This is a genomic window from Pantoea sp. X-Soil-OKNW-556 (genome assembly GCF_059730695.1).
Genome location: NZ_AP035990.1, coordinates 2,699,597 through 2,814,124 on the forward strand (window position 1 = coordinate 2,699,597; position 114,528 = coordinate 2,814,124).

Here is a 114,528-nt window from a genome sequence, read left to right on the forward strand (position 1 = left end):
CGTGCGTTTTATCAAAGCAATTTTGCTTTCCAGTGCCAGGTCCATTAACGGTTCGTTATAAAGATTTAACGAGATGCGATTCTCATAACGAACTGCCGCCAGTTCATGACAGATCTTTTCTAATAAAGTCTGGTCCATGAAGCGTTGCACTGACTGACGATTCGAAAAACTTACCGGGCAATAATCGCACTTCCGGTTACAACTGTATGAGAGCTCAAGGTTGACGATTTCAACGTGTCGTTTAAACATGATTTGTTTCTGAATATCCGTCAGTAGCGCACTGCGACGATTATCTAACAAATTCATAATGCTTTCGTCTGAACCGAAACTGATCTGATCGAAATAGTTCATTGAAACTCTCCTGCTTATCCCCTCCGGTTTGACAAGTTATCTGCTCTTACCGAAGCCAGAATGGGATGACTCTGCTAAAGTGCCAGGAGGGATCCGGGCGGTTAAATGAGATTAAAATTAACACCGGATAAACCTTTTCAATCGTGAGATAAAGGCCTAATTCACGACTATTTGCCGCCTACATATTCACCCTGGGGAGCGTGTTCTGGCTTGCAGAAAGCAAAAAACGAAGGGTGTATAAACACCCTTCGTTTACGTTAATCAGATTCAGTAACTCGTTATGCCAGACAAGTCTGTTTGGATAACGCCTGTTACGCTGATTAGCCTTGCAGCAGAGACAGAACCTGCTGAGGTACGGCGTTAGCTTTCGCCAACACGGAGTTACCTGCCTGCTGGATGATCTGTGCTTTAGACATGTTCGACACTTCTGTTGCGTAGTCCGCATCCTGGATACGGGACTGCGCTTCCGACAGGTTCGTCGTGGTGTTGTTCAGGTTGGTGATAGCAGAGTCCAGACGGTTCTGTACCGCACCCAGGCTTGAACGGTAGGTATCAACTTTAGCGATAGCTTTGTCCAGCAGCGCCAGCGGGTCAGCAGTTGCTGCGCCAGAGAATTCTGTGGTTGCAGTCACGCCACCGGTAGAGCTCAGTTCGATACCTGAAGTTGCGCCAGAAGTCGCAGCAGTTGCATCGGAGCTGTTTGCCAGCAGGCCAGAAGACACGCTGTAGTTTTTGTCCTGGATGGTGACGTAGGCAGTTGCGTTGCCGCTGCTGTCGGTGCCAACTTTAATCAGCTGACCGCTCTGTACCGCGCCGTTAGTGGCGATACCGTTAGATTCGTCACCGTAAGAAACGTCGGTGGTGTTCAGTTCAACTTTACCGGCATCTGCACCGCTGTTATCAACAGATACAGAGTAGTAATCGCTGCCAGACTGAACAACATATTCGTTGGTGCCAGAGATCTGGTGCAGAGACAGAGTACCGCTGCTCACGCCCAGTTTGGTTGCTACGTCTGACATGTCAACATCAGTCATCACGCCGCCAGTATCGGCAACCTGAGTAACCGCGTCGGTCACATCCAGAGAGTTTTTAGAAACAGAGAAGCCGCTCAGACCCAGAGTTGAAGAGTCGATCTGCTCCAGGTTGATGTCGATGGTTTCGCCATCGTTAGAACCAACCTGAATGCTCATTGAGCCGTTTTTAGACAGCACGTTCACGCCGTTGAAAGTGGTCTGGTCAGACACACGGTCGATTTCATCCAGACGTGATTTGATTTCGTCCTGGATTGAAGACAGGTCGGAATCAGAGTTGGTACCGTTCTGTGCCTGTACGGTCAGTTCACGGATACGCTGTAAGTTGTTGTTGATTTCAGACAGTGCGCCTTCAGTAGTCTGCGCAGCAGAGATACCGTCGTTGGCGTTACGAGCTGCCTGAGTCAGGCCGTTGATGTTAGAAGTGAAGCGGTTAGCAATTGCCTGGCCCGCTGCGTCATCTTTAGCGCTGTTAATACGAAGACCAGAAGACAGACGCTCAATAGAAGTAGACAGAGCAGACTGGTTCTTGTTGATGTTGTTCTGAGTGATCAGCGAGAGGCTGTTGGTATTAATGACTTGGGCCATGATAAATATTCCTGTTAATCAAGTCTTTCGGTTAAGGTGTGGGCTTCAACCCGCCGGCTTCAGCGCCGTCAAAGTTGTTATCGTCTGCCCTTAAACAACCTTTAGATTTTTTTTAGTACCAGGCAAAAATTTTTGTCTTCAGCCTGTCACGCTTATGTTTATCGCCCGACCCGCTGACTTCTTTAGATATAAATGATCACTTTTCTAGCGTCAGAAATACCCTTCTCTATATGCGCTATTCGCTTTATTACTCGCAGGTAAATAATTTTAAACTTTCCCCATCGAAAGCCGATAACCCCGGTATTCACTCTCCGTGTCGACATAAAAAGGAAACAACATGGCAAGTATCTCTACCCTGGGTGTCGGTTCAGGCCTCGATTTAAGTAGCATTCTGGATAGTCTGGAAACCGCCGAAAAAGCGTCATTAGATCCTATCTCTACTCAGCAGACAGCTTATACCGCCAAGCTGAGCGCTTACGGTACGTTGAAAAGCGCATTGACCACGTTCCAGACCGCGAATACCGCATTGAATGACGCAGACCTTTTTACTGCGACATCTGCCACCAGCAGTTCCAGTGCCTTTAGCGCCACGACATCTGGCAGCACAGTAGCCGGAAACTACACCATTAGCGTGTCACAGCTGGCGCAGGCACAAACCCTGACTTCAGCAACACAGACCAGCAACAGCACCGCGCTGGGCGACAGCTCTGCCAGCAGCCGTACGATGACCATTACCCTGGTGGATGGCACCAGTAAAGACATCACCCTGACCAGCGATCAGACGTCATTGACGGGTATGCGTGATGCCATCAACAGTGCCGATGCCGGTGTTACCGCCACCATTATTAAAACCGGTGATAGCAGCTATCGCCTGTCACTGACGTCGTCAGAAACCGGCAGCGATTATGCCGTTAGCAGCATCAGCGTGACCGGCGATGACACCCTGCAAGGCATCGTAGGATATGACTCAACCTCCAGCAGCAACGCCATGACGGAAAGCGTCACGGCTCAGAATGCCAAGCTGACGGTAAACAACGTTGAAATTGAGAACAGCAGCAACACCATCAGTGATGCGCTGGAGGGCATTACGCTCAAACTCAATGACACCACCACCGGTAACGCGACATTAAGCATCACCAAAGACTCGTCGAAAGCGCAAAGCGCGATTGAGAGCTGGGTTGATGCCTACAACACCCTGCTGACACAGTTCGACACCCTGACCAAATATACCGCAGTGGACGTGGGTTCAGATTCACAGGACTCCAGCAACGGCGCGCTGCTCGGTGACAGCACCCTGCGTACCATTCAGACGCAGCTGAAAAGCATGCTGACCAATGCGCAGAGCAGCTCAACCTATAAAACGCTGGCGCAGATCGGTATTACCACTGACCCGACATCCGGTCAGCTGGAGCTGGATTCTGATGAACTGGAAACCGCCCTGACCAGCGACCCGGATGGCGTGAAAGAGATGATCGTTGGCGATGGCACCACCACTGGCATCACCACCACCATCGCCACCAACCTGACCAGCTGGCTTTCTACCACCGGTATCGTTCAGGCGGCCACCGATGGCGTGAGTAAAACCCTGAATGATCTGACTGATCAGTACAACGATATGAGTACGCGTATCGATAACCTGATCGCGCGTTATAAAACACAGTTTACTGCCCTCGATGTTTTGATGAGTCAGTTAAACAGTACCAGTAGCTACCTGACGCAGCAGTTTGATTCTTCAAGCAGCTCCAGCACGACGACCAGTAGCTCATCCTCATAAGGAGTGATTCATGTATAGCGCAAATGGCACCCAAGCCTATGCCAAAATCGGCGTTGAAAGCGCCGTCATGAGCGCCAGCCAGCAGCAACTGGTGGTGATGCTGTTTGACGGTGCGCTCAGTGCACTGGTACGCGCCCGTCTGTTTTTGCAGGACGGAAATGTGGAGGGCAAAGGTCTGTCGCTCTCTAAAGCGATCAATATTATCGAAAACGGACTCAAACAGGGTCTGGCAGAAGGCAGCGGTGATGAACTCACCGATAACCTGTTAGGGCTGTACGCCTACATGGTTCGCCGTCTGTTACAGGCCAATCTGCGTAATGACGTAGAAGCCATCGAAGAAGTTGAAGGGCTGCTACGTAACATCGCTGATGCCTGGAAAGAAGTCGCTCAACCTCAACACCTTCAGGACGCCGTTTAATGACTATCGCACCGCATCTGATTGCCATTTACCAGCAGTTACTCGATCTCAGCCAGGGAATGCTGCGCCTTGCCGCAGACGGCGAATGGGATGAATTAATCACCAAGGAGATGGAATACGTTAGTGCGGTGCAACAGTTGGCACGATCGACGCAAGATAACGCACCTTCGCTGCAAACTCAGGAGCAACTTCGCCCGGTACTACGCCATATCCTTGACAATGAGAGTGAAGTCAAACGCCTGTTACAGGCACGTCTGGATGAACTGGCACAGCTGGTTGGACAATCATCACGGCAGAAAACCATGATGAGCGCCTACGGCAAGCAAGGCAGCGTATTGGTACCACGTCAGTCAGTCTGAGTGTTACCTGAAGTAGCGGCAGCGAAACCTCTTTCCCTGCCGCTATTTTTTCAACGATTAATTCTGTGCGGCACTCTGCGTCGGACGCAAAATCTCAGGTTCAATATTCTGAATCACATCGTCATTTGGTCGTGCGGCGACTTCTTTTAATGCCTGCTGACATTCAACGGTTGGACGGTCCACTTTACGCATCCGCAAGCCATCGTAACGCAGCTCACCATTATTTAATCTCAGCGGCATCACACGTACCTGGCGTGTCACGTTAACCCATTGGTCATCCAGACGAGTCAGCTTGCCGGGTTTGGCAATAACGCGCTGCCACTGGCGGCAATCAAGCGTATCGCCCTGTGCGCCAATAATCAGACTGCCCATTGCCTGATCGCTCACCAGCTTGCGTTGGGGACCGACCGTTTGCCAGTAGCCCTGCAATTCCGCTGGCGCGGGCGTCTTCACCGCCGCTTCATAATTGTTGATTTGCGCACACCCCGTCAGCGCCAGCGCGGTCAATACCATCCACTTTTTCATCATTCGATCCCTACACTCGCTTCAATGGCGGCTACGTTATAATTTTTCCAGGGCGTTGCGCAAGGTATCTGCACAGGATCTGGCTGGTTCCTGACAAGCTGACGCATGCGCGCTACACTACGCGCCGAGTTTATTAGCAGGAACCTCCGCATGAAAACGCCAGAACAATATTACGCCCAGGCCCGAGAAATGTTTTTTGCCGCCCATCCTGATTTCCAGGCGGCGCTGGATGAATTGACAGAGAATGATGCGCAGCAAGCGGGCATGACCCTGACTGCGCTGCACCAGTGGCACGCAGAACGTATCTATGCCGCGTTCTTACGCCAGAAGAACCTCGACGGCATGCTGTTTTCTATTCAGCTCGCCGAACCGGATAAAGCGGTGGCCGCAGAGGCCATCGAAACCTACCTGAAATCTCACGCGGCGGCGTTAGGTATGACGTGGGAAGAGTTCTGTATTAAGAACGAACTTTAAACACTTCAGTTTTGCGTGGTCGCGATTTCACACCTCCTACCACTCAAAATGATCAGGATAAAGTTGTACAAGGACGAAAAACTTGTATAAGTTAGTTCTACGACTTCGGTCGTAGATTGTCCTTGAACGAATGGTGCTTTTGCACCGCCTCTGGAGGTGTTGCTGGATTTCCACCTCCAGAGGTTCTATTTTTTCACTTACTCTTCACGTTCTATCGCCTTCACTTCGACATAACGCGCCACTGCCAACAGGCGATTGATATGGGTCAGCAGCAGATCCACATCAGACTGCAAAAACTCTTCAGAGGAGCGAGACGCGGTGACAATCGCATCCTGTACCGTTTCACTGATGGTCAGCGAATTATCCTGCTTTGCCTGAATCAATAACGCGGCCAGCAACAGCGACTGCGCTTCGACCTGTGCCATCAGCTCTTTCGCTTCCACATCCATCTTTGCCATCTTAAGTAAAATATCGACGACCAACTGGCGCATGCTTCCCCTCCTGGCGTGAAAAAGTGACGTGGTGAGAGACAGGTCGAGAAAATTATCAGCTTTCCCCTTCCTGCCGCTTGATACTGTTTTTATTTACAGTAATATGACGCTCTGATTGATTAAATGGAATGCCCTGAATGTTTGTGGAGCTGATTTACGACAAGCGCAACGTCGCAGGATTACCCGGTGCGCGCGAAATGATCTTGCAGGAACTGGAAAAACGCGTGCAGCGGGTATTTCCGGAGCTTGAGGTACGGGTCAAACCGATGGAACGGAACGCCATTGAGACCGATATGAGTAAAAATGATAAAGCCACCCTGTCACGCATCATCGAGGAGATGTTCGATGAAGCCGATATGTGGCTGGTGGCCGACTAAATCACCGCGTTGGTGGCTTAGCGCTCCTGCTCGTTATGATTGACGGCGATTTCCATATCCTGAATCGCCTGATCAATATCGTCCAGCAGTTTTCCCTGCTTATTAATCAACGTATCGAATCGTGCGGCATATTCTTTGTCTTTATACTCACCGGCATCAAAGGCCAGCCAGTGACTGGAAAGAGTTTCGGTGTTGGTCTGCGCATAATGACGCATCTCTTTTAGCTGTGAGGTGACATCACGCAGGTAGTCAGTTTTGGTTTTGATTGCCTCTGAATCACTCATGCTATATTCCTTTTCTGTGAAAATTACCCATTTAAATAACGCTTCAGTGATTAAAGGTAGTTAAATATATCGATAACGCATTAGGAATAATCGGATCTGACTTTTCTACTGAGGCTGATGCCCTCGCTGCCGTGTGCCGGCCATGCAAATGACTCGCCGAAAAGTATCAATGCAAAAAACCCGCTCACAGGCGGGTCAAGTAACACAAAAACTACGGCAAAAATTACAACACGTCGGTCAAGTGATCGACGACAACCCTTCCGTTTACATCGGTTTGCGTAATACGGTAGCTGACATTCCAGGACCGCTGGATGCACAGTTTATCAAACAGGGAGACATGGCCCTTATGTTCACCATTCTTCCCGACAATACGCCATTCGGTAATATCTTCCTGACCGCGATTGTTGAGCCTTTGTATGCTCTGTTCTACTAAGCGATCGCTATCATCAATCTTCAAATAATCACGCAACATTGTGCTCACCTCCCGTTAACGAAGGTCACACTACGCTTTTTATTTGTCGTTTCAATCTAATATTTTTATCGTTAACCATAACACGGTCGGATGCAGAAAGAATCCGATTTGACGTAAACAGAACAGCGCTTTTTACCCTGTCGAGCGCTTTCAGACGCTTCTCAAGATAAATAATCGCTGTCTGAGACATTTTCCCTGGATGCTCTGTTAATGTAGACCTCACAAAAATAATGTTCCGGAACCTGCCATGCTCTCAACCATCCTTTATCGCAGCCATCTCTGCGACCATGTTCCAGTGAAAAGACTGGAAGACATGGTTGAAAAAGCCAATAGAAATAATGAATTATTGGATGTGACGGGCATTTTATTATTTGACGGGCTGCATTTTTTTCAGTTGCTGGAAGGGCCAACCGATGCTGTACAGTCTATCTATGACCGGATCTGTAAAGACGCCCGCCATCAAAACCTGGTAGAGCTATTGCACGACTATGCCCCGGCGCGCCGTTTTGGCAATACCGGGATGGAGCTGTTTGATTTACGCGAACACGATAAAGCCACGGTTTTACAGGCGGTGCTCAATAAAGGAACATCAAAATACCAGCTTACCTTTGAAGACCGGGCATTACGATTTCTGCGAACGTTTGTCGAGGCCGGAGAAAAAGAGAACTATTTCGAAATCCCGCCCGGCAACACCTGGGAATTTATCGCCGACGAGCAGGAAAATTTAATCATCGATGTTCCGCAAGACGCTTCTGTCCAGTGTCATTTTGCTTTCCAGCCGATTATCGACCCCTTTTCACGCGAAGTACTGGCGCTGGAAGCGCTGATTCGCAGTGCTGATGGCGGCTCACCACAAAAGTTTTTTGCCCCATACAGTCGCAAGCAAGCTTATGAGGTTGATCTCAAATGCAAAAGCCAGGCATTTAAGCTGGCAAAGCAGTTCAACATCCCGAAATTAACGCTGTCGATTAATCTGCTGCCGATGTCGCTGGTGATGGTGCCAAATGCGGTGGACTACCTGCTGGAAGAAATTCATGCCAATGGCCTGATCCCGGAGCAGATTGTGGTTGAGGTGACGGAAGATGAGGCCATCTCACGCGCCGACGAATTTACCGCCGCCATTAAACAACTCAAAGCAGCGGGCATCAGTGTGGCCCTCGATGATTTTGGTGCCGGTTTTGCCGGCCTGTCTCTGTTGGCAAAGTTCCAGCCGGACAAAATCAAAATTGACCGCAGCATTATCAAAGATGTCCACAAAAGCGGGCCTAAACAGGCAATTGTGCATGCCATGATCAAGTGTTGCGCTTCGCTGGAAATTTCCGTGATAGCGGAGGGCGTAGAGCAACCCGAAGAGTGGATGTGGCTGGAGGCGGCAGGAATCAGTAAATTTCAGGGCTTTTTGTTTGCCCGACCACAATTGAACGGCATCCCGGCTGTGGCATGGCCGGAGATACGCTAATCCCGAAAAACTTGCGCAATCCGGGGTCATGAACTAGCACGGTTAAAAATGCTTGTGATTGGCATCACGATACCTGGCAAATGTGCCTGCGTGACGCTGTATTTTTCGGATAAGTCTGAGATAATGACCTTGCCCCTTCAAGAGCTAAGCCATTGTGAGTGCCGGAGATAAGCGCCGGGTGGGGCATAAATTTTTCATCAAAACGGCGCGAGGAATCGCGCCGTTTTGTTTGCAGTGTCAATGCGTGATGCTGACTACACCTGCATATTCATAATATCGGTATAAGCCGACACCAGCTTGTTCCTGACCTGAATCCCCATCTGCATAGAAATCGACGATTTTTGCAGATCGACCATCACATCATTTAACGCCACGCCCGGTTTACCCAGTTCAAAATCCTGTGCCTGACTGCGCGCATTGTTTTGCGTTTCACTGATCTTATCCAGCGCCGCTTTCATGGTTGCGCCAAAGTCCACCTGCTGAGTGGCGTCACTCTGCTGGCCGCTGGCTTGCAACGACGTCAGCTGAAGCTGTTGCAGAACACCATCAATTGCCTGAATCGACATGCCATTACCTCGTTGAAGATGATTCATTTTTTCACGCTGGAAAAGTTATCACACTGTCAATAAGACAAAGGCGTTAAATGACCGCAAAAACCCCGGCTTTTTCGCCCATCAAATTTCGCGATTCAGAAAATAATGCAAAGCATTGGAGTGGAATTTCATTTTTCGACGTTTCAGGGAGTCCGTTTTGTCACCACAACTCACCCGGTCAATTATGTCAGGCAGGAATCGGTCATGAATGCGAGCGCAGCCGCTACACAGGATACAACCAAGAAAGGCTTCAGTGACCTTCTCGCCCGCCTGCGCGCCAATCCGCGAATTCCCTTAATTATCGCTGCCGCTGCGGCTATCGCAGTGGTTTTTGCGTTGGTGCTCTGGGCAAAAGCCCCCGACTATCGCGTCCTTTATAGCAACCTCTCTGATGAGGATGGCGGCGCGATTGTCACTCAACTGACCCAGATGAACATTCCTTACCAGTTTGCCGAGAACGGCGGTGCACTGATGGTGCCGGCCGATAAGGTGCATGAACTGCGCCTGCGTCTCGCCCAACAAGGGTTGCCGAAAGGTGGCTCGGTAGGGTTTGAACTGATGGATAAAGAAAAGTTCGGCATCAGCCAGTTCAGCGAGCAGGTTAACTATCAACGCGCGCTGGAAGGTGAACTGGCACGAACTATCGAAACACTCGGTCCGGTCAAGAGCGCGCGTATTCATCTGGCGATGCCGAAACCGACCCTGTTCGTGCGTGAGCAGAAAGCGCCGTCGGCTTCCGTTACGCTGAATCTGCAACCAGGCCGCGCTCTGGACGAAGGTCAGATTCAGGCAGTGGTGCATATGGTCTCGAGCAGTGTGCCTGGCCTGCCGCCGGGTAACGTGACAGTGGTAGACCAGGCCGGTCGCCTGCTGACCCGTTCTGACAGCGAAGGCCGTGATCTGAACGATGCCCAGCTGAAATATACCGCCGAAGTGGAAGGCCGCTATCAGCAGCGCATCGAAGCGATTCTTAATCCTATTGTTGGCCAGGGCAATGTGCATGCGCAGGTGACAGCGCAGCTCAACTTTGACCGTAGCGAACAGACAGATGAGAAGTATCAGCCTAACGGTAGCCCTGATAATTCAGCGATTCGTTCGCGTCAGACCAGCACCAGCGAGCAGAACGGTAGCCCGTACCCGGGTGGCGTACCTGGTGCATTGTCAAATCAGCCCGCCCCAGCGAATACCGCGCCGGTGACCAATCCGCCCGCTAACAATGCCAATGGACAAAACAATGCGGCCAATGGCACCAGCACCAGTACCAGCGAAAAGAGCGGCCCAAGCAGTTCACGCCGTGACGACACCGTTAACTACGAACTGGATCGCACCATTCGTCATACCAAGCTGAACGTCGGGGATGTGCAGCGTCTGTCGGTCGCGGTGGTGGTGAACTACCGCACTGACGACAAAGGCAAAGAAGTTGCCCTGAATGATCAGCAGATTAAGCAGATTGAAGACCTGACCCGTGAAGCGATGGGCTATTCGCAGAACCGTGGCGACAGCATCAACGTGGTGAACTCACCGTTCAATATGACCGAGCCTGCCGGTGGCGACCTGCCCTTCTGGCAACAGCAGTCGTTCTTTGATCAGTTGATGAATGCCGGTCGCTGGCTGCTGGTGGCGTTGGTTGCCTTCATCCTCTATCGCAAACTGGTACGTCCGCAGATTATGCGTAAGCGTGAGCAGGAACAGGCCGCCGCCGAAGCCGCTGCCGCCCGTGCCGCTGCGCAGGAAGAGGAAGAAGCCTATAGCGTGCAGCTCAGTAAAGATGAGCTGGATCAGGAACGCAAATCAACTAACCGCATGAGCGCGGAAGTCATGAGCCAGCGTATCCGCGATATGTCTGAAAACGATCCACGCGTAGTTGCGCTGGTGATCCGTGAATGGATGAGTAACGAACTATGAGTCTGACCGGTACTGAAAAAAGCGCCATTCTGATGATGACCATTGGCGAGGATCGTGCGTCTGAGGTGTTTAAACACCTCAACCAGCGTGAAGTGCAACATCTGAGTGCGGCCATGGCCAGCATGAAACAGATTTCGCACAAGCAGCTGACCGAGGTGTTGCGTGAGTTTGAGATGAATGCCGAGCAGTTTGCCGCGCTCAGTCTCAACTCCAACGACTACCTGCGCACCGTGTTGATTAAGGCGCTGGGCGAAGAGCGTGCTTCCAGCCTGCTGGAAGATATTCTCGAAACCCGCGAAACCACCAGCGGTATGGAAACGCTCAACTTTATGGAACCGCAGGCGGCGGCAGACCTTATCCGCGACGAGCATCCGCAGATTATCGCCACCATCCTGGTCCACCTCAAACGTGGTCAGGCGGCAGATATTCTGGCGCTGTTCGACGAACGTCTGCGTCACGATGTGATGCTGCGTATCGCCACCTTCGGCGGCGTGCAGCCAGCAGCGCTGGCCGAGCTGACCGAAGTGCTCAACAGCCTGCTGGATGGTACCAACCTCAAGCGCGCGAAGATGGGCGGCGTGAGAACCGCAGCGGAAATTATCAACCTGATGAAAACCCAGCAGGAAGAGGCGGTTATCGAAGCGGTTCGCGACTTCGACGGCGAACTGGCTCAGAAGATCATCGACGAGATGTTCCTGTTCGAAAACCTGGTGGAAGTGGACGACCGCAGCATCCAGCGTCTGTTGCAGGAAGTGGAATCCGAGCAGTTGCTGATCGCCCTGAAGGGTGCCGAACAGCCGCTGCGCGAGAAGTTCCTCAAAAACATGTCAGCCCGTGCGGCGGATATCCTGCGCGACGACCTTGCCAACCGTGGCCCGGTCCGTATGTCTGCGGTGGAAAACGAACAGAAAGCCATCCTGCTGGTGGTACGCCGTTTGGCAGAGGCAGGCGAAATGGTAATTGGTGGTGGCGAGGAAACCTATGTCTGATGCCTTTTCTGCCCGTCCGTGGCAACGCTGGCAGCCTGATGATTTAGGGCGTTCATTCGATTCTGAACCCGAAGAGCTGCCGCTGGAGTCCATCAGCGACGAAGTGCTGAGCGCCGAAGATGAACAGCAACAACAACTGGAGCGTCTGCAACAGCAGATGCGCAAAGAGGCGCAAACGCAGGGCTACAGCGAAGGCTACCAGAAAGGTCATGCTGAATCGCAGCAACATGGCTACGACGCTGGTTTCCAGCAGGGCCTGGCTGACGCCCAACAGCAGCAGGCGCCGTTGCAAGCGCGTATGCAGCAACTGGTGACAGAGTTTCAGCACACGCTGGAGTCGCTCGATAGCGTGATCGCCGCACGTTTGATGCAGTTGGCGCTGGAAGCCGCACGCACCGTTATCGGTCAGGCAACGACGGTCGATGGCAGCGCACTGCTGCGTCAGATTCAACAGCTGATTCAACAGGAACCGATGTTCAGCGGGAAACCCCAGCTACGCGTGCACCCGGATGACCTGCAACGAATTGAACAAACCCTCGGCCCGACGCTGGATCTGCACGGTTGGCGTCTGCTGGCCGACAGTACCCTGCACCCTGGCGGCTGTAAACTCAGCGCCGAGGATGGCGATCTCGACGCCAGCGTAGCAACACGCTGGCAGGAATTGTGCCGCCTGGCGGCACCGGGAGAGTTCTGATGAGCACGCGCCTCAATCGCTGGCTCGGGGCGCTGGACGCCTTCGAAGATCGTATTTCCCAGGTGCAGACCGTACGTCGCTATGGCCGCCTGGTTCGTGCCACTGGCCTGGTTCTGGAGGCCACCGGCCTGCAACTGCCGCTGGGTGCCACCTGTATTATTGAACGTCATGACGGCGCGAATATCACTGAAGTAGAAAGTGAAGTGGTCGGCTTTAACGGCCAGAAACTGTTTCTGATGCCGCTGGAAGAAGTGGACGGGATTTTGCCCGGTGCTCGCGTTTATGCGCGCGTCACCGGTGATAACGCGCATAGCGGCAAACAACTGCTGCTCGGTCCACAACTGCTGGGTCGGGTGCTTGATGGCAGCGGTAAGCCACTTGATGGCCTGCCCTCCCCAGAAACCGGCTATCGCGCGCCGTTGATCACCGCCCCTTTCAACCCGTTACAACGTACCCCGATTGAGGATGTACTGGATACCGGCGTACGCGCTATCAACGCCCTGCTTACCGTCGGACGCGGGCAGCGTATGGGCCTGTTCGCTGGTTCCGGCGTCGGCAAAAGCGTGCTGCTCGGCATGATGGCACGTTACACCAAAGCCGATGTGATTGTGGTTGGCCTGATTGGTGAACGTGGCCGTGAGGTTAAAGAGTTTATTGAAAACATTCTCGGCGCCGAAGGCCGGGCACGTTCGGTGGTCATTGCAGCTCCGGCTGATGTCTCACCGCTGCTGCGTATGCAGGGCGCGGCCTACGCCACCCGCATCGCTGAAGATTTTCGCGATCGCGGTCAGCATGTGCTGCTGATTATGGACTCACTCACCCGCTACGCTATGGCCCAGCGTGAGATCGCGCTGGCTATCGGTGAACCTCCTGCCACCAAAGGTTATCCACCTTCGGTGTTTGCCAAATTGCCCGCGCTGGTGGAACGCGCCGGTAACGGTACGCATGGCGGCGGCTCCATTACCGCCTTTTATACCGTTCTGACCGAAGGTGACGACCAGCAGGACCCGATTGCCGACTCCGCGCGCGCCATTCTTGACGGACATATCGTGTTATCGCGCCGTCTGGCGGAAGCGGGACATTATCCGGCAATAGATATTGAAGCCTCGATCAGCCGTGCCATGACCGCGTTGATCGATGAAAACCACTACGCCCGCGTGCGTCAGTTTAAGCAACTGCTCTCCAGCTTCCAGCGCAACCGTGATCTGGTCAGCGTGGGAGCCTACGCCGCAGGTAGCGATCCGATGCTGGATCGGGCCATTAAGCTCTATCCACAGATGGAAGCCTTCCTGCAACAGGGGATTTTCGAACGCAGCGACTACGACGATGCCTGCCTGCATTTACAGGCGATGTTCGGTTAAACCTGCGTGAAGGGGGATTGCAATGAAAACGGCCAATGCTATCGATACATTGCGCGACCTGGCGGAACAGGACCTGGAGAAAGCGGTCATTCACCTTGGTGATATGCGCCGCGGCCACCAGCAAGCTGACGAGCAGCTGCATATGCTGCTCGATTACCAGGATGAGTATCGCAACAAGCTGAATCAGGATATGTCTGGCGGTATCGCCAGCACCCGCTGGACCAACTATCACCAATTTATTCAGACGCTGGAAAAAGCCATTGAGCAGCATCGTCAACAGTTGCAGCAATGGAGTCAGCGCCTCGATCAGGCTCTTAATAACTGGCGCGAAAAGCAGAAACGGCTTAATGCCTATCAAACGCTGATTACCCGCGCCGCCGAAACCGCATTACGACAAGAAAACCGTCTCGATCAGAAACGGATGGATGAATACGCCCAACGGGCCGCACTGAGGAAAGGCGAATGATTACGCTGCCAACACTCGTTACACAAACTGCCAGTTCGGGTGAGGCTGATACTTCAGCTTCAACGGACATTCTGCAAGGGGTGGAAAACCTGCCGCAGGACTTCGTTACCGCCCTGGGAAATCAGTTATTGACGCTGGCAAAACAGCAAGGCACCAACGCGCAATCGGCTGATTCATCAGCAGAAAGCGATGAAAAATCCAGCAAAGGTGTCTCTCTGAGCGCGCTGCTGGAGGCACTGGACAAACCAGAGACGCTGAACGCACTTTTACAGCCGGAAAATATTAAAGCCACGCTGAAATCAGCCGATGATAAGGATAAGACTGAGGCAAGTTCGTTAAGCGCCAGCGACTTACAGAATGTTCAGGCCCTGTTCGCCATGTTACCGGCAGCGGTGGAAGATCGTACTACGCAAACAGCGGCCACCACGGCGCTGAGTGAGAATACCAGTGACAGTCGTGCCAGTCTGAACAGTACGTTACTCAGTGCGCTAACCAGTAAAGTTAAGGATGAGCAGTCGGATACAACGACAGCCACCACAACGGCAGTGACAACGGCAGCGACGAAGAAAAGCAGCGATGTGGCTGATGCGTTAACCGCGCAAACCACCACAACGCAGGCCACCAGCACCACGGCCGGCAGCAGTTCGACTAACAGCACCGCCCTTACGCTGGATGAGAGTTTTCAGCAGGTGTTGAGTACGCTAAGTAAACCGGATGATAAGCGTGATCTGAGCAGTAGCGACACGACAACGCCGGTAACCAGCGCACCGCTGAGCAGTACCAGCACGCTGACCAGCAGCACCGCGTCGACCAGCACCACACCGTCGACACCGATGCTGAATGCGCAACTTGGTTCGTCGGAATGGCAGCAGGCGCTGAGTCAGCAGATTGTGATGTTTAGTCGCAACGGCCAGCAGAATGCTGAGTTGCGTCTGCACCCGGAGGACCTGGGTGCAATTCAGATCAGCCTGACCCTGGATAAGGATCAGGCACAGTTGAATATGGTTTCCAGCCACAGCCATGTGAGGGCCGCGCTGGAAGCGGCTCTCCCACAGCTGAAAACGGCGCTGGCGGAGAGCGGTATAAACCTGGGACAGAGTAATGTCAGCAGCGACGCTTCCGCACAAGGCCAGAATTATCAGGGTCAGCAGGAAGGTCGCCGTGATGGCCAGCACGGCAGCTTTACCCTCTCCCAGGACAGTGACAACGAGATAACGCCTATTGCCGTCCCGGCAGCCCTTCAGGCGCGCGCGACCGGCAACGGCGCTGTCGATATCTTTGCCTGACAGCGGCTAACGCTGAAGGTAAGCGTAAAACCCGCGTCTTTTCTTCCCATTGTTTGACTTAAGACGCGGGATAATCTGTCCAGGCGAGCCGAAAGGCTTGCCCATAATTCACAGGAAGTAACTGCAAACATGTCTGATAACGCGAAAGCTAAAGGCCGCAAACGTTCAATATTAATTCCGGTGTTACTGATTGTGACGCTGGCCGCTTGCAGCGTGGCAGGCTATGCAGTCTGGCGAATGATGAATAAACACGAGGGCGATAAGCCGGAAGTGGCGAAAGTAGAGCCACCCCCTGCCCCCGTATTTTTTGCAATGGATACTTTTACGGTTAACCTGGTCAATCCTGACAACGATCCTGACCGTGTGCTGTACGTAGGCTTTACGCTGCGTCTGCCCGATGAGGACACCCGACGTCGGCTGAATGACTACCTGCCGGAAGTGCGCAGCCGCCTGCTGTTGCTGCTCTCACGTCAAAGCGCTGCGGCGCTGGCGTCTGAGCAAGGCAAACAGGCCCTGGTTGATCAAATCAAACAGGTGCTGGCGCCGCCGCTGGTAAAAGGTCAACCTCCGCAGGTGGTCAGTGACGTGCTGTTTACCGCCTTCATTTTGAGGTGATTTAATGGGCGATAGCATTCTCTCCCAGGCTGAGATTGACGCGCTGCTCAATGGCGACAGTGACAGCGCGGAAGTAGAGAAGAGTTCCAACGGGGGCGACAGTGATATTCGTCCCTATGATCCCAATACCCAACGTCGCGTGGTGCGTGAACGTTTGCAGGCGTTGGAGATCATCAATGAGCGTTTTGCCCGTCACTTTCGTATGGCGCTGTTTAACCTGTTGCGCCGCAGCCCGGATATCAGCGTCGGGGCGATCAAGATTCAGCCGTACCATGAGTTTGCCCGCAACCTGCCGGTGCCGACCAACCTGAACCTGATCCACCTGAAACCGCTGCGCGGCACCGCGCTGGTGGTGTTTTCGCCGAGTCTGGTGTTTATCGCCGTGGATAACCTGTTCGGTGGCGATGGCCGCTTCCCGACCAAAGTGGAAGGCCGCGAATTTACCCATACCGAGCAGCGCGTCATTCGCCGCATGCTGAAGCTGGCGCTGGAAGGCTACAGCGACGCATGGAAAGCGATTTACCCGCTGGATGTGGAGTATGTCCGTTCTGAGATGCAGGTGAAGTTCACCAACATCACCACCTCGCCGAACGATATCGTGGTGAACACCCCGTTCCAGGTGGAGATTGGCAACCTGGTGGGTGAATTCAACATCTGTATTCCATTTTCGATGATTGAGCCGCTGCGTGAGCTGCTGGTCAATCCCCCACTGGAGAACTCTCGTCAGGAAGATAACCACTGGCGCGACAACCTGGTGAAACAGGTGCAGCACTCGGAGCTGGAGCTGATTGCCCACTTCGCCGATGTGTCGCTGCGTCTGTCACGTATTTTGCAACTGAAACCTGGTGACGTCCTGCCCATTGAGAAGCCGGATCGCATCATCGCACACGTAGATGGCGTACCGGTGCTTACCAGCCAGTACGGCACGTTAAACGGCCAGTATGCGCTGCGTGTCGAGCATCTGATTAACCCGATTTTGAATTCGCTGAATGAGGAACAGCCCAATGAGTGACAGCAAGAAACCGTCCGATGACGACATCTCCGCGGACGATCTGTGGGCTGCTGCAATGAACGAGCAGGCGGCAACCAGCGCGCCGGAGCAAAGCGAAGCGGTATTTAAGTCGCTCGACGGCGGCGGTGCCAGCGGATCATTGCAGGACATCGATCTGATCATGGATATCCCGGTCAAACTGACCGTGGAGCTGGGTCGGACCAAAATGACCATCAAAGAGCTGCTGCGCCTGACGCAGGGTTCGGTAGTGGCGCTGGACGGTCTGGCCGGTGAACCACTGGATATTCTGATCAACGGCTACCTGATTGCCCAGGGTGAAGTGGTGGTGGTGAACGACAAATATGGCGTGCGCATTACCGATATCATCACCCCGTCTGAACGTATGCGTCGTCTGAGCCGCTAAGTATGTTGAAGAACGCGCAAACGGTACAACCTGCCAGCCACAGCCAACCGGTGGTTTCAGCCGGTTCGGTGATTGGCCAGGTCAGCAGCGTGCTGGCGGTGATTGTGTTACTGATCCTCGCCTGTGGCTGGCTGGCACGCCGCCTCGGTTTTGCACCGAAGGCGGTGAGCGGTCAGGCGCTGAAAGTCAGTGCCAGCGTACAGGTCGGCCAACGCGAGCGGGTGGTGATTGTTGATACCCAGGATGCCCGTCTGGTTCTTGGCGTCACCGCACAACAGGTCACTCACCTGCATACCCTGCCACCGCTTGCGCCTGAAGATGCTGCTGCGCCACCCGCGCCGCAGGATTTTCGTCAGCTGTTAAACACTCTGGTTAAACGCCCCGGAAAAACCCAATGATGCGTCGTTTGCTTCCTCTTCTGCCGCTGCTGTTGCTGGCACCGGTTGCGCATGCGCAACTGCCCGGTTTGGTAAGCCATCCGTTGGCAAATGGTGGCCAGAGCTGGTCGTTGCCGGTGCAGACGCTGGTTTTTATCACCTCACTGACTTTTATTCCGGCAGTGCTGCTGATGATGACCAGTTTCACCCGCATCATTATTGTATTTGGCTTGTTGCGCAACGCGCTCGGTACGCCATCAGCACCGCCGAACCAGGTATTGGTCGGTCTGGCGCTGTTCCTCACTTTCTTCATCATGGCACCCACTTTCGACAAGATTTATTCCGACGCTTATCTGCCGTTTAGCCAGGACAAGATCAGCATGGATGTCGCCATTGATAAGGGTGCACAGCCGCTGCGTGAATTTATGCTGCGTCAGACGCGTGAAGCGGATTTAGCGCTGTTTGCCCGTCTGGCAAATACGCCGCCGATTGAAGGGCCGGAAGCGGTGCCGATGCGCATCCTGCTGCCTGCCTATGTCACCAGTGAGCTGAAGACCGCATTCCAGATTGGTTTTACCGTCTTTATCCCTTTCCTGATCATCGACCTGGTGGTTGCCAGCGTGTTGATGGCGTTGGGGATGATGATGGTCCCCCCCGCCACCATTTCACTGCCGTTTAAGCTGATGCTGTTCGTGCTGGTGGATGGCTGGCAGCTGCTGGTGGGTTCACTGGCGCAAAGTTTCTATTCCTGAGGAGTGCAGCATGACACCCGAATCGGTAATGGTAATGGGACAGGACGCGATGCGTGTTGCCCTGATGATGGCGGCACCCATGTTGCTGGTGGCGCTGGTGAGTGGCCTGATTATCAGCCTGTTGCAGGCGGCTACGCAGGTCAACGAACAAACCCTGTCATTTATTCCCAAGATTCTTGCCGTGGCCGCCACCGCGGTGGTTGCCGGTCCGTGGATGCTTAACCTGATCCTGGATTACATGCGCACCCTGTTTAGCAACCTGCCTTATATCATCGGTTAATGATTAACCTCGACAGCGGCCAATTAGTTCATTGGGTCAGCCAGTTCTTCTGGCCGATGGTGCGTTTGCTGGCGCTGTTTGCCAGCGCGCCGGTACTCAGCGAGAAAAGTATCCCGAACCGCGTCAAAATTGGTCTGGCGGTGCTAACGACGTGGATTTTGATGCCGTTGCTGCCACCGGTTGAAGTCACCCTGTTTACCGCTGCCGGTTTCTGGCTGCTGCTTCAGCAAATTCTGATTGGTGTCGGTCTGGGGCTGACCATGCAGTTTGCATTCGGTGCAGTGCGTATGGCGGGCGAAGTGATTGGCTTGCAGATGGGGTTGTCATTCGCTACCTTCTTTGACCCTGGCAGCCGTCTGAATATGCCGGTGCTGGCGCGTTTTCTTGATATGCTGGCGATGCTGCTGTTCCTGACCTTCAACGGTCATCTGTGGCTCATCTCGATGCTGGTCGACAGTTTTCACACCATGCCGATCAGCGATCATCCGCTCAACGCTAACGCGTTTATGGCGTTGGTGAAGGCAGCGGGATTAATTTTCCTTAATGGCATGATGTTAGCGCTGCCATTAATCGTTCTGCTCCTCACGCTCAATATGGCCCTGGGTTTGTTAAACCGTGTTACACCACAGTTATCAGTTTTCGTTGTTGGCTTCCCAATCACCTTAACTGTGGGGATCCTGAGCATCGGTCTGATGATGCCGCTCCTTGCCCCTTTTTGCGAACATCTCTTCAGTGAAGTCTTTGATTTGCTCGCTCAGTTCCTGTCAGAACTCTCCCGTACGAGTTGATTAACGAATCTGTAGCCGTTCTTAAGTGATAGTTAAGCGTTCAAAATCTATTTGTGCATTTTTCGAACCATAATTCTCAGAAATCAACTGAGGAAAATCTGATAAATGCGCATTTCTGGTGAAAATTATTCTTATTAAACGGCGCTTCAAGTATTTTAGTCAGACGAATCCTACAGTACCTAAGCGTGTGGATTCGTTGAGAAAATGCCCAATAGATTGTTTTTAAACAAAAAAAATTTAGCAGCGATTTTTCTTGTAAGAAAACCTTTTTTCCGGCATTGTCAACACTCGCTGAAACGTCACACTTTCGTATTTCAAATGTTTTTAAGATTTGTCCTATCAGATTTGTCTGTGACATGCGCGATAGTGACATGGCTCGCAAAAATGAGCGATTTACCGACTTAAAACAAATTCCCGGCGATTCCCACTGTCGCGGGGTCAAGAGTGACGTTGAAGTAACACAACAAACTTCGCAGAACGGGTCAGGGAAGAGTCATGATGGCGCACGGGTTTACTCCGCCAGGCTGCTGAGCAGAATAAAAAAGTGTCTTTGGAAATCTCTCTCGTACCGCAAACGCGTAATTCATCGTTGATTTAAACGGATAACAAATTGGTGAGGGTCGCTAACATGCCAACGATTATTATGGATTCATGCAACTACACACGCCTGGGATTATCGGACTATATGTCCGCAAAAGGAGTTAAAAAGAAAAATATTACTTCCGTGTCTGACATCGAGCAATTGCAACAAAGATGTGAACAGCTAAAACCCGGGGTCGTATTTATTAACGAAGAATCGTTCATTCATGAATCCGACTCCAGCGATCGTATCCGCGGCATTATTATGCAGCATCCTGACACCCTATTTTTCATCTTCATGGCGATCTCAAACATCCATTTTGAGGAATATCTCTACGTTCGTAAGAACCTGATTATTACGTCAAAATCGATTAAAACATCGACCCTGGATTCCCTTCTCGGCACCTATCTGCAAAAGAAACTCAATGCAGCGCCACGAATTTCAGCCGGGCTTGATATTCACCCTCTGACATTAAGCCAGACTGAGTCAAATATGCTGAAAATGTGGATGTCAGGACATGACACCATTCAGATTTCAGACAAGATGCAAATTAAGGCGAAAACAGTTTCGTCACATAAAGGTAATATTAAACGTAAAATCAAGACCCACAATAAACAAGTTATTTATCATGTTGTGCGTCTCACTGATAATGTTACCTCCGGGATCTATGTCAACGTGCGATAATTTCCCTCGGTAAAAATAAGGGCTAATCCGCTGATTGGCCCTTTTTTGTTTTTGTCCATTTTGCGATGCAGATCCCACTCTGCTGACTAATCCTTTCCCCTCCCTTGCCGATGTTAGCTTCAGAACACCAACCTATATGAGAGCAAGGATATGAAAACAGCATCGATTGATGAGCAACATAAGCTCAGCATCTGGCAGAACCTGCGCCTGATGCCTCTTTTCAGCATGATCTTTGGTGGCATTCTGCTGCTTTTTGCCCTGTGCATTGGACTCGCCAGCTACTTTCTGATTCAAAGCAATAACTCGCTGAATGACGCCACAGATGAAATCCAGATTCGTATGGGGATTTCCAACAGCTCAAACCACCTGCGTACTGCACGTCTGAATGTTATTCAGTCTGGTGCCGCCGCACGTATTGGCGAGATGGATAGCTACCGCGCTGACCTGGCGCGCACCGAGCAGCGTATTGAACAGGCACGCGCCGGTTTCAAACTTTATATGGACCGCAAAACCAAAACCGCAGAAGACCTGGCGCTGGATGCACCGCTGACGGAACGCTTCAACGCTTATATCGATAAAGGTCTGAAGCCGATGATCGATTCGGCAAAACAAGGCAGCTTTGAAGGCATTATTGCGCAGGAAACCGATGTAACACGCAAACTGGATGACGCCTATAACGAGGTGTTACTCAAAGCAATCAAGATCCGTACTAATCGCGCTGATGCGATAAATGCGGAAGCGGCACATCAGTCACGTATTGGTTTTATTGCTATGGCCGCCGCCTTTGCCGCAGCACTGGTGTTGGTATTGCTGACCTTCCTGTTCCTGCGCCGCGTGGTGATTAACCCACTGCGTCAATCCGTCGCGCGTATTGAACGAATCGCTCAGGGTGATTTAACCGCGCCCGATCAGGCATGGGGCCGCAGTGAAATCGGCAGCCTGTTGCATAATCTGCAACTGATGCAGGCCTCACTGGTTCGTACGGTTGGTGTGGTACGTGAAGGTGCGGTGGCGATCTACCAGGGTTCCAGTGAGATTTCTGCCGGTAACACCGATCTCTCCTCACGCACCGAACAGCAGGCTTCCGCACTGGAGCAGACCGCAGCCAGCATGGAACAACTAACGGCCACCGTGAAGCAGAATGCCGAAAACGCCCATCATGCCAGCCAACTGGCAGCCGATGCCTCGGGTAAAGCGCGCAGCGGTGGAGAGCTGGTCGATGGCGTGGTGAAAACCATGAACAACATTTCTGGCAGCTCGAAAAAGATTGCCGAAATCACTAATGTTATCAACAGCATTGCATTCCAGACCAATATTCTGGCATTGAACGCCGCCGTTGAGGCCGCCCGTGCCGGTGAGCAGGGTCGCGGTTTCGCCGTGGTCGCCAGTGAAGTGCGCAGCCTGGCCCAGCGCAGTGCGCAGGCGGCGAAGGAGATTGAGTCTCTGATTGCAGAATCGGTTGATCTGATTAGCAATGGCTCGCATCAGGTAGGGGAAGCCGGCAATACCATGAGTGAAATTGTTGAGGCGGTGCGCCGTGTTACCGACATTATGTCTGAAATCGCCGCCGCTTCAGATGAGCAGAGCCGCGGAATTCAGCAAGTGAGCCTGGCGGTCACCGAGATGGATAATGTGACTCAGCAGAACGCCTCGCTGGTGGAAGAGGCCTCTTCGGCGGCAGCATCGCTGGAAGACCAGGCGGGTAAATTGACCCAGGCGGTTGCCGCGTTTCGTTTGAATGACAAGCCCGGTTTATTGGTTCCGACGCCGACCGTGCAGCCGACGTTAAAAGCGCTGACGCCTCGCGTGGCAACCGTCAGCAATGATAATTGGGAAACGTTCTAATCTGAGATTACTTATGCCCTCACCCCGGCCCTCTCCCGCAAGCGGGAGAGGGAGGCAGTGCAAAATGTTAGCCTGTGCTCGCATCAGTCCCCTCTCCCGCCAGCGGGAGAGGGTTAGGGTGAGGGGACATAGGGTTCGACAAACACCCCATCCGCATGATCGTTTTCATTAAAGAACCAGATACCCAGCGGATAATCCTCCAGCGCAACCAGATACATGACGCCTTCATTGAATGGCTCTACCGCCAGAATCGTGCCTGAACGGCGCGGACCACCGTCTGTCTTTACCGTCACGCGGTCATTGACCTTCATTGAATACTCTCCAGAAATAGTGCCTCGGACACAGTGTAACGGAAGAATTGGGTAACCGTGTGATCGCGATCAGCCTGGGTGATTGCTTAACTCGCCTAAGAATGCGCCTGGTAAGGGATTTTCACTTTCTTAACGTTTAATGGCGAGACTTTTGACGCGGCCAGCGCGTAGAATTTTTGTTACTGCACCAACCCCAAAGGCGCAGTCAACCTAAAAGTAACAAGGATTTTTGCCCGCGCAGCGCGGGCTTTTTTTTGCCTGTTACGCAGATTCCGCACGATTCCCCTCAGACGTCTATACTGTCTACGTCCCCCTTCTCCGCTCAGGAGGCACGATGATGGTAACGGTAAACGACGATAGCGATAACCTGAACAGCAATATCGATACATTGCTTAACGCCATTCAGGAAAAGACATCAGGCAAGATCAAAGAGCATATGCAACCACACGCGAGCGGATCGCAGGATGCGCAAATCGATCTGTCACAAGCCTTTGAACTGGATATCCACGATTGCTCCTGCATTGAAGTGCATCATTGATATCAGGCAAAAAAATACCCGGCGGGATAGCCGGGTAAAGTAAAAGCGCTAAATTCGTTACACCAGGAAAATCTCTAACACAGCAGCCAGATTACGCCTCAGTCTGAATAAGACAAGTGCCAACGCTTTCCAGAGGTGCAACCCCTCACCTGTTTTACGTCGCGGTTGTTACCGAAAACACCGCATGTATGCTGTCTTTTTTCTGCGCATCTTTTACACATGCACAATTCTGCTGTTAGCCTGTTTTAGGAATTTTCCTGGGTTAACTTCCCATTGCTGTGCGAAAAAGTGTGATCGCGATTACGCTATTATACTGATTATTCCTCGCTTTACGGATGCCCAAGGGTGTAAGGAGTGTGAAGATGGTCAGTCTTGACCAACCGTTATTGATCGTCACCGACCTCGATGGCTCACTGCTGGACCATCACGATTATCGTTGGGATGCCGCCAGCGAATGGCTGGCACGTCTGAAACAAAATCAGATTCCGCTGGTGATCTGTTCCAGCAAAACGGCGGCCGAGATCATTCCGCTGCAAAAAAAACTCGGCATCGCCGGATCGCCTTTTATTGCTGAAAACGGTGCCCGTATTGTTCTTGAGGCGGAGGACCGGCGCAGTGAAGGACAGGGACACGCTTACCTTGCACTTTGTCAGCAGTTGAAAGGCTTACAGGCTGACTTTCACTTCACCGGTTTTCACGATTTCAGTGACGTTGAGGTGTCCAGATTCACTGGCCTGACGCTGGCGGAAGCCAGTCAGAGTCGACAACGCGATGCTTCTGAGGTGGTGCTGTGGCGTGATGATGCCGCACGGCTGGATGAATTCCGCGCGGCCCTGCATCAGCACGGTCTGGCGTTAACCCAGGGAGGACGCTTCTGGCATGTGATGCCTGAAGGATGCGGAAAAGGTCACGCGCTGCAAACGTTGCAACAGCATCTCGCCCGGCGCGAGGGGATCACCCGTACCACCATCGGCCTGGGAGATGGCCCCAATGATGTGCCAATGCTGGAATGCGTCGATTATGCCGTCGTCATAAAAGGCTTCAGTAAAACGCCGGTCATCCTGACGCGCGATGATGAGGAAAACGTCTACCACACCGCACACGTTGGTCCCGAGGGCTGGCGTGAAGGTTTGGATTATTTTCTTGCCCAACCCGATTAACGGGCACACAGCCAATCAGAAGGATGAGGCGATGAGTGATTTTTACCAGAATGGCGTGATTACCAACTTTCATAATCTCACCCACCGTAGCGTTGAGTCGCTGGAAAAAGAGATGGTGCGTTTTGCCCGCAAACGCAAAATGGGGCTGATTTTACCGTCGCTGTTTTCCGAACTGGAAGGACCGGCGCTGGATAACATTGTCAATGAACTGGCGAAAGTGCCTTACCTCGATGAGATTGTGATTGGCCTCGACCGTGCAGACCGCGAGCAGTTTCTGTTTGCACGCGAGTTCTTTGCTCGCCTGCCCCAGCGCCATCGTATTTTGTGGAATGACGGGCCGCGTCTGAAAGCGCTGGATGCCGAGCTGGATAAAGAGGGCCTTTCGCCCAGCCAGCCGGGTAAAGGGCGTAACGTCTGGTTCTGCACCGGTTATACGCTGGCCTCCGACCGTACCAGTTGCGTCGCGTTGCACGATTGCGACATCGTCACTTATGAACGTAGTATGCTGGCGCGCTTGCTCTATCCGCTGGCTAACCCGGCTTTTCAGTATGAATTCTGCAAAGGTTTTTATGCGCGTGTCGCAGGCGGCAAACTGAATGGTCGTGTCGGGCGACTGCTGGTGGGGCCGCTGCTGCGCTCACTGCAAAAAGTGTATGGTCATTCGGAATATCTCGACTATCTCGCCAGCTTCCGCTACCCGCTGTCCGGGGAATTTGCCATGCGCACCCATGTGCTGAACAATATTAAGATTCCCGGCGACTGGGGGCTGGAAATTGGCGTGCTGTCGGAGATTTATCGCAACTACACCACACGGCAAAGCTGCCAGGTAGAGATTGCCGATAACTATGACCATAAGCATCAGCCGCTGGCCGAAGAAGATGGCACCGGTGGCCTTAAGCGTATGAGCAATGACATCGTGCAATCGTTGCTACGTAAACTGGCGACAATGGGTGTGCCTCTGACCAGTGACTCATTTCGGGTATTGAAAGCCACCTACTATCGCAACGCGCTGGATATGATGGAGGTCTACAATCACGAAGCCACTATGAATGGTCTGAAGTTCGACCAGCATATTGAAGAGGCGGCGGTAGAGATGTTCACCCAGGCGATTCTCGATGCCGGTCAGGCATTTATTGAACGTCCGAATGACAAACCCTTTATTCCCAGCTGGAGCCGGGTGCAATCTGCCTTTCCGGATATCCTGCAACGGATTTACCAGGCGGTTGAAGAGGATAACGACGGTAAGGTCTAATCCGCGCTGCACACGCGATTACGGCCACTGGTTTTCGCCAGGTAGAGTCGGCTATCGGCTTTGGCCTGCAAGCTCTCTGCGTCATAATCGCTCTGCTCCTCGCTGCTGGTCACCCCGGCGGAGAGCGTGATGTTAAAGGTGGTACTGGCGTTCACCAGGATAGTTTTGGCCGCCAGACGCGCACGGATGCGCTCCGCAACCACACTGGCTTCCGCCAGGGTGGTTTCTGGCAACACAATACAGAATTCTTCCCCGCCAATACGTCCCGCCACATCGTATTTACGCAGCGTATGACTGATTACGCTGGCTACACGGATCAATGCCTGATCGCCCGCATGATGCCCCCAGGTGTCATTGACCTTCTTAAAATGATCAACATCCAACTGGATAACCGCAAGCGGTCGCTGCAACTGCTGGCAGTGGGCAGCCTGCGCCACAAACTGTTCGAAGAAGGCACTGCGATTGAGTAAACGCGTCAAACCATCGTAATTGGCCCGCCAGGTGAGGCGCGCAGAGAGTTCATCCTGGCGGCGCACCAGACGGAAGATCACCTGATGTGCTACCACCAGCATCAGGACAAACAGCAACCACATGCCGAGCAGGAACAGCGTAACGCGTCCCAGCTCCTGCTTCATACCCTGCTTCAGGGTCTGCACATTGATAATGTAGCCGTCGACATTTTCCAGTTTGCTCCAACTGGCAAACTGCGTCCCCAGCCGCAATATGCCGCTGCGTTCATGTTGCATACGCTTCAGCAATTCTTGCCGTTGTTCAGCATTCAGTGGGACTTCATCTGGGGCATGCAGGCGAGCCACCTCCTCCAGCTTACGATCGAGGAACACCAGGTTACCTTGCAACAGCGTATGACGCGTTTCCGCCAGCAGATTACGAATGCGCGCCTGGGGGAAATCCATCGACAACACGCCATACCAGTAGCCATTGCTGATAATCGGCGCGCTGAGGGTCAACATCAGTCCTTCATCGAACTGCCCCTGGTAACCGCTGGTCCAGCGCAGATAGGGGCTGGGATTCTGCTGCGGGTTAAGGGCACGAAAATAGGCGCGCTGCACCATTGTGGCATAGCTTTGCTCCAATTCTTGCGGGCTTTGCGGTGGTCGCGAGCTGATATAAAAACCCGCGCGGGAGATGTACCAGAAGCGCGAATGAAAATCATGGTCCGGATCGCTGAATTGCATGATAAAACTGAACTCCAGCGCAGCGCGGATCTCCTGGTCAATCAGAGCCGGATCGCGCCTTAGCAGCGGATCACGCGCCAGCCAGGCATCTCCGACACCGTTCAGCGGCATACTACGCGGGCTATTCAGCTGCAATTGCCACAACGGATGCTGACGTAACGCCTGGAAACGCGTCACCGCTTCGCGCGCGTTATCGGAATCAAGCGGGTGTGTCAGCGCATAACTCAGCATCTTCTGGTAGTAAACCAGCTCATCTACGCTCTCCTGAAACTGACTGTCGAGATTCTTTTGAATCTCCGCCAGTTGCGCACGCTGACGATCTTCATAGCTGGTTTTTAGTTCCAGCGCTTCATGCACCGTCAGGAAAGCCGAGAAAAGGAAAACCGCAAAAAAACACAGGTGAACAGATAAAATGGGATTGCCCGACTGCCGGGGAAGTGGCGTTTGTGCCATCAGCAACCATGCTCCGGAAAAAGGCGAATGAAAACAGTGTAGCCAGCCGGGGAAAGATCGTACAGACGGGGATCGGTAGCGGCGCGATTTATCGCGCAATTTCGTGCAGGGTGCAGAAAAAGTCGCGCGATAAAACGTGCCGCTACGTATTCATCTCAGCTATTAGCTGGCCAGCTGGCGCGCGGCAGATAAGTGACAGAGTTCGTCACTATGGAATGCCTCACGGCGCACGCTGTAGCCATCATACCAACGACACTCTACCATTCCGCTGGCATAGCCGGTCACCACCATAGTGGGTCCGCCCTGTTTGTGCTGAACTTCGTCACTGATCGCAAAGGTCATACGCGCCCTCCCTTCTACCCGTTGAATGAACTTCATCAGGTATAGCAGGTGCGGGGGGTTTTTGCCTATAAGAGATTGTGATTACTACTGCAATTTAGGAATAAGCAGTTAAATATGCGGAAAATAAAAAAAGCGGATAAAAATTATTATCCGCTTTGAAATGCTTTCCCGGGTGGGAAAATCAGATTTTACAACCTTCGCAATCAGCTTCGTCGCTCAGATCGGTCGGGACTTCGCGTGCTTTCTCCGCCGCTTTCGCTTCAGCCTGTTCCAGCTGTGCATCGATATCAAATTCAAACATATCGTCGTTCATCATCGTTCTCCTGACCCGTGATTAGAAATTTCCTGCGCTTTATAGTCTTTATCCACGCACTTTGGCAATCAGATTCACCACCAACAGCACGATCGACCCAATCAAAAAGCCCAGTACCAGGTTGGCGCCGTTGCTGAGCAGCGCCGAGACCAACGGGTTAAAACCCGCACTGTACGCCTCAATCGCATGGTGCAACGGCGTAATCCCGTGAATGACAATACCGCCCCCCACCAGGAACATCGCCAGGGTACCCACCACCGACAGAATTTTCATCAATATCGGGGCAGCGGCTAACAACAATCCCCCCACCGCCTGCGCCAGCGTGGATGATTTTTCCCGCAGCCAGTATCCGAGATCGTCGATTTTCACAATCCCGGCAACGATGCCATACACCCCCACCGTCACCAGAATGGCGATACCCGCCAGCACCATCACCTGATTGAGCAACGGCGCTTCCGCCACGATGCCCAGTGTGATGGCAACAATTTCGGCCGAAAGGATAAAGTCGGTACGTACCGCACCTTTCACTTTATCCTTCTCAAATGTCTTTGGATCCTGTTGCGCCAGTTGCTCAAGACGCTGCTGACGTGCTTCCGGGCTTTGCTCGGCTTTATCGTGGTTGAGGCTGTGCAACACCTTCTCCACGCCCTCAAAGCAGAGATACGCCCCGCCAATCATCAGCAACGGCGTAATCAGCCAGGGCGCAAAAGCTGAGATCAGCAGCGCCAGCGGCACGAGGATCAATTTGTTAATAAAGGAGCCTTTCGCCACCGCCCACACCACCGGCAATTCGCGATTGGCTTTTACGCCGGTAACCTGTTGCGCATTCAGGGACAGATCGTCACCCAATACCCCGGCGGTTTTTTTTGCGGCCACTTTGCCCATCATGGAGATGTCATCAAGCAAGGTGGCAATATCATCCAGAAGCGTCAGTAAGCTGGTTCCTGCCAAAATGTTTTCCTTATTCCTGTTCGTGATCCTGACAACAGGGGCAACGCTCGACCGCCGTCACTGACATATCGGCGATGCCCGCACAATCCCACTCAACGCGTAACGGCTGCCCCGCCACATCCCCGGCATGCAAATATTTGCTCACCGGACTTTCCGTCATACCCGTAATCTCTTCGGTGGCGACCAGCGTATCACCCAGATAGATCCGGGCGGTGGCTCGGGTGTTGACCATCCGTTCGTCACGAAGTTGGTACAGGCGTTTGACCGTCAGTTTTATGCTGCTCATGGCTATGTTCCGCGTCCCAGAGAAAGGAGTGATCTAAACCGTTATAGCGAGTAAAAGCAACAATCTGCCTTATACGCCGCGATAATGATGCAAACCTGCATGATCGATTTCACCGCTGTGACTGGCGGCCAACAGCCACTCCTCCAGTCGTTCAATTAACGCCTCGTCCTTGAGGCGCAGCTTGCCACGTAACGCACATTCCCAGACGATCAGCACCTTCCAGCCGCTCTCCTGCAACTGCTGAATGTAGCGCCGGTCCCGTTCGACATTACTGTTAATTTTACCGGCCCAGAATTCGGTACGCGTAGCGGGCATTTTGAACAGATAGCAATGATGACGATGCCAGAAGCAGCCGTGGACAAAAATAATCGCCTGCTGGGCCGGGACGACAAAATCAGGTCGACCGGCTAATGCTTTATCCTGCACCCGATAGGTAAATCCACGGTCTTTTAATATCAACGCAATACGCTGTTCAATCGCCGTATCCTGAGTACGAATTGCACGCATATTCTTGCTACGAACATCACGAGAATGGACGTCGGCCATAACCTTTCCTTTTTCTTGTGGCTCCTTCAACTTTAGCGGTTTGGGGCAAAAGCGAAAGCCGCATTCACCACCGGCACGTCGGGCCAATTTCTTCATAGCGTCAGGAGTGGTAGCATAGCCGCTTCACTGTTAAGGAAAAACGCATGCACGCCGAAGAGACCGCCGCGACTGCCTCACCCTCCCCACTCACTGTTTCCGCCACTGACGATGCCACCACGCTGTTGTTGCAAGTGCTGGCAATTTACGCCGCACGCGACCTTGTGAGCACGCTGAGCGACGCCGGTGGTCGCGACTGGAGCGTGCCTCGTCTCAACCGTATTCGTCAGGGAAAGAGTGCAGCACCGGCGTTAAGCAGCGCGGAAGTTGCCAGTTTGCAGGCGTTATTACCCGCTCGTCCCGCGCATTATGACGCGCCTCGTTTTCAGTTTGTCGATCTGTTTGCCGGTATTGGCGGCATTCGCCGTGGCTTTGAACAGATTGGCGGCCAGTGCGTCTTTACCAGTGAATGGAATAAAGAAGCGGTGCGTACCTACAAGGCCAACCACTATTGCGATCCGCAGCAACATCGCTTCAACAGCGATATTCGCCAGGTAACGCAACCGGCCGGTCTGAGTGATGAGCAAGCCATCTATCAACATATTGATCGCACAATCCCTGACCATCAGGTGCTACTGGCAGGTTTCCCCTGCCAGCCGTTCTCGCTGGCCGGTGTGAGTAAAAAGAATGCCCTGGGCCGGGCGCACGGTTTCGAGTGTGAGGCACAGGGAACCTTATTCTTCGATGTGGCACGCATTCTGGCTGCGAAAAAGCCGCCGTTCTTCGTGCTGGAAAACGTGAAGAACCTGAAAAGTCACGACAAAGGACGCACCTTCGCCATTATTATGGCGACGCTGGATGAGCTGGGCTATGACGTGGCCGATGCGGATAACGCGGGACTGGCCGATGCCAAAATCATCGATGCACGCCATTTTCTGCCGCAACATCGTGAGCGTATTGTGTTGGTGGGTATCCGTCGCGACACCCATCTGAGCGAGGGATTTTCTCTGCGCGCCTTACCCGCACTCTATCCCAAAAAAGTCACGACGCTCAGTAGCTTGCTGGAACCCCAGCCTGATGCCAAATATACGTTGTCACCGATACTGTGGAACTACCTTTACCAATACGCCAAAAAACACAAAGCCAAGGGGAACGGCTTTGGTTTCGGTCTGAACGATGCGCGTAATCCGTCGGTTTGCGTGCGCACCCTGTCGGCTCGCTATTACAAAGACGGTTCGGAAATTCTTATTGATCGTGGTTGGGACCGTGAGCTGGGCGAGCAGGACTTTCATCAGCCGGACAATATGTCACGCCGCCCACGTCGTTTAACACCACGCGAATGCGCGCGGCTGATGGGATTTGAAGCACCGGGTGAAACGCGCTTCCGCATTCCGGTGTCCGATACCCAGGCCTATAAACAGTTTGGCAATTCGGTAGTGGTGCCGGTGTTTGCTGCTGTAGCGCAACTGCTATTGCCATTGATCGAACAATACACCCGCAACATGAAGTGATTTCGGGCTGCGGGCACAGCGGTTCAGACTGGAAAACGCGTAAGAAAAAACCCGTCAATTGACGGGTTTTGTTTTATTTCTTTTTCTTGCCCTGCTTCTTCAACAGCGCGCGAATCTGTTTCAGTTCAGCAGCACTCAGTTGATCGGTTACCGCTTCTGCTGTGTCCTGATTGTCGATCGCATCCTGCGCCGGAGCCTGTAGGCTCGCCTGCAAGCGATTCACAATTTCCTGACTCATAGAAATTTGGTTGTCCAGAGCCAGTTGTTTGATGTGTTCTTTCAGCGCAGGATCAATCTTAATCGTTAAATTAACGGTCTCGGTCATCGTGTTACTCCTTATTGATTTTCATCAACGTAGCGGAAGATGCCGAAAGTTAACAGGCTGTCATAAAAATTTAATATTAGACGTGTAGGGGACTGAAATCCCTCAACACCGATTCGTCCATCGAGGTCAGGTTGCCCTGAAGCTCCGCGCACAGTTTTGCCATATAGCGCACCAGGAAGTCGGCATTGTGTTCCGCCAGTTGGCGTCCCGCTTCGGTTTGCATAGTTTCAGGCAGGCGTAATAACTTCTTCTGGAAGTGATCCAGCGTCCAGTGCACATCATTCAATTCACGATCTTTGCCCAGAGGATCGTCGCTGTCGAACAGCGGGCGTCCCAGCGCACCGGCAGTATAAAATACCCGCGCCAGACCAATGGCACCCAGTGACTCCAGGCGGTCGGCATCTTGCACAATCTTCGCCTCAAGGGTTTGTGGCGCGATCGCGGCGCTGAAACTGTGCGCCTGCACGGCATGCGCGACAGCATCTATGTGGTCAGCCGGAAAGTCCGGGAAGTCTTGTTGCAGAATGCGGCGCGTCTCTTCAGCGGCGTAAGTTGAGGCCAGATGACGTTCCGGGTGGTTTTTCGGTAAGTTGACAACATCATGAAAGTAGCAAGCGGTCAGCACCACCAGCGCATCGGCATCGCTATTTTGCATAATGCGTGCCGCGCTCATCCAGACACGGCGCAGGTGGGCGATATCATGGGCTTTATCATCGTGCAGCCAGTTCTGCTGCAACCAGTTTTCGAAACGGTTTTGCCAGCCTGTTAGCGACATCGTGCTTCTCCTGTTATTGCTGTTATAAAGCACCGCCGTCAATGACGAGCGTGCTACTCCTGCAAACATCATAGCGGCCCGGTGATGACACTTTCTTTACACTCCTCCTGCATAATCAACTGCGAAAAAATGCGATCCTGATCCTGTTATAGCGCTGTTAACAGCACTTTCCCAGCACCACGCGCGTTTTCGGTATTTCCTCATCCTCGTTTCAGTTAAACGACTCTGTTTAGCAGTGATAATGTTTTAAAGCCATGCGGAAATAGTGTGTAACGGATTAATTCTGGTTTAACTCACTAGCTTAAAACCCGTCGGTCAACCGATCACCCACGACATATTCTGAAAGAGTTCCCATTGTGTCCGTTATAACGTACTGTATCTGAGAAAAATGCGATTTTGTTTTTCCATTGCATCCAATCAAGCACGTTTTTTGCTTGTGAGCCATTTTTAAAACTGAATACGCACTGAATGCCTGACTATAAGGCGACAAATTATTAAGCAAATTGATTTAAACCCATTATGCTAATTCTGCACATCCGTGGACGCGGATGGTTCAGCAAATTCTCCGGGTTGGTAACACAACAAGAGGTAAATCATGAAAGAACGGCCGATTCTTTTTTCCGAACAGCGGGTCCGCGCCCTGCTGGTTGGCCAGCAAACACAGACCCGGCGCATTATGAAGACTCAGGCTTTCGGCCCTGGTCAGGATCATCACGAAGGCGTACACGCATTTGACGTCAGTGCAAACCATCTGCACGGCTATAAACTGATGTCGATGTCAGACATCAGTTATCACTGCCCCTATGGTAAACCCGGCGATCGTCTCTGGGTGCGCGAAACCTGGCGTGGTCCGATCGTGCCTGAGGAACAGTTGGCAGAGTATGAACGCGAGCCACTCCCCTTCCGCGACCCGGTGTATTGTCAGTATCGCGCCGACAGCAATGAGCTGGGGCAGCAGGATGACAATGTGCAAGATGCGGAGCAATTTGGCTGGCAGACGGCCATCCATATGCCACGCTGGGCCAGCCGTATTGATCTTGAGATCACCTCCGTTCGTGCCGAGAAGATTCAGGACATCAGTGAAGACGACATCATGGCAGAAGGCGTGCAGACCGACTCGCACTTCCTGAATAACTTCTTCACCATGAATATGAACTCCGAGTCGCCTAAAGAGGCCTATCGCAAGGCGTGGCAGAAACAATACGGTGCCACCAGTTGGGAAGTGAACCCGTGGGTATGGGTGATCGAGTTCCAGCGTGTGGAGCGTGAAGGGTAAGTCCTCTCTCCGGCAGAGGTGAGGGGTAAACCTCTCACCTTTGCAATCTCAGTCACAGACAAAATTCTTACTAACAGGTTGAATAGACAGCTTTGATTCTGCGCTGGTAATTTTCGCTGTACCGCGCGAGGATACCGTCTTACGCCCTGAAGAGTGAGTGATGCGATGTTCAAATGGCCGTGGCACGCGCAGGTAGAAACTTCAGTCGCAGCGCTGCCGTGGCAACAAGCGCTGGCACAACCTATTTTCTCTCTGCTTGACGAAAACGAGCAAACCAGCCTCATCGCACTGGCACAGCGCTTCCTGCAACAAAAAAAAATCACGCCATTGCAGGCATTGCAACTCGACGAACTGCGTACCGCCCGACTGGCGTTGCTATTTTGCCTGCCAGTGTTGAAGCTCGGCCTGGAATGGCTTGATGGCTTCCATGAAATTTTGATCTACCCCGAGCCCTTCAACGTCGATGACCACTGGCAAGATGACAGCGGCCTGGTGCATCAGGCGGCGGCGGTGCACGCCGGACAAAGCTGGACCCAGGGGCCAGTGGTGTTGAATGCGCTGGATATCCAGGATTCGTTTGATCTCTCCGGCTATAACCTGGTGATCCATGAAGTCGCACATAAACTGGATGCACGCGGCAGCGGCTACACCAGCGGTGTCCCGGCCATTGCCCTGCGTGATGTCGCCAGTTGGGAAAAAGATTTACTTCAGGCGATGGAGGAGATCGAAGCTGAAGTGGAGTTGGTGGGTGAACAAGCCGCCACCATCGATCCCTACGCTGCCAGCGATCCCGCCGAGTGCTTTGCCGTCCTCTCCGAATATTTCTTTAGCGCACCGGATTTACTGGCAGAGCGTTTTCCCGCTATGTACCGCCATCTGCAACAATTCTATCGTCAGGACCCCCTGGCGCGTTTAGCCGCCACGCGACCGGAAATTGCTTAAAGCGTGATCGCTTTGTATTAATGCTAGCCAGTTGAATACAAATGTATTTTTAGCTGTTGACAGCTCCGGCACTGCCCATTAATATGCGCCTCGTTCCAACGATTCCTCTGTAGTTCAGTCGGTAGAACGGCGGACTGTTAATCCGTATGTCACTGGTTCGAGTCCAGTCAGAGGAGCCAAATTCGAAGAAGAGCAGCCTGAAAAGGCTGCTTTTTTTTTGTCTGTAGCGGCGCGATTTATCGCGCTTTTTTGAAAACCTGTGCGATAAATCGCGCCGCCACCCGCTCGTAAAATCCAGAAACACTTGGTTTGTCAGGAAGCGTCAATAAGCACACGATCAAAAACGTACCAGAAGGTACAATAAGCGTGCTTATTAACTTTCTATCACTTACACCATGAAAACCATTTGTTTTAAAATCAGGCTATTGCCTGCCGCCCTCCTTTGCGCTTTGGCAGTACCTGCCGCACAAGCTACCGACTTCTTCCACCAGGACACCCTGACCGGTGACTGGGATGGCGCACGGAGCGATCTCGCCCAGCACGGCGTTAACTTAACCGGCGACTATGTCTCAGAAACCGCAGGCGTGTTGAGCGGCGGCCAGTCTTATGGCACACGCTACGCTCAGCAGATCCGTCTGGGTGCCACCTTTGATTTGAACCGTCTGTTCAATGCGCAGCACGCCGGTACGGTCCAGCTGTCAATCAACGATCGTCGTGGACGCAGCACCTCGGCGGATCTGGTCGGCAACCGTCTGCCAATTCAGGAAGCGTATGGCGGCGAATATACTCGCCTGAGCGAACTGAGCTACGCCAATTATCTCTTCACCCCGCAGTTGCAGTACAAGCTGGGCTGGCTGGCTATGGGGAATGATTTCGGCGGCCTGTCAATTCTGACCAACTTTATGAACGCAGGCTTCTGTGCTCACCCGCTGTCGATGTCAGGTGGCAGCGGCTGGGGTAACTACCCCAACGCCCACCTCGGCGGTGAGTTAAAGTACAGCTTCAATGATAGCTGGGCGCTGCAAACGGCGGTATTTAACGTTAACCCGGAACAGAACAGCGAATCGTCCCGTGCGTTTAAACCCTTTGCACCGGGCACCACCGGCTATATCGTCCCGGTTGAGTTGATCTACAACTTACAGGGTGAGTTACCCGGTCAGTACAAACTCGGTTACTACTACGACAGTTCCAACGTCGCACGTATCGACCAGCCCGATCGCCGTGCTGATAAACGCTGGGGTGCCTACCTGCTGGCCGACCAGACCATTTGGCAGTCCACTTCGCTGCGCAGCCAGAACCTGCATATGTTTGGTCAGGCCACCACCACCGATGCCGCCACCTCGCCGTTCCGTCACTGGTACTCGGCCGGTTTGGTATTGAATGGACCGTTTGCAGCGCGTCCGCATGATGCGATTGCCATTGGTTATGGTCGTGCGGTGTACAACCAGCACAGTCGTGATAATGCCGTTGACAGTTTGCGCGCCAAAGGCGAATTAGCCGACGCAGAAATGGTAAATGGTCTGGATATTGGCGAACAGCTGGTTGAGATGACCTATACCCTGCAAGCAACGCCGTGGCTGTCGGTACGCCCGAGCGTGCAGTACATCAAAGAACCGGGTGCGTTCTCGAATAAAGAGATTAAAGATACCTGGGTTGCGGGTGTGCAGGTTAAAGTGAAGTTCTAAAACAGAATGCCTTCCGCAGAGCTTGCGGAAGGCATAATTGCAGGGGATTAATGGCCGTTCAGCGCCACATCAACCGTTTTCAATACCTGATGCAACTGTGCCGCATCCACCTGTCCCGGTGCAGACGCCGTACCAATCATGCCAAAGGTCAGGTCATCACCAAACACTTCCCCGGAAAGCCGGGAAATCGCCCCCAGGCCGCCCATCGACATCGTCAGCAACGGTTTACGCGAGTAGTCATTGCGGATCTGCGCCGTAGCATCCATCAGTTTCACCACATCACCTGAATCATGCGGCATCACCGCAATTTTCAGAATATCTGCGCCCATGCTGTCCTGCTTACGCAGACGAGCAACGATCTCGCTGGTGGCCGGGGTTTTCTGGAAATCATGGCTGGACATCACCACTTTAATTCCGGCGGCATGGGCAGCGGTGACCACCTGGTGGATCACTGCCGGATCGCGGAACATCTCCACATCGAGAATATCGATAAAGTGATCTTTAATCAGCGCCAGATAGAGCTTGCCATACGCCTTATCGCTGATGGCTTTCGCGCCACCTTCAGACTGCGTACGGAAGGTCAGGATAAGGGGTTTACCCTGCACTTCACCCGCAACCTGTTTGCCCAATGCGCCAACTTGCGCAGCATCGGTGGCGAAATTCAGATAATCAATACGGTATTCAATCAAATCGGCATCCGGGTTCGCGCCGATAACTTTGGCCTGCGCCAGAACCTGGTCGGCTGTCGCGCCGGTGGTAGGGATGATGACTTTCGGCATCCCTTCGCCAATGGTGGTCTGGCGAATGGTGATGGGTTGTGCGTGTCGTACGTTGACGGCCGCAGCCGGTGCGCTGGTGGCGGCAATGGCGCTGGTCACACCTGGCAAGGCCAGCAGCAAAGAAATCGCTAATACACTTTTATGCAAATTCATGGGGAGTTCCTGTTTCGCTAATGACACACCTGACTGGACGAGATCAGCTGCGAGGCTGTCTCTTTCCGGTCGGTTTATTGTTTTAGTTGCAGATGAATGCCGTCAGGTAATGCTGTGTCGCAGCTCGCTCAGGAATGGGTTATTGCATGGGGGCAGGCTTACTTAAAGGTGAAGTAGCACCGTCATCGGTGGTGGCAGTGGATGTCACATTCGCCACCGCTAAATCCGCGCTCAGCGGGGTCTGATAATGGATAGTGCCGTTACCCTGTGCATTAATGGCAACCATCTGATAGCCGAGGAAATGCTCCGCTTCGTCCATCGTTGCTTTGCTGTTGGAGAAAAACTCAATGCGGTAGGCAGTATTGGCCTCCCCTTTCACGCTGCCGTCGATGGTTAGCATCTGCTGGTCACGCACGACACGGGTAATGACCGGCGCAGGCTGATCTTTATTCGGTGTTGCTTCACATCCAGCCACGTTACCATCAATGGCGCAGATTTTTTCCAGCTTGCTGGTGTCATTGCCGATACCACCGCCACGATTACCGATAAAGGCCGCATGTTCGAGGCCTGGCACATTAAATACAATGGCACCGGCATAACCTGGCAGGCAGCTCCCACCGGCAAAGCAACGTTTAATGTCTTTGCCGTTGTCGACCATAATATTTTCAGTGATCCGGTTCACGGCCGGCCCGGTAATCCGGTTAATGCCAAAGCTGCCGTTTTTACCGGGTTCACCCTGCGGGCGCACGGAAACCGCCACCCGATTGCCGATCATGGTATTCCCGGCCACCACGTTGCCCGTCCCACTTAATGTCACCGCAGAAGAGAGATTGGTGAAGGTATTATCGGCAATGTAGTTGCGATTTCCCCAATTGAGCTGTACGCCGTCGGAATAATTTTCAAAATGATTATGAATCACTTCGTTGTCATTCCCCCACAGCATCTCCAGCCCCTGTGAAGGTTCCTGGTTATGTACGTTGTCGGTGGTGACAAAGTTATCCGCAATCAGGTTAAACGAGGCACCACGGGTGGCTTCCATCGCATCACCATTATTAATAAACGTATTGCGGATAATTTTATTACGCTCGGTGGTGGTGGCGGTCGAGTTACCCTTGCCATCATCCCCGGTCAACATAATACCGGCACCGCCATGATTACCGACGATGCGGTTATCTTCAATCACGTTGTTTTTGGCGCGATTCACCAGAATCCCGATACAGAAATTACGCACTTCAACCCCTTGCAGGGTGACATCATGGGTATCGCGCAGCACCAGACCCGGCATGGTCGTGGTACGCACATTAGCACCGTACTGGCCAGGGACGGCACCGGGGCAGGATTGCGGGTCCACACCTTTAATATATCCAGAACCGTCGATGGCGACATATTTCCCTTGTTTAAGGAAATCGGTGTTAATAATCTCTACCGGACCTTTAATTTCCGGTAATGGTTTATTAGGTTTGATAATCAGTGGCTGGTTATTGGCGGAGTGTAATTCAATACGATAATGTCCGGGATTTTGGTTGTTTTTTTCCAGCGCCCAGCGCAGCGTGCCCTGGCTGCCATCATCGGCAGGAGACGTCACCCGTAATACTTCAATACCTTGTGTTGCGTTATCTGCGGCGTGCGAAGCCAATGGCAATAGCAACGCTATTGCACAGGCAATGTTATTTTTAATCATGATGAATTCCGATCTGACTAAAGTAGCCGGAAATAAACACCGTTACTTTCCGGCCCCTGGTTTAATGACTTTTCCATCCCCGATATAATTGTTTTTTACCCTCCTGATTTAAAAGAAGCTGGTCCATAAAGAAGAGATTGGCATCGCCAGCACCAGAGCAGGCAACATATTGGCGACCGGGAAGATTTTAATGCCGCAAATGCGAAAGCCTGTGGCGAACATTAATACGCCGCCAACCGCCGAGAAATCAGCCTGCATCGCGGGCGTGGTTAACGGCAGGATAAACACCGCACCATAGGCGAGCAGTAGCTGAATAATCAGCTGAGGCACCGCAACCACCGCCACCGCGAAACCGAGCGACGTGGCAAAAATCGCGGCGGTAAACAAGTCGAGAAAGGATTTTGCAATCAGGACGCTGGTGTCACCGGTCATCCCTTCATGCATCGAACCGAAAATCCCGGTGCCGCTGGCGCAAAACAGCACGATGATCGCCACATAACTTTGCAGGAACTGCTCCTGCGACTCCTTATCCTGTTCGCCGGAACTGACGAACATCTCGACCAGTCCACGCGCTTTGCTGCCGAGCTTACCGATACCTTTTTCCAGATAACACAGCTCACCCAGCAACGCCCCCAGGATCACCGATAACACCATCACCGGCATATGGCTGACTTTCACCACCAGCACAATCCCCATACACATGGAAGCTGCACCGAAGATCAGCGGCATCGAGGTTCTGATGCGTTCTGGCAGACGCGAACTGAGCAACGCACCGACAATGCCGCCGATCAGCACGGCAGAGCCATTAATATAGGGTCCTATAATCACGATTTATTACTCCTGGTCATTAAAGTCACGTCTTCCCCCCAGCGCGGCAGATCGGCACAATCCAGATCCATCAGCCCCAGAGCACGCGCCACGCTGTGCGCAATTATCTCTTCAACAGTTTGTGGCCGCGCATAAAGCGCGGGCACCGGCGGAAACACAATCGCGCCGGATTCCGTCGCCTGCTGCATATTACGGATATGCCCCAAGTGAAGCGGCGTTTCCCGCACCATTAACACCAGGCGACGGCGTTCTTTCAACACCACATCGGCTGCACGCGTCAGCAGATTGTCAGTCAGGCCATTGGCGATAGCCGCCAGGGTGTGCATCGAACACGGAGCCACCAGCATGCCAAGGGTGCGGAATGAGCCACTGGCAATGGCGGCCCCGACGGCACGGATGGGATAAACCACATCGGCCATTTCCGCGACATCTTCAGCAGTAAGATCGGTTTCATGTTCGCGATTGAGGTGCCCGGCTGGCGAGATCACCAGATGGCTCTCCACCTCCAGCTGACGTAAATAACGCAATGCCTGTACGCCATAGGAAAAACCAGACGCTCCGCTAATGCCAACAATAACCCGTGGTTTACCGCTGCTTCGAATGACAGACCCTGACATGCTGCCTCCTTATTTTTTGTTGAAACCTGGGATGAAGCGATTCACATCCACTTCGAGGAATTCGCTACGGTGGAAGTTAGCTTTCAGGTGGTAAGGCACGGTGCAGTCAAAGATAGTTTTGCAGGCAATACCGTGGTCGCGTACTGACGGGCTGTAGGCCGGATCAGAGGACGGATCAAGCGGATGGCAACGTACACCCGGAATAAACACGGTATCGACATCGCCCTGATAACGGGTGGTCATCGCCCAGATCACATCGTTAATATCAAACACATCGACGTCTTCATCCACCAGCATCACATGTTTCAGCTCAGAGAAAGCGGAGAACGCCAGCAGTGCCGCCTGACGCTGACGACCTTCATCCGCCGGGGTGCGTTTTTTCACCTGCAACACCGCCAGATATTTGCCGGTGCCCGGTGTCGGACAGTGTACGGTCTGCACGAAACCTGGCAGCGCGCGTTCCACCATCTGCAAAATACTGGCTTCAGTCGGGATACCGGCCATATTGGTGTGTTCATCGCTGGGGCCAATACAGGTTTGCAGGATCGGTGAACGACGATGGGTAATGGCTTTGACTTTGATCACCGGCACCTGAGCCTGTGCCGCACCGGTATAACCGGGGAATTCAGGCATCGCTTTGCCGGAATTGGTGTTCTGGTCTTCACGTACACGTACACCGGGCAGCAACTCACCTTCAATCACCACTTCCGCATTGGCGATGGCGCGTGCTTTCACGGTCAGACATTCTGCTAACTCAACGGCCTGGTTACGCAGGCTGCCGGCAATCGACAATTCATCAAAGCCCAGCGGCGTTGTTGGCGGTTCAAAACAGGCACCAATCTCAATCGCCGGATCGACACCGATGCTGATAGAGATCGGCAGCGGTTTACCGGCCGCTTCAGCTTTCTGACGGAAAGTATCGAGGTGACGGCCTGGCACGAAATACATCGAGATTTCGTCTTTGCTTTGCACGCACAGGCGATGGATGGTGACGTCGTGTTCACCGGTTTCCGGATCGGCGGCGTAACACATACCGAGGGTGAAATAAGGGCCGGCATCTTCCGGGGTGTTGGTTGGCGCAGGCAGGATTTTCAGGATATCGAAGTCCGGATCGCTGGCCAGATGCACCACTTCCTGAGATACCGCTTGTTCACGCGGGATAACAATCGGCGCGATCGGGTTAGCGACCGAATCTTTCAGCATAAACGCCAGATTTTCCGGTGTGGTGCCAAACAGGCGTGCCACACGTTTACGTGAAGACAGCAGGCCGATAAGCACGCGCATATCGTTGTAGCCTTTGATTTTGTTGAAAATCATCGCCGGGCCGATTTGCGTCGGACGTTTTACCGTGCCGTGTGCACCGACATAACGGTAAACGCCGGATAATTCCGCGATCGGATCTACAGGTTCATCGGTGTAAATCAATTCATCATCGTACTGGCTTAACACCTCCAGCGCGGAACGTAAATCGGTGACTTTTACTTGCTTCTCAGACATCTCAATGTCCCTCTTGGTCGTGGTAACCGGTGATGCATCGGCGCAGACAGGCGCTGGCACACCTTGAGAACAACAGGAGCGAATTCAGTGGCATAGAACCGGCACCTCCCGTCGTTACCCCCACAGTGTTAGAGGATCACTGATAAGAGTCCAATAATAATACCTGGCGTTTTGATAAAGAGTTATTATCAGTAAAAATCAGGAGGACATCGATGGATTACCGACATTTACACGCCTTTGTCGTACTGGCGGAGGAGCTGCATTTTGGCAAGGCGGCACTGCGTCTGAATATCGCTCAACCGGCGCTGAGCCAGTACATCAAGGCGCTGGAAAAGGAGCTGGATCTTGCGCTATTCACCCGTGACCGGCGGCATGTGGCGCTGACGTTTGAAGGTGAGCAACTGGTGGAAGAGGCACGTATCGCATCCAGTCATTACACCAAGTTCCGCGAAAATGCGCGCAGTTTACGCCTGGGATATCGCGGGCAGATCAAGCTTGGTTACGTCGGTTCTTCGATACTCGACCCGGCACTCACGCTGTTAATTAATGGTTATCGCCAGCGTAAACCAGGCATTGATATCGTGATTGAAGAACGCAATGTTCACGAACAGCTTACACTTCTGTTAACTAATCAAATAGATATCGCCCTGGTACGCTCACCGGTGCCACGATATGATCATCTGGACTATCTCGATCTCGCCACCCGCCCGTTGATTGCGGTGCTCTCACGTCGCCACCCGCTGGCTTCCCAGCCGCGCATTGCGTTGTCACAACTTGCTGCTGAACCCTTTTTGATGCAGGAAGATCCGCCTGGGGTTGGCCTGGGCTGGTCAGCGCTGAACGCCTGCCAGCAGGCGGGATTTGTGCCACAGAAAATCCAACCCACCCGTGATGTCTCGGTGGCTATCGGTCTGGTGTCGATGGGGATGGGGGTCACGCTGGTACCCGAAACCCAGCGTTCGGTAATGATACCCGACGTGGCCTACTGTTTTTTGCAGGATCAGCATGCCACTTCAACGCTGACCATGAGCTGGCAGCGGGAGATAAAGAATAAAGCGTTACATGACTTTATCCAGTTTGCCCGTGAGCTGACACAATAGGCACTCACAGCGCGATAAATCGCGCCGCTACACCTCGGTCCAGCCACGCAGCAGGTTGTGATACATATTCAGCAGCGACAGCAATTCTTCGCTGTCGCCGTGACGCGCTTTCAGGCTCTGAATATTGCGGTCCAGCTCAAACAACATTGCGCGTTGTTTGTCATCGCGCACCATCGACTGAATCCACAGGAATGATGCGACACGCGCGCCACGCGTCACCGGTGTCACGCAGTGCAGGCTGCTGGAGGGATACAACACCAGATGCCCGGCGGGCAGTTTAACCTTGTGCTGGCCGTAGGTGTCTTCAATTACCAGTTCGCCACCGTCATAGCTCTCTGGTTCGCACAGGAACAGCGTGGCGGAAAGATCGGTGCGCATCCAGCCTGCCGCGCCGTTGTGACGCACCGCCCCATCGACATGAAAACCGTAGGTTTCCCCCTGCTCATAACGATTGAATAGCGGTGTGGAAATGCTGCGTGGTAACGCGGCGGAAAAGAACAGCGGGTTGTTGTTCAATGCCTGCAACACCGCCGCCTGCAACCGATCATAGAGCGGCGTACGGGTGTCGATCTGCTGGTTATTTTTCACGGTGGCACCCTGGCTGCCGACCGTTACCCGGCCATCTACCCACTCGGCCTGTTGCAGCAGCGTGGTGAAACTGGCGACCTCTTCCGGCGTGAGCACGGCAGGAATGTGATACATCATCGCGTTGTTCTCTCTTAAAACGTGGGATTAGCACATAGGTAGCGGCGCGATTTATCGCGCCGCTACAGCCGTTAGAAATGCACGTTAGCCGTCAACAGGAAGGTACGCGGCTCACCCGGATGGTAGCGGTAACCACTCTTGTTGATGGAGGCAACATAGTTGGTGTCGAAAACGTTGTAGACGTTAAGCTGCAAATCAAGGTTGTTATTCACCTTATAGCCCAGCTTCGCGTCTGCTACCCAGTATCCTTCGGTGTGGTCTGGCGTGCCCACCGCACCATCGCTACCGCGACGCAGGCTGCCAACATAACGTGCACCGGCTCCCACTGACAGTGCATCGGTGGCCTGATAGTTGGTCCACAGGGTGAAGGCGTGCTTCGGCGTATACGCCAGCGCCGATGAACCATCCTGCGCCACGCTGGCGCCCTCGGTTACAGAAGCATGTTGCAGGGTATAACCAGCGATCACCTGCCAGTCCGGGGTGATATTGCCGGTGGCCGACAGCTCATAACCTTCAACACGTTTCTTACCGTATTGCGAGTAGGTGCCATCGTCATTGGCGGACACTTCGTTCTCAATATCGGTACGGAACAGCGCCGCATTCAACAGCAAACGTTTATCCAACACTTCCCACTTGGTGCCCACTTCGCTGGATTTGGCTTTCTGCGGTTTGAAATCGGTACGGTTGGCGCTATTGCCGGTGCCACCCGCAGCCAGCGCAAAGTTGCTGCCACCCGGCGGTTGCTGGGAAATCGCGTAGTTAACGTAGACGTTACCATGCTCGGTCAGACGATACAGGGCACCGGCTTTCCAGTTGACCAGATTGCCTGATTTCGCGGTATCGACTGTGGTAACCGGCGTACCGGTCGCCACGCCCGCCGGACAGGCCAGCGCACCACGTCCGGTGCCACCACAGGCGGTGGCACTGTCATAATCGGTGTGATAATTGTCGAGACGAATGCCGCCGTTCAGCTCAAAGTTTTTGGTGATCGCCAGCGTATCGAAGGCGTAGATACCAAAGGTGTCGGTCTGGCCGTTGGCATTAGCACCGTTGCGATTCAACCCACCCAGCGAAATGCTGCTGATCGGATGGTAGATATTCACGACAGGTGCGGTAATCGGGGTGACACCGTAGTTGGTCTGGTTCTCACGAGTAAACTCTACCCCGGCGCTGACATCATGCCCGACCGAACCGGTAAAGAACTTCGAGGTGATATTGGTCTGGTTGGTCAGGATGCGGTTACTGACGTCTTTCAGGTTGACGTTACGCGTCCAGGTCCAGGTGCTGACATCGTTCGGGTTCGGCATGCCAATGGTGCTGCCCATCACCGCCGTCAGCAGATACTCCTGCTTCACCCGTGACCAGCGCGTGGTGTTACGGATGGTGGTGCTATCCGACAGGTCATGCTCGAAACGCATGGTCACCGTATCGGTGGTGGATTTATCGAAATCTGAATCGGTGCCGTAATAGTTACTGGTCGCGACTTTGCCAGACGTATTCAGCGCTGAGGACGCTGCGGTAGGCGAAGAGTAGCCCGGCAGCCCGATGGTCGGAATGCCGCCGTCCGGCGTGTTGTTCTGGTGAACGTGCAGATAATTGAGGTACAGGCGAGTAGAGGTATCAAGGCCAAACGCCAATGAGGGTGCCACGCCATAACGTTCATTCTGGATATTATCGCGACCGGCATCATGGGTTTTTTCACCCATTAAATTGAGGCGGAACGCAGCGTTATCGCTGATCGCCTGGTTGTAATCCAGTGTCCCACGACGCATCCAGGCGCTACCCACGCTGACCGACGCATCCAGGCCGGTATCAAGGCGCGGCTGTTTGCTGATCATGTTGATGGAGCCGGACGGCGCGCTACGGCCATAGTCGGTGCCTGACGGGCCTTTGATCACTTCCACCTGCTCGGTGTTAAAGGTATCGCGCGTCACGCTGCCAATATCACGGATACCGTCAACGTAGATGCTGTTGGAGGTATCCATGCCACGCATATACACCGCATCGCCGGTCGATGAACTGCCGTTCTCCCCGGCATAAAACGCCCCGACACCCGGAACGTTTTTCAGTGCATCAGTCAGGTTATTCACACCCTGATCTTTAATCACCTGGTCAGGGATCACCGTGATGGTACGGGTGGTATCCACCAGCGGTTGGGTAAATTTAGGATCGGCGGATACGCCAGGAGAATAGAGTGAAGGCGTTTGTGCCTCCACCACCAGGGTATCGTCGTTCTTTTTGGTGGTGTTGTCAGCGGCCAGCGCGGCGGCTGGCGAGATCCCGATGCACAGCCCGGTAAACAAGGTCAGCGAGTTAAAGCTGCCAAATGGCAGGTTGCGATTTTTATCCATTTTGAAAAGTGTGGGTTCGTTGTAGTTATTGACGCGCACAACGGGCCGTACAAAATGGCCCGCACCTCAAATGATAAGAAGAATGGTTATCATTTACTTTCGTATTTTTGCATGAGCGCAACGGTAAGGAAACACATTTCTTTACGCTAACATTACGAATTCAATACAATTGAAGGAAGTGAGGAGGGTTTGTAAGAATTATTTAAACAATGTGCAGAAATTCGTCAGAAATGGGCAAAAAAAAAAGCGCGATAAATCGCGCAGCTACGGTTTCGAGCGATACGTAGCGGCGCGATTTATCGCGCGTCATCACAGATGGAAGCATTCATCTTTCATAGTAACGGTAAACCGTCGGATGAAATTCAATACCATACAGTTGGCTTACCGGGATCAGCAGCTCAATATGTTTATTGAAATCCACCTCGTCTTGTTCGACCCCGGCAGACTGTGGCTCCACCAGGCGATTAAACCACTGTAGCAGTAACTTTTTCATCGGCAGTTCTCCAGAAATGTTTGACCCTGTCAGTTAAGCGCAATCCGCCATATAACCAAAACAAGAAGTTCTGCGCTTCAATGCTACAAATTGCATATAACGTCAGGCATGCGGGGGCAGCGCAGCACCTTCGATACGACAACGCAGCCAGTCCCGCGCGCGGTAATAACGCAACGTCAATTGCGGGCCAAAACCCATCCAGAACGGCGCTTTATGCAACGGTTCAATCTTCAGTGCCAACTCGCTCACGGGCATGTCCAGCGCCCACTCCGACAGAATGCCGCCGAGCATACTGCCGGTCGGTACGCCACGCCCGGAGAGGCCCGTCAGCGCCACGACGCCGGGTGCCAGTTGATATAAACGCGGAATGGTTCGTTGCTGCATATCCAGCTCGCCGTACCAGAAATAGTCCCAGCGCAGCGGCTGCCCGATGGCCGGATGCAGCCAGCACAGGCGATCGCTCATCACCTGATGGGTATAATTCATCTCGCGCCCACGCCGCCCCATCGGGAACATTGAGGCGACGATGCGCCCTTGCTGGTTATATTTGTAGACATAGATATCACCACGACCGTCATGAATAGTGGTGTTTAGTGGCAATACCTTGCTGCGCAGTGCCGCATCCAGTGGCTGAGTGGCGGCGACAAACACCCGCATGATGCGAAAACTCTGTTCCAGTTGTGGCCAGCCGGCCACGGTGTACGCCCCGGTGGCGAAAATCACTTTATCTGCCAGCACATGACCTTGTGGTGTGATCACCTGCCAGGCTGTTCCCTGCTTTTTCACCTCGCTAACCGGAGAGGCACAGTAAACTTCGCCGCCCTCCTGCCCCACGGCCCGCGCCAGACCACGCGCATAGCCGAGCGGATTAAGATGTCCCCCTTCATGATGAAACCAGCCACCATAAAAACGCGGACTGCCGCTGATGCGCTCCGCCTGCGCCGCATCCACCGCTTCGGTATGCGCCCCAACCGCGTTGTACTGACGCGCTTTTTCCTCAATCAACTTCATCGCACCCGGTCGCGCCGCCGCCTGGAGATAGCCGTTCTGTTGCCATTCACAATCAATGTGATAATCGCGGATCATCGCGCTGACCTGGTGATTGGCCTGGGTCTGGCGTCTGATTAACCGCTCGGCCCAGGGCTCCCCCAGCAAGCGACGCAGTTCCGGCAGCGAGAAATGGGTAAACGTTGGGGTGCAGTGCCCGGCATTGCGCCCGGAGCCACCAAATCCCGCCTGCTGAGCTTCCAGCAGCATGACCTTCACGCCTTGTTTTGCCAGCGTCAGCGCGGTGGTCAGCCCGGTATAACCACCACCCACGATGCAGACATCCGCGCGATGTTCTCCCTGCAAGGAGGGCAAGTCAGGCGCGGGTGCCGCCGTGGCAAACCACAACGAATCTTCGAACGGGGAGAATCGGGCCATTGCGCATCACCTCACTCTTTGTCGCTGCGGGCGTCCAGCGCATCGCGCAGCCCATCACCAATGAAGTTAAAGCAGGTCACCGCCAGCGTAATGGCGATGCCCGGCACCAGCGCCAGCCAGGGCGCACGGATCAGATACTGCTGCGCGCCGTTCAGCATATTGCCCCAACTGGGCAACGGCGGCTGGATACCGTAACCGAGAAAGCTGATATAGGCTTCCAGCAGGATGGCGCGCGCCACCGTCAGCGTGGCTGCCACGATAATCGGCCCGACCACATTCGGCAGCAGCTCACGGAACATAATCCAGCGGCCGGAAAGCCCCAGCATCCGTGCCGCCAGGATGTATTCACGTTCACGCAACGAGCGCACCTCGGCCTCAACGATACGCGCTACTTCCATCCAACTGGTGACGGCGATAATCACCGTGATCATTGCCGGATCGGGCTTGATAAACGCCGCCAGCGCCAGCAACAGAAACACGCTGGGAAAGGCCAGAAAGGCATCGACGATACGCATCAGCACGGCACCGACACGACCACCGTAGTAGCCGGCCACAATGCCGACCAGGGTTCCGAGCATGATGCTCAGCACCATGGCAAAGAAACCCACCAGCAGCGAAATACGCCCGGCCATCAACAGGCGCGCCAGCAAATCACGCCCGAGCGGATCGGTACCGAGCCAGTGCCAGCCAGTCAACGGCGGTGCGAAGCGTGCACGCAGGTCAATATGCAAGTCATCAAACGGCAGCAGCGACGGGCCAAACGCGCAGGCCAGCGCCATCAGGATAATCAGCAACAAGCTGGCGCAGGCCAGTTTATGGCGCACAAAGCGTTGTAAGGTGCGGTTGCGTAGCCAGCGCACAGGCGTTACCGGCGGCGTAATCACAGAAGATGCCATCTTGCCTCCTTAAGCGGGACGAATACGCGGATCGACCAGCGCAGTGATCACATCCGCCAGCAGGTTGCCAATCAGCACCAGAATCGCCGAGCACATCAGCAGCCCCATGACCACCGGATAATCGCTGTAGCCCAGGCTATCGAGAAACAGACGCCCCATGCCCGGCCAGGTAAACACCGTCTCCGCCACCAGCGCGCCGCCCAGAATGGTCGGCAGCTGCATCCCGGCGAGGGTGATCATCGGTAACAGCGCATTGCCTACCACATGCTTCAGCAGCACGCGACGTGGCGGCACCCCTTTGGCCCGCGCGGTTTTGATGAAATCCTGATTGATCACTTCCAGCGTGGCGGTGCGCATATAACGACTCCAGATCGCCACATCAACAAAGGTCAGCACCAGCACCGGCAACACCAGATGGCGCAGCACATCCAGCAGCGAACCATCGCCCACCGTGTACATATTCCCGGCGGGCAGCCATTGCAGCTTCAGGGCAAAGAAGTAGATCGCCACCAGCCCGAACCAGAAGGTCGGAATCGACAACGCCACCATCGCGCCCATAGTGGCAAAGCGATCAAACAGGCTATCGCGCTTGATGGCGCTCTGAATACCGATCCAGACACCGATGGCGATCGAGAACACCATCGAGGTGCACATCAGCAACAACGTCGCCGGTAGATGCGAAAAAATGATGCTCAGGACCGGCTGACCATCGCGATATGAACGCCCCCAGTCACCGCGCAGCAGATGACTGAGCCAGTCGAAATATTGCACCGGCAACGGTCGGTTCAGCCCCATCTGTGTGGCGATACGCTGCATCGCCTCCTGGGTCATCCCCGGTGTTAAGGCGTATTGCGACAACGGCCCGCCCGGAGCCAGATTGAGGGCAGCGAAACCGATAATGGATACCAGGAACAACAAAATGATGCTTTGACCGCAACGTCGTAACAGAAATGCGCCCACGGCTCTCCTCCCCGGCGTGACGGCTTCCTGCCCGTCACGCACGTTGTGAATGGAATCAGGCTTTCTTATCCCAGTACCAGGTGTTGGCGTTCCAGCTATCGATACGCACGTTGATGTTGGGCGTGATATTCTCCGCGCCCTCTTTGTGCCCGCGCACGTTGGCAAAGCTGAACAGCGTCAGGAATGGCATGTCCTTCCGCACCAGCGACTGGATTTGCAGGTAAGCCGCTTTGCGTTGCTCCGGCGCGAACTCGGCACTGCCCTGCGCCAGCAGTTTGTCCACTTCGGGATTTTTGTACTGGAACACATTCTGCCCCGCGCCCCCCTGCGCCGGGATGGCATCAGAACGCATATACGTGGCAGTATCGGGATCAGAGCCGGTGAGGTAATTCAGGCCGACAATGGCGCTGTCAAACTTCGACAGCATCCAGTAATCCCCCCACATCACCGCCGGTGGCAGGTTGGAAATCTTCATCTCCACACCAATCTCCTGGAAGCTCTGCTGCATAAACTGCTGCATCTGTTCGCGCAGATGGTTGCCAGCGGTGGTGGAGTTGGTAAACGACAGTTTGACGCCATTCTTTTCGCGAATACCGCCCGCTCCCGGTTTCCAGCCCGCTTTATCCAGCAGGGCTTTGGCCTTGTCGAGATTGAATTCGTGTGCCGGGAGGGAGGCGTTGAAATAGGCCGACTGACGCGGCATATAGGTTTCGGTCGGTTTCGGCAGTCCGTAGTAAAGCGCATCAATAATGGTTTGTTTATCAATGGCGTAATACAACGCCTCTCGCACGGCCGGGTCCTGGAACTGAGGACGGGCGAGGTTAAACGCAAAGTTCTCAATGGTGGCGCTCTGGAATACGTCCACCACTTTCCCCGGTAATTTTTTCGCCTCGTCGTAGTGGTCGGCTGAAATCCACTGCAACCCGGCGATATCGATATCGCCAGAGACAAACTGGGTATACATCACGTTGAGATCCGGGATGTACTTATAAATCAGACGGTCGAGCTTCGGTCCATCACCGTAGTACTCTTTGTTAGCGGTCAGTTCGATATGATCGCCCGGCACGCGCTGCTGCCACTTGAACGGTCCGGTGCCAATCGGCGCGCTGTTAAACGGCGCGGTGTTTTTGTCCTGCACGTTGGCAAAGCCGTGTTTGGGAATGATAAAGGTGGCGGCGAGGATCGAGGTGTAAGGCGAATAGGGTTTCTCCATCCGCCATTTGATTTCAGTCGGTGAGACAATGGTGATATCACGCACCAGTTCATGTCCGGAACGGCTCCAGCTGCGGAAATTCGGGTCCACCAGCAACTCAAGGGTGAACTTCACGTCTTCCGCAGTGAACGGCTGGCCATCGTGCCACTTCACGCCATCGCGCAGTTTGAGATGAAAATTCAGCCCATCGGCAGAGATGCCGCCATTAGCCTGGGTTGGCACTTCGGTCGCCAGTGCCGGGGTGAAGTTACCTTTCTCATCAACGCCGAACAGCGGATCAAACAGGCTGAAATGCAGACCGTCATCCACCTCGATATGCGGCATCAACGGGTTGAACACCGTCGGTTCCTGCGAGAATCCGACCACCATCTGTCCACCGCTACCGGCTGCTCCGGTCATCGCCGCGCGTGCGACATTGCTGCCAAACAGCCCTGGCAGCGCCATCGCGGCGGTGCCGGAGGCCAGATACACCAGCGCCTGCCGACGGGAAATTTTTGGCAGGGAATCTGCAAACTTATCACTCATCGTTTTTCCTCAGGTGAACAGAAACACAACGCCGCGCAGCGGCAATCAGAGTTAGTAGCCGGTCATAATTTCAATCTTCGAACCATCAGTGAAACGTGAAAAACGGAACGCTTTCGGGTCCACCACCGGCGTGCGGTTCAGCACCAGATCGGCGGTGAGACGCCCGGCTCCCGGACCAATGCCAAAGCCGTGACCCGAGAAGCCGGTCGCCATCACCAGGCCGGGATAGCGGTCAACATGGGAAATCACCGGAATGGCGTCGGGCAGCACATCGATGCATCCGCCCCAGCGTTGCGCCACCTTCAGTCCGGCCAGCGCCGGCAGTTGCTGCTTCAGTTGCTCCAGCACGTTATTGGTGAGTTTTTTCGACGGCGGCAGGTCCAGTACGCGGCAGTACTCAAACGGGCTGGGTTCATCCAGATGCCAGTGGCGTGCCATCCGCCACTCGTCATAGAAACGTCCGGTCAGCCGCAGCCGCAACGAACCCCATTCATGGCGCAGCGCAGGCAGGAAGTTACGCGCAAAGCGGAAGCTGTCCGGCACAATATCCACTTCACTTTCATGACCGGAGGCGATGGAGTAGCCGCCGTCCTGACGTTTGCGAATGGCAAAATCGCGTGTCCAGAATGCCGCTTCCGGGCCACCGGGCAGTGGCTCAGTGCGCACCACGCTGTTTAATACCTTGAGCTGCGGCAGAAAAAGGCCAAAACGTTGTGCCATCAAACTGGACCAGGCGCCTCCTGCCAGCACCACCGTCTGGCAGGCGATGGCACCGCGTTCGGTTACCACCCCGGAAATCCGCCCACCGCTGGTTTCAATGCCGCGCACCGCGCACTCCGTCAGAATATGAGCGCCGTGGCGACGCGCCGCTTCGGCAATGACCGGGGCCGCTTTCTGCGGCTCGGCGCGGCCATCATCCGGGGTGTAGAGTGCACCAACGCCCTGCACTTTATGGCCGGGAAACAGTTTCGCGACCCCGTCACGATCCAGCATCTCAGCACGAAAGCCGGTGCCATCCATATGGCGCGACCAGTTTTGCAGTTCACTGAATTCCTGGTCGTTAGCACAGTTAAAGGTGATGCCTGCACGCCGATAACCGGTATCCGCCTGTAAACGCTGATCCAGTTGCTGCCAGAGTCGCAGCGATTCAGCCATCAGCGGCACTTCACGCGGATCACGCCGTGCCAGTCGCACCCATCCCCAGTTGCGGCTTGACTGCTCATGACCAATGCCGCCCTTTTCGCACAGTGCGACACTGACGCCCTGCTCAGCAATTTCCAGCGCGGTAGCGCAGCCAATAATGCCGCCGCCAATCACCACCACATCGACTTTTTCCGGTAATGTCACATCGCCGTGCACGGGTACTACAAACGGACCTGGCATAATTATTCCCACAGGTTATTGACGGTTATTAATTTCCGACATCAGACGCACGCAGCGATATTTCGGCAACAGTTCACCGTGCGGGGAAAATTAATTTCTCCCCACCGTAATCATCCGATTTTATTACTGCGTTACGGCTGTAAGACTTTTTTTAATAAACGGATGACGGTCTGTTTTTCTCTCGCCGTCAGCCGTTGAAAAAAACGATCTTCCTGTAGCTGTGTCAGCTCACGTACACGCTGTGCCAGCGCCTGACCATGTTCGGTAAGAAACAATGCCTGAGAGCGGTTATCGCTATGATCAGCTTCGCGCCTCAGCAACTGTTGTTGTTCCATCTGGTCGAGCAGGCGCGCCATAGCGGAACGGTCGCGCTGGATCACATCGGCAATCACCGAAGGCCGAATACCGGGGTGGCGGTCGACCACCAGCAGGGTGCTGATTTTGCCGGTGCCGCGCGCCACTTCGAGTCCGGCCAGCTGCTGGTCAAGGTCGCGCGACACGGCGATATTGATGCTGCGAATGTAAAAACTCAGCATATTACCCAAGGGTCCCAAATCCACGTCGGTGGCCTGTTGCGGAACGGCAGGTACGGCTGGTTTTGTCATTCTGCGCTCCACATAACTGAAAAAAACGTCTCAGAAGAAGGGATTAGGGCAGTACAAACTTTCCTCCAGTATTGGTGAGATAGTGGACAATGACAACGACTTTTGTCATAGCTTTTTCCAATTTCACTTAAGATGCCACCCGCTCTTCGGCATGACCGGGAATGGCGCTAACCAACTGTTGGGTATAGCGATGCTGCGGCTCACGGAACACCGCCTGTGGTGTGCCCTGCTCGACAATTTCACCTTTGAACAGCACCGCGATGCGGTCACAAATCTGACTGGCAACGCGCAAATCATGGGTAATAAAAATCATCGCCACCTGGGTTTGCTGTTGAATGCTGCGCAACAATTCCAGCACCTGTGCCTGAATTGACACATCCAGCGCCGACACCGACTCATCAGCCACCAGCAGCACCGGATCGAACATCAGCGCACGCGCAATGCCGATACGCTGGCGCTGGCCACCGGAGAACTCATGCGGGAAGCGGTTCCAGGCACTGGCATCCAGCCCAACCCGTTGCAACAGTTGTTTCGCCTTGCGTTCGACTTCGTGCGGTGTCATGCCACCCAGCGCCAGCGGCCCAGCCGACAGAATGGTGCCAATGGTGTGACGTGGGTTGAGCGAGGCAAACGGATCCTGAAAAATCATCTGGATATAGCGGCGCAGCGGGCGGAATTCGTTCTCTTTCATTGGCTGGATATCACGGCCATCAAACAGGATTTCGCCACTATCGGCCGCCAACAGCTTCAGCAGCACCCGCCCGAGCGACGATTTGCCCGAACCGGACTCCCCGACAATACCGAGAGTTTCACCCTTATTGAGGCTGAAGCTGACGTTGTTCAGCGCCTTCACTTCGCGGCTGCGGCTCAGCCAGCCGCCGTCGCTGCGGTAGGTTTTTACCAGGTTTTTCACCTGCAATACCGTTGGCGTATTACGTATGTCTTTTTCCCCGGCATGCATGCGGGGCACGGCGGCAATCAGCTTTTGCGAATAGGGATGTTGCGGCGCGTTAAGCACCTGCTGCGCCGGGCCGGACTCCACCATATGGCCCTTCTCCATCACAATCACCCGATCGGCAATCTCTTCCACCACGCCAAAATCGTGGGTAATAAACATCACGCTCATCGCCTTGCGCTGTTGCAGGCCACGAATCAGACGCAGAATTTGTGCCTGTGTGGTGACATCGAGCGCCGTGGTGGGTTCATCCGCAATCAGCACATCGGGGTCGAGCGCCAGCGCCATGGCGATCATCACCCGCTGACGCTGCCCGCCGGAGAGGCGAAACGGATGTTGATGCTGGATTTTATCGGGCTCCGGCAGCCCCACCTCTTCCAACAGCGCCAGCACTTTTTGCTGGCGTGACGCGGCAGTGCCAACGTTGTGCGCCAGCATCACCTCCGCGATCTGCTCGCCGATGGTCATCAATGGGTTGAGGGCCGACAGCGGGTCCTGGAAAATGATGGCGAGGGTTTTGCCCTGGAGCTGGCGCAACTGTTCCGGCGTTTGTTGCAGCAGATTGGTGCCGCGCAACAGGATCTCGCCACCCTGCACGCGCAGGGCTTTGGGTAACAGGCCCATAGCAGCATGGGCGGTCACGGATTTGCCCGAGCCGGATTCACCGATAATGCAGAGAATTTCTCCCGGCCACAGATCAAAGCTGAGATTTTCCACCGCAAAGCGACGGTCCATCCCGGCGGGCAGCGCCACCGAAAGTTGGCGCACGGAAAATAATGGGGCGATGTTGTCAGGCTTTTCCATATTGACGCTCCTGGTTGCACAGAAAAATAATTTTTTCAGTATCTAAGCCAGCGGTTAAATAACGGAATTGACCAGCAGGATGAATTTAATTTTTAAATTAAGAAGGGAAAATGACACAGAAAGGTTGAGAATAAATAATAGGTTTTACTTATTTGCCTGGGCGGTGGTGTACGCTGATACCCTCACCCCGGCCCTCTCCCGCAAGCGGGAGAGGGAGGTAGTGCAAAATGGTAGCCGGTGCACGCATCAGTCCCCTCTCCCGCTTGCGGGAGAGGGTTAGGGTGAGGGCATTACCCTCCGCTTCTGGCGATCATCCGGCGATAATTATTCAGCCATTTGCCGCTGGTCAGACGCCACCAGAAGCAGATACCGCGCACGGTCCAGTCGAGGAACATGCCAAGCCATACGCCAATCACCCCCATACCCAGCACAATGCCAAGCAGATAACCGGCCACCACGCGCGCGCCCCACATGCTGAACATCGAGACATACATGGTGTAACGCGCATCGCGTGCACCTTTCAGCCCGGCAGGTAGCACCCAGGAGGCGGTCCAGATTGGCATAAACGCGGCGTTCAGCCAGATCAGGTGTTTGGTCACCGAAATCACCTCCGGGTCGCGGGTATAGAACTTCGCCAGCAACCCGGCTATCGGCACGGTAATCGCCGCCAGGCTACATAAGCCAATCATCGCCAGCCAGAATACATGTTTGATTTGCCGTTCCGCCTGCATCACCTGGTTACGCCCAAGACGTTTGCCGGTGATAATGGTCGACGCCGACCCCAGGGCATTGCCCGGCAGGTTAATCAACGTGGCGATGGAGAAGGCGATAAAGTTGCCGGCGATTTCGTTGGTCCCCATTCCGGCGACAAAAATCTGCGTCAGCAGCTTACCGCCGTTAAACAACACCGACTCGATACTGGCCGGAACACCGATACTTAGCACCTCCATCAAAATGCCGTAGTTCCAGCGTCGGAAGTAGCTTTGGATGGAGATTTTCAGCGCCGGGTTGATACCGAGATACAGCACATAAATCGCCGCAATCGCCCCGATATAGCGTGAGATAGTCAGCCCCAGCCCGGCACCGATAAAGCCCAACCCTTCCCAACCGAGACAGCCATAGATCAGCACGGTACTGATGACGATATTGAGGATGTTCATCCCGCCGTTAATCAGCATCGGGATTTTGGTATTTCCTGCCCCACGCAGCGCCCCGCTGCCTATCAAGGCAATCGCTGCCGCCGGGTAACTCCACGCCGAGGTTTGCAGGTAGCTGAGCGCCAGCGCCTTGACCTTGGGTTCGGCGCTACCGGCGATGACATCAATGATCAGGTGGCCCCAAACCTCAATGGCGATCACCAACACAAACGCCAGCACCGTCATCAATCCCAGCGACTGGCGGGTTGCCGCGCGCGCCCGTTTGCCGTTGCGTTTGGCAAGGCTGAACGCCACCACCACCGTAGTGCCGAGATCGATAGCGGCGAAGAATGAGATGATCACCATATTGAAGCTGTCGGCCAGACCTACGCCTGCCATCGCTTCTTTACCCAGCCAGCTGACCAGGAAGGTACTGAGGACGCCCATCAGCATCACACATAAGTTTTCGATAAAGATGGGCACGGCCAGCGGCGTGATCTCACGCCATAACAGCGTGCGATAAGAACGGCGTTTCGGATACCACGCCGTATTTCTGATCGCACGCATCACTGCTACGCCAGGATTTTGCAAGGGAATACCAAATCACTTTGGACAAGAAGAATAATAATGATAGGACGCTAACAATTATGCAAAATGTTTCCCGTCAACATTTAATCATTATTACAAACTTTTTGTTCCCGAGGCGGCAGGATGTTCGACTGCGCCTCCCAGATAGGCACTGCGCACCTCCTCGTTATGCAACAATTCCTCGCCGCTGCCGCTGAGTCGTATCTCGCCGTTAACCATCACATAACCCCGATCCGCCAGTTGCAGCGCATGGCGCGCGTTCTGCTCCACCAGAAACAGCGTCATGCCCTGCTGCGTCAGCTCACGCAGGATGGCGAAGATTTGCTTCACCACCAGCGGTGCCAGCCCGAGGCTGGGTTCATCCAGCAGCAGCAATTTCGGGCGGCTCATCAACGCACGGGCAATCGCCAGCATCTGCTGCTCACCGCCCGATAGCGTCATCGCGCGCTGTTTACGCCTTTCCAGCAGTCGGGGAAACAGTTGATACATGCGATCCTTATCTTCGCGCGCAAAGCGGTCGCCGATGGCAATGGTGCCCATCAGCAGATTTTCCTCCACCGTCATATCCGGGAAGATGCGCCGGCCCTCCGGCGCCTGCGCGATACCACTGGCGGCGATAAAATGGGTGGATCGGTGACTGATGGCCTCGCCGCGAAAGCGAATCTCGCCAGCGGCGATGCGCGGCTGGCTGAAAATTGACATCAGCAGCGTTGATTTACCCGCCCCGTTGGCACCAATCAGCGCCACGGTTTCGCCTTCATTAACCGTCAGCGACACCTGCTTCAGTGCTTGCACCGGGCCATAAAATACGTCCACCTGTTCAAAGCTCAGCATCGGTTCAGACATGGTCATCCTCCTCTTCCGCGCCGAGATAGGCGGCAATCACCCGTGGGTCATGACGGATTTGCTGCGGCGTGCCTTGCGCAATCACGTCGCCGTGATCCAACACCACGATATGATCGGAGATACGCATCACCATCGGCATATCGTGTTCAATCAACAACACGCTGATACGATGGTCGGCGCGCAGCCGATGCAGAATCTGGCTTAACGCCTCGGTCTCCACCGGGTTCAGGCCTGCCGCCGGTTCATCAAGGCAGATCAGCTCCGGGCGGGTACACATGGCACGGGCAATCTCCAGTCGCCGCTGCTGTCCATAAGATAAGGTGCCCGCCAGTCGGTTAGCGCTGCCCACCAGGTCAACGTTCTCCAGCCAGTAAAATGCCCGGTCCAGCGCGCGATTCTCCGCTTCGCGATAACCACGGGTATTCAGGATGCCAGCGATCAGTTGACGGTTAACCTGCATATGCTGCGCCACCAGCAGGTTCTCCACCACCGACATCTCGCGAAACAGGCGGATATTCTGAAAGGTACGCGCCAGCCCGGCGCGGTTCACCAGATGCGCGCCACCAAACATTTTGTACCAGATACGTGAACCCAGCCGCGCCGGATGCAGCCAGTCACCGGGATGAATTTTCTGCCCCAGTACCTGGATCACATCGGTCGATCGCTGATTGGCGTTAAGAGTGATGCGCCCGCCAGTGGCGCGATAGAAACCGGTCAGACAGTTAAATACCGTGGTTTTACCCGCGCCGTTCGGGCCGATCAACGATGTCACCGAACCACGCTCCACTGCCAGGCTGACGTCGTTCAGCGCCTTAATACCGCCGAAGCGCATCATCAGGTTATTCACCTGCAAAATCGCATCACTCATGGCGCACTCCTTTACGCAGCGGTACACCCACGCGCGCGGTACGTACCAGGCCACGCGGTCGCCAGATCATCATCAGCACCATCAACATGCCAAACAACAACACGCGATATTCGGCAAAGCTGCGCAACAGCTCCGGGGCGACCGTCAGCACAAAAGCCGCCAGCACCACGCCGAGCGTCGACCCCATCCCGCCCAGCACCACAATGGCGAGGATCAGCGCCGATTCAAAGAAGGTGAACGAGGTTGGATTGACAAAGCCCTGATAGGTGGCGAAAAACACCCCGGCGATCCCGGCGGTGGACGCGCCGAGCATAAACGCCGACAGCTTGACCAGCACATGATTCAGCCCCATTGCGCGACAGGCGATCTCATCCTCGCGCAGCGCTTCCCACGCGCGGCCAATCGGCATACGCGTCAGGCGATGTTTGATCCACAACACCAGCAACACCACCAGAACCAGCACCACATAGATAAAGATAAACTTCATGTTCGGGTTGTAGTCGAGATGGAAAAACTCGTTGTAGGGGACACCGCCCTCGCGTGCGCGACGGCCAAACTCCAGACCAAAAAAGGTCGGTGCCGGCACCGAGACACCATTGGGACCGCCGGTGAAGGCCAGCCAGTTGTTGAGGATCAAACGGATGATTTCACCAAACCCGAGGGTGACGATCGCCAGGTAATCACCGTGCATCCGCAGCACCGGAAAACCGAGTAGCGCCCCGGCAAAGGCCGCCATCAAGGCCGCCAGTGGCAACATGCTCCAGAAACCCAGGCCGAGATACTCATAACCTAACGCCAGACCATAAGCGCCGATGGCGTAAAACGCCACATAACCGAGGTCCAGCAACCCGGCAAGCCCCACCACGATATTCAACCCGAGGCCGAGCAACACATAAATTAAACCCAGAATCGCTACCGTCAGCAGGTATTTACTGGAAAGGAACGGAAAGGCCAACGCCAGCACCACCACCAGCGGCAGGACCCAGCGCATCGCTGATCGGTGGCCCGGCTCACGGACATATACCCCGTCATCGCTGCCTTCGAACTTGCGGGCGAAGCGTTGTCCGGTCGGAGTTTGCAGCAACAGGCTGAGCAGCAGTCGCCCCACCATCACCACCCCCACCAGCAGCGCGACCCGCAGTGGCGACAGATGAAAACTGTAGCCATCCAGTACCACGCCGACGATCGGTCCAAACACCACCAGCGCCACCAGCCCGGCCATCAGACAATCCAGCAGCGACTGGCGCACATCCACAGATTGCGTCATTGCACTCATTTCGGCGTCCTCACACTTTGGCAACCAGCGGTCGTCCCAACAGCCCCTGTGGCCGGAAGATCAAGATCACCACCAACAGGGCAAAAGAGAAAACATCTTTGTAATCGGAGTTCACCAGTCCGGCGAATTGCGCTTCCGCCACCCCGAGCAGCAGACCGCCGAGCATCGCCCCGGGCAGCGAACCAATACCGCCCAGTACCGCAGCGGTAAACGCCTTGATGCCGATGACAAAGCCAATGTAGAAATCAAAGGTGCCGTAGTTCATGGTCACCAGTACCCCGGCCAGCCCGGCCATTGCCGCACCAATCATAAACACCAGCGAGATCACCCGATCGGTGTTGATACCGAGAATCGCGGCCATGCGCCGATCCTGCTGCACCGCACGACAAATCCGCCCCAGCCGTGTGTACTGAATAATCCACGTCAGCAGCGCCATGCCGCACAGAGCGGCAATCAGGATAAACACTTTGGTCCAGGTGATTTGCACCACGCCACCATCAATCTCCATACGCAGCACGCCACTCATCAACGTGGGGATGCCCTGCTGATTCGGTCCCTGGCTCAATTGCACGTAGTTCTGCAAAATCAGCGACATCCCAATCGCCGAAATCAACGGCGCAAGACGGGTGGAGTTGCGTAACGGGCGATAAGCGATGCGCTCAATGGTCCAGCCATACACGGCGGTGATGACGATAGTGAAGATCAGGGTGCCGAAAATCAGCAGTGGAAAGGAGTGGATGCCGAAGAAGCTGAGCAGGCCCAGCCCGATGGCACAAAGATAGGCGGAGATCATATACACCTCGCCGTGGGCGAAGTTGATCATGCCGATAATGCCGTACACCATGGTGTAGCCGATAGCAATCAGCCCGTAAACCGCGCCCAGCGTCAGGCCGTTCACCAGTTGCTGAAGAAAGAAGGCGTCCATATGCAAGTCCCGTGCTTAAGGGGAGCGCAAACCTCGCGCCCAATCGCGAATGGCCCCGCTGCACGCGGGGCCGCGTGTCAGCTTACAGCTGGTGATATTTGCCTTTATCGTCCCACTGGTAGACCACGTAATCCGAGACTTTCAGGTCGCCTTTGCCATCCCAGGCTTTTTTACCCATTACGGTATCGACGCTATTCGCTTTCAGCCAGTCGCTGGCTTTGGCGTTATCTTTCCCTGCGGCTTTATACGCAGCGGCCAGTGCCTGCACCGAGGCGTAGGCATACAGGGTGTAACCTTCCGGCTCAAAACCACCCGCGCGGAACTTGGCGATCACCGCTTTACCATCCGGGATCTGACGCGGGTCCTGACCAAAGGTCATGTAGACCCCTTTGGTGTATTGTGGGCCACCGGCAGCAGTCACCATATCTTCCGTCACGATGCAGTCACCGGAGAAGAAGGCAGCCGTAACGCCCTGCTCACGCATCTGACGCACCAGAGGCCCCGCTTCCGGGTGGCAACCGCCAAAGTAGACCACATCCGGTTTCACCGAGGCGATTTTGGTAACCAGCGCGTTGAAGTCTTTCTCACCACGCGACAGACCTTCATATAACACCTCGTTGACGCCACGTTTTTCCAGCGCCGCTTTGGTCGCATCAGCCAGCCCCTGACCGTAGGTGTCTTTATCGTGGATCACCGCCACGCGTTTGGCCTTCAACTTATCGATGATGTAGTTAGCCGCAATCGCCCCTTGTTGGTCGTCACGGCCACACATACGGAACATGGTTTTCATGCCGCGTTCAGTGATTTGTGGGTTGGTGGAACCGGGGGTGATCGCCAGCACACCGGCATCGTCATACACTTCAGAGGCGGGCATGGTGGAGGAGGAGCAGAAGTGGCCGACCACCGCCAGCACTTTGTCCTGATCCACCAGACGGTTGGCTACCGCCACCGCCTGTTTTGGTTCACAGGCGTCATCGCCCTGCACCAGCACAATTTTCTCACCGTTAATGCCTCCGGCAGCGTTGATATCATCCGCCGCCTGAGTGGCACCTTTCCAATACTGTGCGCCGTAAGTGGCATTAGGGCCGGAAAAGGGTCCGGCTACACCAATTTTAATGTCTGCCTGGGCATAAAACGCCGCACTCAGGCAACCAGCAATCACGACCTTCAATGGTACTTGTATGAATTTCAAAGACATGCTTTCAATCCTCAACGGGTCAGGAACGGAGCCATACCACGGCCTGGGAGAAATCAATTTCTGAAACTTAACGAAGTGCGATGAGTGGCCAGCAGGGCCACGGTTAACGATTAAGCAAAAACCTCGCCAAAGGTAAGCATTGGTGACAAGTTTTTGCACCGACAGCGCGTTAAAGCGGCGGGAACACGTCTGCTGATCTTAACCATAGCCAGCGTTTGCCGACGCACCAGCACTCTGATGGTGCAGAATGCGGTCGATCACAGATTCTTCATGGTGCTGAGGGGTTTACCCGCTATGCTATAGCCAAATCGGCCCAAATTTCGGAGGGAGAACCTATGACTACACAACGGAACGGCATCAGCAGCCAGCAGGCGCTGGATGAACTGGAACGCCTGTACGACAACGCGGTTGCGGCTTTACGCAGCGCAATTCGTGACTTTACCGAACAGGGACGTCTGCCGGATGAAACGGCACGGCAGCAGGGATTGTTTGTTTACCCGGAACTGCGCCTTACCTGGGCGGGCGATGGCCCGCAGCAGAACCGCACCCGTGCCTGGGGCCGCTTCACCCATACCGGCAGCTACAGCACCACCATTACCCGTCCGGCCTTGCTGCGTCATTACCTGAGCGAGCAACTGTCGATGATTGAGAAAGAGTACGAGGTGGTGATTGAGGTCGGTCCCTCTCAGCAGGAGATCCCCTACCCTTACGTGATCGACGGTTCGGACCTGTCGCTGGATCGTTCCATGAGCGCCAGCATCGCCCGTCATTTCCCCACCACCGAGTTGTCGCAGATTGGTGATGAAACCGCCGATGGCCTGTTCAACGCCGACGCGCAGTTCCCGCTGTCGCATTTTGATGCGCTGCGTACCGACTTCTCGCTGGCGCGTCTGCGTCACTACACCGGCACCGCCGTTGAGCACTTTCAGCCGTTCGTGCTGTTCACTAACTACACGCGTTATGTCGATGAGTTTGTACGCTGGGCGATTGAGCAAGTACAGGATCCGAACACACCTTACGACAGCCTTGCCTGTGCTGGCGATGTGGTGATCACCAAAGAGACCCAGGACCCGGAAGCGATGATGTCGGACCTGGCGTGGAAGAAGCACCAGATGCCCGCCTGGCACCTGACGTCACCCAATCGTCGCGGCATTACGCTGGTGAATATCGGCGTGGGGCCATCCAATGCCAAAACCATCTGCGACCATCTGGCGGTGGTGCGTCCCCATGCGTGGTTGATGATTGGTCACTGCGGCGGCCTGCGAGAAAGCCAGACCATTGGCGATTATGTGCTGGCCCACGCCTATCTGCGTGACGATCATGTGCTGGACAGCGTATTGCCGCCGGATATCCCGATCCCCAGCATTGCCGAAGTACAGCGCGCGTTGTACGACGCCACCAAAGCGGTGAGCGGCATGCCGGGTGAAGAGGTCAAACAACGCCTGCGTACCGGCACCGTGGTGACCACCGATGACCGTAACTGGGAGCTGCGTTACTCCGCTTCGGCGTTGCGCTTTAACCTGAGTCGCGCTGTGGCGGTGGATATGGAGAGCGCGACAATCGCGGCGCAAGGGTACCGCTTCCGTGTGCCGTATGGCACTTTGTTGTGCGTTTCAGATAAGCCGCTACACGGGGAGATCAAGCTGCCAGGCCAGGCGAATCGCTTCTATGAAGGGGCGATTTCGGAGCATTTGCAGATTGGGATTTGTGCGGTGGAGTTGCTGCGGGCGGAGGGTGATAAATTGCATTCGCGCAAATTACGCACGTTTAATGAACCGCCGTTCAGGTAGGACCCGGTGCGGTTGGTGACCCTCACCCCGGCCCTCTGGGCAGGTGCGGTCTGTGACCCTCACCCCGGCCCTCTCCCATAAGGGAGAGGGAGATGTGCCATATGCTCGATCTGTTCCCTCTCCCGCTTGCGGGAGAGGGCGCTAGCTCAATCTGTTCCCTCTCCCGCTTGCGGGAGAGGGTTAGGGTGAGGGACCAGGGTGAGGTTAATTACGCACTCAACCAACCCAGCTTAATCACAAACAGGATCGACATAATAATCAGCGCCGCATTCACCTCTTTGGTACGGCCACTCAGCAGCTTCACCACCGTCCAGGTAATAAACCCAAACGCGATACCGTTAGCAATCGAGTAAGTCAGCGGCATGGTCAGCGCAGTGACCGTCACCGGCGCAGCCGTGGTGATGTCTTTCCAGTCAATCTCCGCCAGGCCAGAAGCCATCAGCACCGCCACGAACAGCAGCGCAGGCGCAGTGGCGAATACCGGCACGCTACCCGCCAGCGGCGAGAAGAACAGGCTCAGCACGAACAGAATAGCCACGACAATCGCGGTCAGACCGGTACGGCCACCGGCGCTGACGCCCGCTGCCGATTCAACATAACTGGTGGTGGTTGAAGTCCCCAGCAGAGAACCAAACAGCGCAGCCGCACTGTCGGCGATCAGCGCACGGCCCATTTTCGGCACGTTGCCCTGCTCATCCGCCAGACCCGCACGCTTGGTCACACCCAGCAGCGTACCGGTGTTGTCGAACACGTCGACAAACAGGAAGGCGAAAATCACGCTCACCAGGCCCACGTTAAAGGCACCGGCGATGTCCAGTTGCATAAAGGTCGGAGCGATAGACGGCGGTGCAGAGAACACGCCGCCAAACGGCGTCAGGCCAATACCCATCGACAGGAAGGTGACGATCAGGATGCCGATCAGCACCGCACCGGTCACGCGACGCGCTTCCAGTACCACGATGATGACGAAGCCCAGCAGCGCCAGCAGCGGGCCAGGTTTGGTCAGATCGCCCAGGCCCACCAGGGTCGCCGGGTTATCCACCACGATACCCGCGCCTTCCAGCGCAATCAGCGCCAGGAACAGGCCGATACCGGCAGCAATCCCGGCACGCAACGGCAGCGGAATACTGGCGATAATCCATTCACGGATTTTGAACACCGACAACGCAAAGAAGATACAGGCTGACAGGAACACCGCACCCAGCGCGATTTGCCAGGTGTAGCCCATGTGCAGCACCACGGTGTAAGTAAAGAAGGCATTGAGGCCCATACCCGGCGCCAGCGCAATCGGGTAGTTCGCAATCAGGCCCATCAGCACGCAGCCGATTGCCGCCGCCAGACAGGTGGCCACGAAAACCGCGCCCTTATCCATACCGGTCGCACCCAAAATGCTTGGGTTAACAAACAGGATATAGGCCATAGCCAGGAAGGTGGTTATGCCCGCGATAACTTCGGTGCGGACCGTTGTGTTGTGCGCTTTTAGCTTGAATAGTTTTTCTAACATCATCATCTCTCGTGATGGGGAGACGTCACTGACGTGCGTTCTCTTGCCAATGGGGTGTGCATGCGCGTTATTGTTGCGGGAAAAGGCAGACGGCTGCATGCTCGGCCATCAATCCGCCTTGTTACTAAACTCCTTTCCCCCTGTCCTCATAGCAATTGCTATGCCATAACAGGACGCAATCGTTTACCTTCACGACTGTATCTTAGACTCAGACAATTCTGAACCAGAACGAGGCGCGATTATGGTGCATTGCACCATGTGCGCGCAATCGTTTTCCCATCCGTCAACCGGGTAGCGAAAAAAGATTGCGGTAACGCACGCTTTCAAACTCTGTCAGGCGATGCCGCTCACGTTTCTGTTGCCTGATTAAGCAGGCAAAAGTGGTCGGTATACACTCTCGTTAACCCTTCCATAACAAAAGAGGCCCGTAATGAAGCCCGCAATTCTGGTAGTGGATGACGATCGCGCGGTATGCGAACTGCTGCACGATGTATTGAGTGAACATGTTTTTACCGTATTCAGCTGCCATCAGGGAAAAGATGCGCTGACGTTGCTGGATAAACACCCGGAAATCTCGCTGGTGATGCTGGATATGATGCTGCCGGACACCAATGGTCTGCTGGTGCTACAGCAAATGCAGCGCCAACGGCCTGAGCTGCTGGTGATCATGCTAACGGGCATGGGATCAGAAGCGGATATGGTGGTGGGTCTGGAGATGGGCGCTGACGATTATATTGCCAAACCGTTTAATCCCCGCGTGGTTGTTGCGCGGGCGCGTGCAGCATTACGCCGTTGTGGTCGGCTGGCGCAACCCGTCAGCACCCAGGACGAGGGTTGGCAGTTTAACGGCTGGCGACTGGATGAAACGCGCTGCCAACTGTTTAACCCCCAGCGTGAGACGGTGACGTTAACTCAGGGTGAATATGCGTTGCTGCGCGCCCTGGTGTGTCATGCCCGTAAAGTACTGACGCGCGACCAGTTGCTGGAACTCACCCACAGCGAAACGCTGGATGTGTTCGACCGTACCATTGACGTGCTGATCATGCGGTTGCGCCGCAAGATTGAGATGAACCCGCATCAGCCGAGCCTGATCCGCACCATCCGTGGTCTGGGTTATGTTTTCTCTGCGGATGTGATGCGCCCGGCCTCTGCCGTGCATGTCACACAAATCGCCTGATCCATCCAGCGCTGCATCTCGGCCAGTGGCCGGGTGCCGTCCAGCGCATTCGCCGCGTGCAGATTAAAACAGGCGCAGGTATGCGCCAGCTTCAGCGTCTCGGTCATTGGCCAGCCCTGATGACTGGCGTATAACACGCCGGCACAAAAGGCATCCCCGGCCCCGACGCTGCCAACAATCTCTTCTGGCGTCAGTTGCCACGCCGGTTGCCAGCGCCCTTCACCGTTGACCTCCTGGCCCCATGCCCCTTCTGGCGCATGGATCACCACGCGTCGCCGGACGCCCTGCTGCACCAGCCAGGTCGCCGCCGCCGCAAAGGCGTCAGGCGGTGCGATCCCCGTCGCGCTGCGCAGCCTGACACCGGTCAGGGATTGCGCCTCCAGTTCGTTAATCACCAGATAATCGAGCCAGCGCAGTGCGGGCACCACCAGCGCCTGGTACTCCCCGACGCGCGACACAAGATCGAGCGAGGTCAGATAGCCGCGCTGCTGCATTTGCGCCAGTAGATGGGCACCGCGCGTGCCCCAATGTTCATCCGGTAAATCAAGGCAATCCAGCAGCAACAGATAACCGAGGTGGAAGATGCGATGGGAGGTATGGATAGCGGCAAAATGCGGTAAATCGAGCTGTGCATTGGCCCCGCGGGCATGAAAAAACGTACGCTGACCATCCGGTGTGGTCATCACCTGGGTCATGGCGGTGTTCACGCTTCGGGTGCGCTGTACCAGGCGGCGATCAACCTGATGCTGGTCCAGCAACTGCACGATAAAATCACCGTCGCTGTCCTCGCCGATCATCCCCACCCCGGCCAGCGGCAAATCAATCTGCATACGCGCCAGGGTGAACAACACGTTAAGCGCGGCCCCCCCGCTGCATTTTTCACTGTGGTGAATCTCCGCCAGCCAGCCTTGTTCCGGCCAGTGACTGATGCGTTGTACATGATCCACCAACATGCTGCCCGCTGCCAGGATGCCGCTGCGTATTGTCATCTCAGGCCCTCCCGGCGCTGCCGAACACCCGCATCTGCTGAGCCACCACGTTGCTGATATCACGCTCCACCGCCATCAGCAGCTCGGCAAAGGCGTCATAACGCGCCTCTCGCTGGGCAATCTGGTTCTCGATCGCCCCCAGTGCCGCCTGCGACATGCCGGTATAGAAGTTGATTTTGTGGATGCCCAGGCTGATGGCATGGCGGAAATCGGCGTCGCTGATACCTGAACCGCCATGCAACACCAACGGCACGCGTGCCGCATCACGGATCGCCGCCAGCCGGTCGAAATCGAGTTTCGGCTCGCCTTTATACTTACCGTGCGCATTGCCGATCGCCACGGCCAGACAATCAATGCCGGTGCTGCGCACAAACTCGGCTGCCAGTTGTGGATCGGTGAATTTATTGCTGTCGGCCTCGCCAAACAACGCGCCACCTTCATCGCCGCCCACTGCGCCAAGTTCCGCTTCCACCGATACGCCAAGCGCGTGACAGATTTTCACCACCTCCTGGGTCTGGCGCACATTCTCGTCATAACTGAGGGTGGAGCCATCAAACATCACCGAGGTAAAACCCAGGCGGATAGCCTGCATCACCGCGTCGAAGTGCAGGCCGTGATCGAGGTTGAGTACCACCGGAATATCGTGCAGCACCGCTTCGGTACGAATGGCAGCAATCAGATGATCGAGGCTGACATACTTAAAATGCACCTCGGCAATGTTGATGATAAACGGCGAACGTTGCTGTTCCGCCGCGTGAAACAGCGCACGCAGAAAGTGGGTATCGAGCACGTTAAACGCGCCCAGCGCATAACCATTTTGTTGCGCATGAGCCAAACCCTGCGCCAGTGAAATCAGTGCCATAGGATGCTCCTTCAGGCCAGCCAGCGGGCATATTCGTTACACAGCAACCAGCGCGGATCTTCATCCTCATCAACCGGGTTGAAGCGTGCCAGCGGGGTGAGAAAGACATTGTCGTGTTCGTCGTCGTTCGGCATGGAGACTTCCCCTACCAGCACATCGCCGTAGCCCTCTTCGCCCCAGAAGCTGTGCCAGATGCCGGGGACAAGGGTGACGCTTTCACCCGGCGACAGACGCAGTTGCGAACCGGCGGCATGGGTCTGGCGCAGGCCATCAAGGGTGACGTTAACCGGCGTGTTAGCCAGTTGCTGGCCGTCACGGTTGTGCAGCGTGACAATCAGGTTACCGCCGCCACGGTTGATAATGTCTTCCATCTTTTGCGGGTGATAATGCATCGGCGTCACCTGCCCTTCGCGCACATGCATGATTTTTTCCGCATAGGGTTTGCTCCACGGCTTACCGCCGCGTGAGCCGTTGCGCAGGGTGAACAGGGTTAACCCGGTCTGAAAAAAATCCTCGGCACCAAAGCTGGTGACATCCCAGCCCAGATGCAGGGCCAGCAGTTCATCGGCGACAGATTTATCCAGCGCACGCCATTGGCTAAGACCGTAATCGGCCCAGCTCGGCAGGTGGACATCCTGGCGCATAAAGAATTCGCGGGTCAGTTGTAGAATGGCATTCACTTCCGAACGTTGCATCACTGCGTCTCCGGTCAGTGGGAAATTGGGGCGGCGCGAGCCTTAACTGAACAACATTACGCCGCCCAGGTCGGTTATTTCACCGTCCAGCCTTTGTAGCTGCCGACGTTGTTACGATCGATCATCGTCACCGGGATCAGCACCGGTTTGTCCGGCGCTGGCTTGCCTTGCAGGATGTCGTAACCAATCTCCACGGCTTTGGCTGCCATCACCTGCGGATCTTGTGCCGGGGTGGCGACAAACAGCGAACCTTTGCGCTTCAGCGCCTCTTCACCGTCCGGGCTACCATCGACGCCGACAATAAAGAATTCGCTGCGCTGCGCCTGTTTGGCGGCCAGATCCGCGCCGATGGCGGTAGGATCATTAATCGCGAACACCGCATCAATTTTCGGGTTAGCTGACAGCAGGCCGGTCATCACTTCCAGCCCCCCTTCACGGCTGCCTTTGGCGTTTTGGTTCGATGACAGAATCTTGATATCAGGATGGGTTTTGAACTCCGCCTCGCAACCTTCGACACGGTTCTGCACGGCGGAAACCGGCGGCCCGTTGATGATCACCACGTTGCCTTTGTTTTTCAGGCGGTCGGAGATGTATTTACAGGCCATCGCCCCGGCCTGGGTGTTATCGGAGGTGATGGTGGCATCGGCCCCTTCGGCGGCCACGTCCACCGCCACCACCACGATACCGGCATCACGCGCGCGTTTCACCGCCGGGGCAATCCCTTTGGAGTCGGCGGCGTTGAGGATGATCATGTCCACTTTAGCGGCGATAAAGTTATCAATCTGCGCCACTTGCTGACCAAGATCGTAGCCGCTGGAGACCAGCGTCACCTTCACGTCGTCACCGGCCAGCTTGCGCGCTTCCAGGGCCGCCCCTTTGGTGATCTGCACGAAGAACGGGTTGGCGAGATCGCCGACGGTTACACCAATGGCTTTTAACTCTTTGGCCTGGACCAGCGGCGCACTGAGAAGCGTGGCCGCCAGCAGTCCGGTAAGGATCGGATTAAAACGCATAGTCGATGTTCTCCTGCTTTTTTTGGTTTTGTATTGTTGCTGCCCTTGCCCTCACCCTAACCCTCTCCCGCAAGCGGGAGAGGGAACCGATCGAGCATATGGCACATCCCCCTCTCCCTTATGGGAGAGGGCCGGGGTGAGGGTTACAGACCGCACCTACCCCACATGATGCCGGGTGCGATATTTATCGATCAGCACGGCGATAATGATCACCGCGCCTTTAATCACCAGTTGCCAGAAGTACGACACCCCCATCAGCGTCATACCGTTATTCAGGGTGGCGATAATCAGCGCACCAATCAGCGTGCCGGTAATGGTGCCGATGCCGCCGACGAAGCTGGTGCCGCCGAGGATCACCGCAGCGATAGCATCCAGCTCATAGCCGACACCGAGGTTGCCGTTGGCGCTGTAGAGACGCGAGGCGCTCATCAGGCCGCCCAAGCCGGACAGCAGGCCGCTCACCGCGTAGACAAACACCAGCACCGCGCCAACCTTGATACCGGTCAGCCGGGCGGCCTGCATGTTGCCGCCCACCGCATAGATGTGAACCCCCAGCGTGGTACGGCGCAGGATGAACCAGCACAGCGCAATTACCGCAAAGGCGATAACAATCAGCCAGGGAATCGGCCCGATGTAGCCGTTGCCGATCCACTCAAAGTTGATGTCGGAGTTGATCACCGTGGTGCCGTCGGCCAGCAGGTAGGCCGCACCACGCAGCGCGGTATAAGTACCGAGGGTGACGATAAACGGCGGCAGTCCCGCCCACGCCACCAGCAAGCCGTTGAACAGCCCCATGATCAGCCCTGCCCCGAGCGCCGCCGGAATGGTCAGGCTGGCGAAGGCCGGATCGAGCGACACCACCATTGCCACCACCGCGGTAGTACCGAGCATCGACCCCACCGACAAATCAATACCGCCGGTCAGAATCACAAAGGTCATCCCCGCCGCCAGCACGATGTTGATCGACGCCTGACGGGTAATGTTCAGCAGGTTGGCCTCGGTAAAAAAGTTCGGTGCAACAAAGCCAAACACCGCGACAATCAGAATCAAAATCGGCAGGATGCCAACGGTCTGCAACAGATCCGCCATCAGCGCCCGTTTCAGCGTGGGGTTTTTCATTCGGGTGGTTTCACTGGTCATCCTCGTCTCCTCACGCATGGGCCGGCTGTGCGCCGGTGGCCAGCGTCATAATGTTTTCCTGGCTGATCTCGTTCGCGCTTAATTCACCGGCAATGGTGCCGGCACGCATTACGTAAACCCGGTCGCTCATCCCCACCACTTCCGGCAGCTCGCTGGAGATCATCAGAATCGCCACGCCCTGCTGCGCCAGTTGGCTCATCATGCGATAGATCTCACTTTTGGCACCGACGTCGACACCGCGCGTCGGTTCATCGAGGATCAGGATGCGCGGTGCAATCGCCACCCAGCGCGACACCAGCAGCTTCTGCTGGTTGCCGCCGGAGAGGCCACCGGCACGGACCTGAGCATGGGGGACACGGATGTTGAGGGTTTGGATCGCTTCGCTGGCAATCTTCTGCCCTTTGCGGCGATTAAGCAGACCGTAACTGGCATCGCGTTCCAGCGTCGCCATCACAATGTTTTCCTGCGCCGCCAGTTCGAGAAACAAGCCCTGCTCTTTCCGGTTCTCGGTAAGAAAACCGATGCCGTGGGCGATGGCTTCACGCGGTGAATGAATTTTTACCTGTTCGCCATCGATCCAGATTTCCCCGCTGCTCGGTTTGTGCACCCCAAAAATCAGCTGCGCCAGCTCGCTGCGCCCGGCACCCACCAGTCCGGCAAGACCGACTATCTCCCCGGCCCGCACCGCCAGACTACTGGGATAAACCTTTTTGCCATCGCCAAGGTGATTCACGGCGAGACGAATGGCGCCGAACGGAATGGATCGATCTTTGTTAAACAGATCGCTGAGGGGCCGCCCGACCATCATGCGCACCAGCTCACTGGCATTCAGTTGGTCACGCGTCAGGCTGCCAACGTATTGACCATCGCGCAGCACGCTGACACGGTCGGAAAGCTCATACACTTCCGCCATACGATGGCTGATATAGATGATCGCCATGCCTTCACTGCGCAGACGTTTGATCAGCGCAAACAGTTGCTCGGTTTCGCGATTGGAGAGTGCAGCGGTCGGTTCATCCATCACCAGAATGCGACTTTTGCGATGCAGCGCACGGGCAATCTCCACCTGCTGCTGCTCAGCAATACTCAGTCGGCTCACCAGGTCAGTGGCGCTGAACTGCGCACCCAGGCGGTCAATCACCTGTTGTGCCTCTTCCGCCATTTGACGGCGTTTGACTAAACCGGCGCGAGTGATTTCACTGCCGAGGAAAATGTTCTCCGCCACCGTCAGGTTGGGTGCCAGGTTGATCTCCTGGTAAATCAGGGTGATGCCCGCCGCCAGCGCCTCTTTCGGACCTTTAATGGCGTAAGGCTGCCCATCAATCAGGATCTCCCCGCTGCTGGCGGTGTAAGCCCCGGCGAGGATCTTCATCAGGGTGCTTTTGCCTGCGCCGTTTTCCCCCATCAGCGCATGGACTTCACCGGGCCAGACCGTCAGGTCCACCCCTTTCAACGCGTAAAAGCTGCCAAAACGTCGGGTGATTGCCCGCATTTCCAGAATCGGTGTGGCCGTCATCGCTGCGCTCCTGCTGGCAAAGGGTGCAGCGAGTTAATCAGCGACAGATAAATGGAAAATGTCAGCCGCCATTTATATTTGTCATATTTCACCGCCGACCGACTTCTATACTCGCGCTGAATGAGGCCGGTTGGAGGGTGCAACATGAGTCGGAGCCTGGGCGCACGCGGTCGCCTGCTGCTGTTTAACCTGCTGGTGGTGTGCGTTACGCTGGCGGTCGGCCTCGTCGCTATTAGCGGATTTCGCCACGCCGGTCACATTCAGGAACAAGCCCAGGCGCAAACCCTGGCGGATATGAACGGCAGTCTGGCACTGGCACGCGATACCGCCAATGTGGCAACGGCGGCAGTGCGTTTGTCGCAGGTGGTGGGGGCACTGGAGTATCAAAGCGAATCGGCGCGGCTACAACAAACCCAGCAGGCGTTGCAGCAGTCGCTGAGCCGGCTGGCAAGCGCACCGCTGGCGGCACAGCAACCGGCATTGTTGCAACGTATTCGCGAGCGTAGCCAGATGCTGGAACAAAGTATCAATCAACTGCTGCTGAAAGGTCACGAACGCCATCTGCAACGTAACCTGATGCTGAGTGGCTTGTGGCAGGCGCAGCTATTGCTCAACCATATCGATAGCCTTGTCACCAGCCAGCCTCTGTCCCTCGACCTGCGTCAACAAACCGCCCGCCTGCTGACCGTGGCGATTCAGTCCACCGCGCCACAGGCAGCGGTGCGCCAACTGAATTCACTCAATGCAGCCTGGTCTGCCACCCCGTTGCAGGGGGTACTGGCCGACAAAGTGCAGCAACTGGTCAGCACCGAGTTGACGCTGCTGCCGGTTGCCAGCCAACTGGAGCAGAGTGATATCGCTATCGCCTATGCCACCTATCGCATCAAAGCCCTGGTGGCGATGTTGAATGATGACATCACCCATTACGTGCAACTGGTCGCGCAGCAGAATGACGCCCGCAGCCAGGCCACCCATCAGGAACTGGATTCCATCATCGGTTTTATCGTGCTGTTTATGCTGCTGGCGCTGCTGATCACCGGTTATGCCGGTTATTACATTTATCGCAACCTGGGCTCCAGTCTGACCGCGATCGCCCACGCCATGACGCAACTGGCGCAGGGGGAGAAAAGCGTCAACGTTCCCGGACTGGCACGGCGTGATGAACTGGGCGATCTGGCGCGCGCCTTCAACGTCTTCGCCCGCAATACCGCATCGCTGGCGCACACCTCACGCCTGTTAAAAGAGAAAAGTAACCAACTGGAATCAACCTTTCTGGCGATGCGCGATGGCTTTGCCCTGTTCGATAACGGCGGCGAGCTGGTGGTATGGAATGCACAGTACCCGCAACTGCTCGGCATTGCGCCGCGCGAGCTACATCGCGGCCTGCATTACCAACAATTGCTGAAGCGGCTGAAGATTGAACTGCATGGGCTGGGTGAAGCGCAGGAAGTGCGGCTGGCCGATGGCCGCACGCTGGAGTTGCGCTTCAGTCCGGTACCACGGCGTGGCATGGTCAATACCGTACTGGAACGCACGACACGCAAAGCGTTGGAAGAAGCGCTGCTGCACAGCCAGAAGATGAAAGCCGTCGGGCAACTGACCGGCGGTCTGGCGCATGATTTCAACAATCTGCTGGCGGTGATTATCGGCAGTCTGGCCCTGACCGTCGATCAACTGCCGCCCGGCACCCTCGCCAGCCGGGTGGAGCGCGCCCGTCAGGCCGCCGACCGCGCGGCGCAACTGACCCAGCGGCTGCTGGCCTTTTCGCGCAAACAGGCGCTCTACCCACGCGCCGTGTCGGTGGTGGAGTTGGTGGATAACCTTCAAGGCTTGTTGCAGCATTCGCTGCTGCCGGGCCAGCAACTGGTGATTGAGGCGCAGCGCCCCGGCTGGCCCGCGTGGATCGACGCCGGACAACTGGAAAACGCGCTGATGAATCTGGTGGTCAATGCGCGGGACGCGATGGAAAAACAGAGCGGCGAAATCCGTCTGCGTATCTGGCATCAGCACCGCGATGAAGGTGATCGTGTCACCATTGAAGTGATCGATCACGGCTGTGGCATGTCGGCGGAAGTACGCAGTCAGGTGTTCGAACCCTTCTTTACCACCAAAGCGCTGGGTAGCGGCAGCGGGCTGGGGCTATCGATGGTGTATGGCTTTGTCCGGCAATCTGGCGGGCAGATTGAACTGGAAACCGCCCCCGGCCAGGGCACCACCGTACGCCTGTTGCTGCCGCGCGCACCAGTCGTCGCCCAACCCGTCCCTGCGCCACTTCCCGCCACGCTGAGCGACAGTGCTGACCGGCTGGTGCTGGTGCTCGACGACGAACCGGCAGTACGCCAGACGTTGTGCGAGCATCTGCACCAGTTAGGTTATTTAACGCTGGAGTGTGGCGATGGCGAGAGCGCCCTCGCGCTGTTGCGCCAGACGCCGGATATTGAATTGCTGATCAGCGACCTGATGCTACCCGGCAGCCTGAACGGGGCGGATGTGATTCGCCAGGCCCAGCAGCACTACCCCCATCTCGCCACCTTGTTGATTAGCGGACAGGATCTGCGCCAGACGCCAGTTATGCTGCCGCTGTGTGAACGGCTGGCAAAACCCTGGCATCAGGCGCAACTGGTACAGGCGCTGGAACGCGCCTGGCAACGCAGTGAACGGCTTAATCGCGCCCGGCAGGCTGCCACAGCGGCACCGCTTTCCCGCTGATATAACGTTTACGCAGGCGGCTGGAGATGACATCCATCATCATCACGATGGCCGCCAGAATCAGGGTGATAAACATCACCACGTCCCAGTTCCATAAACGCATATTCTCGGCATACACCAGACCCACGCCACCCGCACCGACAAAACCCAACACCGCCGCCGAACGGGTGTTAGATTCAATCTGGTACAGGCTCAGGGCCAGGAAAGTCGGGAACGATTGGGTAAAAATGCCGAAGCGATGCTTCTGCAAACTGTTGGCTCCGACCGCGCCAAGCCCCCGGCTGGGCGAGCGTTCCACCGCTTCATGCCCTTCGGCGTAGAGCTTGCCCAGCAGGCCGATATCCTGCATCACAATCGCCAGCACCCCGGCCAGCGGCCCCATCCCGACGGCGCGTACAAAGATCAGCCCCCAAATCGCCATATCGATACCGCGCAGCACATCCAATACACGACGCATCAGCAGGGAAATTGGTCGGGTGATGGAACCGTGCATGACATTCCGCGCCGCGAGAAAGGAGATCGGTAACGCCAACAGCGTGGCGGTCAGGGTTCCGGCAAACACAATCGCCAGTGTGATGCCAATCTGCGACAGGTAGTAACCAAACGGCCAGTTGGCGAAATCCTGCCAGACAAACATGCGCAGAAAATAACGTCCCAGTTGCTGGCAGCCGATCAGCAGGCGACTCCATTCGATACCAAAGAATTCAAAGAAAAAAACGTAGTACAACAACACCGCCAGGGCGATCAGGGCGATCCGACGCAGGTAACGATTTTGCGCCGCAAACAGTTCCGGGTGTTGCTGCTTCAGCCGGCTGATATCCGGGGCCAGGGCGATCATGCGCGTTCTCCTTCCACCACGCGGCGGCGCAACCAGCCGGAGAGCGTATCCAGCAGTGACACCACCACAATGATCAGCAGCAGCGTAATGCTGACCTGATCATAACGATCCAGTTTGATATTGGTCATCAGCTCCTGACCGATGCCCCCCGCGCCGACCAGACCAAGAATGGTCGAGGAGCGGAAGTTGATCTCCAGACGCATAAAGCTGTAGGAGAGAAAGGTCGGTTTGACCTGCGGCCAGAAAGCAAAACGCATCCGCTGCAATTTGCTGGCCCCACAGGCGGCAAGGCCGCGTACCGGTTTGTCCGAGGCGCTCTCAATCGCTTCATAAAACAGCTTGGTCAGGCTGCCAATGGTGTGCAGCGCCAGGGCGAGAAAACCGGGGATCGCGCCGATACCAAAAGCCATCACAAACATCACCGCCCACGCCAGTTCCGGCATGGTACGCAGAAAGGCGACAAAGGCACGAATGGCGACGCGTGCGCTCTTCGGCGACTGAGTGTTATCGGCGGCGAAAAAGGCCAATACGGCGGCGATACCCACGCCGAGCAACGTGGAAGAAACTGCCAGTTGCAGGGTTTCCCAGATCAGCGGCAACTGGATATTCAGGCGATACCCCCAGTAAGCCAGGGAACCTTCGGTTTTGACATCGGCAAACAACACCGGCAAGTGCAAAACCGGCAGGGTTTCGCCGATGTAGTCAAAGAAATGCGGCAGCGATTGCCAGACCGTCACCAGGTTGAATTCTGCGATGTTGCCCGCAGCGAGATACAGCGCCACCAGCAGCAATGACCACAACAGCGTGTCACGCTTTTGCTGACGGCGGATGCGTTGGTAGTAGCGTTCGAAGTCGGTCAAAGGGGGGAGTCCTGTGGTTGTGTGAGGTGCAGGTTGCTGCCCTCACCCTAACCCTCTCCCGCAAGCGGGAGAGGGAACTGATCGAGCATATGGCACATCTCCCTCTCCCTTATGGGAGAGGGCCGGGGTGAGGGTCACAGACCGCACCCAGTATGGCAAGGGCCGGGGTGAGGGTCACAGACCGCAGAGGTCTACCCACGGCTACCCTTCATCAGATCACGTTTCATATCAATGATGTTCTGATAATCCGCTACGGTAGCCGCGCCGATATGTTGCTCACCGCCCACCGCTTTAACAAAGCAGCTATGATCCTCTTTATCCAGTTTCTTGATGGTATCCACCACTTTCTGTTTAAAGTCAGCCGGCAGATTGTTGCTTACCAGGATCGGGCCATTCGGGATCAACGGTGACTGCCAGATGATGCGAATCTGCTTCATCAGGTCCGGGTGGTCCATACGAATCAGACGACCAAAGGCACCCGAGGTGTACCCGGTGTTGTAGTCGCCCACCAGTGAGGTCCAGGTCACCGCCCCGTCGAACTGACCGTTCAACACGCCGAGGATGTCCTGCTCATGGCCGCCAGAGAAGGTTACGTTAGAGAAGGTGCCTTTGTATTTGTCATCTACCGTACCGCCAAACTCTTTCTTAAACGCCTGATTTGGCATCAGGAAACCCGACGTTGAGTCCGGGTCAGCCATACCAAACGATTTACCCTTCAGATCTTCCAGCTTTTTGTACGGGCTGTCGGCCTTGACGATCACCACCGAGTGGTAACCTTTCGAACCGTCTTTGTCATCCACCACGATCCCGACGATATCCACGGCTTTCGGGTTTTGCAGGTAGACCGAGGCATAGGATGCGGGTGACATGCTCAGTACCAGGTCAATCTTGTTACCCAGCAGCCCCTGAATCACGCCTGAATAATCAGACGAGTTACGCAGTTGCGTGTCGACGTTCAGTTCTTTGTCGAAGAAGGTTTTCACGCACTGGTTGTCGCCAATCTGCTGGGTGGCGTTCTGACCGCCCAGAATCCCGAGGTTAAGCTGTTTTGGTGCATCCGCTGCGTTAACGCCAAAAGCCATCAGAGCGCCAGTCAGTAAAGCTAAAGAAGTCAGTTTCATTGGTGGTTATTCTCTTGCCGTGGGAGTTAGTGGAGCTGGTTAATTTCGTCGCCGTACAACTCGTGCAGCAGACCGTCGGTCAACTGCGCAGGATGTCCGTCAAACAGCACTTTGCCGCGCTGGATGCCGATCACGCGGGTGCAGTAGTTTTTCACCAGTTCAATCGAATGCAGGTTCACCATCACGCTGATGCCCTGTTCGCTGACCTGGCGCAGCACGTCCATGATGCGTTTGGTATTTTTTGGGTCGAGTGAGGCTACCGGCTCATCAGCCAGCAGGATTTTGGGGTTTTGCATCAACGCGCGGCAGATCGCCACACGTTGCATCTGCCCGCCCGACAGGTTCTCAGCGCGTTGCAGCGCCTGCGGCAGCATGTTCATCCACTGCAACAGTTCAATCGCCTGCGCACGGTCGGTTTCGGAAAACACTTTGAAGAAGGATTTCAGCGTAGAGGTCTGGCTGAGACGGCCAAGCAGGACGTTGGTCAACACATCGAGACGCGGCACCAGGCAGAAATCCTGGAAAATCATGCCGCATGCGCTGCGCCATTCACGCATCTGGCGGCTGTTCAGTTTCACCACATCATGCTGCTCCGCGCTAATAATGGCACCTTTGGACGCGCTGATGGTGCCGTTCAGCATATGTAACAATGTCGATTTACCTGCGCCAGAGCGGCCAATCACCGCTACCAGTTCTCCCGCATGCAGATCGAAACTGACATTATCCAGCACGCGATTTTCACCGTATGCCTTGCACAGTCCCTGCACCGACAGCACCTTATGGCCCTGCTGAATGTGCGGAACATAAGGATTGTCGATCACGGTTTTCAGTAGTGCCTGTGCCATCTTCCGCTCCGTTTCATCTGAGGTGTGAATTGCCCGCTTATTACGGCCAAAGGCGATGAAGGCTTGATGACAGGGAAATGATCAAACAATGACAGCACCCGTTACGGTTCAGTGTGTTCTGTAGCGGCGCGATTTATCGCGCAGATTTTTCCTGCAACGCGCACGAAATCGCGCCGCTACAACCACTCACGTAGCTGAGAAAGCGTCTCCGCCAGCGCCCCATCGTTATTCAACGGGAAGCTGTGCGCAGGCAAAGGTTCTGCCGCGCGCGTCAGCCGACGCGCGATCTCTGCCTCGCTTTCGCGCCCGCGCTGGCGCAAACGCGCCGCCAGAATCTCGGGTGACACCTGTAACACCAGCGGTAGCAACTGACTGCCGTAGCGCTGTTGCGCCACTGGCAGGTGCAGACGTGAACCGTTAACCAGCACGTTAAGCCCGCGATCCAGCCACTGGTCGATCTCGGTGCCGAGGCCATACCACAGCCCGTGCGCCTGCCAACTCAGGGCGAACAACCCGAGGGCTTCACGTCGCAGGAATTCCGCCTCACTCAACGCCACATGGTTTTCACCGCCCGCATCCGCCGGGCGGGTAATGTAGCGATGGGCGATCACCAGACGTTCTGGCGGCGCTTCACGCAGCGCGTTGAGCAGGCTGTCTTTACCCGAGCCGGATGGCCCGGTCAGCCAGATCAGGCGCGCCATCAGAACACCAACCTGCCCTGTGACCAAACATGACGGATATGCGGGTGGCCGTGATCGGTATGCGCCAGCACCAGGTCGGCTCGCAGCCCTTCGGCGATGATGCCGCGATCGCGCAGGCCAATCGCGCGCGCCGGATTACACGTCACCAGCGCCATCGCCTGTGGCAATTCCAGCGCGTTGCGTTCATCCGCCACTAACCGGAACACCGCATCCAGCAGACTGGCCGGGTAGTAATCGGAGGAGAGAATATCCAGCAGACCGGCACTCGCCAGCTCCCAGGCCGCTACGTTGCCAGAGTGCGACCCGCCACGCACAATATTGGGCGCCCCCATCAGAACCTGCATTCCACAGGCGCGCGAAGCGGCTGCGGCTTCCAGCGTGGTAGGGAACTCAGCAATGGCGCTACCTACCTCATGTGATTCAGCCACATGCGCGGCGGTTGCATCGTCATGACTGGCAATCGGGATACCGCGCGCCCGGCACATGGCGGCAATCGCATTACGGTTCGGTTGTGACCATTCCGCCGCCAGCGCCAGTTGCTCACGCTCAAATTCATCCATCTGCTGGTCATTCAGCTGGTATTTGCCCTGATAATAATCGCGGTACTTCTCCAGTGACGCGTACTGGCGCTGTCCGGGTGAGTGATCCATCAACGACACCAGCGACAGTTCCGGTGTGCTGACCAGCGCCTCAAACAGCGACAGCGTGGTGTGATAAGGCAATTCACAGCGCAGATGCAACTGATGATCAACGCGGTTAAGTCCTTTGCGGTTGCTGTCGCGGATAGCCTCGATCATTTTGTTGAGGTTATCGAGGCGATGCCCGCCGTCACGCACATCACCGACGCCTATCGCATCCAGTACCGTGGTGATGCCGCTGGCAACCATCAGCGCATCATGGCTGCTCATCGCCGAGTGGGCTGGCCAGTCCACTTTCGGGCGCGGAGTAAAGAATTTATCGAGGTTGTCGGTATGCAACTCCACCAGCCCCGGCAGTAAATACGCCTGCTCACCGTCCAGCGCACCGGGTTGCTGACTGTTGCTGTCGCTAAAGCTGGCGATACGGCCATCGCGCATCTCCAGCGATCCAGACACCACTTCCTCTTCCAGCACCAGTCGGACGTTATTGACGATCATGCTTCTGCTCCTGTTTGTACCGGCTGCATGACGTGCAGGCGATCGGCCACGCGTGCGCGCACCGCTTCGTCATGAAAAATACCCACAATGGCCGCGCCACGCGCGCGCGCCTGTTCAATCAGTTCCACCACTGCGGCGCTATTGGCGCTGTCCAGCGAGGCAGTCGGCTCATCCAGCAGCAGCACCGGATAGTCGGCGATAAAGCCACGCGCGATGTTGACGCGTTGCTGCTCCCCGCCGGAAAAGGTGGAAGGTGCCAGCGACCACAAGCGTTGTGGCACGTTAAGACGCGTCAGCAGCTCTTTGGCGCGCTTTTCGCAAAACGCACGTTCCACGCCACGCTCCAGCAGCGGCTGCATGACGATTTCCAGCGTCGGCACCCGTGGGATCACCCGCAAAAACTGGCTGACCCAGCCGACAGTATCACGACGAATGGCAAGGATCTGGCGCGCCGGAGCCTGCGCCATATCGATCCACTCCCCCGCATGTTGCAACCAGATATGGCCGCTGTTGGCCTGATAGTTGCCGTACAGCGCACGCAGCAGCGTGGATTTGCCGCTGCCGGAACGGCCATGCAGCACCACACACTCCCCGGCGCTGACCTCAAGATTGGCATCATGCAGCACCGGCAGCGCCACACCGCTCTGGTTGTGCAGCACAAAGGTCTTACACAGCTTCTCCACGCGCAGTTGCGTATTCATGGTTGACTCCGCCATTAGTTAAGCACCGAAGAGACCAGCAGTTGGGTATAAGGATGATGCGGATCGTCCAGCACCCGATCGGTGAGGCCGCTCTCCACTACCCTGCCCTGTTTCATCACCAGCAGACGATGGGCCAGTAGCCGTGCCACGCCGAGATCGTGGGTGACGATCACCACCGCCAGATTGAGTTCACGCACCAGGGTGCGCAGCAGATCGAGCAGGCGCGCCTGCACCGACACATCCAACCCGCCAGTGGGTTCATCCATGAACACCAGCGTCGGCTGCGTGACCAGGTTGCGAGCAATCTGCAAACGCTGCTGCATTCCGCCAGAAAAGGTGGTCGGCAGGTCGTCAATACGCCCGGCCGGGATCTCCACATCCTGTAACCAACGCATCGCTTCGGCGCGAATGTTGCCGTAATGACGTTGCCCCACCGCCATCAGTCGCTCGCCGATATTGCCCCCCGCCGTCACCTGCGGGCGCAGACCATCCAGCGGATGCTGATGCACCACCCCCCATTCGGTACGCAACAATCGACGTCGCTCGCTTTCGCTTAACTGATAAAGATCGCGATCGCGATAGAGAATGTTGCCCTGCTGCGGTGCCAGACGGGCTGACAGGCTACGCAGCAGCGTGGTTTTACCGGAACCGGATTCGCCCACAATCCCCAGCACCTCGCCGGGATAGAGGGCAAAACTCACTTCTTCAAACCCTTTGCCGGGTGCGTAGAGGTGGGTAAGGTTATTGACCGCAAGCAGCGGCTGTTCACTGTGCATGCTGTTGTTCCTGCTGCTGGTGGCAAAAATCGGTATCGGAGCAGACAAACATGCGCGTACCGGCATCATCCATTACCACTTCATCGAGATAGCTGTGGCGTGAACCGCACAGTGCACAGGGTTGGTCCCATTGCTGCACGCTGAACGGGTGATCGTCGAAGTCGAGGCTTTCTACTTTGGTATACGGCGGCAGCGCATAGATGCGTTTCTCACGCCCGGCACCAAACAGTTGCAGTGCCGGCATCATATGCATTTTCGGGTTGTCGAATTTGGGGATCGGTGACGGGTCCATCACATAGCGATCGTTGACCTTCACCGGGTAGGCGTAGGTGGTGGCGATATGGCCGTAGCGGGCGATATCCTCATACAGTTTCACCTGCATGATGCCGTACTCCTCCAGCGCGTGCATGGTACGGGTTTCGGTTTCACGCGGTTCGATAAAGCGCAACGGTTCCGGGATCGGCACCTGGAAAATCAGGATTTGATCTTCCTCTAAGGGCGTTTCCGGGATGCGGTGACGCGTCTGGATCAGGGTGGCATCATGGGTGCGCTCAGTGGTGGCTGCACCGCTGACGCGCTGGAAGAAGCGACGGATCGACACCGCGTTGGTGGTATCGTCGGCCCCCTGGTCAATCACCTTCAGTACATCCTGATCGCCGATAATGCTGGCGGTGATCTGGATACCACCGGTGCCCCAGCCATAGGGCATCGGCATTTCACGTCCGGCAAACGGCACCTGATAACCCGGGATCGCCACCGCCTTCAGGATGGCGCGGCGGATGGTGCGTTTGGTCTGCTCATCCAGATAACCGTTGTTATAGCCGCTCAGTTCACTCATCTTTCTGCTCCTGATGCTGTTGGCGCAGCCGCTTGAGCAACTCCAGCTCCGCCTGGAAATCGACGTAGTGCGGCAACTTCAGATGCGAAACAAAACCTGCGGCTTCCACGTTGTCGGCATGCGCCAGCACAAACTCTTCGTCCTGTGCCGGGCTGGTGATACGTTCCTGGTATTCATCGCTTTGCAGCGCACGATCGACCAGCGCCATCGCCATCGCCTTGCGCTCGGCACGGCCAAACACCAGACCGTAGCCGCGGGTGAAATGCGGTGCGCTGTCGCCCTGGGTGGTAAAACCGTTGACCATCTCACACTCGGTCAGCAGGATTTCACCGATCTCAATCTCGAAACCGAGTTCTTCCGGGCAGATGGACACGCTGAGATAGCCGGTGCGGATCTCGCCGGCAAACGGATGGTTGCGGCCATAGCCCCGTTGGGTCGAATAGCCGAGCGCCAGCAGGAAGCCTTCGTCACCGCGAACCAACTGTTGCAGACGCGCCGCACGCGAAGCCGGAAACGTCGGTGGCTCACGGGTGATATCGCACGGCTCACTGCCGTCGTCCTCTTCGTGGGCCGCCAGCCCTTCTGCCGTCATCATGCTGAACATATGCGGGCAGTGCTGGGCCAGCGCCTGGTCGTCACGCGGTGCCGCTGGCGTTACGCCGTTCGCCAGCAGGGTAAAATCCAGCAGACGGTGGCTGTAGTCATAGGTGGGGCCAAGCACCTGGCCACCCGGCAGATCTTTGTACACCGCCGAGATGCGCCGTTCGATGCGCATCGCGTCAGTATTCAGCGCCAGACTGTCGGCAAGGCGTGGCAGCGTGGTGCGGTAAGCACGCAGCAGAAAAATCGCTTCCACCAAGTCGCCGCTGGCCTGTTTGATCGCCAGTGCCGCCAGTGGGGGATCGTAGATTCCGCCCTCGGTCATCACGCGGTCCACCGCCAGACCAAGTTGTGCGGCCAGTTGGTCACAATGCAGCTCCGCCAGTGAGCGATCGCCGCGACGCAGATCGGCCTGAAGCTGATGGGCGCTGGCTATCGCCTTTTCGCCCCCTTTCACTGCGACGTACATCAGCACACCTCCACGTCGGTGGTACGCGGCAGTGCCATCATCGCTTCGCCACAGGTGAAGATCAGATCGACACCCTGCGGGAACGGATGTGGACGTTCGCGCAGGTAATGCAGAATCGCCTCCGGCAATTGCGGTGCAATGGCGCGGGTTTCGCGTAGGCCGGGGCCGGAGAGTCGCAGGGTCAGGCCGCCGTTCAGTGCCGGGACTTCCACAATCAAGGTGGTGCTTTTTTCCGGTGACAGGTTATCACCGGCCGCAAAGTACGCCGGATCGGGGTTGGCGCTGGCATGGGTCAGAGCAAACGGCGCATCGCGCTCGCTGACAATCGGCACGCCGGTATGAAAACGCAGATTGTTGCGCAGCAGTTCGTTATCCATCGCGCCATCCAGCCACAATGCGCTTTCCTGGTCGACCAGCGTCAGCAGCACCGCGGTGGCCGCCGGGGAGAGATCGCCCCAGCCCTGTGCCAGTGGCAACGCCACCATCACGCCCGGCTCGCTCATCGCTTTCAAAATTCGGCGGAAGGCACGCTGCGCGTCAGCCACCGGATGGTTAAAACTTGCCAGTAATGTCATCAGTTATCTCCGCGAACCAGCGTAAAGAAATCCACTTTGGAGCTGGCGATTTCGCGTGCGCGCAGCTGGCGCTGCTCCTCACGCAGGGCCGCCAGCGGGGCAATCACTTTTTCTGCAATCAGCGCCTGGGTTTCCGGCTGCTGCAATAAGGCATCAATTAACGCGCAGCGCTCGGCATGCGCTTTGTCGCGTCCCAGCACATAGCTGAATCCCAGGGTGCCGTCGTGCAGCTTTACCACCGCGCGCGTCACCGTGGCATCACCCATTACGAAGCGTTTGCCGCTGCCGCCCATACGTGCCTGCAAACGCGTCAGGCCAGTTTCCGCCGGGCGCACGCATTCAAAACGCGGGGCGAGGCGCAGCGGCTGCCAGTGGGCTTCCAGCACGCTGGCATCGCTGTGAGCCAGCACGGAGAGCCAGTTCTGGCGGGCTGTTGGTTGTTTCATTAGTGCTCCAGAGTCAGTTCAATCATGTCGCCGCGCGTCAGGCTGACGGAGTATTCCGCCACCTGCCCGTCGCTGTTTTTGTTCAGGGTGCGCACGCATAACACCGGCGACTGCAAGGCAATCTCCAGTTGCTGACACTCCTTCGCCTGCGCCCGGCGGGTGCTGATACGGGTTTGTGAACGGGTCAGTTGCAACCCGAGATGCTGTTGCAGATAGTCATGCAGCGATCCGCTGTGGAACTGCTGTAACGCAGGCCACCAGCGCAGTTCGGACAGAAAGTGGTTAATAACGCAGACCGGCACGCCATTGACGCGGCGCAGGGTACGCAGATGAATGACGTCATCGCCTTCATTGACGCCCAGTGCGGTCGCCACATCGTGGCTGGCCGGACGCAGCACCGCCAGCAGACGCTCGCTGGTGGGATGGCTGCCCTGCTCCAGCAGGTTCTGGCTGAAGCGCGCCTGGGCGTGTAACGGGTAGTCGTAAGGCCGCATCAGCACCAGGATGCCGACGCCATGCCGCCGTTGCAGCAGCCCTTTGTTTACCAGTTCGTCCACCGCACGACGCAGGGTGTGGCGATTAACGGCATAATGTGCAGCCAGCTGTTGTTCAGAAGGCAAGTAATCGCCACAGCGATATTGTTGCTGCAACGCCTGCTCCAGTTGGGCGGCGACTGCCTGATATACAGTGGTCGGATGTCTGGATATCTCCATCACCATCAATACCTCGCTCGCGAGTGTTGAGGAAACGCAGCAGAGGCGCTGCGGGATGGCGACTACCTTGACCCAGACAAATGACAATGCCGTGACGGCTCAATGACGTGCTGATGAATTTGCTTTTGGACAGCAGGAAATGACTACAATGGCGGGGATTTTAATAAAAAAATTTTAACTGTTTCCTTTTGTGACGACGCTCAACTATTTTTTTCCTTTTTCACAACATTAACACTTCCCTTGCGCAATGCAGCTTTTCAGACTTCTGCTAAGTTAAATCATGATCCCTCCTTGTTACGCGACTTTAAAAATGATTAATACAATCAAACTGTCCGATGGTTTTCGGCGCAATTTTGTGCGTGAAGTGATTTTGCCGTTAGCGGCGATTCTGTTGCTGACCTTTGCCGGTGCGGGAGCGGGCCTGTTCTGGGGCACCCGGCTGACCAATAACGAAGCGCAAGAACAGCAGCAACGCATGATTGAGGCCTCATTCGAACAAAGCCTGGCGGAACATCTACGCCAGCTACGTAGCCTGACACGCTGGGCCCCCTTAGCCAGTCAGCTGGATTTATCCCAACCTGACCAAAGCTGGCTGGATGAAAATGTCGGCAGTTGGTTATATGAAATGTTCGACCACGAACTGGTGTTGGTGCTGGGCCGCGATAACCAACTGATTGAGGTATGGCGTAACGGCCAACGGGTGCCAGACCGCCATGTTGAACCGCAGGTGCAGGCGATGCTGGACACGACGCTGGTACAAGCCAGCACCACGGATCGCGCCGATTTTGTCCGTATTGGTGATCGTGCCGCTTCTCTGGCGGTGGGGGAAATCAGCGGCGATACCCGCCAGCCGGGGCGCTATCGCTTGATCAGCGTAAAATATCTCGATGACCACTATCTGCACGGACTGGCGAATCGCAGCCAGCTACGGCAATTACATTTCAGCGGTGACACATCGCTGCCCAATGACAAGGCGCATTATCTCCTGAGTTCGCAGCAAGGCGACCCGGTGGGATATATCAGTTGGGAACCTGACCGCCCTGGCGCACAGATGTTGCGCACCATCGGCCCCTCGACCCTGCTGTCGGTGGTGATGATCACCCTGGTGTGCCTGTTTATGGTGCGGCGAATCTGGACGTCATCGCTCAGTCTGTCGCAGTCGCTGTTGAAGTTAGGTGCCAGCGAAGCCCAGGCGCAGCACCTGGCGTTTCACGATGTACTGACCGGCCTGCCCAACCGTTCGATGGTGGAGGATCGTCTTTCCCAGGCGTTGGCGTTTGCGGCACGCTATGACCATCGTGTGGCATTGTTGCTGATTGATCTGGATCGCTTCAAAACCATCAATGATACCTATGGTCACCACGCAGGGGACGATCTGATTATTCAGGTGGGCCATCGCCTGACCAGTATCGTGCGCGCCAGCGATACCGTGGGCCGCATTGGCGGCGACGAATTTATTATCGTGATGCCAGACGTCGAGAATATTGGTCAGGTGCAGTCGCTGGCAAAACGCATTATCAGCGCGCTCAGCGAGCCTTATCAGCTATTTGGCAGCGAGGCGTGGATTGGTGCCAGCATCGGTCTGGCGTTGGCCCCCAAAGATGGACTGGACCGCCAGGAGTTGATGCGCAAAGCCGATATTGCCCTGTATGAAGCGAAAAATAGTGGGCGCGGTCAGTTTCGCCAGTTTGAACGCGTGATGGATGAGTCGCTGCGCACCCGCCAGCAAATTGCCGCCGACCTGCGTCAGGCGCTGCTGCATTTTGATGGGCTGGCGGTGTGGTATCAGCCGTTGATGGAGATCAGCGGTCAGCGCGTTGATGGTGTCGAAGCGTTGTTGCGCTGGCAACACCCGGAACGCGGCGAAGTGCCGCCAGGCGAGTTTATCGCCATTGCCGAAGAAACCGGGCTGATTATCCCGTTGGGGGAATGGGTGTTGCGCGAGGCCTGCAAAACCTCGTTGCGCCTGCCGCAGTTGATTGTGGCGGTAAATGTGTCGCCGGTTCAGTTTCGCGCCAGCGGTTTTGTCGAGCGCATGATTGAAATTGTGCAATCTGAAGGGGCCGATCCACAACGCCTCGAGCTGGAAATTACCGAAGGGGTGCTGATTGAGGATGAACATGAAGCGCGCAATAACATCATCGCCTTGCGCAACGCCGGTTTCCGCATTGCGCTGGATGATTTCGGCACCGGCTATTCCAGCCTCAATTATCTGAGTACCTTCCCGGTCGACAAAATTAAAATCGATCGTTCATTCACCCAATCGTTAGGGGTGGCGCAGAATTCGGCAGCGATCATTGAATCGGTGGTACGGCTCGGGCATGCCATGGGACTGATGGTCACCGCCGAAGGGGTCGAAACGGAAGGCCAGATGAGCGCCCTCGCCGACGCCGGCTGCAATCAGTTGCAGGGATATTTGTTCAGCCAGGCGGTGCCGTTTGAGGAGCTGGAAAGGATGGTTTAAGACCAACAAAACTTTGCGCGATACATCACAAAACATCGCGCGATAAATCGCGCCGCTACGGGGGAAGGCATGGTTCTGTAGCGGCGCGATTTATCGCGCAGCTGTTCCTCAAATTTTCTGGAATCTGTTACGCAATATTCCGGTATAAAAATGTCTTATCGCTTTATTTCTGACAGCATGCTCCGGCAACAAGGAGATTAATATGCCGCGCAGAAAAAACCTGAGATTACCGCATTATGACTACACAACGTCGGGTGCCTATTTTATTACGCTGGTAACCCGTTTACGCGCACCGCTCTTTGGTTATATCGATCAAAATAAGGTGATATGCAACAATGTTGGAAAAATTGCCGTCCAGGAATGGTTTTTTTTACCCTCTCGTGTCGCTGGATTAACGTTGGATAGCTTTATTCTGATGCCAAATCATCTACATGGTGTTTTATGGTTGGGGGAAAACATCACCTTTTCGCTGCCTCGTATTATTGGATTATACAAAGCGGGTGTATCCCGGCGTTGTGAGCAGAAAATCTGGCAATTTAATTTCTTCGAGCGGGTGATTCGTGATGAGCAGGAATTATATAATGTGCGGCAATATATTGAGCAGAATCCGATGAGTTGGGAGCTGGACCGTTACTATCAAAACATCGCGCGATAAATCGCGCCGCTACGGTTATGCGCAGGATCTGTAGCGGCGCGATTTATCGCGCGTTTTTACCTCACCGCAATTTATCGCGCATTATTTCCTTATTGCGGAAAATCCGTATCAATCGACGTCTGTTTCCACACTTCAATCTGCGCCAGCCGCTCTTTTAATTTATTGGTCACTGCGTCATAACCCCAGGCCCCCATGACCAGATGGCGCGGAGGGTTAGCGTTTTCGGTGATGGCAATCATCGCGCTGGCGGCGCGAGCCGGGTCACCCGCCTGGGTGCCGCTGTATGCAGAGGTGGCTTTCATTCGTGCGGCTGCGGTTTCGGCGTATTCCGGCAGCTTACCTGGCGTTTGATGCAGCGAACGCCCTGCCCAGTCGGTACGGAACGGTCCGGGTTCCACGCAGGTGACGTGGATGCCGAGGGGAGCGGTTTCCAGTGCTAACGAATCGGACCAGCCTTCCACCGCATGTTTGCTGGCGGAGTAATAACCCGAGCTGGCAAAACCGATAAATCCGGCCACCGAGGTGATGTTGATAATATGGCCGCTGCGCGCTTTGCGCATCGCTGGCAGCACAGCGCGTGTCAGGGCGAACAGGCCGAATACGTTGGCATCGAACTGGGCGCGGATTTCCTGCTCCTCGCCCTCTTCCACCGAACTTTGGTAACCATAACCGGCATTATTCACCAGCACATCGATGCTGCCGAAGGTTGCCAGCGCTTTGTCTACCGCCGCATCAATGCTTGCCTGCTGCGTCACATCCAGCGCGACCGCCAGCGCGTTGCTGTGGCCCTCGACCAAATCCTGCACTTTAGCCGGATCGCGCGCGGTCACCACGGTGTTGAATCCACGCGCAATCGCCTGCTGCGCCAGTTCCCGACCAAAGCCTGTGGAGCAGCCGGAGATAAACCATACCGGAAGTTTTGCTGTTGCCATGCTGAGACTCTCCTGAAATGATCCAGGCCCGATGGCAATGCCAGCGGGCAAAGAGACTAAGTCTGGCAGGAAACCCGTAACGGTTTTAGCGCGATGTGCCTCATTAAACGTTCATTGCCGGATAGCGCTGGCGCAAATCCGCAAAGATGGCGTGCATCTGCGCTGCCGTGTCCGTGTCACCTCCGGCCGCTACCGCCCTGAACACCTGCTGTTTGAGAAAATGACGCCAGCCAACTGGCGCTGCCGCCAAAAACGTGGTCAGCAGTTGATAACGTTCCGGCGTCCACAGCGCTTCAAAGGCGTTACGCGCTGCACCATGATCAAAGTGTTCGCTGGCCTGCTGGCGCATTTCACTGCGTAGCCGCGCGGTGGCTGCCTGATCAATCTGGTCATTGACGATCACCACACCATAGTCGGCACGGGCGGCCTCGTGACTGACAAAGCCACAGCGTACATCGCCCAGCACCGCCTGTTCATCCCGTTGCACCGGCAGGCCATAACCTCCAGCCCCCGGCCCACGCACTTCAACAATGTCGCCCGGTTGGCACCGAATCACATCGGTATTGCCATGCTCGATCACCTCGCCGTCACGCAGGGTGCGGAAATGAGACAGACCGCCAGGCTGCCCGCCCAACACCCCCGCCGAGGCAAATACAGAACGGTTACGGTTACGCGCAGTGACCAGCGTATCCGGTGCGAAAATCTCGAACACCATCTCGGTCGCCAGTCCGCCGCGATAACGCCCGGCACCGGCGCTGTCTGCCGTCAGACCGTAGCGGTGGAAGTGGATTGGCACCTCGGCTTCGTTGATCTCAATCGGCGTATTTTTCAGAAAGGCGGATAAACCGCCGGAACCGTCCGGGCCATCATGCCGCGGCGTGCCGCCCGCGCCACCACCGACCGGCCCGAGTGACGCCACGACGCTCCGATTGACAGCATCGCTGGTGCGGATATTCATGATCGAGTTACCGCCCGGCGAGTTGGCAGGCAGGCGATCCGGGATGGCCTGCGAGAACACGCCAATGGTGGCGATTTGCGACAGCGCACAGGTCAGCGATCGCATACCGACCGCCGCGGGCGCTTCACAGTTCATCACCGTGCCCGGCGGCAGAATGGCGCGCGTCGGACGCAGCGTTCCGGCATTCAGCAGCAGGTTACGGTCCAGTGTCGAGAGCACATAAGTGACGCCGACCAACGCCAGCGGATGACGCTCACGTCCCCCGGTAGGCATATTTAACGAAGAGGCCAACTGCGGATCGCTACCGGTGTAATCCAGCTCCAGCGTCTCTCCCTGCACGCGCAGGGTGATCGCCACGCGGCACGGATAGCCCCCGTCACCATCTTCATCGGCAAAGTCAGCATAGAAATATTCGCCGTCAGGAATGGTAGCGATAATGCTGCGCGCCTGGCGTTCGGCGTAATCGAGAATCCCTTCGATGCCCTGAAGAAAATCTTCAACGCCAAAACGGGCAATGATCTCATGGATTTTGCGTTCACCCACGTTGACCGAAGCGAGTTGCGCTTTGAAATCACCCCAGTTTTGGTCCGGCACGCGCACGTTAAGGCGCATAATGCGCGCCACTTCTTCATTCAGTTCGCCATTGCGCACGATTTTCAGCGGCGGAATGCGGATGCCTTCCTGCACGATATCCGTCAGGGAACGCGACAGCGACGCGGGCACCGCCCCGCCGACATCGGTGTTATGGATATGCCCGACGACAAAGCAGACGATTTCCCCCTGATGAAATACCGGCTTCCAGATATGGATATCCGGTGAGTGGGTCGCCACGTTACCGGCATACGAATCGTTGGTGATGCAGATATCCCCCTCGTCGTAGTGGTCGATCAGCGCCAGCACCGGGCCGTAGTCAATGCCGCTGTACCAGGGCGCACCGAAACTGCGCGGCGAGGCAAACGCCATGCCATCGCGGCTAACGATCTGACAGGAGAAATCTTCCGTCTCTTTCACGAAGGTGGAGTGCGCGGTGCGCATCAGGGTAAACGCCATCGCATCGGCCGCTGCGGCGCAGTAGTTAGCGAGGATTTGCAGGTTACGTCCGTCAATCGCCATCTTAGTTGCTCTCCAGCGGGGTAATCAGTAAGTTGCCAAATTCATCCACCCGCACCGCCATCTGCGGCGGCACGCAGGTGGTGCAGTCGTCCTGGGCAATAATCACCGGGCCGAAAAGCTGATGTCCCGCGCCCAGGCTGGCACGCAGCACCACATCGACCTGATGCGGTGCACCATCGATCCAGGCACTAACTTGCTTCGCCACCGCAACCGGCCCCTGCGCCGCTGCCAGACGATTAAGCGTGGGTTTCGGCGTCGGTGACGCAATCACCAGCCGCAGGTTGATGACCTGCACCGGGGCACTGGCATCGCAATGACCAAACAACTGCTGATGCTGGCGATCAAAGGCCTCATGCAGCGCATTAACGTTGGCCTCCGTCAGCCAGGACGCCTCCAGTGCCACTTCAATTTCGAACGACTGGCCGCGATAACGCATATCCGCGCTGTAGTGCAGGGTAAACGGCATACCCTCGCCGTGCTGCTCAGTGAGCCAACCGCGTGCGCGCTGGCTCAGCGCCTCGGCCTCAGTGGCCAGTTTATCTGCCAGCGTGCTGTCCAGTTCGCTATACAGCGTGCGGATAAAGTCGTTACGGATATCCGCCACCAGCCCACCCAGCGCCGACAACACGCCAGGCGTCGGCGGCACGATCACCCCTTTCATATTCAATTCGCGAGCAAGGAAGCAGCCCATCATCGGGCCAGCCCCGCCAAACGCGAGGAACCAGAATTCACGCGGATCAAGACCAAAACGCGACAGCAAACCGCTGGTATCGCTGTACATGCTGGAGATCGCCAGTTCGATGGCGGTTTCCGCCGTCTCCTCCACGGAAATATCGAGCTTATCTGCCAGCGGCTGCCAGGCTGCACGCGCCGCCGCGACATCGACTTTCACCGCGTTATAGCCCAAATCACCGTGGCCGATCATGCCGCAGGCGGCAAAGGCATCGGTGGCAGTCGGTTGCGTACCGCCCCGCTGGAAACACACCGGTCCCGGCAGTGAACCGGCGCTGTCCGGTCCCATTTGCATCACGCCCTGATTATCGATCCACGCCAGCGAACCGCCGCCCTGTCCCACGGACGTCACCGCCACGGACGGGATGTAGATGGGAAAATCACCGATAATTTCGCCGTTACCCTGCGCCACCTGGCCGTCGATAATCACCGCCACATCCGCGCTGGTGCCGCCGATATCCAGACTGAGAATTTTGTCAAAACCGCAAGCGCTGGCGAGGAAGCTGGCACCGATCACCCCGGAGGCGGTACCGGACAGCACCATCTGCACGCATTCGCTTTTCGCCTGCTCCACCCCCATCACCCCACCGTTGGATTTGGTGATGCGCGGTGGCGGCAGCACCCCCATCGTCTTCAGCGCACGCTCAAAGGATTCGAGGTAGTTGATCACCATCGGCTGCACATAGGCATTGATAGTGGCGGTGATGGTGCGTTCATACTCGCGGATAATTGGCCAGATATCGGCTGAGCAGGAGGTCAGCAGTTCCGGCGCCTGTTCATTGATAATGGCTTTGACGGCGGCTTCATTGTGGCGATTGCGATAGCTGTGCAGTAACGCCACCACAATCCCCTGGCAACCCGCCGCTTTTGCACCAGCAATGGCCTCCAGCACGCTCTGGCGATCCACTGCCTGCACCACCTCGCCGTGGCGATCGGTGCGTTCTTTGATAGCAAACACCCGGTCACGGGAAATCAGTGGGGCGGGTCGCCGCGAGAACAGATCATGAATGTGCGGAATCTTCAGGCGTGCCAGTTCCAGCACATCGCAAAAACCTGCTGTGGCAAACAGCGCCAGTTTGACCCCACGCCGCTGGATCACCGCGTTGATGCCCACCGTGGTGCCATGCGTGAAGTATTCGATGTGCTGCGGCGCGATACCGTCACGCTGCTCCAATTGCGCCAACCCGGTAAGAATCTCACTGCCGGGCTGATCTGGCCTTGAGAGAACTTTTAAAGTGTGGATCTGATTGGTTTGCTCATTCAGCACGGCAAAATCAGTAAAGGAACCGCCAATATCTACGCCAACACGGTACATGGTTTTTATCCGTTATCAGGAGAGAGGAAATTCCATCAGCTTGTGCGGGTCCTGCACTACGCGCCAGCCAAGGCGCTGATACAGCTGATGGGCATCATTGGTTGAGAGCATCCAGCGGTGCACGGTTTGCAATTCCGGGTGCTCCCGCACGCAGGTTGCCAGCCAACTGCCCAGGCCGTGACCACGCCAGTTTTCATCGATGATCACATCACACAGCCAGCCAAAACGGGTGTAGTCGGTGATCAGCCGGGCGAAACCGATTTGCTGGTTCTGCTGATACAAACCAAAGGGCAGCGATCCGTTGATTGCGCGCTCGGTTTTCGCGCGCGGCTGACCTTTGGCCCAGTAAGAACGCTCGGCCAGTTGATAATGAATCCAGTCAACATCCAGGCGCTGACGTTCGGTGGAGATGATGAAGTCATCGCGCTGCCACAGGTGATCGGCAAGGTTCAAGGCGGTCATGGCAACTCCTTGTAAAGGGATAAATTGAGTGTAAGGGCGTACGGGCAAGCGTAGCGGCTGAAGCGGGAGCCGGAACAGCTAAGATAAAGGGAATTTTGTGCGGTGGGGAAATTTTATGCTGTGGGGGGCAGCGGTCTGGCTCCGAGAGGGTTCCGCCCACCCCCACCGCCTGCGAGCCCCGTGTTCTCTTAATTGCGCGATAAATCGCGCCGCTACAAATGGCCGCACGTTACCCGTAGCTACCGTCTTGAACGTCAAGCGGTAGCTGCGTAATTTTCATCCCACTTCATCCGCGTTTTCAGCACCCCGAAGCACTGATGAACCAGCTTGCGCATCACCGCTCCAAGCGCGGCCTTGCTGGCTTTGCCCTTCGCGATTAGCCTCTGGTACAGCGCCTTCGCTGGGGCATTCCACCTGATCGCTACGATCGCCGCCATATACAGTTTCGCCCTTACGTCTGCCGGGCCTGTTTTTGACATCCGCGCACGCCCCCTGACTGAGCTCCCGGACGTTTTTTCCACCGGTACCACACCCAGCCACGCAGCGACCTGTGAAGCACTCCGGAACGGACACGAGCGCAGCACCGACAGCATTGTCGTGCCCACCACGCTGCCTATTCCTTTTATCGATTCCAGCAGCTCACGGTCTTCCTTCAGACCCGGATGATTATCTGTGTGGTCTGAGATGAGCGCTTCAATACGCTTCAGCTCGTCCCTGTGGGCTTTCAGGGTTCTCTCCAGCGAGTCAATGATTTCAGGCGCTGTGCGGGTTGAATGGGCTTTTTCCAGTCGGTTCTCCGCCCGCTGGACATCAGCCTGAAGTGAGTCCCGCAGACGCACCAGCTCCCGAAGTTTACGGACCTCCGGGGAGGGTGGCACCCAGGCATCAGGCTGTTTCAGCTCGCCATAACGGGCCAGGATGTAAGCATCAACGGAGTCGTTTTTAGTCAGGATAGCCATTCCACGGGCGAACTCCCTGACCCGCTGAGGATTGCTGATGCAGACCGTGACGGGGGTATTTTCATGAAGACTGAAGGCGACGTTTTCGTGATAAATGCCGGTCGCTTCGAGCACCACCATCACCTGTTCAGGATGGCATTTTTGCCTGATTAACCAGTCATTTATCTCCCGGCCGGCGTCGGGATGATTTTTGAGGGTTTTGGTTTTCTTTTTCCCGTTGCCGGGCAACAGGCAGAGGTCGAGTTTGTTTTTACTGACATCAATACCGAGATAAATCATAAGACAGCTCCCTTTCACATGAACCATCACGCCATCTTGCCTTGTACATACGAAGTCAGAGCTTCTGGTTACCGTTCAGAGTAGATGCTGGCGTGAAAGGAGAAACGGAGGGCTTTAAGCTACGGCACAAGATCGGGTCTTAAGCGGCGCGACAAGCTGCCTCCGTTTCGTGTAACGGGTAGCTAACCAGTTACAACTTCAAGATACAAGCGGCGCGATTTATCGCGCAGACAGCAATAATTAAATCACCAAAAAACACAAGTCATGCAGCGGCGGGTGGGGCGCCATCCGGACTCGCTGAGTGAATGAATGCTGCCAGGATGAGCCGCATGGATGCGGCGAAAGGCGGCGTTGAGTGGTAGCGGCGCGATTTATCGCGCAAAAATGAGGCTGGCGCGAGGCCCGGGATTGCAAAGGGTGCGGCCAGGCACCCTTTGCTCGGTCGCCGCACCGGCGAGCTGAAACTACATCAGCCCAAGGCGAACGAAACCGGCACGGAAAACAAAACCAGCACGGTGAACGAAATCACACCCCAAACTCCACCGAATTCTGCTTCGCAATCAACGACCTCAACGGCACGCTGCTTTTCATAATCGGTGATTTAATCACGATATAACTGAAGTACTTATCGATGCCGATTTGCGCATCCAGCATCTTCTCAATCACTTCCTGGTAATGTTCAATGCTGCGGGTAATAAACCGCAGCAAATAGTCATAACCGCCGGTAATCAGGTGGCACTCCATCAACTCGTCCACATCACGCACGGCGTTTTCAAACTTCATAAAATCTTCGCGGCGATGACCAGACAGCGTGACTTCGGTAAATACCGTCACGGAGTCGGTAATTTTGGTGAGGTTGATGTGTGCTTCATAACCGGTGATAAAACCAGCCTGCTCCAGACGTTTCACCCGTTGCAGGCAAGGGCTGGGTGAAAGTCCAACGGCGTCGGCCAGATTGACGTTGCTGATACGGCCATCTTTTTGTAGTTGCACCAGGATATTAATATCGATGCGGTCGAGTTTCATTAAGCCGTTCATAGCACCCCTCATTGTTGACCAACCGTGCAGGTTATCCCGATGGTATATCACGCTTTAATGTGGCTGCGCCAGCACTGACGCACGCCACGTTTTTCGGGGAACCTGTTAATAATTCCAGCAATATCAATGAGGAAGCCGAATTTATCCGAGTCGGCCACTGGCGCGGGCCAGCGCGATATCAAAGATATGCAACGCTTCTTCCAGCTGAGAATCGGTGGTGACCAGCGGAGCCAGGAAGCGGATGGTGCTGCGGTGCAGACCACATTTAATCAACAGCAATCCTTCCTGACAGGCGCAATCCAGAATCTTTTGCGTCATCGCCGCATCAGGACGTTTGGTCTCAAAATCGATGATTTCCACCGCCTGCATAAAGCCCACGCCACGGACATCACCAATACAGGCGTATTTTTCCGCCAGCTGATGCAGGTGCGCATTGAGTTTCTCGCCCAGTTGATTACTGCGCGCCAGCAGGTTGTCGTGTTCCATCAGATCGAGCACCGCTAACGCCGCCGCACAGCCCAGCGCATTACCGCCATAGGTGCCGCCCAGCCCGCCAGGTAATGGCGCATCCATGATCGCTGCTTTCCCTACCACACCGGAAATCGGCAAGCCGCCGCCGAGGCTTTTCGCCACGGTTACCAGGTCCGGAGTAATCTCCGAATGCTGGAAAGCGAACATTTTGCCGGTACGCCCAAAGCCGGTCTGCACTTCATCACAAATCAGCAGAATGCCGTGTTTTTCAGTAACGCGGCGCAGCGCCTGCATAAAGTTGGCACCCGCTGGCAGGAAGCCGCCATCGCCCTGAACCGGTTCGATGATAATCGCCGCCACACGTTCCGGCGCAATCTGCACCGCAAACAGTTGGTCCAGCGCTTGCAGACAATCGTCATCACTTACGCCGTAAAACGCGTTCGGGAACGGCAGGCGATACACCTCGCCAGGGAAAGGACCGAAATTCTGTTTGTAGGGCTGGCTCATGCCCGTCAGGGTACAACCCAGCAAGGTACGGCCATGAAACGCGCCATCAAAAGCGATGATGCCGGAGCGCTGAGTATGCGCACGGGAGATCTTCACCGCATTTTCTACCGCTTCTGCACCGCTGGTGAAAAACACGCTCTTAAACGGCTGGCCATTGCCCACCAGTTGATTCAGGCGCTGCGCCAGTTCGATATACCCCGGATACGCCACCACCTGGAAACAGGCGTGCGAAACCAGACCGAGCTGTTTGGTAACCGCATTTACCACCGCCGGATGGTTATGGCCAACGTTCAGTACGCCGATACCACCAACGAAATCGAGGTAACGATTCCCCTCAACGTCCCATACTTCGCTACCTTTAGCCCGCTCGATCACCAGCGGATGTGCGGTGACCACGCCACGCGGCACATGCTGCTCACGCGCATCCAGTAACAGGCTGTTATCGGAATATGTTTGCTGTTCCGCCATGACATTCTGCATTTTTAACCCTCATCCACGTAACGTTCTGTTGGCTCAAGTATCGCAACCCGTTGGTTTCTCACGCTGCCGTAATTGCCGGGGCAGCGGCATTTCCTGTCAAAATCGTCTGCCATTCAGCAGGGAAATTCTGTACGCAGCGCGTGGCGGGCAATGGCGGTCAACGCCTGAATACCCTGCGGGATCAGTGCATCATTAAAGTCGTAGGCTGAATGGTGCAGCGGCTGGCTCGGCGCGGAGCCAATCCACAGATACGCACCCGGTTTTGCCTGCAACATAAAGGCGAAATCTTCCGAGGTGAGCGCCGGTTGTCTGGCTTCACTCGCCGTCATTCCAGCCTGCTGTACCGCAGTCAGTGCCAGCTGCGCTTCAGGCGCGCTGTTCACGGTGGCCGGGTAATAACGCAGGTAGTTGACCTCGGCATGCAAACCGTGCGCGGCGCTGACGTGCTGCGCCATTGCGCGCAACCGGCTTTCGATAATGTCCTGCGCCGCCGGGCTGAAGGTACGGACGGTGCCGGTGATGCTGGCTTCCGCCGGGATCATGTTGTGCGAGAAACCGCCCTGCATCCGCGTCACGCTAAGTAGCGCCGGTTCACAGGGGTCCAGTGCGCGCGCCACCAACGTGTTGAGCGCCACCACCAGCTCGCTGGCCGCCAACAGGGTGTCGCGCGTCAGGTGCGGCTGCGCAGCATGGCCGCCGCCCCCTTGCACGGTGATATCAAAACGATCCGCCGCCGCCATAATCGGCCCCGGACGGGTTTGCACCTCACCCAGCGGCAGTTCCGGCCAGTTGTGCAGCGCATAGACCGCATCACAGGGAAAACGGCTGAACAGACCGTCATCGATCATCGCTTTCGCCCCTGCCAGCCCCTCTTCCGCCGGCTGGAAGATAAACACCAGCGTGCCGTCGAAATCGCCCTGTTGCGCCAGTTGCATGGCGGCACCCAGAAGCATCACCGTATGTCCATCGTGACCACAGGCATGGCAGATACCATCATGGGTGCTTTTCCACGGCTGGCTGCCGTTGTCCTGCATAGGTAGCGCATCCATATCGGCACGCAGGCCAATCACCCGCGATCCCGATCCACGTTTCAGCACCCCTACCACGCCGGTGCCGCCAAGTCCGCGATGCACCTCAATGCCCTGCTCCGTGAGAACCCGCGCCACGATGTCGCTGGTGCGGGTTTCTTTGTATCCCAGCTCGGGATGGGCGTGCAGATCCCGTCGCAGTGCGACTAATTGTTCCAGTTGCATCTCAGTATCCCCGGTTGCGATCGATCACGCCGACCATCGGTTCGCCGCGTTGATAGCGACGCAGATTTTCCACCAGTGCCGCCACAGCGCTGTCGGTTTGCGTCTGGCTGGCGATATGCGGTGTCAGCCAGATAGCCGGGTGGTGCCAGAACGGATGCCCGGCTGGCAGCGGTTCGGGATCGGTTACGTCAATCACCGCCGCGCTGAGCTGGCCACTCGCCAGCGCCGCCAGCAGATGATCGTCGTTAAGTTGCGGCCCGCGCCCAACCTGCACCAATGCGGCTCCTGATGGCAGTTGCGCGAAAAGTTCGGCGTTCAGAAGTCCACGGGTGGTGTCAGTAAGCGGGAGCAGACACACCAGAATGTCGCTCCAGGCGAGGAACTCCGCCAGTTGCTCGCTGCCGTGCCAGCAGCGCACGCCGTCGATGTCACGCGGTGTACGGCTCCAGCCCGCGCAATTGAAGCCAAGCGAAACCAGTTGTTTTAGCGATGCCTGGCCCAGTTCTCCCAGCCCCATCACCCCGACGCGGCGTTCGCCCGCGGTATAGATGCGATGGGTTTGCCACAGCTGTTCACGCTGCTGCTGGAAATAACGCGGCATGTCACGATGCAACCCCAACACGGCAAAGGTAACGTACTCCACCATGCCCTGGGTCAGGCCGGGTTCGATCATCCTCACTACCGGGAGTTCCGGCGGCAGTTTGCTGAGGTCAAACTGGTCTGCCCCTGCGCCAACCGACATCAACGCTTTCAGGTTGGGAAAGGTCGCCATGACATCGTCTGGCGGCTGCCAGGCCACCAACACCTCGACCTGCTCAGCGTCATCAATGTCCGGCCAGATATGTAGCTGAATATCTGGCGCATGTTGCGCCAGCCAGCGTTGCCAGTGCGCACCGCGCACCGGATCGGATTTGTAGGCGATATGCATCAGGCCATCGCCTGGGTCATCAACCCGAACGCCTGCATGCCACCGACCTGCGGTGACCACGGCGTTCCCCGAATCATGGTGGTTGGCGCATCGACCTGCGCCAGTCCCAGTGTCTCCAGCCAGGCAGCCAGCGGTTGTGCGCCGTCGGTATCGATACGCACAAACTCACCGTTTAACCCCTGCATCAGCGCCGATACCAGCGCCTGTGCTACCGGCAGGTTGAGCGCAATCACCGGGCCAATCGCCCAGCCATGTCCAAAGCGGCGCAGGCTGGCAAAACCATGAATACGTTGTTGCGCATCCTGCAAGATCACCGTTTGACTGTCGGCAATCAGGGTTGCAATCATCCTGGGACGCCACATGCCATGCGCCTGCTGGTCCAGTTCGGTCAGCACGCTGGCATCGGCAGCGGTGGCGTTACGCAGCGTCAGCCCGGTTGGGATAGTCACGGTCGGCACAGTCGTCAGCGCACGCGTCTGGTGCTGCTGGATATGGCCGGTGACGTTAAAACCCAGTTTGGCGTACAACCCTTTACCCATTTCAGTGGCATGCAGCCGCACATTGTAGCCGGGGAATTTTTCCAGCAACGCCAGCATCAGCTGCTTGCCAACGCCACGTCCCTGGAACTGGTCGTTAACGATCACCAGCCCGATAGTGGCGGCCTGCTCACCCCAACGCCAGCCAATGGCGCTGCCAAGGTAAGCGCCGTGTTCTTCGGCCACCACGCCCTCACCCAACGTCACCGCCTGCAACCAATCCTCACGGCGGTGCGGCCACTTGAGGTGTTGCGTCATGGCAAAACCCTGTTCGATGTCGTCTGCCGTCATCGCGCGTAATGTGATACTCATGCTGTGCTCCTTACATCATGCCTGGCGCGTCAAGGCCGCTGCCATCAACCAGACGGGAATAGCGATAAGGGGTCGGATCGACCACCGGCGTCGTATCCGTGGCGAGATCGGCCGCCAGCCGACCGGCCCCCGGACCGATACCAAAACCGTGTGCACTGTAGCCCGCCGACAGCACCAGCCCCGGCAGTTTCGCCACGGTGGAGATCACCGGAATCGCATCCGGCGTGCTGTCGATCATGCCGCCCCAGGCCTGCGCCAGTTTCAGGTTGGCGAGTGCCGGATACTCTTTGCGCATCGCCGCCAGTCCTTCCTGTACCAGGCTGGCATCCGCTGCCGGGTCAAGAATTCGCACCCGCTCAAACGGTGACTGGCGATCGAATTCCCAGCCGCCCAGCGCTTCCGGGCCAGTCAGGAACGGTTTGAAGCTCAAACTGAATTTAAGGTTTTTACGGCGACTTTTGAAGGTCGGATAGAACTGGCGGGCATAGCGAATGCCCTGCGCGCCGGGTTCCAGACGACCACGTCCCGACACCGATACCGTGTAGCTGCCATCAATTTGCGGACGACAGGCAAAGCCGGGGGTATACAGCGGCATGGCGATGGCTTGTTCAATCGGCTGAGTTCGGAAAGCGGTGCCGATCACGTTGCCAAGCGGCAGGTCGATACCGTGGCGGCGGCAGAACATTGAGGTCCAGGCACCGGCGGCACAAATCACCCGGCTGGTTTTGATCAAACCACGCTCGGTCCAGACACCGCTCACCACACCACCGGCAATATCCAGCCCGCGCACCGCGCACTGCTGGAACACCAGCGCACCAAGTCGCTGGGCACCGATGACCAGACCGGCAGACGCCAGACGCGGCTCGGCATGGCCGTCGGTCGGCGATGAAACGCCGCCCAGCCAGTGGGTGGTGCTGCCCGGAGTCATCGCTTTGGCCTGTTCGGCGCTGAGCATATCGCTGCGCACGCCGTACTGTTTCGCCATCTGGCCCCATTTTTCCCAGGCGGCGATATCGTCTTCGTTGCGCGTGGCATACACCAGGCCGCTGCGGCGAAAGCCCAGCTCCTCACCGGTTTCCGCATTGAGTTCACCCCAGCGTTGCAGCGCATAGATGATCAGCGGCAGCTCGCGCTCGTCACGGTTCTGCTGGCGGCACCAGCCCCAGTTACGGCTCGACTGCTCGGCACCGACCAGCCCTTTTTCCACTAACACCACGTTTAAACCCTGCTTTGCCAGCTCCCAGGTGGCGGCTGAACCGGCGATACCGGCACCGATCACCACCACATCGGCAGACTCAGGGAAATTTGCACTGTCCTGTACATAGCGAATCGGCGCAGGCATAACTTAACGACCTCTTTTGGTTTGGGTTGGTGAGCGTTTTCCCTCACCCTAACCCTCTCCCGCAAGCGGGAGAGGGAACTGATCGAGCAAGCAATCTCTCCCGCAAGCGGGAGAGGGAACAGATCGAGCATATGGCACATCTCCCTCTCCCTTATGGGAGAGGGCCGGGGTGAGGGTCACAGCCCGCACCTGCCCAGAGGGCCGGGGTGAGGGTCACAGCCCGCACCTGCCCAGAGGGCCGGGGTGAGGGTCACAGCCCGCACCTGCCCAGAGGGCCGGGGTGAGGGTCACAGCCCGCACCTGCCCAGAGGGCCGGGGTGAGGGTCACAGCCCGCACCTGCCCAGAGGGCCGGGGTGAGGGTCACAGACCGCACCTACTCCGCCTTCAATACCTCTTCATGCTCATCCAGCCAGCCCTGACGCAGCTCGGGAACGGCGCGTTTCAGGCGTTCGAAATACAACTCGCTGGTCGGCAAGGCATAATCTGCTCGTGCAATCTGGGTGATAATGCGGCCACTTTTCATCACCACGATATCGTCGCAAACTGCGCGTACCGCGTGCATGTCATGGCTGATAAACAGTACCGACAATCCCAGCTCGCGTCGCAGCTCGCTGATCAGATCCAGCACGGCGGCGGCCACCACGGTATCGAGTGCGGAAGTCACTTCATCGCACAAAATCAGATCCGGCTCGGCAGCCAGCGCACGCGCCAGGTTAACGCGCTGCTTCTGCCCGCCTGATAACGCCCACGGACGTCGCCACAACACGCTGCGCGGCAGCTTGACCAGATCAAGCAGCTGATGCAGCCGCTGTTCGCGCGCCGCGCCGCTCAGGCCGTGAAACAACGCTAACGGTCGTGACAGGATGCGTTCGACGCTGTGCGCCGGATTAAGTGCGGTGTCAGCCATCTGGAAGACGTATTGAATACGGCGCAGCTCGTTATCAGGCCGTTTGTGCATATCGCCGTTGATGTAATGGCCGTTAAACAGGATATGTCCCTGGCTCGGGGCATTCAGCCCGGCAATGGCGTGCGCCAGCGTGGTTTTACCGGAACCGGATTCCCCAATGATGCCGATCGCCTGCCCTTTCCACAGCTTCAGGTTGATATCTTCAAGGATGCGGATTTTCGGCTGACCGTCTTTGTCGCGCGGACCATAACCGGCGCAGAGATCGCGCACTTCCAGCAGCGGTTGCATCTCTGCGGCAGCGCAGCTCCAGTTACTGGGACGCTCGCTCTGACGCGCCGCATTCATCAACAACTGGGTGTATTCCGCCTGTGGCGCGCCAATCAGCCGTTCGGTGGTGCCGTACTCCGCCATTTTGCCCTGTAACAGCACCAGAATACGGTCGGCCATTTGCGCCACCACCGCCAGATCGTGACTGACGTAAATGGCAGTCACGCCACGCTGGGCCACCACGCGGCGAAACGCTTTCAGCACTTCGACCTGGGTGGTCACATCCAGTGCGGTGGTCGGTTCGTCGAGGATCACCACATCTGGATCGCCAATCAACGCCATCGCCGTCATCAGACGTTGCAATTGACCGCCGGATACCTGATGCGGGAACCGATCGCCGATGGTTTCCGGGTTCGGCAACGCCAGTTCGCGAAACAGCGCTATCGCCTTCTCCTTCGCCGCTTTGCGTTTCATGGTGCCGTGGATCACCACCGGTTCAATCACCTGGTCAAGAATACGCATACCCGGGTTAAACGACGCCGCCGCACTCTGGGCGATATAAGCCACTTTGTTACCGCGAAATTCACGCAGTTGCCCCGGTGACAGGCTGCGTACATCGGTGCCAGCAACATGGATCATGCCGTCAGCAATGCGGCAGCCGTGGCGGGCATAACCCATCAGCGCCATAGCGATGGTGGTTTTGCCGGAGCCGGACTCACCAATCAGTGCCAGCACTTCCCCTTTCTGCACGGTAAAACGCACATCAGAAACCAGATCAATCTCTTCACCTTTGTCGGTCTGCGCGGTGACGCGCAGATTCTCAACGGCAATCACAGGCATGGCGGTATGGGGTGTCACGTTCATGCTCCCTCCTTCGCAAGGGTCAGTGGACGCATCGCTTGCAGGCTGTCGATAAACAGGTTGGCACCGATGGTCAGGCTGGCGATGGCGACCGCAGGCATCAGTACCGCCGGTGATCCATCAAACAAGCCCTGAATGTTTTCGCGTACCAGCGTGCCCCAGTCGGCATATGGTGGCTGAACGCCGAGGCCGAGAAAGCTCAGGCCGCTCAACAGCAACACGATATAGACGAACCGCAGACCGAAGTCGGTGAGCATCGGATGCACCATATTGGGCAGGATGTCGTGGATTGCGATATACCAGCGGCTTTCGCCCCGCAGCTTCGACGCACGCACGTAATCCATATTGCGCAGGCTGCTCGCCATAGCGAAGGCAATACGGAAGGCACCCGGCCAGTAGGTGAAGATGGCGGTGAGAATCAGCATCGGCAATGAGGAACCGAACACCGCAACGATCATCAGCGACAGCACTTTGCCCGGTAGTACCAGCAGTGCATCGTTGACACGTCCCAGCACTTCCTCCAGCCAACGTCCGGTTACCGCGGCCAGTAGCGCCAGCAGGGTGCCAATCAGGCTGGCCCCAAGCGCGGCGGTCAGCGCCAGACCGATAGAGAACTTCGCACCGTACAGAATGCGGCTGAGGATATCGCGCCCGAGATAGTCGGTGCCGAGCCAGTTATCCGCGGTCATACCGCCGAGCATCGGGCCACCACCAATATCTTCAACGCTGTGCGGTGCCAGTTGGGTGCCGAATATCGCCATAAACACCCAGAACAGCGAGATCAGCAGGCCGAAGCGGCCAGAGATCGTTAGCGACTGAAAAAAGCGCCAGGGAAGTAGCAAGCTATTCATCAGCTCCTCCATTTCGGGTTAAAGGCGATGGTCAGGATGTCAGCCGCCAGCAACAACAGCAGGTAACAGGCAGCGAACAGCATCACGCAGAACTGCACCACCGGCAGGTCGCGGTTGCTCACCGCATCGACCAGCGCACTGGCAAGGCCGGGATAGCTGAAAATGGTTTCGATAATGATCACGCCGCCAAACAGATACGACAGGCTGAGTGAGATGGAGTTAGCAATCGGTCCGACAGCATTCGGCAGCGCGTGGCGCAGTACCGCCCGCAACGGCGAGACCCCCTTCAGGCGCGCCATCTCCAGATACGGGCTGTCGAGCTGGTTGATGATGGCGGCGCGTGTCATGCGTGCCATCTGCGCCACCAGCACGCAGCACAGCGTCAACACCGGCAAGGCATAGGATTTCAGGTAGCTGAGCAGATCCATATTCGGACTGCCGAACGACATCGCCGACACCCAATGCAATTTGACGGCAAAAATCAGCACCGCCACGGTGGCGACGAGAAATTCCGGCACCGCCACGGTCGCCATCGTGCTGACCACCAGGAAGCGGTCAATCAACGAACCCCGGTTCATCGCTGCGGCGATACCAATCACCAGCGCCAGCGGCACACAGATCAGGGTGGTGATCGCCGCCAGTTCAAAGGTGGCCGGAATACGTTGCGCCACCAACTGCGCTACCGGTAAATGGCTGGCGAAAGAGATGCCAAAGTCACCATGCAGCATCCCGCCCAGCCAGCTGAAATAACGCACCAGCAGCGGCTGATCCAGCCCCAACTGCTGGCGTAACGCCGCCACCGTTTCCGGTGTGGCGTTTTGCCCCAGAATCATCTGCGCCGCGTCACCGGGCAGCAGGCTGGTGATAAAAAACACCACCGCCGAGACGATAAGCAAGGTCAGGATGCCCGCGCCTGCGCGGCGGGCAATCAGGAACATCATGTATCGGTTCATCGGCGTGCTCCTCTTACGGTTTAGGGATCAGGCAGACAGCCAGGCGAACTCATGGAAGCGATAGCCCATCATCATGCCTGACGGCCAGGCTTCCACCCCTTTCACCTTCTTGCTGTAACCATCGGTTGAGCTGATAAAGGTCGGGATGATGGTGCCGCAGTGGTCATAAATCAGCGTCTGCATATCGCCATACATCTGCTTGCGTTTCGCCTGGTCACGTTCGCCACGGGCTGCCACCACCAGTTGGTCAAACTGATCGTTCTTCCAGCCGGATTCGTTATTGGAGGCGCTGGAGAGATAGAACTGTGAGAACAGCATATCCAGCGTTGGACGCGGGTTGATCGAGCCATAACCGACCGGGTCTTTGGTCCAGTGGGTGGACCAGTAGCCGTCGTACGGCACGCGGCGTACTTTAAAGTTCACGCCGGTGTTGCGTGCCACCTGCTGAATCAACTGACCGCCTTCCACTGCGCCTTCAATGTTAGGCGTGGTGATGATCTCGACGTTGGCTCCAACCATTCCGGCTTTTTTGAAGTGGAATTTGGCTTTTTCCACATCCAGCGGACGCGGCTTGAGATCGGCGTTGTAGAACGGATGCCACGGCGGTACTGGGGTATCGTTCGCCACATCGCCGTAGCCCTGCAACACGGTTTTCACCACCATCTCACGCGGTTGCAGGTACTTCATGCCGAGCACGAAGTCTTCGTTGCTGCCCGGTTTCATGTCGGTACGCACAATCAGGTTGGTGTACATGCCGGATTTGCTCTCCAGCACGGCGAAATCGGAGGTGGCTTTGATGCGTTTGCAGTCGGCAGCGCCCAGGGTGGAGATGATGTGCAGATCGCCAGACATCAGGGCATTGACGCGTGCAGCCTGGTCGGTGACGCCCAACAGTTCCACTTCGTCGAGGTGCGGCAGACCCGGCTTGAAGTAATTCGGGTTCTTCACCCCAACTGAACGCACGCCAGGGGTAAACTCTTTCAGTTTGAACGGGCCAGTGCCGATGCCTTTGCTGAAATCTTTGGTGCCATCCTGCACGATCAGGAACGGCGCGGCCGCCAGCATATAAGGCACGTCAAAGTTGGCCTGGCTCAGCACCAGCTGTACTTCGTTGTCATTGACGGCGGTGAAGGTCTTAAACTGATCCGCCAGCTTGAAGGCGTTAGAGGCTACCGCCGGATCTTTATGGCGGCTCAGGGAGTAAATCACGTCTTTCGCCGTCAGCGGTTTGCCGTCGTGGAAGGTGACGCCCTTGCGCAGTTTGATCTGCCAGGTCACACCATCGCCTGACTCCACCGATTCGGCCAGTGCGGGGTGCACTTGCAGGTTTTTATCCAGCTCGGTCAGGCCGCTGTAAAACATAAACTGACGGGTGTAATCGCCGCTGTTGTTGCCTTTAGCGGGGTCGAGGGTATCGGTAGCCGAGGCGTTAGACATCGCCGCGCGCAGTTTCCCCCCTTTAACCGGCGTTTCCGCCGCAAAACCCATTTCCGGAAAACCGATCAGACCGGTGCTCATCACCGCACCGGCGGACAACAACTTCATCAGGCTACGACGGGACAGCGACCCTTCGGTCAGTGCGCGCGTCAGGGCCGGATTTACAGCGTCAGATTCTTTCTTAAATTTACTCATCTGCACACCCTCAATATGAAATGTTGTTTAATTCGATCATCGTCACTGAAAGCCCGCACCTCGCGGCATTGCGCAATAAATTGCGCCGCTACAGATGGGTGCAGGCTTTTACGCATTGCGCAATAAATTGCGCCGCTACAGTTGGTGCCATGCTTTGTAGCTGCGCGATTTATCGCGCCAGACGATCAGGAGAGCCGGTCCTTAGCTTTGTAATACAAGCCCGCAAGAGGCAAAAACCAGGGTTTCCCGTGGTAACCGGGCAACGCAGGCCAGGCCTCACGCTGCCACGGGTTGTCGTTGCTTTTTTCTGCCAGTACATCGGCCATCACCCGCCCCATCCAGGTTGACATTTGCGTGCCATGCCCGCTGTAGCCGAGGGAATAGAACACGCCGTCATGCTCACCGGCACGCGGCAGCCGGTCGGCGGTCATATCGACCATGCCGCCCCAGCAGTAATCAATGCGCGCTTGCCCTAACTGCGGGAACAACGCGGTCATCGCGGCGCGTAATACCTCGCCGCTGCGCGAATCCGAGGTCGGATTGCTGACGGCAAAACGGGCGCGGCCACCAAACACCAGACGACGATCCGCCGTGGTGCGGAAGTAGTTACCGATATTCAGCGAGGTGACATAGGTACGATCTTTTGGCAGTGCCTGGCTGAGCAACGCATCGCCCAGCGGTTCCGTCACCACGATAAAGCTGCCGACTGGCACAATACGGCGCTGGAACCACGGGAACGGACCTTCATTGGACACACCAGTCGCCATCAGCACTTTGTCTGCCACAATCTCGCCTTTAGCGGTGGTGACGCGATGACGGTAGCCGTCAAGACGCGTCAACCCGGTCACCGCATGGTGCGGGAAAATCTTCGCCCCGCTGCGTGCCGCGGCTTCCGCCAGACCGACACCAAATTTCCCCATATGCATCTGACCGCCACGTTTTTGCAGCAGGCCACCGTGAAAGGCATCGCTGCCCACTTCCCGGCGGATCTCATCTTTGCTAATCAGCTCGATTTCCGGATCCACGGTATCGCGCATCAACTGCCAGGCGCTGCGTAAGCCGGGAAAGTGCGTGGCTTTGCTGGCGAGTTTCAACTTGCCGCACAGACGGAAATCGCAATCGATCTGTTCTTCCCGCACCAGTTGCTCGACGTAGCTCACGGCACCGTCAAACGCACGGTAGAAGCGGCTGGCCTGCTCCAGTCCCTGGCTGGCAACCAGCGAGGCAAAGTTTTGCGATACGCCGGTATTGCAGTGACCACCGTTGCGCGCCGAGGCCTGACTCATGATGTCGCCGCTCTCCAGCAGCACCACATCAATGCCGCTGCGTGCCAGGTTGAGCGCCGCCGAGACGCCGGTGAACCCGCCGCCGATCACCACCACCGAGGCGGTCGCGGGCAGCGCACCCGTTGCTGCGCCCCGGAATTGCGGTGCGGTCGCCTGCCAGAAAGATTCGAGTTTCATTGCGCTGCCCTCCGGGCTTAGAGTCCAACCACAGCGGGCAGACCGCCGATATCTTTGATCTCGGTGTAGCCGTAAGCCGGGTTAGCCGGATCGTGACCACGGTTGACCCACACTTTGTTGGTGATGCCCATGTCATGGCAGGTCATCAGGTCATAACGCAGGCTGGAGGAGACGTGCAGGATCTCGTCCGGACGGCAATCGAGTTTTTCCAGCATGTATTCGAAGCCCTTCATCTGCGGCTTGTAGGCACCGACTTCTTCTGCGGTGATCGCCATATGGATGGGCGCACCAAGACGCGGAATGTGGTGCGGCAGCAGGTCTTTCATCGAGTTGGAGAGCAGCACCAGCGGAAACTCCTGTGCCACTTTTGCCAGACCAGCCGGGACGTCGGGATGCGGTCCCCAGGTGGCGCAGTCGGTGTAGATAAAGTCGCTGTCGGCCTTGTCCCACTGCACACCCCATTTTTTGCAGGTACGTTGCAGCGCATTGCTCACCACGTCGTAATACGGCTTCCACGCACCCAGCACTTCATCCATGCGATAACGGGCGAAATCGGTGGTGAAGGCCTGCATCGCTTCTGGCGCGACGCGCGCTTTGAAGCAACGCTCAGCCGCACCGGCCATATCGAAGTTGATCAGGGTGCCGTAGCAATCAAAGGTGATGTATTTCGGTTTAAACAGTGCCATGACGCGACCTCGTCGTTGTCTGATACGGAAATTAAAAATCGATTAATACGCTTTTCTGACGCTGACAGGCCTGAAATGCCTGACGCCCCAGATCTTTGCCAATGCCGGAGCCAAGGAAGCCGCCGGTGGGGATAATAAAATCGCCGGAACGGCCATAGCGGTTGATCCACACGGTGCCGGATTCAATCGCCCGCATGGCCCGCATGGCGCGTGGCAGGCTCAGGGTATGCACCCCGGCGCACAGGCCGTAGGTTTCATGCGCCGCCAGCTGTAGCCCTTCTTCTTCGTCATCAAATTCCTGCACGGTGAGCACTGGGCCAAAAATTTCCTGCTGCACCGCCGGATTGTTCGGTGCCACACCGCACAGCAAGGTGGGTTGCCAGAACCAGCCGTCTTCGGTGTCAGCAAAACGTTCACCGCCCACCAGCACCTCCGCCCCTTCGGCTTTGGCCGCTGCAATCACGGAGGCGACTTTTTTCCCCTGACGGTCATCAATCAGCGGTGCATAGCGGCTGTCATCCTGCCAGGTCACGCCCGGACGCGGTTGCTGACACAGCGCCACCAGACGATCCAGCAACGGCTGAGCGATACCCCGTTGCACAATCAGGCGTGTACCGGCCACGCAGGCCTGGCCGCCGTTGGCGGTAAAGCCGCGTAAAATACGTTGCGCCAGTACGTCAATATCGCCCGCATCGTCGAACACCAGTTGCGGGCTTTTGCCACCCAACTCGAGGGTCACTGGCTTCATACCATGCTGCGCCGCATCACTCATGATGCGAGCACCCGTGATGGTGGAACCGGTAAAGGAGACTTTGCGTACCAGAGGATGTGTGACCAGCGCGCTGCCGGTGACGGCCCCGCTGCCCTGCACGATGTTGAGGATGCCTGCCGGTAAGCCCGCCTGCACCGCCAGTTCGGCCATGCGCACGGTGGAGAACGGCGTCAGCTCTGAAGGTTTCAGCACCACGGCATTTCCTGCCGCCAGCGCCGGGCCACATTTCCATGACGCCATCGACAGCGGGAAATTCCACGGCGTGATGGCACCGATCACGCCATAAGGTTCGGAGATCAGCATCCCGAGGCTGCGCTCTTGGGTCGGGAACAGGTCACCGCTGTATTTGTCGGCGCACTCCGCGTAGAAACGGATGGCTTCAGCAGTGAACGGAATTTCGTGCTGCACCACATCGCTGATTGGCCGGGTGGAGCCGAGCGCTTCCAGTTGCGCCAGCAGCAGATCGCTCTCAATCAGATCGGCCCAGCGGCGTAACACCTTGCCACGTTCGCGCGGTGGGCAGCTACGCCAGCCACTGACGGTCAGGGCGCGATGCGCAATCGTGACCGCACGATCCACGTCCTCTGCCGTAGCTTCGCTCAGGGTGGCATAGACTTTGCCATCTGACGGACGCTTCACCGCAAAAGACGCGCCCTGCGTATGTTGGTGCTGGCCATCAATATAATGTCCGGCAGGTAATAAAACTTTTTCAGGGTCGAAACTTAACATGGAAAAATCCTTATTTGTTACACCCGTCATTAGCGTGCTAATTAAACTTTCTCGCCGCACTTATGTGGGCTGTTAATAAGCTAATGCAGAAAGTATGCCAGCCCGGCAAAAAATTATAATGCGTAAAAAACAGCCCAAAAAAATTTTCTGCCGTATTGGTGAGGGAAATTTTGCGGAATTGCCGAAGCTTTAAACAGATGATTTGGCTCACAAATTATGCGCATCTCTTTGGTGCACTGCGCATGAAACTTGCACTAAAACGGCGAATAGCCGGAAAAACATGACATTGCGCACAAAATAAAAAAACGCCTGTTACCGGAAGTAACAGGCGTTGAGCTGACCGTTTGTTAATTTCTAATCAGAGACTGCCAATATGAAAAGTTTTCTGCTCCAGATACTCTTCAATTCCGTAACGAGAACCTTCACGCCCTAATCCGGATAATTTAATTCCGCCGAAAGGTGCCGCATCTAATGAAATCGCGCCGGTATTAAATCCTACCATGCCAAATTCCAGCGACTCGGCAACACGCCAGGCGCGGCGAATATTTTCGGTGAAGAAATAAGCACCCAACCCATAAGGCGTATCATTCGCCATAGCGATTGCTTCCTGCTCGTCGTCAAACATAAACAGCGGCGCTACCGGGCCAAAGGTTTCTTCATGAGCAATACGCATCTTGTTGGTCACATTGCCTAACACCGTCGGCTGCACAAAGGTGCCGTTGGGCTGGCTGATACCGCCACTGAGCAGCGTGGCCCCCTGGCTAAGCGCATCATCAATATGGCTGTTCACCTTCTCGACGGCGCGATCGTTGATCAACGGGCCGATGGTACTTTGCGCATCAAAACCGTCTCCGACTTTCAGGGTCGCCACGGCATCCAACAAGCGCGCGCTAAAGCGTTCATAGATGCCGCGTTGAACCAGAATGCGGTTGGCGCACACGCAGGTCTGTCCGGCATTGCGGAACTTACTCGCCATCACTCCGGCCACCGCGATGTCTAAATCAGCATCATCAAAGATGATCAGCGGCGCGTTACCACCCAGTTCGAGACTCAGGCGTTTGATGCTGTCGGCACTTTGCTGCATCAGCAATTGCCCGACGCGGGTAGAGCCGGTAAAGGAGATTTTGCGCACCGTGCGGCTGGCAGTCAGCGTGCTGCCGATTTCAGTTGGCAGTCCGGTCAACACCTGAAGTACCCCACTCGGGAATCCGGCGCGCTCCGCCAGTACCGCCAGTGCCAGCGCCGAAAGCGGTGTCAGTTCGGAAGGTTTCACGATAATCGGGCAACCTGCGGCCAGCGCCGGGGCCACTTTGCGGGTGATCATCGCAATCGGGAAGTTCCACGGCGTAATCGCCGCCGCCACCCCGACTGGCTGCTTCAGCACCAGAATGCGGCGATCTTCGCTGGGGGCCGGGATGGTGTCGCCATAGATACGCCGCGCCTCTTCGGCAAACCATTTGACAAAGCTGGCACCGTACAACACTTCGCCTTTGGCTTCGGCCAGCGGTTTGCCCTGCTCAGCGGTCATGATGATGGCCAGGTCATCGGCGTTGTCCAGAATCAGCTGATGCCACTTTTCCAGCAGCGCCGCACGGGTCGCGTTCGGGGTCTTGCCCCAGCTGATACGCACTGACTCGGCATAATCTATCGCCTGCTCGGTTTCGGCGGCACCCAATGCCGGAATGGTGGCCAGCGTTTCCTGGGTTGCAGGATCAATC

The 114,528-nt window shown here is 56.1% G+C and carries 110 protein-coding genes and 1 tRNA gene (2 of these 111 only partly in view); 36 read left to right on the forward strand and 75 right to left on the reverse strand.

Annotated elements, in window-relative coordinates:
* On the reverse strand, positions 1–351 hold the beginning of the coding sequence (locus tag AC6I8T_RS12730; RefSeq protein ID WP_208724117.1) for a radical SAM/SPASM domain-containing protein. 633 nt of this gene lie to the left of the window's left edge; only the first 351 of its 984 coding nucleotides appear in the window; its start codon is at positions 349–351; the stop codon falls past the left edge of the window.
* A 320-nt stretch (positions 352–671) separates the two neighbouring features.
* Positions 672–1,970 carry a FliC/FljB family flagellin gene (locus tag AC6I8T_RS12735; protein WP_021182883.1) on the reverse strand — a complete coding sequence of 433 codons (1,299 nt, stop codon included), beginning with the start codon at positions 1,968–1,970 and terminating at the stop codon, positions 672–674.
* Positions 1,971–2,307: 337 nt separating this feature from the next.
* Here AC6I8T_RS12735 and fliD point away from each other — a divergent pair, with 337 nt between their 5' ends.
* Genes fliD through fliT form a run of 3 tightly spaced genes read left to right on the forward strand, consistent with a single transcriptional unit; the run spans position 2,308 to position 4,521 of the window.
* A complete protein-coding gene (gene fliD / locus AC6I8T_RS12740; RefSeq protein WP_021182882.1) occupies positions 2,308–3,744 on the forward strand; it encodes a flagellar filament capping protein FliD in 1,437 nt (478 codons plus the stop codon).
* A 10-nt stretch (positions 3,745–3,754) separates the two neighbouring features.
* Positions 3,755–4,162: a flagellar export chaperone FliS gene (gene fliS / locus AC6I8T_RS12745; RefSeq protein WP_497833975.1), complete on the forward strand. Its 408-nt coding sequence runs from the start codon at positions 3,755–3,757 to the stop codon at positions 4,160–4,162.
* On the forward strand, positions 4,162–4,521 hold the full coding sequence (fliT, locus tag AC6I8T_RS12750) for a flagella biosynthesis regulatory protein FliT (protein WP_021182880.1): 360 nt from the start codon (positions 4,162–4,164) through the stop codon (positions 4,519–4,521). Before fliS ends, fliT begins: the two co-directional genes overlap by 1 nt.
* A gap of 57 nt (positions 4,522–4,578) precedes the next feature.
* Here fliT and yedD read toward each other — a convergent pair whose 3' ends face one another.
* Positions 4,579–5,046, reverse strand: a complete 468-nt coding sequence (gene yedD / locus AC6I8T_RS12755; protein WP_208725577.1) for a lipoprotein YedD — start codon at positions 5,044–5,046, stop codon at positions 4,579–4,581.
* Positions 5,047–5,196: 150 nt separating this feature from the next.
* Here yedD and AC6I8T_RS12760 point away from each other — a divergent pair, with 150 nt between their 5' ends.
* Complete coding sequence (locus tag AC6I8T_RS12760) at positions 5,197–5,520, forward strand: DUF6388 family protein (protein WP_208724116.1); 324 nt, start codon at positions 5,197–5,199, stop codon at positions 5,518–5,520.
* A 197-nt stretch (positions 5,521–5,717) separates the two neighbouring features.
* Here AC6I8T_RS12760 and iraP read toward each other — a convergent pair whose 3' ends face one another.
* Positions 5,718–6,011, reverse strand: coding sequence for an anti-adapter protein IraP (iraP, locus tag AC6I8T_RS12765; RefSeq protein WP_021182877.1), 294 nt, complete (start codon positions 6,009–6,011; stop codon positions 5,718–5,720).
* 137 nt (positions 6,012–6,148) lie between these two features.
* Between iraP and AC6I8T_RS12770 the strand changes: the two genes are divergently transcribed.
* Entirely contained in the window at positions 6,149–6,388 is a 240-nt protein-coding gene (locus AC6I8T_RS12770) for a DinI-like family protein (RefSeq protein ID WP_497833976.1), read from the forward strand.
* A 17-nt stretch (positions 6,389–6,405) separates the two neighbouring features.
* Here AC6I8T_RS12770 and AC6I8T_RS12775 read toward each other — a convergent pair whose 3' ends face one another.
* The gene (locus AC6I8T_RS12775; protein WP_208724115.1) at positions 6,406–6,672 is read right to left on the reverse strand and encodes a hypothetical protein; all 267 of its coding nucleotides are present in this window, start codon (positions 6,670–6,672) and stop codon (positions 6,406–6,408) included.
* A gap of 169 nt (positions 6,673–6,841) precedes the next feature.
* Between AC6I8T_RS12775 and AC6I8T_RS12780 the strand changes: the two genes are divergently transcribed.
* Positions 6,842–7,105: a hypothetical protein gene (locus tag AC6I8T_RS12780; RefSeq protein ID WP_208724114.1), complete on the forward strand. Its 264-nt coding sequence runs from the start codon at positions 6,842–6,844 to the stop codon at positions 7,103–7,105.
* A gap of 286 nt (positions 7,106–7,391) precedes the next feature.
* Positions 7,392–8,603, forward strand: coding sequence for a diguanylate phosphodiesterase (locus tag AC6I8T_RS12785; RefSeq protein WP_208724113.1), 1,212 nt, complete (start codon positions 7,392–7,394; stop codon positions 8,601–8,603).
* Positions 8,604–8,857: 254 nt separating this feature from the next.
* Here AC6I8T_RS12785 and fliE read toward each other — a convergent pair whose 3' ends face one another.
* Positions 8,858–9,169, reverse strand: a complete 312-nt coding sequence (fliE, locus tag AC6I8T_RS12790) for a flagellar hook-basal body complex protein FliE (protein WP_021182870.1) — start codon at positions 9,167–9,169, stop codon at positions 8,858–8,860.
* A 231-nt stretch (positions 9,170–9,400) separates the two neighbouring features.
* Here fliE and fliF point away from each other — a divergent pair, with 231 nt between their 5' ends.
* The 15 genes from fliF (at position 9,401) to AC6I8T_RS12865 (ending at position 23,233) form a co-directional block, all read left to right on the forward strand.
* On the forward strand, positions 9,401–11,101 hold the full coding sequence (gene fliF / locus AC6I8T_RS12795) for a flagellar basal-body MS-ring/collar protein FliF (RefSeq protein ID WP_208724112.1): 1,701 nt from the start codon (positions 9,401–9,403) through the stop codon (positions 11,099–11,101).
* Positions 11,098–12,090: a flagellar motor switch protein FliG gene (gene fliG / locus AC6I8T_RS12800; RefSeq protein ID WP_021182868.1), complete on the forward strand. Its 993-nt coding sequence runs from the start codon at positions 11,098–11,100 to the stop codon at positions 12,088–12,090. The genes fliF and fliG overlap by 4 nt, the downstream gene beginning before the upstream one ends.
* On the forward strand, positions 12,083–12,784 hold the full coding sequence (gene fliH, locus AC6I8T_RS12805) for a flagellar assembly protein FliH (RefSeq protein ID WP_021182867.1): 702 nt from the start codon (positions 12,083–12,085) through the stop codon (positions 12,782–12,784). Before fliG ends, fliH begins: the two co-directional genes overlap by 8 nt.
* Complete coding sequence (gene fliI, locus AC6I8T_RS12810) at positions 12,784–14,145, forward strand: flagellar protein export ATPase FliI (protein WP_021182866.1); 1,362 nt, start codon at positions 12,784–12,786, stop codon at positions 14,143–14,145. Before fliH ends, fliI begins: the two co-directional genes overlap by 1 nt.
* A gap of 22 nt (positions 14,146–14,167) precedes the next feature.
* Positions 14,168–14,611 (forward strand): flagellar export protein FliJ, encoded by a 444-nt coding sequence (gene fliJ / locus AC6I8T_RS12815; protein WP_021182865.1) that lies wholly within the window; start codon positions 14,168–14,170, stop codon positions 14,609–14,611.
* Positions 14,608–15,897, forward strand: coding sequence for a flagellar hook-length control protein FliK (locus AC6I8T_RS12820; protein WP_497833977.1), 1,290 nt, complete (start codon positions 14,608–14,610; stop codon positions 15,895–15,897). The genes fliJ and AC6I8T_RS12820 overlap by 4 nt, the downstream gene beginning before the upstream one ends.
* Positions 15,898–16,026: 129 nt before the next feature.
* Positions 16,027–16,512 (forward strand): flagellar basal body-associated protein FliL, encoded by a 486-nt coding sequence (gene fliL, locus AC6I8T_RS12825; protein ID WP_021182863.1) that lies wholly within the window; start codon positions 16,027–16,029, stop codon positions 16,510–16,512.
* Between the two features lie 4 nt (positions 16,513–16,516).
* Positions 16,517–17,524 carry a flagellar motor switch protein FliM gene (fliM, locus tag AC6I8T_RS12830; protein WP_021182862.1) on the forward strand — a complete coding sequence of 336 codons (1,008 nt, stop codon included), beginning with the start codon at positions 16,517–16,519 and terminating at the stop codon, positions 17,522–17,524.
* A complete protein-coding gene (gene fliN, locus AC6I8T_RS12835) occupies positions 17,517–17,927 on the forward strand; it encodes a flagellar motor switch protein FliN (protein WP_021182861.1) in 411 nt (136 codons plus the stop codon). Before fliM ends, fliN begins: the two co-directional genes overlap by 8 nt.
* A 2-nt stretch (positions 17,928–17,929) precedes the next feature.
* Positions 17,930–18,325, forward strand: a complete 396-nt coding sequence (gene fliO, locus AC6I8T_RS12840) for a flagellar biosynthetic protein FliO (RefSeq protein WP_021182860.1) — start codon at positions 17,930–17,932, stop codon at positions 18,323–18,325.
* Positions 18,325–19,056 (forward strand): flagellar type III secretion system pore protein FliP, encoded by a 732-nt coding sequence (gene fliP, locus AC6I8T_RS12845; RefSeq protein ID WP_036625087.1) that lies wholly within the window; start codon positions 18,325–18,327, stop codon positions 19,054–19,056. Before fliO ends, fliP begins: the two co-directional genes overlap by 1 nt.
* Before the next feature lie 10 nt (positions 19,057–19,066).
* Entirely contained in the window at positions 19,067–19,336 is a 270-nt protein-coding gene (gene fliQ, locus AC6I8T_RS12850) for a flagellar biosynthesis protein FliQ (protein WP_021182859.1), read from the forward strand.
* Positions 19,336–20,124, forward strand: a complete 789-nt coding sequence (fliR, locus tag AC6I8T_RS12855) for a flagellar biosynthetic protein FliR (protein WP_021182858.1) — start codon at positions 19,336–19,338, stop codon at positions 20,122–20,124. Before fliQ ends, fliR begins: the two co-directional genes overlap by 1 nt.
* Before the next feature lie 628 nt (positions 20,125–20,752).
* The gene (gene rcsA, locus AC6I8T_RS12860) at positions 20,753–21,388 is read left to right on the forward strand and encodes a transcriptional regulator RcsA (protein ID WP_036624919.1); all 636 of its coding nucleotides are present in this window, start codon (positions 20,753–20,755) and stop codon (positions 21,386–21,388) included.
* A 150-nt stretch (positions 21,389–21,538) separates the two neighbouring features.
* Positions 21,539–23,233 (forward strand): methyl-accepting chemotaxis protein, encoded by a 1,695-nt coding sequence (locus AC6I8T_RS12865; protein ID WP_208724110.1) that lies wholly within the window; start codon positions 21,539–21,541, stop codon positions 23,231–23,233.
* Between the two features lie 113 nt (positions 23,234–23,346).
* Here AC6I8T_RS12865 and dsrB read toward each other — a convergent pair whose 3' ends face one another.
* Entirely contained in the window at positions 23,347–23,544 is a 198-nt protein-coding gene (dsrB, locus tag AC6I8T_RS12870; protein WP_208724109.1) for a protein DsrB, read from the reverse strand.
* A 334-nt stretch (positions 23,545–23,878) separates the two neighbouring features.
* On the opposite strand from dsrB, the gene AC6I8T_RS12875 reads away from it, so the two are divergent.
* The 3 genes from AC6I8T_RS12875 to AC6I8T_RS12885 all read left to right on the forward strand — a co-directional run bounded on the left by AC6I8T_RS12875 (position 23,879) and on the right by AC6I8T_RS12885 (position 26,494).
* Positions 23,879–24,082, forward strand: coding sequence for a DUF2525 domain-containing protein (locus AC6I8T_RS12875; protein WP_021182854.1), 204 nt, complete (start codon positions 23,879–23,881; stop codon positions 24,080–24,082).
* Positions 24,083–24,444: 362 nt separating this feature from the next.
* On the forward strand, positions 24,445–25,242 hold the full coding sequence (locus tag AC6I8T_RS12880; RefSeq protein ID WP_497833978.1) for a mannosyl-3-phosphoglycerate phosphatase-related protein: 798 nt from the start codon (positions 24,445–24,447) through the stop codon (positions 25,240–25,242).
* Positions 25,243–25,273: 31 nt separating this feature from the next.
* On the forward strand, positions 25,274–26,494 hold the full coding sequence (locus AC6I8T_RS12885) for a glycosyltransferase family protein (protein ID WP_021182852.1): 1,221 nt from the start codon (positions 25,274–25,276) through the stop codon (positions 26,492–26,494).
* Here the strand turns inward: AC6I8T_RS12885 and dgcQ are convergent.
* The 6 genes from dgcQ to AC6I8T_RS12915 form a co-directional block, all read right to left on the reverse strand.
* A complete protein-coding gene (gene dgcQ / locus AC6I8T_RS12890; protein ID WP_497833979.1) occupies positions 26,491–28,143 on the reverse strand; it encodes a cellulose biosynthesis regulator diguanylate cyclase DgcQ in 1,653 nt (550 codons plus the stop codon). The genes AC6I8T_RS12885 and dgcQ overlap by 4 nt on opposite strands.
* Before the next feature lie 162 nt (positions 28,144–28,305).
* Positions 28,306–28,485, reverse strand: coding sequence for a YodC family protein (locus AC6I8T_RS12895; RefSeq protein ID WP_021182850.1), 180 nt, complete (start codon positions 28,483–28,485; stop codon positions 28,306–28,308).
* Positions 28,486–28,666: 181 nt separating this feature from the next.
* Positions 28,667–28,801 carry a hypothetical protein gene (locus tag AC6I8T_RS12900; protein WP_021182849.1) on the reverse strand — a complete coding sequence of 45 codons (135 nt, stop codon included), beginning with the start codon at positions 28,799–28,801 and terminating at the stop codon, positions 28,667–28,669.
* A gap of 45 nt (positions 28,802–28,846) precedes the next feature.
* The gene (locus AC6I8T_RS12905) at positions 28,847–29,749 is read right to left on the reverse strand and encodes a DUF808 domain-containing protein (protein WP_021182848.1); all 903 of its coding nucleotides are present in this window, start codon (positions 29,747–29,749) and stop codon (positions 28,847–28,849) included.
* Positions 29,750–29,759: 10 nt separating this feature from the next.
* Positions 29,760–30,035 (reverse strand): hypothetical protein, encoded by a 276-nt coding sequence (locus tag AC6I8T_RS12910; RefSeq protein ID WP_021182847.1) that lies wholly within the window; start codon positions 30,033–30,035, stop codon positions 29,760–29,762.
* Between the two features lie 69 nt (positions 30,036–30,104).
* Positions 30,105–30,581 (reverse strand): very short patch repair endonuclease, encoded by a 477-nt coding sequence (locus AC6I8T_RS12915; RefSeq protein ID WP_208724106.1) that lies wholly within the window; start codon positions 30,579–30,581, stop codon positions 30,105–30,107.
* A gap of 143 nt (positions 30,582–30,724) precedes the next feature.
* Here AC6I8T_RS12915 and dcm point away from each other — a divergent pair, with 143 nt between their 5' ends.
* Positions 30,725–32,128 (forward strand): DNA (cytosine-5-)-methyltransferase, encoded by a 1,404-nt coding sequence (dcm, locus tag AC6I8T_RS12920; RefSeq protein ID WP_497833980.1) that lies wholly within the window; start codon positions 30,725–30,727, stop codon positions 32,126–32,128.
* 73 nt (positions 32,129–32,201) lie between these two features.
* Here the strand turns inward: dcm and AC6I8T_RS12925 are convergent, their stop codons facing one another.
* Positions 32,202–32,453 carry a hypothetical protein gene (locus AC6I8T_RS12925; protein WP_208724104.1) on the reverse strand — a complete coding sequence of 84 codons (252 nt, stop codon included), beginning with the start codon at positions 32,451–32,453 and terminating at the stop codon, positions 32,202–32,204.
* A gap of 76 nt (positions 32,454–32,529) precedes the next feature.
* Positions 32,530–33,228: a phosphohydrolase gene (locus AC6I8T_RS12930; RefSeq protein WP_021182843.1), complete on the reverse strand. Its 699-nt coding sequence runs from the start codon at positions 33,226–33,228 to the stop codon at positions 32,530–32,532.
* A gap of 595 nt (positions 33,229–33,823) precedes the next feature.
* Here AC6I8T_RS12930 and AC6I8T_RS12935 point away from each other — a divergent pair.
* The 4 genes from AC6I8T_RS12935 (at position 33,824) to AC6I8T_RS12950 (ending at position 37,131) form a co-directional block, all read left to right on the forward strand.
* A complete protein-coding gene (locus tag AC6I8T_RS12935) occupies positions 33,824–34,504 on the forward strand; it encodes an ASCH domain-containing protein (protein WP_208724103.1) in 681 nt (226 codons plus the stop codon).
* Between the two features lie 165 nt (positions 34,505–34,669).
* Positions 34,670–35,446, forward strand: coding sequence for a DgsA anti-repressor MtfA (gene mtfA / locus AC6I8T_RS12940; protein WP_208724102.1), 777 nt, complete (start codon positions 34,670–34,672; stop codon positions 35,444–35,446).
* A 103-nt stretch (positions 35,447–35,549) separates the two neighbouring features.
* Positions 35,550–35,625, forward strand: a tRNA-Asn gene (locus tag AC6I8T_RS12945).
* 270 nt (positions 35,626–35,895) lie between these two features.
* On the forward strand, positions 35,896–37,131 hold the full coding sequence (locus AC6I8T_RS12950; RefSeq protein WP_415173048.1) for a carbohydrate porin: 1,236 nt from the start codon (positions 35,896–35,898) through the stop codon (positions 37,129–37,131).
* A gap of 47 nt (positions 37,132–37,178) precedes the next feature.
* On the opposite strand, the gene aroD is transcribed toward AC6I8T_RS12950, so the two are convergent.
* The 5 genes from aroD to AC6I8T_RS12975 all read right to left on the reverse strand — a co-directional run bounded on the left by aroD (position 37,179) and on the right by AC6I8T_RS12975 (position 42,686).
* The gene (gene aroD / locus AC6I8T_RS12955) at positions 37,179–38,063 is read right to left on the reverse strand and encodes a type I 3-dehydroquinate dehydratase (protein WP_497833981.1); all 885 of its coding nucleotides are present in this window, start codon (positions 38,061–38,063) and stop codon (positions 37,179–37,181) included.
* A gap of 139 nt (positions 38,064–38,202) precedes the next feature.
* Positions 38,203–39,744: a right-handed parallel beta-helix repeat-containing protein gene (locus AC6I8T_RS12960; RefSeq protein WP_208724099.1), complete on the reverse strand. Its 1,542-nt coding sequence runs from the start codon at positions 39,742–39,744 to the stop codon at positions 38,203–38,205.
* A gap of 108 nt (positions 39,745–39,852) precedes the next feature.
* The gene (locus AC6I8T_RS12965; RefSeq protein WP_021182837.1) at positions 39,853–40,572 is read right to left on the reverse strand and encodes a DUF554 domain-containing protein; all 720 of its coding nucleotides are present in this window, start codon (positions 40,570–40,572) and stop codon (positions 39,853–39,855) included.
* Entirely contained in the window at positions 40,569–41,189 is a 621-nt protein-coding gene (locus AC6I8T_RS12970; RefSeq protein WP_208724098.1) for a UbiX family flavin prenyltransferase, read from the reverse strand. The genes AC6I8T_RS12965 and AC6I8T_RS12970 overlap by 4 nt, the downstream gene beginning before the upstream one ends.
* Positions 41,190–41,198: 9 nt before the next feature.
* A complete protein-coding gene (locus tag AC6I8T_RS12975) occupies positions 41,199–42,686 on the reverse strand; it encodes a UbiD family decarboxylase (RefSeq protein WP_021182835.1) in 1,488 nt (495 codons plus the stop codon).
* A 212-nt stretch (positions 42,687–42,898) separates the two neighbouring features.
* On the opposite strand from AC6I8T_RS12975, the gene AC6I8T_RS12980 reads away from it, so the two are divergent.
* Positions 42,899–43,786: a LysR family transcriptional regulator gene (locus tag AC6I8T_RS12980; RefSeq protein ID WP_497833982.1), complete on the forward strand. Its 888-nt coding sequence runs from the start codon at positions 42,899–42,901 to the stop codon at positions 43,784–43,786.
* A gap of 27 nt (positions 43,787–43,813) precedes the next feature.
* Here the strand turns inward: AC6I8T_RS12980 and ybiX are convergent, their stop codons facing one another.
* The 16 genes from ybiX to AC6I8T_RS13060 all read right to left on the reverse strand — a co-directional run bounded on the left by ybiX (position 43,814) and on the right by AC6I8T_RS13060 (position 62,938).
* Positions 43,814–44,491: a PKHD-type hydroxylase YbiX gene (gene ybiX / locus AC6I8T_RS12985; RefSeq protein ID WP_021182833.1), complete on the reverse strand. Its 678-nt coding sequence runs from the start codon at positions 44,489–44,491 to the stop codon at positions 43,814–43,816.
* A gap of 71 nt (positions 44,492–44,562) precedes the next feature.
* Positions 44,563–46,842 carry a catecholate siderophore receptor Fiu gene (locus AC6I8T_RS12990; protein ID WP_208724095.1) on the reverse strand — a complete coding sequence of 760 codons (2,280 nt, stop codon included), beginning with the start codon at positions 46,840–46,842 and terminating at the stop codon, positions 44,563–44,565.
* Between the two features lie 325 nt (positions 46,843–47,167).
* Complete coding sequence (locus AC6I8T_RS12995; RefSeq protein ID WP_497833983.1) at positions 47,168–47,335, reverse strand: hypothetical protein; 168 nt, start codon at positions 47,333–47,335, stop codon at positions 47,168–47,170.
* A 102-nt stretch (positions 47,336–47,437) separates the two neighbouring features.
* Positions 47,438–48,760, reverse strand: a complete 1,323-nt coding sequence (locus AC6I8T_RS13000) for an NAD(P)/FAD-dependent oxidoreductase (protein WP_497833984.1) — start codon at positions 48,758–48,760, stop codon at positions 47,438–47,440.
* An 11-nt stretch (positions 48,761–48,771) separates the two neighbouring features.
* Complete coding sequence (locus AC6I8T_RS13005; RefSeq protein ID WP_021182829.1) at positions 48,772–49,656, reverse strand: ABC transporter permease; 885 nt, start codon at positions 49,654–49,656, stop codon at positions 48,772–48,774.
* 9 nt (positions 49,657–49,665) lie between these two features.
* Positions 49,666–50,616 carry an ABC transporter permease gene (locus tag AC6I8T_RS13010; protein ID WP_021182828.1) on the reverse strand — a complete coding sequence of 317 codons (951 nt, stop codon included), beginning with the start codon at positions 50,614–50,616 and terminating at the stop codon, positions 49,666–49,668.
* A gap of 55 nt (positions 50,617–50,671) precedes the next feature.
* Positions 50,672–52,354, reverse strand: a complete 1,683-nt coding sequence (locus AC6I8T_RS13015; protein ID WP_021182827.1) for a peptide ABC transporter substrate-binding protein — start codon at positions 52,352–52,354, stop codon at positions 50,672–50,674.
* A gap of 51 nt (positions 52,355–52,405) precedes the next feature.
* On the reverse strand, positions 52,406–53,737 hold the full coding sequence (locus tag AC6I8T_RS13020) for an NAD(P)/FAD-dependent oxidoreductase (RefSeq protein ID WP_497833985.1): 1,332 nt from the start codon (positions 53,735–53,737) through the stop codon (positions 52,406–52,408).
* Between the two features lie 131 nt (positions 53,738–53,868).
* The gene (locus AC6I8T_RS13025; protein ID WP_021182825.1) at positions 53,869–54,342 is read right to left on the reverse strand and encodes a MarR family winged helix-turn-helix transcriptional regulator; all 474 of its coding nucleotides are present in this window, start codon (positions 54,340–54,342) and stop codon (positions 53,869–53,871) included.
* 127 nt (positions 54,343–54,469) lie between these two features.
* Positions 54,470–56,101 carry an ABC transporter ATP-binding protein gene (locus AC6I8T_RS13030; RefSeq protein ID WP_208724090.1) on the reverse strand — a complete coding sequence of 544 codons (1,632 nt, stop codon included), beginning with the start codon at positions 56,099–56,101 and terminating at the stop codon, positions 54,470–54,472.
* A gap of 290 nt (positions 56,102–56,391) precedes the next feature.
* Positions 56,392–57,804, reverse strand: coding sequence for an EmmdR/YeeO family multidrug/toxin efflux MATE transporter (locus AC6I8T_RS13035; RefSeq protein WP_208724089.1), 1,413 nt, complete (start codon positions 57,802–57,804; stop codon positions 56,392–56,394).
* A 114-nt stretch (positions 57,805–57,918) separates the two neighbouring features.
* On the reverse strand, positions 57,919–58,671 hold the full coding sequence (locus tag AC6I8T_RS13040; protein ID WP_415173568.1) for an ABC transporter ATP-binding protein: 753 nt from the start codon (positions 58,669–58,671) through the stop codon (positions 57,919–57,921).
* Entirely contained in the window at positions 58,664–59,539 is an 876-nt protein-coding gene (locus AC6I8T_RS13045) for an ABC transporter ATP-binding protein (RefSeq protein ID WP_208724087.1), read from the reverse strand. The genes AC6I8T_RS13040 and AC6I8T_RS13045 overlap by 8 nt, the downstream gene beginning before the upstream one ends.
* Positions 59,532–60,815 carry a high-affinity branched-chain amino acid ABC transporter permease LivM gene (livM, locus tag AC6I8T_RS13050; protein WP_497833986.1) on the reverse strand — a complete coding sequence of 428 codons (1,284 nt, stop codon included), beginning with the start codon at positions 60,813–60,815 and terminating at the stop codon, positions 59,532–59,534. The genes AC6I8T_RS13045 and livM overlap by 8 nt, the downstream gene beginning before the upstream one ends.
* Before the next feature lie 10 nt (positions 60,816–60,825).
* Positions 60,826–61,740 (reverse strand): ABC transporter permease subunit, encoded by a 915-nt coding sequence (locus tag AC6I8T_RS13055; RefSeq protein ID WP_021182819.1) that lies wholly within the window; start codon positions 61,738–61,740, stop codon positions 60,826–60,828.
* A gap of 82 nt (positions 61,741–61,822) precedes the next feature.
* Positions 61,823–62,938, reverse strand: coding sequence for a branched-chain amino acid ABC transporter substrate-binding protein (locus tag AC6I8T_RS13060; RefSeq protein ID WP_036624907.1), 1,116 nt, complete (start codon positions 62,936–62,938; stop codon positions 61,823–61,825).
* Positions 62,939–63,273: 335 nt separating this feature from the next.
* On the opposite strand from AC6I8T_RS13060, the gene AC6I8T_RS13065 reads away from it, so the two are divergent.
* Positions 63,274–64,728 carry an AMP nucleosidase gene (locus AC6I8T_RS13065; protein ID WP_021182817.1) on the forward strand — a complete coding sequence of 485 codons (1,455 nt, stop codon included), beginning with the start codon at positions 63,274–63,276 and terminating at the stop codon, positions 64,726–64,728.
* A 208-nt stretch (positions 64,729–64,936) separates the two neighbouring features.
* Here AC6I8T_RS13065 and AC6I8T_RS13070 read toward each other — a convergent pair whose 3' ends face one another.
* Entirely contained in the window at positions 64,937–66,235 is a 1,299-nt protein-coding gene (locus tag AC6I8T_RS13070; protein ID WP_021182816.1) for an NCS2 family permease, read from the reverse strand.
* A gap of 427 nt (positions 66,236–66,662) precedes the next feature.
* Here AC6I8T_RS13070 and AC6I8T_RS13075 point away from each other — a divergent pair, with 427 nt between their 5' ends.
* Positions 66,663–67,409 (forward strand): response regulator, encoded by a 747-nt coding sequence (locus AC6I8T_RS13075; protein WP_036624905.1) that lies wholly within the window; start codon positions 66,663–66,665, stop codon positions 67,407–67,409.
* Here AC6I8T_RS13075 and AC6I8T_RS13080 read toward each other — a convergent pair.
* From AC6I8T_RS13080 to AC6I8T_RS13105, 6 genes are all read right to left on the reverse strand, one after another.
* Positions 67,346–68,398, reverse strand: coding sequence for a carbohydrate kinase family protein (locus AC6I8T_RS13080; RefSeq protein ID WP_208724085.1), 1,053 nt, complete (start codon positions 68,396–68,398; stop codon positions 67,346–67,348). The genes AC6I8T_RS13075 and AC6I8T_RS13080 overlap by 64 nt on opposite strands.
* A gap of 1 nt (position 68,399) precedes the next feature.
* Positions 68,400–69,260: a ketose 1,6-bisphosphate aldolase gene (locus AC6I8T_RS13085; RefSeq protein WP_497833987.1), complete on the reverse strand. Its 861-nt coding sequence runs from the start codon at positions 69,258–69,260 to the stop codon at positions 68,400–68,402.
* Positions 69,261–69,271: 11 nt separating this feature from the next.
* Entirely contained in the window at positions 69,272–69,955 is a 684-nt protein-coding gene (locus AC6I8T_RS13090) for a D-lyxose/D-mannose isomerase (protein WP_497834303.1), read from the reverse strand.
* 74 nt (positions 69,956–70,029) lie between these two features.
* The gene (locus tag AC6I8T_RS13095) at positions 70,030–70,968 is read right to left on the reverse strand and encodes an ABC transporter substrate-binding protein (protein WP_021182810.1); all 939 of its coding nucleotides are present in this window, start codon (positions 70,966–70,968) and stop codon (positions 70,030–70,032) included.
* Positions 70,969–71,124: 156 nt separating this feature from the next.
* Positions 71,125–72,108 (reverse strand): ABC transporter permease subunit, encoded by a 984-nt coding sequence (locus AC6I8T_RS13100; protein WP_021182809.1) that lies wholly within the window; start codon positions 72,106–72,108, stop codon positions 71,125–71,127.
* A gap of 10 nt (positions 72,109–72,118) precedes the next feature.
* Positions 72,119–73,624: a sugar ABC transporter ATP-binding protein gene (locus AC6I8T_RS13105; RefSeq protein WP_208724082.1), complete on the reverse strand. Its 1,506-nt coding sequence runs from the start codon at positions 73,622–73,624 to the stop codon at positions 72,119–72,121.
* Between the two features lie 144 nt (positions 73,625–73,768).
* On the opposite strand from AC6I8T_RS13105, the gene AC6I8T_RS13110 reads away from it, so the two are divergent.
* On the forward strand, positions 73,769–76,333 hold the full coding sequence (locus tag AC6I8T_RS13110; protein WP_208724081.1) for an ATP-binding protein: 2,565 nt from the start codon (positions 73,769–73,771) through the stop codon (positions 76,331–76,333).
* On the opposite strand, the gene phnE (AC6I8T_RS13115) is transcribed toward AC6I8T_RS13110, so the two are convergent.
* From phnE (AC6I8T_RS13115) to phnF, 13 genes are all read right to left on the reverse strand, one after another.
* Positions 76,287–77,171, reverse strand: coding sequence for a phosphonate ABC transporter, permease protein PhnE (gene phnE / locus AC6I8T_RS13115; RefSeq protein ID WP_021182806.1), 885 nt, complete (start codon positions 77,169–77,171; stop codon positions 76,287–76,289). The two genes, AC6I8T_RS13110 and phnE (AC6I8T_RS13115), sit on opposite strands and share 47 nt — an antisense overlap.
* Positions 77,168–78,031: a phosphonate ABC transporter, permease protein PhnE gene (gene phnE / locus AC6I8T_RS13120; protein ID WP_497833988.1), complete on the reverse strand. Its 864-nt coding sequence runs from the start codon at positions 78,029–78,031 to the stop codon at positions 77,168–77,170. The genes phnE (AC6I8T_RS13115) and phnE (AC6I8T_RS13120) overlap by 4 nt, the downstream gene beginning before the upstream one ends.
* 191 nt (positions 78,032–78,222) lie before the next feature.
* Positions 78,223–79,152 carry a phosphonate ABC transporter substrate-binding protein gene (gene phnD / locus AC6I8T_RS13125; RefSeq protein WP_021182804.1) on the reverse strand — a complete coding sequence of 310 codons (930 nt, stop codon included), beginning with the start codon at positions 79,150–79,152 and terminating at the stop codon, positions 78,223–78,225.
* Positions 79,153–79,178: 26 nt separating this feature from the next.
* Positions 79,179–79,997 carry a phosphonate ABC transporter ATP-binding protein gene (gene phnC / locus AC6I8T_RS13130; protein ID WP_021182803.1) on the reverse strand — a complete coding sequence of 273 codons (819 nt, stop codon included), beginning with the start codon at positions 79,995–79,997 and terminating at the stop codon, positions 79,179–79,181.
* Positions 79,998–80,173: 176 nt separating this feature from the next.
* Positions 80,174–80,698, reverse strand: coding sequence for a ribose 1,5-bisphosphokinase (gene phnN, locus AC6I8T_RS13135; protein WP_208724079.1), 525 nt, complete (start codon positions 80,696–80,698; stop codon positions 80,174–80,176).
* A complete protein-coding gene (phnM, locus tag AC6I8T_RS13140; protein WP_208724078.1) occupies positions 80,698–81,834 on the reverse strand; it encodes an alpha-D-ribose 1-methylphosphonate 5-triphosphate diphosphatase in 1,137 nt (378 codons plus the stop codon). Before phnM ends, phnN begins: the two co-directional genes overlap by 1 nt.
* A complete protein-coding gene (gene phnL, locus AC6I8T_RS13145; protein WP_021182800.1) occupies positions 81,831–82,535 on the reverse strand; it encodes a phosphonate C-P lyase system protein PhnL in 705 nt (234 codons plus the stop codon). The genes phnM and phnL overlap by 4 nt, the downstream gene beginning before the upstream one ends.
* Before the next feature lie 14 nt (positions 82,536–82,549).
* Positions 82,550–83,311, reverse strand: a complete 762-nt coding sequence (gene phnK, locus AC6I8T_RS13150) for a phosphonate C-P lyase system protein PhnK (RefSeq protein WP_497833989.1) — start codon at positions 83,309–83,311, stop codon at positions 82,550–82,552.
* Positions 83,301–84,149 (reverse strand): alpha-D-ribose 1-methylphosphonate 5-phosphate C-P-lyase PhnJ, encoded by an 849-nt coding sequence (locus tag AC6I8T_RS13155; protein ID WP_021182798.1) that lies wholly within the window; start codon positions 84,147–84,149, stop codon positions 83,301–83,303. The genes phnK and AC6I8T_RS13155 overlap by 11 nt, the downstream gene beginning before the upstream one ends.
* A complete protein-coding gene (locus tag AC6I8T_RS13160; RefSeq protein WP_208724074.1) occupies positions 84,142–85,218 on the reverse strand; it encodes a carbon-phosphorus lyase complex subunit in 1,077 nt (358 codons plus the stop codon). Before AC6I8T_RS13160 ends, AC6I8T_RS13155 begins: the two co-directional genes overlap by 8 nt.
* Positions 85,218–85,793, reverse strand: a complete 576-nt coding sequence (gene phnH, locus AC6I8T_RS13165) for a phosphonate C-P lyase system protein PhnH (RefSeq protein WP_208724073.1) — start codon at positions 85,791–85,793, stop codon at positions 85,218–85,220. Before phnH ends, AC6I8T_RS13160 begins: the two co-directional genes overlap by 1 nt.
* Positions 85,793–86,239: a phosphonate C-P lyase system protein PhnG gene (gene phnG / locus AC6I8T_RS13170; protein WP_021182795.1), complete on the reverse strand. Its 447-nt coding sequence runs from the start codon at positions 86,237–86,239 to the stop codon at positions 85,793–85,795. The genes phnH and phnG overlap by 1 nt, the downstream gene beginning before the upstream one ends.
* Positions 86,239–86,952, reverse strand: a complete 714-nt coding sequence (gene phnF / locus AC6I8T_RS13175) for a phosphonate metabolism transcriptional regulator PhnF (protein ID WP_208724072.1) — start codon at positions 86,950–86,952, stop codon at positions 86,239–86,241. The genes phnG and phnF overlap by 1 nt, the downstream gene beginning before the upstream one ends.
* Before the next feature lie 310 nt (positions 86,953–87,262).
* Between phnF and AC6I8T_RS13180 the strand changes: the two genes are divergently transcribed.
* Positions 87,263–89,416: a putative bifunctional diguanylate cyclase/phosphodiesterase gene (locus AC6I8T_RS13180; RefSeq protein WP_021182793.1), complete on the forward strand. Its 2,154-nt coding sequence runs from the start codon at positions 87,263–87,265 to the stop codon at positions 89,414–89,416.
* Between the two features lie 202 nt (positions 89,417–89,618).
* A complete protein-coding gene (locus tag AC6I8T_RS13185) occupies positions 89,619–90,071 on the forward strand; it encodes a transposase (protein ID WP_208724071.1) in 453 nt (150 codons plus the stop codon).
* 89 nt (positions 90,072–90,160) lie between these two features.
* On the opposite strand, the gene AC6I8T_RS13190 is transcribed toward AC6I8T_RS13185, so the two are convergent.
* The 19 genes from AC6I8T_RS13190 to AC6I8T_RS13280 form a co-directional block, all read right to left on the reverse strand.
* Complete coding sequence (locus AC6I8T_RS13190) at positions 90,161–91,003, reverse strand: oxidoreductase (RefSeq protein ID WP_497833990.1); 843 nt, start codon at positions 91,001–91,003, stop codon at positions 90,161–90,163.
* A gap of 103 nt (positions 91,004–91,106) precedes the next feature.
* Positions 91,107–93,074 carry a hydantoinase B/oxoprolinase family protein gene (locus AC6I8T_RS13195; protein WP_208724069.1) on the reverse strand — a complete coding sequence of 656 codons (1,968 nt, stop codon included), beginning with the start codon at positions 93,072–93,074 and terminating at the stop codon, positions 91,107–91,109.
* A 1-nt stretch (position 93,075) separates the two neighbouring features.
* Positions 93,076–95,121 carry a hydantoinase/oxoprolinase family protein gene (locus tag AC6I8T_RS13200; RefSeq protein WP_497833991.1) on the reverse strand — a complete coding sequence of 682 codons (2,046 nt, stop codon included), beginning with the start codon at positions 95,119–95,121 and terminating at the stop codon, positions 93,076–93,078.
* 15 nt (positions 95,122–95,136) lie between these two features.
* Positions 95,137–95,583, reverse strand: a complete 447-nt coding sequence (locus AC6I8T_RS13205) for a GNAT family N-acetyltransferase (RefSeq protein ID WP_021182787.1) — start codon at positions 95,581–95,583, stop codon at positions 95,137–95,139.
* Positions 95,584–95,837: 254 nt separating this feature from the next.
* A complete protein-coding gene (locus AC6I8T_RS13210; protein WP_497833612.1) occupies positions 95,838–96,821 on the reverse strand; it encodes an IS110 family RNA-guided transposase in 984 nt (327 codons plus the stop codon).
* 525 nt (positions 96,822–97,346) lie between these two features.
* Positions 97,347–97,859, reverse strand: coding sequence for an Lrp/AsnC family transcriptional regulator (locus AC6I8T_RS13215; RefSeq protein WP_021182786.1), 513 nt, complete (start codon positions 97,857–97,859; stop codon positions 97,347–97,349).
* 141 nt (positions 97,860–98,000) lie between these two features.
* Entirely contained in the window at positions 98,001–99,317 is a 1,317-nt protein-coding gene (gene gabT / locus AC6I8T_RS13220; protein ID WP_497833992.1) for a 4-aminobutyrate--2-oxoglutarate transaminase, read from the reverse strand.
* A gap of 113 nt (positions 99,318–99,430) precedes the next feature.
* A complete protein-coding gene (locus AC6I8T_RS13225) occupies positions 99,431–100,564 on the reverse strand; it encodes a M20 aminoacylase family protein (protein WP_208725576.1) in 1,134 nt (377 codons plus the stop codon).
* A 7-nt stretch (positions 100,565–100,571) separates the two neighbouring features.
* A complete protein-coding gene (locus AC6I8T_RS13230) occupies positions 100,572–101,498 on the reverse strand; it encodes a 2-hydroxyacid dehydrogenase (protein WP_021182784.1) in 927 nt (308 codons plus the stop codon).
* The gene (locus AC6I8T_RS13235; protein WP_021182783.1) at positions 101,498–102,346 is read right to left on the reverse strand and encodes a GNAT family N-acetyltransferase; all 849 of its coding nucleotides are present in this window, start codon (positions 102,344–102,346) and stop codon (positions 101,498–101,500) included. Before AC6I8T_RS13235 ends, AC6I8T_RS13230 begins: the two co-directional genes overlap by 1 nt.
* A 10-nt stretch (positions 102,347–102,356) precedes the next feature.
* The gene (locus tag AC6I8T_RS13240; protein WP_021182782.1) at positions 102,357–103,688 is read right to left on the reverse strand and encodes an NAD(P)/FAD-dependent oxidoreductase; all 1,332 of its coding nucleotides are present in this window, start codon (positions 103,686–103,688) and stop codon (positions 102,357–102,359) included.
* Between the two features lie 374 nt (positions 103,689–104,062).
* Complete coding sequence (locus AC6I8T_RS13245) at positions 104,063–105,727, reverse strand: ABC transporter ATP-binding protein (RefSeq protein WP_497833993.1); 1,665 nt, start codon at positions 105,725–105,727, stop codon at positions 104,063–104,065.
* Positions 105,724–106,575, reverse strand: coding sequence for an ABC transporter permease (locus tag AC6I8T_RS13250; protein WP_021182780.1), 852 nt, complete (start codon positions 106,573–106,575; stop codon positions 105,724–105,726). The genes AC6I8T_RS13245 and AC6I8T_RS13250 overlap by 4 nt, the downstream gene beginning before the upstream one ends.
* Positions 106,575–107,528, reverse strand: a complete 954-nt coding sequence (locus tag AC6I8T_RS13255; RefSeq protein ID WP_013509639.1) for an ABC transporter permease — start codon at positions 107,526–107,528, stop codon at positions 106,575–106,577. The genes AC6I8T_RS13250 and AC6I8T_RS13255 overlap by 1 nt, the downstream gene beginning before the upstream one ends.
* 27 nt (positions 107,529–107,555) lie before the next feature.
* Positions 107,556–109,160 (reverse strand): ABC transporter substrate-binding protein, encoded by a 1,605-nt coding sequence (locus tag AC6I8T_RS13260; protein ID WP_021182779.1) that lies wholly within the window; start codon positions 109,158–109,160, stop codon positions 107,556–107,558.
* 185 nt (positions 109,161–109,345) lie between these two features.
* On the reverse strand, positions 109,346–110,623 hold the full coding sequence (locus tag AC6I8T_RS13265; protein ID WP_497833994.1) for an NAD(P)/FAD-dependent oxidoreductase: 1,278 nt from the start codon (positions 110,621–110,623) through the stop codon (positions 109,346–109,348).
* A gap of 17 nt (positions 110,624–110,640) precedes the next feature.
* On the reverse strand, positions 110,641–111,309 hold the full coding sequence (locus AC6I8T_RS13270) for a haloacid dehalogenase type II (RefSeq protein ID WP_021182777.1): 669 nt from the start codon (positions 111,307–111,309) through the stop codon (positions 110,641–110,643).
* A gap of 31 nt (positions 111,310–111,340) precedes the next feature.
* Entirely contained in the window at positions 111,341–112,810 is a 1,470-nt protein-coding gene (locus AC6I8T_RS13275) for an aldehyde dehydrogenase family protein (protein WP_021182776.1), read from the reverse strand.
* A gap of 358 nt (positions 112,811–113,168) precedes the next feature.
* Positions 113,169–114,528 carry the 3' portion of an NAD-dependent succinate-semialdehyde dehydrogenase gene (locus AC6I8T_RS13280; protein WP_021182775.1) on the reverse strand. Its footprint extends 98 nt past the window's final position, so only the last 1,360 of its 1,458 coding nucleotides appear in the window; its start codon lies beyond the right edge, outside the window — the gene reads right to left on this strand; the stop codon is at positions 113,169–113,171.

Bases quoted from the DNA above. Each gene is read 5' to 3' on its own strand.
- AC6I8T_RS12735 (WP_021182883.1), bottom strand. From the start codon at position 1,970: ATGGCCCAAGTCATTAATACCAACAGCCTCTCGCTGATCACTCAGAAC.
- fliD (WP_021182882.1), top strand. From the start codon at position 2,308: ATGGCAAGTATCTCTACCCTGGGTGTCGGTTCAGGCCTCGATTTAAGT.
- fliS (WP_497833975.1), top strand. From the start codon at position 3,755: ATGTATAGCGCAAATGGCACCCAAGCCTATGCCAAAATCGGCGTTGAA.
- fliT (WP_021182880.1), top strand. From the start codon at position 4,162: ATGACTATCGCACCGCATCTGATTGCCATTTACCAGCAGTTACTCGAT.
- yedD (WP_208725577.1), bottom strand. From the start codon at position 5,046: ATGAAAAAGTGGATGGTATTGACCGCGCTGGCGCTGACGGGGTGTGCG.
- AC6I8T_RS12760 (WP_208724116.1), top strand. From the start codon at position 5,197: ATGAAAACGCCAGAACAATATTACGCCCAGGCCCGAGAAATGTTTTTT.
- iraP (WP_021182877.1), bottom strand. From the start codon at position 6,011: ATGCGCCAGTTGGTCGTCGATATTTTACTTAAGATGGCAAAGATGGAT.
- AC6I8T_RS12770 (WP_497833976.1), top strand. From the start codon at position 6,149: ATGTTTGTGGAGCTGATTTACGACAAGCGCAACGTCGCAGGATTACCC.
- AC6I8T_RS12775 (WP_208724115.1), bottom strand. From the start codon at position 6,672: ATGAGTGATTCAGAGGCAATCAAAACCAAAACTGACTACCTGCGTGAT.
- AC6I8T_RS12780 (WP_208724114.1), top strand. From the start codon at position 6,842: ATGCAAAAAACCCGCTCACAGGCGGGTCAAGTAACACAAAAACTACGG.
- AC6I8T_RS12785 (WP_208724113.1), top strand. From the start codon at position 7,392: ATGCTCTCAACCATCCTTTATCGCAGCCATCTCTGCGACCATGTTCCA.
- fliE (WP_021182870.1), bottom strand. From the start codon at position 9,169: ATGTCGATTCAGGCAATTGATGGTGTTCTGCAACAGCTTCAGCTGACG.
- fliF (WP_208724112.1), top strand. From the start codon at position 9,401: ATGAATGCGAGCGCAGCCGCTACACAGGATACAACCAAGAAAGGCTTC.
- fliG (WP_021182868.1), top strand. From the start codon at position 11,098: ATGAGTCTGACCGGTACTGAAAAAAGCGCCATTCTGATGATGACCATT.
- fliH (WP_021182867.1), top strand. From the start codon at position 12,083: ATGTCTGATGCCTTTTCTGCCCGTCCGTGGCAACGCTGGCAGCCTGAT.
- fliI (WP_021182866.1), top strand. From the start codon at position 12,784: ATGAGCACGCGCCTCAATCGCTGGCTCGGGGCGCTGGACGCCTTCGAA.
- fliJ (WP_021182865.1), top strand. From the start codon at position 14,168: ATGAAAACGGCCAATGCTATCGATACATTGCGCGACCTGGCGGAACAG.
- AC6I8T_RS12820 (WP_497833977.1), top strand. From the start codon at position 14,608: ATGATTACGCTGCCAACACTCGTTACACAAACTGCCAGTTCGGGTGAG.
- fliL (WP_021182863.1), top strand. From the start codon at position 16,027: ATGTCTGATAACGCGAAAGCTAAAGGCCGCAAACGTTCAATATTAATT.
- fliM (WP_021182862.1), top strand. From the start codon at position 16,517: ATGGGCGATAGCATTCTCTCCCAGGCTGAGATTGACGCGCTGCTCAAT.
- fliN (WP_021182861.1), top strand. From the start codon at position 17,517: ATGAGTGACAGCAAGAAACCGTCCGATGACGACATCTCCGCGGACGAT.
- fliO (WP_021182860.1), top strand. From the start codon at position 17,930: ATGTTGAAGAACGCGCAAACGGTACAACCTGCCAGCCACAGCCAACCG.
- fliP (WP_036625087.1), top strand. From the start codon at position 18,325: ATGCGTCGTTTGCTTCCTCTTCTGCCGCTGCTGTTGCTGGCACCGGTT.
- fliQ (WP_021182859.1), top strand. From the start codon at position 19,067: ATGACACCCGAATCGGTAATGGTAATGGGACAGGACGCGATGCGTGTT.
- fliR (WP_021182858.1), top strand. From the start codon at position 19,336: ATGATTAACCTCGACAGCGGCCAATTAGTTCATTGGGTCAGCCAGTTC.
- rcsA (WP_036624919.1), top strand. From the start codon at position 20,753: ATGCCAACGATTATTATGGATTCATGCAACTACACACGCCTGGGATTA.
- AC6I8T_RS12865 (WP_208724110.1), top strand. From the start codon at position 21,539: ATGAAAACAGCATCGATTGATGAGCAACATAAGCTCAGCATCTGGCAG.
- dsrB (WP_208724109.1), bottom strand. From the start codon at position 23,544: ATGAAGGTCAATGACCGCGTGACGGTAAAGACAGACGGTGGTCCGCGC.
- AC6I8T_RS12875 (WP_021182854.1), top strand. From the start codon at position 23,879: ATGATGGTAACGGTAAACGACGATAGCGATAACCTGAACAGCAATATC.
- AC6I8T_RS12880 (WP_497833978.1), top strand. From the start codon at position 24,445: ATGGTCAGTCTTGACCAACCGTTATTGATCGTCACCGACCTCGATGGC.
- AC6I8T_RS12885 (WP_021182852.1), top strand. From the start codon at position 25,274: ATGAGTGATTTTTACCAGAATGGCGTGATTACCAACTTTCATAATCTC.
- dgcQ (WP_497833979.1), bottom strand. From the start codon at position 28,143: ATGGCACAAACGCCACTTCCCCGGCAGTCGGGCAATCCCATTTTATCT.
- AC6I8T_RS12895 (WP_021182850.1), bottom strand. From the start codon at position 28,485: ATGACCTTTGCGATCAGTGACGAAGTTCAGCACAAACAGGGCGGACCC.
- AC6I8T_RS12900 (WP_021182849.1), bottom strand. From the start codon at position 28,801: ATGATGAACGACGATATGTTTGAATTTGATATCGATGCACAGCTGGAA.
- AC6I8T_RS12910 (WP_021182847.1), bottom strand. From the start codon at position 30,035: ATGAGCAGCATAAAACTGACGGTCAAACGCCTGTACCAACTTCGTGAC.
- AC6I8T_RS12915 (WP_208724106.1), bottom strand. From the start codon at position 30,581: ATGGCCGACGTCCATTCTCGTGATGTTCGTAGCAAGAATATGCGTGCA.
- dcm (WP_497833980.1), top strand. From the start codon at position 30,725: ATGCACGCCGAAGAGACCGCCGCGACTGCCTCACCCTCCCCACTCACT.
- AC6I8T_RS12925 (WP_208724104.1), bottom strand. From the start codon at position 32,453: ATGACCGAGACCGTTAATTTAACGATTAAGATTGATCCTGCGCTGAAA.
- AC6I8T_RS12930 (WP_021182843.1), bottom strand. From the start codon at position 33,228: ATGTCGCTAACAGGCTGGCAAAACCGTTTCGAAAACTGGTTGCAGCAG.
- AC6I8T_RS12935 (WP_208724103.1), top strand. From the start codon at position 33,824: ATGAAAGAACGGCCGATTCTTTTTTCCGAACAGCGGGTCCGCGCCCTG.
- mtfA (WP_208724102.1), top strand. From the start codon at position 34,670: ATGTTCAAATGGCCGTGGCACGCGCAGGTAGAAACTTCAGTCGCAGCG.
- aroD (WP_497833981.1), bottom strand. From the start codon at position 38,063: ATGAATTTGCATAAAAGTGTATTAGCGATTTCTTTGCTGCTGGCCTTG.
- AC6I8T_RS12960 (WP_208724099.1), bottom strand. From the start codon at position 39,744: ATGATTAAAAATAACATTGCCTGTGCAATAGCGTTGCTATTGCCATTG.
- AC6I8T_RS12970 (WP_208724098.1), bottom strand. From the start codon at position 41,189: ATGTCAGGGTCTGTCATTCGAAGCAGCGGTAAACCACGGGTTATTGTT.
- AC6I8T_RS12975 (WP_021182835.1), bottom strand. From the start codon at position 42,686: ATGTCTGAGAAGCAAGTAAAAGTCACCGATTTACGTTCCGCGCTGGAG.
- AC6I8T_RS12980 (WP_497833982.1), top strand. From the start codon at position 42,899: ATGGATTACCGACATTTACACGCCTTTGTCGTACTGGCGGAGGAGCTG.
- ybiX (WP_021182833.1), bottom strand. From the start codon at position 44,491: ATGATGTATCACATTCCTGCCGTGCTCACGCCGGAAGAGGTCGCCAGT.
- AC6I8T_RS12990 (WP_208724095.1), bottom strand. From the start codon at position 46,842: ATGGATAAAAATCGCAACCTGCCATTTGGCAGCTTTAACTCGCTGACC.
- AC6I8T_RS12995 (WP_497833983.1), bottom strand. From the start codon at position 47,335: ATGAAAAAGTTACTGCTACAGTGGTTTAATCGCCTGGTGGAGCCACAG.
- AC6I8T_RS13000 (WP_497833984.1), bottom strand. From the start codon at position 48,760: ATGGCCCGATTCTCCCCGTTCGAAGATTCGTTGTGGTTTGCCACGGCG.
- AC6I8T_RS13005 (WP_021182829.1), bottom strand. From the start codon at position 49,656: ATGGCATCTTCTGTGATTACGCCGCCGGTAACGCCTGTGCGCTGGCTA.
- AC6I8T_RS13015 (WP_021182827.1), bottom strand. From the start codon at position 52,354: ATGAGTGATAAGTTTGCAGATTCCCTGCCAAAAATTTCCCGTCGGCAG.
- AC6I8T_RS13020 (WP_497833985.1), bottom strand. From the start codon at position 53,737: ATGCCAGGTCCGTTTGTAGTACCCGTGCACGGCGATGTGACATTACCG.
- AC6I8T_RS13025 (WP_021182825.1), bottom strand. From the start codon at position 54,342: ATGACAAAACCAGCCGTACCTGCCGTTCCGCAACAGGCCACCGACGTG.
- AC6I8T_RS13030 (WP_208724090.1), bottom strand. From the start codon at position 56,101: ATGGAAAAGCCTGACAACATCGCCCCATTATTTTCCGTGCGCCAACTT.
- AC6I8T_RS13035 (WP_208724089.1), bottom strand. From the start codon at position 57,804: ATGCGTGCGATCAGAAATACGGCGTGGTATCCGAAACGCCGTTCTTAT.
- AC6I8T_RS13040 (WP_415173568.1), bottom strand. From the start codon at position 58,671: ATGTCTGAACCGATGCTGAGCTTTGAACAGGTGGACGTATTTTATGGC.
- AC6I8T_RS13045 (WP_208724087.1), bottom strand. From the start codon at position 59,539: ATGAGTGATGCGATTTTGCAGGTGAATAACCTGATGATGCGCTTCGGC.
- livM (WP_497833986.1), bottom strand. From the start codon at position 60,815: ATGAGTGCAATGACGCAATCTGTGGATGTGCGCCAGTCGCTGCTGGAT.
- AC6I8T_RS13055 (WP_021182819.1), bottom strand. From the start codon at position 61,740: ATGGACGCCTTCTTTCTTCAGCAACTGGTGAACGGCCTGACGCTGGGC.
- AC6I8T_RS13060 (WP_036624907.1), bottom strand. From the start codon at position 62,938: ATGTCTTTGAAATTCATACAAGTACCATTGAAGGTCGTGATTGCTGGT.
- AC6I8T_RS13065 (WP_021182817.1), top strand. From the start codon at position 63,274: ATGACTACACAACGGAACGGCATCAGCAGCCAGCAGGCGCTGGATGAA.
- AC6I8T_RS13070 (WP_021182816.1), bottom strand. From the start codon at position 66,235: ATGATGTTAGAAAAACTATTCAAGCTAAAAGCGCACAACACAACGGTC.
- AC6I8T_RS13075 (WP_036624905.1), top strand. From the start codon at position 66,663: ATGAAGCCCGCAATTCTGGTAGTGGATGACGATCGCGCGGTATGCGAA.
- AC6I8T_RS13080 (WP_208724085.1), bottom strand. From the start codon at position 68,398: ATGACAATACGCAGCGGCATCCTGGCAGCGGGCAGCATGTTGGTGGAT.
- AC6I8T_RS13085 (WP_497833987.1), bottom strand. From the start codon at position 69,260: ATGGCACTGATTTCACTGGCGCAGGGTTTGGCTCATGCGCAACAAAAT.
- AC6I8T_RS13090 (WP_497834303.1), bottom strand. From the start codon at position 69,955: ATGCAACGTTCGGAAGTGAATGCCATTCTACAACTGACCCGCGAATTC.
- AC6I8T_RS13095 (WP_021182810.1), bottom strand. From the start codon at position 70,968: ATGCGTTTTAATCCGATCCTTACCGGACTGCTGGCGGCCACGCTTCTC.
- AC6I8T_RS13100 (WP_021182809.1), bottom strand. From the start codon at position 72,108: ATGACCAGTGAAACCACCCGAATGAAAAACCCCACGCTGAAACGGGCG.
- AC6I8T_RS13105 (WP_208724082.1), bottom strand. From the start codon at position 73,624: ATGACGGCCACACCGATTCTGGAAATGCGGGCAATCACCCGACGTTTT.
- AC6I8T_RS13110 (WP_208724081.1), top strand. From the start codon at position 73,769: ATGAGTCGGAGCCTGGGCGCACGCGGTCGCCTGCTGCTGTTTAACCTG.
- phnE (WP_021182806.1), bottom strand. From the start codon at position 77,171: ATGATCGCCCTGGCCCCGGATATCAGCCGGCTGAAGCAGCAACACCCG.
- phnD (WP_021182804.1), bottom strand. From the start codon at position 79,152: ATGAAACTGACTTCTTTAGCTTTACTGACTGGCGCTCTGATGGCTTTT.
- phnC (WP_021182803.1), bottom strand. From the start codon at position 79,997: ATGGCACAGGCACTACTGAAAACCGTGATCGACAATCCTTATGTTCCG.
- phnN (WP_208724079.1), bottom strand. From the start codon at position 80,698: ATGGCGCGCCTGATCTGGCTGACCGGGCCATCCGGCTCGGGTAAAGAC.
- phnM (WP_208724078.1), bottom strand. From the start codon at position 81,834: ATGATCGTCAATAACGTCCGACTGGTGCTGGAAGAGGAAGTGGTGTCT.
- phnL (WP_021182800.1), bottom strand. From the start codon at position 82,535: ATGAATACGCAACTGCGCGTGGAGAAGCTGTGTAAGACCTTTGTGCTG.
- phnK (WP_497833989.1), bottom strand. From the start codon at position 83,311: ATGCACAGTGAACAGCCGCTGCTTGCGGTCAATAACCTTACCCACCTC.
- AC6I8T_RS13155 (WP_021182798.1), bottom strand. From the start codon at position 84,149: ATGAGTGAACTGAGCGGCTATAACAACGGTTATCTGGATGAGCAGACC.
- AC6I8T_RS13160 (WP_208724074.1), bottom strand. From the start codon at position 85,218: ATGTACGTCGCAGTGAAAGGGGGCGAAAAGGCGATAGCCAGCGCCCAT.
- phnH (WP_208724073.1), bottom strand. From the start codon at position 85,793: ATGACATTACTGGCAAGTTTTAACCATCCGGTGGCTGACGCGCAGCGT.
- phnG (WP_021182795.1), bottom strand. From the start codon at position 86,239: ATGAAACAACCAACAGCCCGCCAGAACTGGCTCTCCGTGCTGGCTCAC.
- phnF (WP_208724072.1), bottom strand. From the start codon at position 86,952: ATGGAGATATCCAGACATCCGACCACTGTATATCAGGCAGTCGCCGCC.
- AC6I8T_RS13180 (WP_021182793.1), top strand. From the start codon at position 87,263: ATGATTAATACAATCAAACTGTCCGATGGTTTTCGGCGCAATTTTGTG.
- AC6I8T_RS13185 (WP_208724071.1), top strand. From the start codon at position 89,619: ATGCCGCGCAGAAAAAACCTGAGATTACCGCATTATGACTACACAACG.
- AC6I8T_RS13190 (WP_497833990.1), bottom strand. From the start codon at position 91,003: ATGGCAACAGCAAAACTTCCGGTATGGTTTATCTCCGGCTGCTCCACA.
- AC6I8T_RS13195 (WP_208724069.1), bottom strand. From the start codon at position 93,074: ATGGCGATTGACGGACGTAACCTGCAAATCCTCGCTAACTACTGCGCC.
- AC6I8T_RS13200 (WP_497833991.1), bottom strand. From the start codon at position 95,121: ATGTACCGTGTTGGCGTAGATATTGGCGGTTCCTTTACTGATTTTGCC.
- AC6I8T_RS13205 (WP_021182787.1), bottom strand. From the start codon at position 95,583: ATGACCGCCTTGAACCTTGCCGATCACCTGTGGCAGCGCGATGACTTC.
- AC6I8T_RS13210 (WP_497833612.1), bottom strand. From the start codon at position 96,821: ATGATTTATCTCGGTATTGATGTCAGTAAAAACAAACTCGACCTCTGC.
- AC6I8T_RS13215 (WP_021182786.1), bottom strand. From the start codon at position 97,859: ATGAACGGCTTAATGAAACTCGACCGCATCGATATTAATATCCTGGTG.
- gabT (WP_497833992.1), bottom strand. From the start codon at position 99,317: ATGCAGAATGTCATGGCGGAACAGCAAACATATTCCGATAACAGCCTG.
- AC6I8T_RS13230 (WP_021182784.1), bottom strand. From the start codon at position 101,498: ATGCATATCGCCTACAAATCCGATCCGGTGCGCGGTGCGCACTGGCAA.
- AC6I8T_RS13235 (WP_021182783.1), bottom strand. From the start codon at position 102,346: ATGAGTATCACATTACGCGCGATGACGGCAGACGACATCGAACAGGGT.
- AC6I8T_RS13240 (WP_021182782.1), bottom strand. From the start codon at position 103,688: ATGCCTGCGCCGATTCGCTATGTACAGGACAGTGCAAATTTCCCTGAG.
- AC6I8T_RS13245 (WP_497833993.1), bottom strand. From the start codon at position 105,727: ATGAACGTGACACCCCATACCGCCATGCCTGTGATTGCCGTTGAGAAT.
- AC6I8T_RS13250 (WP_021182780.1), bottom strand. From the start codon at position 106,575: ATGAATAGCTTGCTACTTCCCTGGCGCTTTTTTCAGTCGCTAACGATC.
- AC6I8T_RS13255 (WP_013509639.1), bottom strand. From the start codon at position 107,528: ATGAACCGATACATGATGTTCCTGATTGCCCGCCGCGCAGGCGCGGGC.
- AC6I8T_RS13260 (WP_021182779.1), bottom strand. From the start codon at position 109,160: ATGAGTAAATTTAAGAAAGAATCTGACGCTGTAAATCCGGCCCTGACG.
- AC6I8T_RS13265 (WP_497833994.1), bottom strand. From the start codon at position 110,623: ATGAAACTCGAATCTTTCTGGCAGGCGACCGCACCGCAATTCCGGGGC.
- AC6I8T_RS13270 (WP_021182777.1), bottom strand. From the start codon at position 111,309: ATGGCACTGTTTAAACCGAAATACATCACCTTTGATTGCTACGGCACC.
- AC6I8T_RS13275 (WP_021182776.1), bottom strand. From the start codon at position 112,810: ATGTTAAGTTTCGACCCTGAAAAAGTTTTATTACCTGCCGGACATTAT.